Raw genomic sequence first — 115,343 nt, 5'->3', positions numbered from 1 at the left:
TGAATCTGGCGCTGATGCTGTACCTGACCTTTTTCCTGCTGCGCGATGGCGAGAGCCTGGTCAACTGGATGCGCAATGCGGTGCCAATGGATGAAGAGCGCCGCCATGTGCTGTTTACCAAGTTTGCTGAAGTATCGCGCGCCACCGTTAAAGGCAACCTGGTGGTCGCCATCGTGCAGGGTGCGCTGGGGGGCCTGATCTTCTGGCTGCTGGACCTGCAGGCACCGCTGCTGTGGGCTGTGATCATGGCCTTCCTGTCACTGGTGCCGGCCGTGGGCGCCTCTCTGGTCTGGATTCCCGTAGCGATTTATATGTATGCCACCGGCGACTGGATAAAAGCCTCCATACTGGTGGCCTATGGCGCCGTCATCATCGGCCTGGCCGACAACGTATTACGCCCGATTCTGGTGGGTCGTGACACCAAACTGCCGGATTACATGGTGTTGTTTTCGACATTGGGCGGTATCAGTCTGCTGGGCATCAACGGCTTTGTGATCGGTCCGTTGATTGCCGCGCTGTTTCTGAGCTTCTGGACTATTTTCAGCAAGGAATTCAATAGCTGATCGGTATGTTAGAATAGCGGCCTGAAAAAACGCAGCGAGAGAGAATGCTTTGAAAAACAGCCAAATCAGTTTTATCGGTGCCGGCAATATGGCCAACAGCCTGATCCGCGGCCTGATCAACAAAAACGTGCCGCCTTCACATATCGCCGCCACCGATATAGACAGCGACAAGCTGGCTGAGCTGCAGTCCGATTGCGGCATTAACACAGGTGACAGTGCGTCGGTGGCAGCGCAGGCTGATGTCATTGTACTGGCCGTCAAACCTCAGGTAATGGCGGCTGTTTGCGAACAATTGCAGCCGCTGATCGGCAAATCAGACTGTCTTATCATCTCGATCGCCGCCGGCATCCCGGTTTGCTCTCTGCAAAAATGGCTGGGTGTTGAGCGCGCTATTGTGCGTTGCATGCCCAATACGCCCTCTCTGGTTGGCGAAGGCGCCACCGGCCTGTATGCCAATGCACAGTGCAGTGACATCCAGAAACAGCTGGCGGGCGATATCATGGGAGCCGTTGGCATTGCCTGCTGGTTGCAGGCGGAATCTGATATTGATACCGTGACCGCGCTGTCCGGCAGCGGCCCGGCCTACTTCTTCCTGATGATGGAAGCCATGGAGAAGGCAGCCGTGCAAATGGGTCTGGAGCCAAATGTTGCCCGACAGCTGGCCATACAGACCGCACTGGGCGCCGGCAAACTGGCCAGTACCAGTGATGTCGCGCCAGATGAGCTGCGGCGCCGGGTCACATCACCCGGTGGCACGACCGAACAAGCCTTGCTCTCCATGGCGCGGGACGGATTTGAAACCACAGTGGCAACGGCCATGCAGGCCGCGCAAAAGCGCGCCGCAGAACTGGCAAACTAAAGAGACTAAACACCATGAATACAGTTGGCAGTATTGGCACTCTGCTGGTCAGCACCCTGGGTACAATCTATCTCATGGCCATTCTGCTGCGATTTTTACTGCAGCTGTCCCGGGCCGATTTTTACAACCCCATCACGCAGATGATTGTCCGCTTTACAGATCCCGGCGTACTCCTGTTTCGCCGGTTTATCCCGGGCATTCGCGGCATTGACCTGTCGTCGCTGGTCTACGCCATCCTGTTCCAGTGCGCGGCCATGTACGCATTGATTTTTATGTCCGGCTACAGTTTCCCCAACTTTGGGCTGATCCTCACCTGGGGTCTGGCGGGCATACTGAACTTTATCCTGAACATCTATTTCTGGGGCATGCTGATTTCCATCATCGCCAGTTTTATCGCGCCGTTCAGCGGTCATCCGGCACTGGTGCTGGTGCGCCAGCTCACTGAGCCAGTCATGGCACCCTTCCGGCGCATACTGCCAGCCATGGGCGGACTGGATCTGTCGCCCATTTTTGTTTTCCTGGCCATTCAGATCATCAGAATCACACTGGTGTTGCCGGTCGGCGCCAACCCTGCTTTTGTGCTGGGCATGTAAGACATGCCCGACACTCTGCCGGAAAATTCCGTTGGTCTGGTGACCCCGCAGCTCCATCATTTTGACGAGCCGCTGACCTTGCGCAGCGGAAAAGTGCTCAATTCATACGACCTGATGGTGGAAACCTATGGCACGCTGAACGCGCAGCGCAGCAACGCCATACTGATCTGCCATGCGCTTAGCGGTGACCACCACGCCGCCGGCTATCACAGCATGGAAGACAGAAAGCCCGGTTGGTGGGACGTGGCTATTGGTCCGGGTAAACCCATCGATACCAATCACTTCTTTGTAGTCTGCCTGAACAATCTGGGCGGCTGCGCGGGCAGCACCGGACCAGCATCCATCAATCCTGACACCAACACCTGGTATGGCCCGGACTTTCCGGTAGTAACGGTGCGTGATTGGGTCAACAGCCAGGCACGACTGGCGGATCGCCTTGGTATAGAGCAGTGGGCGGCGGTGATTGGCGGCAGTCTGGGTGGCATGCAGGTGATGCGCTGGTCTATCAGCTACCCGGAACGAGTCCGTCACGCCATCATGATGGCGGTGGCTCCCAAACTCTCTGCGCAGAATATTGCTTTTAACGAAGTGGCCCGCCAATCCATTACAGCGGATCCTGAGTTCTATGCCGGTCGTTATCGAGAACATGGCACCTTACCTAAGAAAGGGGTCATGCTGGCACGCATGGTCGGGCATATCACCTATCTATCCGACAGCGCCATGCGCGACAAATTCGGCAAGGCATCTGAACAGTTAAAGCAGGCCTCCATGAACCTGGGCCGCGACCTGCGCGCCGGCAAGCTGAGTTTTGGCTTCGACGTCGACTTTCAGGTAGAAAGCTATCTGCACTATCAGGGTGAGCGTTTTTCTGAGACATTTGACGCCAACACCTATCTGCTGATGACCAAGGCACTGGATTATTTTGATCCCAGCGTTGATTACGACGGTGATCTGAGCAAGGCGTTTGCCAACAGCAACTGCAAGTTCCTGCTGGTGTCTTTTACCACCGACTGGCGTTTTCCACCGGAGCGGACTCAGGAGATTGTCACCGCTCTGCTTAAAGCCGGCAAACAGGTCAGTTATCTGGATATCGAGGCCGACCAGGGCCATGACGCTTTTTTGTTGCCAGTGCCACGTTATATGCAGGCACTGACGACCTATCTGGACAGAGTCAAGCGTGAGGTATCCGGACATGCGGCCTGATCTTGATATTATTCAGAAATGGATTGAACCCGGCAGCCGTGTGCTCGACCTGGGCTGCGGTGATGGCAGCCTGCTGGCCTATCTGCGCGAGCATAAATCTATCCAGGGTACAGGCTTGGAAATTGATGAAACCAAAATCAACGCCTGTCTGGATAAAGGCGTAAACGTCATACAGCAAGATCTGAATAAGGGATTAACCAACTTTGAATCTCAAAGTTTTGAAACCGTATTGCTGACCCAGACGCTGCAGGCAGTTCACTACCCGGACAAACTGGTTGAGGAAATGCTGCGTATTGGCAAGAACTGTATTGTCACTTTTCCAAATTTCGGCAACTGGAAAAGTCGCGCCTATCTGGCATTCAAGGGCCGCATGCCGGTATCCGATTTCATGCCGTACGAGTGGTATGACACACCCAATATCCACTTTTGTACGGTCAAGGATTTTGATGAATTCTGCCGCTCACGCGATATTAACGTGATCACGCGAACCGTTGTCGACATCAAACATCGTGACAGCATGATCATCAGGACTTTCCCGAATCTGCTAAGTGAAATTGCCATATATCATTTCAGCAGACCGGCTAGTGACGCCAGTTCAGACTCTTTGTCCAACTCTGCCAGCAGGGAGCAGTCAGCATGAGCCTGCACCTGAAAGGCCAGCGCATCGTTTTGGCCAGCGGCAATCAGGGGAAGCTACAGGAACTTCAACAGCTGCTGGAACCACTGGGCGCCGAGCTGATCCCGCAGACTGAGCTGGGCATCAGTGACGCTGACGAAACAGGTCTCACATTTATTGAAAATGCCATACTGAAGGCCCGGCATGCCAGCGCCATCTCCGGACTGGCCGCGCTGGCTGACGACTCCGGTCTGGCTGTTGATGCGCTGGGCGGTGCACCAGGTATATATTCTGCGCGTTATGCCGCCGCCGATGTCGGGCCGGCATGGGCCAACATGACTCGCCAGACTCGCGATGCGGCCAATAATCACAAGCTGCTGCATGCCCTGCAGGACGTCACTGAAGCAGAGCGCAGCGCTGCATTTCATTGCGTGCTGGTTTATATCCGCCATGCAGACGATCCGGTGCCGATTGTCTGTCACGGTCAGTGGCAGGGTCGGATATTAACGGCCGCACATGGCGAGGGCGGCTTCGGCTACGACCCTCTGTTTTATGTGGAACAGACCCAGTGCAGTTCAGCACAGTTACTGCCGGCCCAGAAAAATGAACTCAGTCATCGTGGCCAGGCTCTTCGCATGCTCGTACAGCAGTTGACCGGCTAATGCTGACCCTGCCACCGCTGAGCCTGTACATCCATGTGCCCTGGTGCGTTCGCAAATGCCCCTACTGTGACTTCAACTCGCACGAATTCAGTTCAGGCGCCGTCGCAGACGCGAGCTTGCCAGAGCAAGAATATGTTGCGGCTTTACTTGATGATCTCAAGCATGATCTTAAGTATGTGCAGGGCAGGGAGATTATCAGTATTTTTATTGGCGGCGGAACGCCGAGCCTTTTATCTGCCAAAGCTTACGAACAATTATTTGAAGGGCTGCAGAAACACCTCAGCTTCAGTCACGATATAGAGATTACGCTGGAAGCCAATCCGGGTACAGCTGAGCGCAACAAATTCGCTGACTACCGGGCTCTGGGCATAAACAGACTGTCTCTGGGTGTGCAGTCATTCTCGGCCGATCAGTTAAAAAAGCTGGGCCGGATACATGATCCGGATGACGCCCGCCGCGCCATAGAATTTGCGCGCAAGGCCGGTTTCAGCAGACTGAATGTCGACCTGATGTATGCACTGGAACAGCAGAGCTCTGCACAGGCGCTTGACGATCTGCAGCAGGCCATTGCCTTTCAGCCCGAGCATATATCCTGGTACCAGCTGACGGTGGAGCCCAATACGGCGTTTTATAAAAATCCGCCTCAGCAGCCGGAGGAAGATGCTCTGATAGATATGCAGGATGCCGGCCTGGCGCTGCTGGCTGACCGCGGTTTTCAGCGCTACGAGGTTTCTGCCTTTGCAAGAGCCGGCGAGGCTTCCCGGCACAACGTGAACTACTGGCAGTTCGGGGACTATCTGGGCATCGGCGCCGGCGCTCACGCCAAGCTGACTCAACCGCACCGACAACGCATTCTGCGCCTGCGCAAACGTCGTCAGCCCGCGCATTATCTCCAGGCCGCACGACACAGCCTGACGCAGGCGCAAACCAACCTGGCTAACCGCTATCCGTACCTGGCAGACGCAGCTCCAGTAGAAAGCGAGCAATTGCCACTGGAATTCCTGCTTAATGCGCTGCGTCTGCGTGACGGATTCAGCCGGGAGCAGTTTGAGCAACGTACCGGGCTGCCTTTTGCTGTGTTGTCAAAGCAGGTAGAATCCCTGCAACAACAACAGCTTCTGGCCGTTGATGGCGCCAGCATCCGCACCACGGACAAAGGCTACCAGTTTCTCAACAGCGTTCTTGAAGCCTTCCTGTGAGGCCGCACAATGAACATTCCCTTGAGCGAACAGCAATGTCAGGTTTGCCTGCTCAGCAGCCGCCCCCTGTCATCTGACGACATCGCGAATATGCTGGCAGCCATTCCCCGCTGGAAGAAAGTGCAGCGAGAAGGCATAGATCACATCCAGCGCGAATTTCACTTTCGGGATTTCCGTAACGCCTTTGAGTTTGCCGAACACATTGCCGTGCTGGCGGAACAGCAGGATCATCATCCGTCCCTGCTGATTGAATGGGGGCATGTCACGGTTGCCTGGACAACACACAAAATTAACGGCCTGCACCTGAACGACTTTATCATGGCCGCAAAAACTGATTTACTGCTGACATCGTCCGGCTGAATGACGGACATGGCTTATCGCAGGAATACTCTATGACACTGTTACAGCACTTCGATGCACTGCTTAGGCTGCCCAGCATCAGCTCGACCAATAATACGCTGGATATGAGCAACATGCCGGTCATCAATTATCTGGCAGAGCAGTTTGAGGCATTGGGTTTTCAGTGTGAGATCATGCCCTGTGACAGCGCCAGCGGTCAGGCCAAAGCCAACCTGATTGCCACGCTGGGCAGCGGCCCCGGTGGTCTGGTGCTGGCCGGTCATACCGATACCGTACCCATGGACCCTGAACTTTGGTCGGTTGATCCGCTGCAAATGACAGAAAAAGACGGGCGCCTGTATGGCCTTGGCAGTACCGATATGAAAGGATTTTTTGCGCTGATCCTGGAGGCTGTGCAGAACTACGTAGACCAGCCGTTGCAGCAACCCCTGATTGTGCTGGCCACCTCAGATGAAGAAACCTCCATGTTTGGCGCACGCAAAATCGCTGAAGCCGGACGCCCCAAAGCACGTTATGCCATTATTGGCGAGCCCACCGGCATGAAACCAATCCATGCCCACAAAGGTGTAATGATGGAGTCCATTCGCCTGCAAGGTCGCAGCGGTCATTCCTCTGACCCAAGCCTGGGCATCAATGCCATGGAAGCCATGCACGATGTGATCAGTGAGCTGCTTAAATTCCGCAGTGAACTACAGGACAAATATCGCAACCCGCTGTTTGCCATCGACAAACCCACCATGAATCTGGGCTGTATTCACGGTGGCGACAACCCCAACCGTATTTGTGGTCGTTGTGAACTGGAATTTGATATCCGCCTGATGCCCGGCATGCAGATTGATGAGATGCGCAGCCTGATCCGCCAGCGCATATCACCGCTGGCGCAGCAATGGGGAGTGGGTTTTGATCTGACACCCCTGTTCCCGGGCGCCCCTGCCTTTTTGTGCCCGGCCGAAAGCGACCTGGTGAAAACTGCCGAGCGGCTCACTGGCCATAGCGCCGGTACGGTTGCCTTTGGCACCGAAGCGCCCTGGTTACAGCAGATCGGCATGGAAACGATTGTGCTTGGCCCAGGCGACATTGACCAGGCGCACCAGCCCGACGAGTACCTGTCACTGGACAGGGTGCAGCCCTGCGTTGACCTGCTGCGCCGCTTCATCGATCATTACTGCATTGGCCAACAAGCGGTCAGGGATTAAGCAACGGAAAACAACATGGACAATCTGTCGCAATATATTGAGTGGTTCAGGCATTCCTCCAGCTACATCAATGCCCACCGAAAAAAAGTGTTCGTTGTGCTGCTGACCGGCGAAACCATCGCGCATGAAAATTTCAGCAGCATCGTACATGACATCACCCTGCTGCACAGCCTGGGTGTCAAACTGGTGCTGGTGCATGGTGCCCGGCCGCAGATCAATACGGCACTGGACGGGGCAACGCTGGAGCTGCGCTATCACAAAGGTCTGCGCGTGACAGATCCTGACAGTCTGCAGGTCATCAAGCAGGTGGTCGGCAGCATGTCGATTGACATTGAGGCACAGTTTTCCATGGGACTGGCCAACTCTCCCATGCATGGGGCCGACATCAAAGTCAGCCGCGGCAATTTTATCACCGCGCGCCCGCTGGGCATTATCGACGGTGTGGATTTTTCGTTGACCGGTGTAGTGCGTAAGGTAAACGCTGCTGCTATCCAGCAGCAGCTGGACAATAACTCCATGGTATTGGTCTCCAATCTGGGTTACTCCCCGACAGGAGAAGTATTCAACCTGTCAGCTGAGGAAGTCGCCACGGAAGTCGCCATCGCCATGAAGGCCGACAAACTGGTGCTGTTCGGACCACAGCGCGGGGTGATGGATGCCGCCGGCAACCTGCTCAGCACACTCAGCCCAACCGCAGCCGAGCAGGTTCTGGGCAACATCAGCGATGACGATGAGCAAGCCAGAAATGGCGTGCGTGAAACACTGGCGGCGGCCATCAAGGCCAGCAGCAAAACAGTACACCGCTGCCACCTGATTAATTTTGCTGACAATGGCGCCCTGATTGAAGAGCTGTTCACCCGTAACGGTAACGGCACACTGATCTCCCGCGACCATTTTGAACTATTGCGTCAGGCCACCATCGAAGATGTCGGTGGTATTCTGGAACTGATCGCACCGCTGGAAGCAGCCGGCATCCTGGTGCATCGCTCTCGGGAACTTCTGGAATCTGAAATCGACTACTTCAAGGTCATTGAGCTGGAAGGCATGATCATCGCCTGTGCCGCCATTTACCCGCTGGACGAAGAGTCCGGTGAGATTGCCTGCATCGCCATTCATCGAGATTATCAGGAAAGTGGTCGGGGCGACCATCTGCTGCGCGCACTGGAAAGAGAAGCCCGACGCATGGGACTGAGCAAGGTGATTGTGCTCACCACACAAACAGCTCACTGGTTTCTGGAACGAGGATTTGAGCCATTGCCGATCAGCGAGTTGCCTATCAAGAAGCAGGAGATGTACAACTATCAGCGCAACTCCAGGGCATTCAGAAAAACGCTTTAACGCTCCAGCACCACGAAGCTGTAATCATAAGGATTGGGGCCCGATGCGGAAAAATCTTCGCGCCCCAGCTCGTGCCACTCGCTGAGCTCAAAGGTCGGGAACCAGGCATCACCCTCAACATCCGCGTGCACCTGTGTCATATAAAGTCGATCAGCGTAGGGCAATGCCATCTCATAAATCTGTGCGCCGCCCATCACGATAGCCTCATCCCCCCCATTGATCAGGCATATGTTTTCTGCCAACTCCAGCGCAGCTTCCAGAGACGGGACAACGCTGCCCCCATCCGCCTTGAATTCGGGATTTCGCGAAACCACGATATTGGTGCGGCCTGGCAGGGGGCGACCGATTGAATCCCAGGTTTTACGACCCATAATAATGGGCTTTCCCATGGTGACGTGCTTGAAATACTTCAGGTCCTCGGGCAGATGCCAGGGCAGGGCATTGTTACGGCCAATTACCCGGTTCTGCGATTGCGCCCAGATTAGCGCGACCCGCATCTCGGGTTCGTCGTAGTTGTCTTGCTCTGTATCGTTATCTGTCATCGCTACACCGCCACCGGGGCCGGGATATGCGGATGTGACTCATAGCCAATCAACTCGAAATCCTCAAACTGATATTCAAAAATGCTGCCTGGTCGTCGTTTGATCTGCAGGGTAGGAAGGGGCAGGGGTTCCCGCGTTAACTGTAGACGTGCCTGATCCAGATGATTCAGATACAGATGTGTGTCGCCACCCGTCCAGATGAATTCTCCCACCTCAAGATCACACTGTTGAGCCATCATATGCGTCAACAGCGCATAGGAGGCGATATTGAACGGTACACCCAGAAATGTATCAGCGGATCGCTGATAGAGCTGGCACGACAGGCGGCCGTTAGCCACATAGAACTGGAACAGCGAATGGCAGGGCGGCAGCGCCATCTCATCTACATAGGCAGGATTATAGGCTACAACCATATGACGTCGTGAATCGGGGTTATTGCGAATCTGCTCTACAACCTTGCTGATCTGATCCACAGACTGACCATCTTTGCCCGGCCAGCTGCGCCACTGAAACCCATAGACAGGCCCAAGATCTCCATTATCATCAGCCCATTCATCCCATATGGACACGCCATTTTCTTTCAGGTAACGGATGTTGGTGTCGCCGCTGAGAAACCACAGCAGTTCGTGAATAATTGATCGCAGATGCAGTTTCTTCGTTGTTAGCACTGGAAAACCCTGCTGCAGATCAAAACGCATCTGGTGGCCAAACACAGACAGCGTACCTGTGCCGGTACGGTCACTTTTCTCGGCACCTTCAGCAAGAATCCGGTTTAACAGCTCATGATATTGTTTCATGTCGCAGGTTTCCTGTAAGCAATGACCAGCAATACGATGCCGGCGATAATCATGGGCAATGAAAGCAACTGGCCCATGGTCATCCAGTCCAGTGCCACAAAACCTATCCATGAATCCGGCTCACGATAGAATTCAACAAAGAAGCGCTGCAGACCATAACCCAGACCGAACAATCCCGACACGGCGTAGCGAGGGCGCGCACGAGAAGAGAACCACCAAACAAGAGCAAACAGCAATATCCCTTCAAGGAAAGCCTGATATAACTGTGAGGCATGGCGCGGCAAATCATCAACATGCGGAAAAACCATGCCCCAGGCCACTTCAGTGGGCCGGCCCCACAGTTCACCGCCGATAAAATTACCAATGCGCCCGATTCCCAGCGCCAACGGCGCAAATGGCGCGATAAAATCCAGCACTTCAAACCAGGGCTTTTTCAGTTTTCTCGAATACAACCAGAAGGCCAGCATCACACCCAGAAAACCACCGTGGAAAGACATGCCGCCCTCCCACACTCTGAGCAGCCAGATTGGATCTGCCAGGAAGCGGTCGAAGTTATAGAATATGACCGAACCAAAACGTCCGCCGAGCACAGCGCCTAATGCACCATAAAATACCAGATCAGAAAGCTGCTCATCAGTGAAACTGCCTTTCCAGGGGCCACTTCGCACACGTTTGCGCGCCAGCAACCAGGCCGCCGTAAAGGCGACGATATACATGATGCCGTACCAGTGTACGGTCAGTGGGCCCAGTGAAAACGCGACCGGGTCAATATCTGGATAGGTTAACATCTACTTCCTGCAATGGTTGTTAGCATCAATTTGAGCGCGATGACCGCAACAAACGGTCCACACCTGCGTTATAAAGCGCCAGGTCTACGCTGCTGCGTACACTCTGGGCATCGGACATCTGCATCACATCTTCCAACAGCTCCCGAGCCGTGCTCATCGTCACCGAACGAATCACGGCCTTGACCTTCAGAAGGGTCGAGGCGTTCATGGAGAGCACATCAAATCCCATCGCCATCAGCAACAGCGCAGCACCCGGATCACCGGCCATTTCGCCACAGATACTGACTGGTTTACCTTCAGCATGAGCCTGCTCCACAATATACTTCAGGGCATGCAGTACCGCAGGATGGAAGGCCGAATAAAGATCCGCCACGCGCGAGTTGTTGCGATCCACTGCCAGCAGATACTGGGTCAGGTCATTGCTGCCCACCGACACGAAGTCTACCATCTGGCACAGGTGCCGGGTCAGGTAGACCGCGGCCGGCACTTCGATCATGACACCTATCGGCGGCATGCAGACATCAAGACCCTCTTCCTGAAGCTCACGCAGAGCCCTTTTGATTATCTGGGTCGCACCTGTCACTTCCTGCAGGTTTGACACCATCGGCAACATGATCTGCAGATTATTCAGACCCTCGCTGGCACGAATCATGGCACGGGCCTGGGCGATAAATATTTCCGGGTGATCCAGCGTTACACGGATACCTCGCCAGCCCAGAAACGGGTTGGCTTCCTCTATCGGGAAGTAAGGCAGCGCCTTATCGCCGCCCACATCCAGGGTGCGCATGGTCACCAGCTTGGGCGCAAACGCCTGTAACTGTTCACGATAAATGGCTGCCTGCTCCTGCTCACTGGGAAAGCGCTCGCTCAGCAGAAAGGGCACCTCGGTCCGGAACAGACCGATACCTTCGGCACCATGATCCAGCGATCTGACCACATCAGTCATCAGGCCGGTGTTGACCCACAGGCTGACCCGATGATTATCAGGCGTTATGCAAGGCAAATTAATCAGGCCTTCCAGTCCGCGAACCAGTTGCTCTTCTTCTTTTAGTACTTCCTGATAGCGCTGTAACAGTTGCTCTGAGGGATTACTGAACACGGTACCGTTGTAGCCATCAACAATAACCTGGCGTCCATCCAGCCTCCGGTAAGGCAGGTCCAGAGTTCCCATAACGGTAGGGATGCCCATGGTACGGGCCAGAATGGCGACGTGTGAGTTGCCGGACCCCTTGACCGATATCATACCCGCCAGCTTCTCACGCGGGACTTCCATCAGCATCGACGGCGCCAGTTCCTCGCCGACCAGGATGGTTTGATCCGGATACACCTTGGGTTTGGTCCGTTCGGTTTCCTGCAAGTAGAAAAGCACGCGACTGCACAGATCCTTGATATCGGCGGCCCGTTCACGAAGATAGGGATCTTTCATCTGTTCAAATGATTTCACATGATCCAGGGCCACCTCGGCGAGCGCGCCCTGCGCCCACTGCCCGGCATAGATCAGATCGTTGACTTCCCTGCCCAGAGCTTCGTCATCCAGCATGCGCAGATAGACCTCAAACAGGTCACGCTCTTCCGGACGAATTTGATCACCCACCGAATCGCTCAATGCCCGGATATCGTCGCGCACCCGGTTCAAGGCAATAGAAAATGCGGAGAGCTCGCTATCAATGTCATCGGTCATGCGATTGGGAATCAGCGACAGGTCAGCATGCGGGAATACCACAACCGCCTCGCCAATGGCGACGCCTGATGCGCCCGAGATGCCGCTGAAACTGGCATCAGCACGGCGCTGGCCCGATGGACTGATGCCCTGGATAGCACCACTGGCCTCGGCCGCTGCAATCACGCCGGCCAATTGCGCCGATAGCGTAATCAGAAACGCTTCTTCGCCATTGTCAAAAGAGCGCTTTTCTTTGTGCTGCACAACCAGCACGCCAAGCACCTTACGGTGGTGGATAATCGGCACGCCAAGAAAGGAGCTGAACTGCTCCTCGCCGGTTTCGGAAAGATAATGGTAGTTAGGATGCTGCTGGGCATTTTCCAGATTAACCGGTTCGGCGTTTCGCGCCACCAGGCCAACCAGCCCCTCGTCCATCTGCAGGCTCACGTGTCCGACGGATTCTTTACGCAGGCCTTCAGATGCCATCAATACATGGCTGTTGATATCGCTGTCCAGTAGATAGACAGAGCAGACCTGTGTATTCATAGCCTCACGAACACGCGACACAATTATGTCGAGCGCAGTTTGCAGGTCCTTGGCGGTGTTCACCTCCTGGACAATTTCTCGCAATCTGTCGAGCATCATAGGCTTATGATTTTACGTAACGGTTGAGAGGTTTTATCAGCTGACGCAGCGCCTGGCGGTAAACCTCGCGCTTGAAATCGATGACCTGACTCAAGGGATACCAGAAACTGACCCACTGCCAGTCGTCGAACTCCGGTGCCATATCAGGATTGGCCAGACAAATGCGCGATTCATCTCCCCGCAGCCCCAGCAGAAACCATTTCTGCTTCTGGCCGATACACACCGGATTGGTATTCTGCCGGATGTATTGCCGCGGCAGCTGATAATACAGCCAGTCCCGCGTGCTAGAGAGAATATCGACGTCCCTGGCCTCCAGCCCAACCTCTTCTTTTAATTCCCTGTACATGGCCTGTTGCAGGCGTTCACCCTGTCTGATGCCTCCCTGCGGGAACTGCCAGGCATCCTGGCCAATGCGCTTGGCCCACAACACCTGCCCACGCCGGTTGCAGATGATGATACCGACATTTGGTCTAAAGCCTTCAGCATCAATCATTTACGACATCGTCCCGGTAATCCTGTTCAACCATCTGGCTTTTTTGCCAGCAAAGCATTGTTTCATAAAATCGCTCATCGCAAAAGCGCCGCGCAACATTGACTGTTTGCCCATGTATAATGCGCAGGCCTGCTAACCCCGCAATCAAAAAAGTAGAGTAAGTTTTATGAGGAAACTGGCGATATTCGATCTGGACAACACGCTGCTGGCTGGCGACAGCGATCATGCCTGGGGTGAATTTCTGATCAATGAAGGATTGGCTGATGCAGAAGCACACCGGCGCCAGAATGACGCCTTTTATGCCCAATATCAGCAGGGTACGCTGGACATGCAGCAGTATCTCGAATTCGCCATCGCGCCGGTCGTTGGTTTCAGCCGCGAACGTCTGGACGAACTACACCAGCGATTCATGCAGCAGCATGTCGATCCGATCGTTTTACCGGCTGCACTGGCGCTGGTGGAAGAGCACAAGACGGCCGGCGACCTGTGCCTGATCGTTACGGCCACCAACCGCTTTGTCACCCAGCCAATCGCGACACGTTTTGGCGTGCATGATCTTATAGCCACCGACCTGGAAGTTGCTGACGAAGTATTCACTGGCAGGATAGCGGGCATTCCATGCTTTCAGGCCGGCAAAATCCGCAAACTGCAAAGCTGGCTGGATGCCAACCCAGAGCACGGGGCGAACATCTCACACAGCGTTTTTTACAGTGATTCGTTTAACGACATTCCGTTAATGGAGGCAGCAGGTGAAGCCGTTGCTGTTGATCCGGACGACAAATTGCGGGCCCATGCACAGCGCATGGGCTGGCCCGTGATCAGTCTTCGACAGCCGTAAGCTCCACGATAAGATCATCCGCCAGCTGCTCGATCTCCTCTCGCAGCCGGTCTATATCCAGATCGGCCGGTATGTGTAGCAGAGCCTCAGCTTTGAACAGCATACCCGCCGCCATGGGCGCCGGGGTACACTCTGTTTCCAGGTCATCCACATTCACATGGTGACGGGCCAATGCACCGGCTATATCGCGGATAATGCCCGAACGATCATTACCAATCAGTGACAAGTGCAGCGCCTGACGTGGCGCATTGCCGTTGGCATCTACCGTTGTGCGCTCCACCACCAGACGCAGCCGGGGCGACAGTGCATCCAGGGCGGCAACCAGTTGATCGGCCTTGTCCTCATCCACGCTGACTTTCAGAATACCGGCAAACTGCCCGGCCAGGTGTGACATATTACTTTCCAGCCAATTGCCGTGGTGTTGAGCGACAATCAATGCCAGCGATTCCACCAGACCCGGCTGATCCTTACCGATCAATGTCAGCACCAGATACGTCTTCATCAACTACTCTCCTTCATGCGCCTGGCGCTTCATACTTGATACATCACGCCCCGATTCGGATGCGGCGCGGGAATTGACCGAACTCTTCCCAGTAGCTGACTCTTTCCGGTAATTGCTCGGCAGGTGCCTGAGTATGACCATTTATATCAGTCACACGCGAAACGATGGTGTGTTCACCAGGGCTGGCTCCCTGCCAGTCAAAATAGAAGGGTTTCCAGCTATAACGGCTGGACTGTGGATCAATTGTCGCCTGCTGCCAGGGGCCGTCATCAATTTTCACCTCGATGCTACGCAAAGGGGTGCCATCATTCAGGGCAAAACCGGCAATTCGGTGGCTGCCACCACGATTGGTAACCCGGACAATTACAGATTTAAGATTCATACGGGCAACTGAGTTTTCAACCCAGCGCTCTTCGCCGCCCACCACTTCACGCTTCAGGGTGACATAATCACGCCCCATAAAACGCCCCATGTAGCGGGTATCCTGCACATGAATCTGGGTAAGCCACTTGACGTTAGCGACCCCGTAGAACCCCGGGATAAGGAGCCGCACAGGCTGGCCATGGTGGACCGGCAATGGTTGGCCATTCATTTCATAGACGACCAGATTATCCTCGCGCATGGCGTCTTCCAGCGACAGGCTGCGTGCGAAGGCTTTCTCTACTTCGCGTCCGCGGATGGTTTCCATGCCTTTGTCAGCGCCGAAAAACACAACTTCCCGCCCGGCCGGTTGCACACCTGCCTGCGCCAGCAGATCTTTCAGGCTGACCCCGCGCCAGCGGGCATTACCTACCAGGCCGTGGAACATACGACCACCGTTACCACCACACTCAAAGCCGCAATCAATCTCACGGCTGGGCAGGGCGCGCAACTGCTCGTAAGTAAACTGCAGTGGCTGATCGACCAGCCCGGTCAGCTTCAGTTCATATCCTGCCGCGGCCACTTCGGGCTGACCATAGTGCTGCACAACGTAGAAGTCATCGCTGTAAAAATTGTTGATCTGGCGGGTATCGATAATATGAGTCCGACCGGGCTGGCGTGGACCCGGGGCCCAGCCTTCAGGCACATCAATAAAGGGTACAACGGTTTCGCCCTGTGCCAGTGCAAACCAGGGAACGCCGGCTGTGGCCGCGACCAGCCCGGCACTGACTCCGGCTTTCAGCAGTTGTCTGCGGCTTTCGTTTTCTATACTCATGTGACGAGCCTCATTGTTATATTTATTGTCGGAGCAACCCAGTTTGCTCAGTGTTGATGGCCGCCCGGACCATGCACGTGCCGATGTGCTATTTCGGCAGGCGTGGCATCCCTGACTCCCAACACCTCTATCTGGTAGTGCAACGTACGGCCAGCATAGGGGTGGTTGGTATCCACATCCACATTGAATTTGCCCACTTTAACAACCAGAGCGTTCCTGACACCCTGGTTGGTTCGAACACCCACGATGACACCCGGCACCAGATTCTTGATCGGTGGAGGGTTATGCAAGTGTTTGATCGGGAGCCTTGCCAGTTCGTTTGACTTGCGGAATCCGTAAGCCTGCTCAGGCGGCAGTGTAATGCTGAGCGTATCACCAGCCTTTTTGCCCGCCATAGCCTGCTCCAGGCCAACAACAACATTGCCATATCCGTGCAGATAGAGCAGCGGCTGACGACCGAAAGAACTCTCTATCCAGGGAGAGTAGCTGCCATCCTGGCGTACTTCACACAGTCGATAATGGAATGCAACAACGCGATTTGAATCAACACGCAACGTCAGGTGCGGCGGCGGCTCTTGCACAGAAGAAAAACTGACAGACGCGCCTTTTACAGACTCCTTGAGCGGCTCGGAAACCGCAGCGGCGGTCGGCTCAGCAGCCCTTGTAGCCGCTTTTTTAGCCGGCGCTTTCTTTGCGGGCGCTTTCTTTTTGGCTGCTGTTTTGGACTTTGTTGCCAATTCTTTTTCAGATGCAGCGGCCTTTTCAGGTGCTGCCACTTTCCTGGATGGGGCTGGTTTGCTGGCCGCCGCCTTTTTTGGTGGCGCTTTTTTTACTGCCGTCGTTTTGGTTTCCGTCTTTTTCGGCGCAGCTGATTTTTCAGATACAGTCGCCTTTTTTGACGTCGCAGACTTCTTGGCTGGCGCTGCCTTTTTGCTAGTCACCGATTTGGATGCCGCCGATTTTGCAGTGCCTGCCTTTGTATTGGCTGAGTCACTTGCCTCAGGCTTTTTGCTGCCAGCCGGCTTCTTTCCAGCAGACGCGCTCTTGGCAGCAGCGGCTTTGGTAGCCGCTGGCGCTTTTTTAGCCGCAGCGGCTTTTTTAGCCACAGGCGCTTTTTTAGCCACAGGCGACTTTTTAGCTGCAGGCGCTTTTTTGACCTCGGTCGTTTTTTTGGCAACCGGCGCCTTTTTGGCTGCTGAGGCAGCCTTTTCCGCAGCCGGGGCTTTTTTGCTTGTTTTACTGGTTGTTTTCTTTGCTGCAGTTTTCTCGGTCATACTGAACTCTCTCCAACAGATTAGCCGATTCTAGCAGATTGCCCGGCGTATAAAAGAGGAGAGAGTCGCAAAGCCGTGTAAAACCCCAAACTGACAGTTCAGGTGTGTTTAGTGTATACTGATCGACTTTTTACGGTAGATATCAAGGTTTACATCCATGTCCAGCAAATCGAAGAAAGACATTCCTGTATGTGATCGTGACGCACTGGCCCGACAGGTTGCTGCATTTCTGCAGTCCGGTGGCAAGGTGCAGCAGATTCCGACAGGCACCAGCGGGCAAACCAATACCCGCGGCCCCCGTCAGATTATCCTCAGCCACAAAACTGCCAATTGAACGGGCTTGCAAGCCAGAAGGATTTTCTCAGTCTTCCGACATCACTTGCTCAACGCTGTACCCTCGTTGCTGCAGCATGGCCAGAAGTCCATCGTCGCCCACCATGTGGGCGACACCGGCCAGAACATACTCAGTACCATCCTGATCAAACATGGCCTCAATTCTGGGTAGCCAGGCATTGTTCCGTTTCACCAGCATGCTCTCATAAAGCTCATCAGAAAACTCCAGCATGGTCGACACAAACTGATCCTCGAGTGCCTGCAGATCCGCAGACCGCCACGCTCTGACCATCTCTTCGATACTTTGCTCGAGATTTTCAAAATCCTGCAGGGAATAAAGAATGTATTCGCTTTCGTGTCCCTCGCCCATACCGGCCAGCAGGCTTATCTGCTCGTCCAAAGATTCCAGCTCACCCCGCGGCTTGCCGTCACCCATCGCCCTGGTATGGTAAAACGCATCAACCCCCTGCGGTGTAAACCCTAATTTCTGGACTTCCAGCACGGTTATCGTGCTGATCAGCAAGCCAGGCTTAAAGGTCTGCATCATGGCCATAGGCACTGGCAGCCCGGCCCCATCAATAAATTCAGTCAGCGTCTGGTAGGCCTCTTCATTGAGCACGGACCGCAGTGTGCGCCCATCCTGATAGGTCATTTGTGTCATCATGCGCTGCTGTAGTGAAGGGTCCATCATGGCCCCCAGGTCGGTCTCGAAAAACAGCCGGTCAGAATCAGCATAGGCCTGCTCAAAGGCCGATGGCAGCGGATAGTCGGACGCGCGCAGCAAATGAATAGTGCCTCCCATATATATGTAGTCATCATCCTTACTGACCTTCCAGACCGACGTATCAGCCACAGCCCCCGTCGCCACAAAAAGCACCAGGCCTGCTATCAGCCAGACCCTGCCCCACATCCTTTTTACAATCAGCATACAGCCTCCTTTTTGATAAACCCGATTACAGGTAATATGAGCCGCTATGGCCCGACTTTTGTTCAGACTACGCAACGTACCGGATGATGAAGCAGCTGATGTAAAAGAGCTGCTGGAATCTAACGGCATAGAATTTTACGAAACCACTGCCGGTAACTGGGGTATCTCCATGCCAGGCCTGTGGCTGCGCCATGATCAGGATTACGATCTCGCTGCCAGCCTGTTGCAACACTACCAGAGCGAGCGCAGCCAGCGTCTGCGCGCACAATACGAGGCTGACAAGGCGGCTGGGCGCGCCGACACGCAGCTAACCCAGCTACAGCGGGAACCCTTAAAGGTCATAGGTTACTTTATCCTGGTCGCGTTGATTATTTATATTTCAGTCACGCTCTTCTTTTAGACTAGACACTACAGCACCGACCAGCCATATATATTATCTATCATTAACCAACAAACATTTCATTTTACCTAAGCCTCATTTGTCGTTATCCTTTGCACCGTTATTTAAACCGCCGGTTCTGGCAACACGGCAAAAAACAGGTGAAAAAGGAGTATCTACGTGTCATTGATCAATACCGAAATCAAACCATTTAAAGCGACAGCCTTCCACAATGGCGAGTTTGTTGAAGTTTCCGATGCTGACCTGAAAGGCAAATGGTCTGTGGTGTTCTTCTACCCGGCTGATTTTACATTTGTCTGCCCGACAGAACTGGGCGACCTGGCCGACAACTACGACGAGTTCAAGAGCCGTGGTGTAGAAATCTACAGCGTATCAACTGATACCCACTTCACTCACAAAGCATGGCACGACAGCTCTGACACCATCCGCAAGATCCAGTATCCAATGGTCGGCGACCCGACCGGCGCGATCACTCGTAACTTCGAAGTCATGATCGAAGAAGCCGGCCTGGCAGAGCGCGGCACCTTTGTTATCGACCCGGAAGGTAAAATCCAGGTTGTTGAAATCACTGCAGGCGGTATCGGCCGTGATGCCTCTGAGCTGCTGCGCAAAGTTAAAGCAGCCCAGTACATTGCAGCTCACCCGGGCGAAGTCTGCCCTGCCAAGTGGAAAGAAGGTGAAGAAACGCTGGCACCGTCGCTGGATCTGGTCGGCAAGATCTGATCAAAGCCGGTTACTGAAAACAGCCCGAGAGCCCGGGCGCATTGTCGTCCGGGCTTTTTTACGCCTGAAATTTGTGTATTCAGAGGAATGAAAGTGATGTTGGATGCAAATATGAAAACCCAGCTCAAGGCCTATCTGGAGAAAGTCAGCCGGCCTTTTGAATTGGTAGCGTCGCTGGACGACGGTGCCAAGTCTCAGGAGCTGCGTTCACTGCTGCAGGATATTGCTGCGCTGAGTGACAAAATTACTGTCCGCGAAGACGGGCAGGATGATCGTCGCCCGTCCTTTGAGCTGGTCAGACCCGATGCTGAGATGCACCTGCGTTTTGCCGGCATTCCAATGGGACACGAATTTACCTCCCTGATTCTGGCCTTGCTGCAGACCGGCGGACACCCGCCCAAGCTGAGCGAAGAAACGATTGCCCAGATCAAGGCTATTGAGGGCGAATTTCACTTTGAAACGTATTTTTCGCTGTCCTGCCAGAACTGCCCGGACGTGGTGCAGGCGTTAAACGTCATGGCTGTGCTGAATCCCAACATCCGCCATGTTGCCATTGACGGTGCGCTGTTTCAGAACGAGGTGGAAACCCGACAGATCATGTCGGTACCCAGCGTCTATCTAAATGGTGAGCCTTTCGCCCAGGGACGCATGAGTGTCGATGAAATTCTGGCGAAAATTGACACAGGCGCTGAAGAGCGTGAAGCAGCCCGACTGAATGATAAAGAAGCCTTCGATGTCCTGATGATCGGCGGTGGCCCTGCCGGCGCAGCGGCAGCCATTTACGCGGCCAGAAAAGGCATTCGCACTGGTGTGGCGGCTGAGCGCTTCGGCGGTCAGGTGCTGGATACCATGGCCATCGAGAATTTTATTTCAGTGAAGGAAACCGAAGGCCCGCAGCTCGCCCGCCAGCTCGAGGAGCATGTGCGCCAGTACGATGTAGACATCATGAACATGCAACGCGCCTCGGCACTGATTCCCGCCGTTGAACCCGGCGGGCTGCACGAAGTGCAGTTTGCCAGCGGCGCCTCTCTCAAGGCACGCACGGTGATTATCAGCACCGGCGCCCGTTGGCGCGAACTGAATGTACCCGGCGAGAATACCTATCGCAACAAGGGCGTTGCCTACTGCCCGCACTGTGACGGTCCGCTGTTCAAGGGTAAACGCGTTGCGGTGGTCGGCGGTGGCAACTCAGGCGTAGAGGCCGCCATCGATCTCGCCGGGCTGGTGGCACATGTCACTGTACTGGAGTTCGCAGATACACTAAAAGCCGACGAAGTTCTGCAACGCAAGCTGCGCAGCCTGCCGAATGTCGATGTTATCTGCTCAGCCCAGACAACTGAGGTATTGGGTGACGGCCAGAAAGTTAATGGCCTGCAGTACAAAGACCGACGGACTGACGAGATGCACACCGTTGAACTGGAAGGTGTCTTTGTGCAGATCGGCCTGCTGCCCAATAGCGAATGGGTAAAAGGCACTGTGAAAACCACACAGTTCGGCGAAATCGAAATCGACAACAAGGGCCAGACCAACATCCCTGGTGTTTTTGCGGCCGGCGATGTAACAAACATCCCTTACAAGCAGATTGTCATTGCCATGGGCGAGGGCTCCCGCTCCGCACTCAGCGCCTTTGACTATCTGATACGTCAGTAAGACATGGCATGGCGCAGATTCGACGATGGACTCGTCAATCTGCGCACTGTCATTGTATTGTCGCCAGATCTGAATAAAAATCCCGATCGTAGAACTACTTTCCATGCGCAACAAGGAAACACGGATGAGTAAACTAGACGACCTGGAAGTTCTGCAGCACGACATCGAATACATTCGCAAAACCAGAATCAGGCAATTCATTCTGGTAGCCATAGCACTGTTCGCGGTTCTATCGGTGGTCAATATTGCCGGTCGGCAGACTTCTATCCTGTTTGTTATGCTCGGCGCCATCCTGGTGCTCAGTTACGCCCTTCGGGAACTACGCCAGAATCATGTCGGACGTGCCAGTCACATCGTCCTGTGGGTCATACTGATCACTATTACTTACAGCATGTGGGAAGGCTCTGGAATTCGCTCAGCCGCCGTGATTGGATACCCTGGCGCCCTGCTGTTTGCCTTGATAATGACGGGTGTGCGTTCCTTCTGGATTGTCTACGCCGGTATGCTGATATTCATGACAGTGCTCACCTGGGCAAGCGTCAATGACTGGCGTGAAGCGACCGAACAGACACGAGGCTATTTGACCCTGATCGATTATGCAGCCGTGCTGTCAGCAGTTACTTTTGTGGTTCGCGTGCTGGCCAGTGATCTGCTTCGACTGTCAGGGCGACTGCACATGCAAATAGCTGACGTCAAACACCTGGCTGATCACGACACCCTGACGGGCCTTCCCAACCGGGGCATGGCCGAACATTTTTTTGAACAGATGCTCAGTCAGAGCCAACGCGATGGTCGTAAGGTAGCCCTGGTTTTTGTCGACATTGACAACTTTAAAATAGTGAATGACACACACGGACACCACCTGGGTGATGAATTGTTGCAACACTTGAGTGACGTGATCAGCGGACAATTGCGCAAATCCGATCGTCTGGTGCGAATCGCCGGAGATGAGTTTCTTATACTGCTGCCCGGTATCGACAAAAGTCCTGATATTGGCCGGATTCTGCAGAAAATCAGCCGACAGGCCAGTCAGCCAGTTATGCTTGCCGGTATAGAGTTGACACCCACGCTATCGATGGGTGTTGCTCTGGCACCCGATCATGGCACATCATTCCGTGAGCTGATGGCGCTGGCAGACAGCGCCATGTATCAGGCTAAAGCTGCAGGCCGCAATTGCTATCAGTTATATCAACCAACTGCAGCCCGCTCTTGATCAGTACATACCCTTCACGTTCATCTGCAAGGCAAATAAACTGCTGCGAGCCGTAACGTAAAGGACATCGCGCTGCGGACCACCAAAGGTCATATTGGCAGGCGCCAGCGGGAATTCCATACTGGCAAGCTGCTCACCAGTCGGGCTGTAGACTGTAATATTGTTGCCGCCGGTCAGGTACAGGTTGCCATACTCATCCAGCGTTACCCCATCTGAGCCCTGAGCAGCGATCAAGCGCTTGTTGTCAACCTGCCCCGGAGCAGAAATGTCATAAGCGAATGTCTGATTGCCCAGGTGGTCTGCCACATAAAGGGTACGACCATCGCGTGTACCGATGATGCCATTGGGTTTGACCAGGTCATCGATGATACGTTCAGCGCTGTCGGCACCTGGCGCCAGGTAGTACACATGATAGCCGTCCTGCGGAGTGTTGGATTCATTACCGTAGCGCGGGTCTGTGAAATAAATACCGCCATCTGCGTCAATCCACAGATCGTTGGGGCTGTTGAATGCCGCCCCCTGATACTGATCAACTACAACTTCGACATTGCCATCAGCATCCATTCTGGTAATTCGGCCGGCGCCACCTTCACAACCATAGAGTTGCCAATCGGCGTTAAAAAACAGCCCATTGGTGCCGTTGGTGTTTTCCCGGAATGTCTGCAACTCACCTTGATTGGTCCAGACATGTATTCGGTTTGCGGGTATGTCAGAGAAATAGACATTACCCTGAGCATCGGCAATCGGGCCTTCTGTAAAAATAAAACCATCTGTCAGTAATTGAACCTGCGCCCCGGGAGCGACCAGTGAAGCGGGTTGAGCCATGCTCATCGGTGCCACCGCAAGCAGGCCAAGCATCAAGGCGCCAAGTGCACTTGTTTTATTGTTCATAGGTTTGTACTCCAGCATAAAATGTATCAGCCGCGGCCCAGAAAAGGCTGCCGCGGATCCAGAACAGTAGCATCAATAATCGTCGTATTATCCGGCATACTCAACATCAGAACTGCCACGCGAGCAATATCTTTCACTTCCATCTTGGGTTCATCAACCACTGACTGCGGCGCTTTATCCCAGATATCGGTGTGCACATTTCCTGGATGCAGGCAGCTCACCATAATGCCCAGCTCGCGCCCGTCAATCTGTAGAGCACGTGTCATGCCCTGCAATCCGAACTTGCTGGTGGTATAGGGGACAGAACCAAAGCGTGGTGTCTGGCTGGAAATACTGCCGATATTAAGAATGCGTCCGCCGCCGTTGTCTTTCATAACACGAAAGGCTTCACGGGAATAGAGAAATGCACCGGTGAGATTAGTATCCATGACCATCTGGAAATCTTTTGCCCGCAGGTTCTGAACGGCACCAGCCCGGGCGATACCGGCATTATTGACCAGCATATCCACTTTGCCGAATTTTTGTATAGCCAGCTCAAACACTTTAATAGTGTCCTCTTCGCTGGCGACATTGGCGGCTACGCCGTGCATATCAGGGTGCCTGGTTTTCTCCAAGGCCTGATCAACACTTTCCTGCGACCGTCCGGTAATGAGCACCCGCGCGCCTTCAGCCAGGCAGGCCACGGCGATTGCCAGGCCGATACCACGGGTGCCACCGGTAATAATAATGGCTTTATCAGCCAATAGCTGTGACATCTGATTCATCCTCAGTTTGACTCTAAAACAGTGAGGATGACGATATCATGCTATAGCGCGATCGACTACTGCAGGGCGACAGTGGCCTCGGTCTGCTCGCTGCCTGCCAGTTCAGTGCCAGTAACCGGATTTACCAGCAGTCCGGTTACGGCAGTTGGCAACTGAGACATCATGATCTGATCTCCCCGGCTGAGCTCCGGCGAACGAACAAGAATACGATAATTTCCCTCCTGATCGGTATATTCACCCACCCGCTCAATGTCCACCGCCTGCAGGCGGGAATCAGCTATGCGATAGACTCGTGAATTGTCATACAGGGCATGCAGGGGCACAGCTACCACATTGTGCTCCGCTGGCAGGCTGAGCGTGAGATTGATGATGCTGCCCAGAGTCAGGGATGGATCTGCATTAACATGAAAATAGCTGTCAATGCCGCTCTGACCTGATTTGACACTTCCAGCCAGTCCACGCAACTCGAACCCAAGCTGGCGTCCATGCATGTCAGACTTCGCCACCACCGGCTGTCCTTCAAGCATGTCGGCACGCAGCTTCTGCGCAATCTGTGTGGGGACAGATGCCCTCACCTGCAGGCTATCGTAATCAGCAACCTGCACCAGCGCAGCGCCCGCAGACACTCGGTCGCCGACGGCCACCTCCAGGGTCTCAATTCTGCCATTAAAGGGCGAGCGAACCTGAGTCTGAGTCAGCTCCAGTTGCGCTTGCGCCAGTCGGGCCTGCGCCTCTTCCAGAGCCGCCTGCGACTGGATTAACTGATTCGGGAAGTCGCTCAAGGTCGCCTGGTGACGGGCGTGCACCATGGCTCGCTCATTTGCCTCGTGACGCACTTCGTCCAGTTGTGCATCGGCGATCATCCGCTGTTGGTGCAAGGACTGAAAGCGCTTCAGTTTTTCGCTCGCCATATCGGCCTGTGCCTGGTGATGCTCGCCAAGTGTCTTTGCCAACTGCCATTCGCTCTGTACGCTCGCCAGGGCCGCCTCTGTGCGACGTACAGCGGCTCGCGCCGCCTGCAATCTGAGATTAGCCTCCCTCTCATCCAGGCCTATAATGACATCGCCTTTATTGACCCAGTCACCTTCACGAACCCGAACTTCAGCAACATCAGCAGTGACACTGGCTCGCAGGCTGGCCAGTTGCGCCGTCTCCAGTTTGCCATAGACCTGCAAACTGGGTGACAGCGCTGCCGGTTCAATAACGCCATAGGAAACCGGCCACTCGCGTTCAACCCTTTCCATGGGTGCCGCCTCGGGTCCAGTCGCAACAACAAGAGCACTCAACAGAAAAAACATGCCCAGAATCATCACACCAGCGGCCTTACCACCAATGTACTTGAAACGGTCAATACCACGGCCCCAAAAAAATCGTCGTCTGACCATCATTTGTTTACTCATGACTGCATTCCCTCTTGTTCAGGCTCTGCGTTCAGAGCCGCTGTGACAGACACCAGCCTGCCTACTTTACTTTTTACGTTCTCAATCATCACTATCAGCGCGGGCACCACCAACAACACCAGCAGAGTGGCAAAGGCCAATCCGAAAACCAGGGTGATGGCAATGGGCACCATGTAGATTGCCAGGCTGAATTTCTCGAACATCAGCGGCGACAATCCGGCCACCGTTGTCAGCGATGTGAGCACCACTGCGCGGAACCGGGACAGGGCAGCACTGCGCACTGCATCGAGCAATGCTTTGCCGGCCGCCAGCTCGCGACGCAAAAAACTGACCAGTACAATGGAGTCGTTGACCACCACACCTGTCAGAGCAAAAAAGGCCAGCATCGACATCATGCCAATATCGACGCCCATTACCCAGTGCCCGGTAATGGCGCCGGTCAAACCAAGGGGAATGGCGACCAGCACGGCAAACGGCCAGAGGTATGATGAGAACGACCATGCCAATATCAGGTAGATAAAGACCAGCGTCATCATGCCTCCCAACTGCAGGGTAGCCAGCAGTTGTTGATTTCTTAAATTCATGCCTCCCAGATCGGAGCTGAGCCCGTAGCGTTGATTGATCTGTGGCAGGACATCTTCACGCACCGATGCCAGCACACGTTCGGCATTATTGACATGACTGTCGACTGACGCACTGACCATAACCGACATGGATCCATTGTTGTGATTGATCACATCAATGCCACGGCGGGTTGAAAGATCGGCGACCTGGCGAAGCGGCACGATGCTACCCAGTGGTGTGCGAACCGGGAACTGTGCCAGAGAAGCGATGTTGTCGCGCTCCTGATCAGGCAACATCAACATGACTTCCAGTTCACTGTTGTCCAGATTAAAAATCTGCACCCGGTTACCGTAGTAAGCAGACCTTAACTGTTGCCCCAATGAGGCCGTCGTCAGACCCAGTGATTTGCCGGTCGGCGTGATAGAGAAAATCATCTGGTCACGACCATAGGGAAGATTGTCAAAGATATTGCTGACGCCTTCGTAGTCAGCCAGTGCCGCCTGCAATTCTTCAGAGGCCTGCTTGAGCACATTGATATCATCGCCGCGCAGTACCAGATTGATATCCGGCGCACCGCCGTTGGCTCCACCACGGACTTCAAGTACCAGTTGTTCCACATAAGGGAATGGCTCAACACGCTGTCTCCATTCATCTACAAAGGTCTGCGGAGTCACTTCATACTCATCCTCCCAGGCATATTCGATGCGCATAGAGCTGTAGTGCAGGCCGGATTTATTTTCCTGATTGATACGCGCCACATTATCTCGCACGTAGTAACCATTGATATTGACATCGTTATAGCTGCCATTGGTGTCCTGCATGGTTTGCTCAAGGTGGCGCATAAACGTTTCCCGCTGATCCGCCGTGGCATCCATGGTGAACTGCACGTTGGCCTCCAGCATCTGCAGGCTCATACCCAATACAAAATTCACGCCGGCCCGACCACTGATTACCAGGCTGAATGAGAGAACTACGCAGCCGAATGCTGTCAACAAGGTCGCACCCGGGCGTGCCAGCGCCAACTCCAGCAAGGGGCGATAATACCGATCGCGGAAACCAAAGAAGGCAGCATTAAACTTCTGTCTGAAGGCTGATGGCTTCTTGTGGGCCATGTTGCTGAAACCATGCTTCAGGTGTGCCGGCAATATCAGGAAGCACTCAATCAAAGAGGCGACAATCACGCAGAACAACACCATGGGCATGGTCTGGATCACGGCACCCATTTCTCCTCCGCCAATCAGCAGCGGAACGAAGGCGGCAAGCGTGGTCAGTGATGATGTAACAACTGGCATGAACATACGTCGGGCAGCGCCGGACGCAGCGTCCTCGGGGCTAAAGCCCTGCTCATGCAGACTGACCGCATCTTCGCCCACCACTATGGCATCATCAACAACAATACCCAACGCCATGATGAAGGTGATCAGCGCCAGGATATTGATGCTGCCAGCAAATACGTAGTAATAAATAACCGTTGCGAACAGAAAGCTGACCGGAATACCAATCGCAACCCAGGCCGCAGTGCGAGTATTCAGGAACAGAAAAAGGGTCAGCAGCACCAGCACAAGACCTGACCAGGCGTTACTGGCAATCACCGCCAGTTGCTGTTTCAGCAATACCCAGACTTCCTGATAGACATCAATACTGATGCTGTCAGGCAATTGCGAGCGAGTCTGATCAAGCCAGCTTTGCATGATACGGGCGGCAGTCAAGGCATCGGAATCTGTCATTCGGTACAGATTCATTTCGATGGCCGGCAGACCTTCTTTACTGAGTACCGGCTGTCCTGCTTTGGCGCGCTTTTCAATCTGTGCCACGTCACCCAGCCTGAATAGTTCGCCAGTGGCCGGATTCTGGACATCCATCTGTTCAAATTCATGCATATCGCGACGTTGATCAAGACCCCGCAACTGCATTTCTCCCTGATTGCGCGCGACAACGCCGGCCGGCACATCCAGGCTGCGATATCTGACCTCAGCCGCCAGGCTGTCCAGCGTAGTATTCAACGCCAACAGATCTGCGCTGGAGACCTGTATCGCCAGTTCCTCTTCAGGCAGGCCGGTGATTTCAATGCGGTCGATTCCTGCCGCGTACAGCTCTCTTTCAAACCGCTGCACCATTGGCACCAGCTCGGCGACACGACTGCCACCAGTGACAATCAGAGACGCGATATTCTCATAGCTGGTACCACGTCGGGCAACCAGAGGCTCCATGTCCGGCGGCAGATTTCGGATCTGCGCAATGCGATCATTCACATCGTCCAGTGCCCTGCTCAGATCGGCGCTGAACATGAACTCCACTTCGATACCTGCAGAGCCCTGTCGGCTGGTGGACGCGATCTGCTGCAAATTTGGCATGGTGCGAAGCTGCTGCTCAATGGGAATAACGATCAGTTGTTCCACATCTTCTGCAGAGGCACCCGGCCAGCTGGCATTGATGAGCACATAAGGCCATTCAACCGAAGGGTCTAATTGCGTATTGACGCGGGTGGCTGCCCAGATACCGGACAGAATCATCATGATCATCGCCAGATTGGCGGCAACCTTATGGCGGGCAAACAAGTCGATAATGCTGTTGTGGTTCATTGACTTTTCCTGCGAATATTCCTTTTTATGTAAAGGTTAATTCACAGATCGTGCCAATGTTTTATCACATTGTTTTATATCGAATTTTTAACTGAAGATGTAAATCACACACTCATCTGGAGCTGTGATTTCAACCAATTTTTAGTGAGTTTTACCACTTTCGTCAGGAGCCAGGATCCAGTCGGCAGCCTTTGCCGAGGCATCCAGAAAGGGTTTCAGCACCAGGTCAGCACCAGCCTTTTCCAATCGAGATGCATCCAGGCTGTTACTGGCCGTCAATGCCACCCTTCCCTGGTAACCTTCCCGCCTCAGGCTATTGAGCAGGGCAAGGTTCACATCAGCCTCACGAGCCGTACTGACAACCCATCTTATATACACAAGCGGCAATGATTCGAGAAGCTCCGGATCACCAGCGTCACCAAAGCGCACCTGCAGATTTTCTTTAGCCTGACTTCTGACAACTTCCGGATCAATATCAATACCAAGTACTTTTTTACCCTGCTCGCGAAGCATATCTGCAATGCCGCAGCCATAGCGCCCCAGACCAAAAATAAGTATCTCAGGCCGCCCCTTTTCATCGGTGTCATACTCGGTTTCCCGATAGGCTTTTTTCCTCTCGAAAATTGACAGAAGAGGCGCCAGCCGCTCATACAACGGGTGCGAGTAGAGGATCATATAGGTTGAGCCGCTGATCGTGATAAGCCCGACCAGTGTTATAAGGCCGACAGTATCGCGATCCACATGCCCCAGGCTTAAACCGAGGGCCGCCAGTATCAACGAGAACTCACTGATTTGCGCCACAGTCAGACCCGCCAGAAACCCCGTACGCTTCTGGTACCCCATATAACCCATGATCGCCATCACAATGATCGGGTTACCAATCAAAACAAACAGCGACAGAATAATCGCCGGACCCACCTGACTGCCCAGAGTCGCCAGCTCCAGACCAGAGCCCAGTTCAATAAAGAAAAACAGCAACAGGAAATCTCGCAGACTGACCAGCCGCGCCCCGATGACTTCCCGAAACGGCGTAGAGGCCAATGACACACCCGCCAAAAATGCACCGACTTCTTTGCTGAAGCCCAGATAATCACCGATGGCCGCCATAGCAACGGCCCATGTGATGGCAAACAGGATGAGCAGCTCTGCGGAATGGGCGATATGGCGTGTCAGCGATGGCAAAACATATTTCATCAACAAAGCAACAGCCACCAGCATGCCCGCGCCTTTCAACAGCACCAGCGCCATTTCCATGGCCAGGGCATCCGGTTCAGCCGCCGTGCCGGCTCCCAGCGCTGTCAATCCGATCATCGCCAGAACAACCACAATATCCTGCACAATCAGAAAACCGACGGCGACCCGGCCATGCAGTGCGTCGATTTCTTTTTTATCGGAGAGAAGTTTGACGATGATGATGGTACTGGAGAAGGTCAGGGCGACCCCGACATACAAGGCACCGACTGTCGACATGCCCAGCATCAGTGCAATCAGAAATCCGAATACGGATGTGAAAAGCACCTGACCGAGCCCGGTTGCCAGCGCCACCGGACCCATGGTCCGGATAATATGCAGATCCAGCTTCAGACCCACAACAAACAGCAGCAGGGCGATGCCCATTTGAGCCAATAGCTCTATCTGCTCGCCACCGTCAGCCCAGCCCAGCACGGACGGTCCCAGGATAATGCCGGCTGCCAGAAATGACACAATCAGTGGCTGACGCAGCATCAACCCCGCCGCACCGACCACTGTGGCTACCGCCAACAGGGCAGCAAACTCCAAAAACATACTCTCAAAGCCCATACGCTCTACTGGTAACCCTTTGCCTGCAACTCAAATAGCGTAGCATATTGGCCACCCAGTGCCAGCAGACTTTCGTGGTCGCCACGCTCCAGAATCTGCCCGTGTTCCATCACCACAATCTGATCAGCAATACGGACCGTTGAGAAGCGGTGGGAGATAATGATCGAAATGCGATTGCTGGTCAGTTCCCGGAAGTGCGCAAAAATATCGGCCTCGGCGCGCGCATCAATGGCAGCCGTCGGCTCATCCAGAATCAACACCTCGGCACGGCTGCGCATAAAGGCCCGACCCAGGGCAATTTTCTGCCACTGCCCACCCGACAGATCCATACCGTCGCGAAACCAGGTGCCCAGCTGGGTGTCATAGGCCGCCGGCATATTTTTTATGAAATCGGCCGCCAGACCTTTTTCGGCTGCCTCTTCGACCAGCGCGCGATCATCCATAAAATCCTTGTCGCCCACACCGATGTTTTCACCCACTTTGAGCTGGTAGCGGGCAAAGTCCTGAAAGATCACGCCCAGCTTCTGGCGCAGGGTATCCATCTCCCACAGCTGCAGATCCAGCCCCTGGTACAAAATACGTCCATGGGTTGGCGTATAAAGTCGAGTCAGAAGCTTGATGAGCGTTGTCTTGCCAGAACCATTTTCGCCCACTATTGCCAGACTTTCACCCGGCCGGATGTGAAGATTGATATTGTCCAGGGCAGGGCGCTGCGCACCCGGGTAGTAGAAACTCACGTTCTCAAAACGAATACCATCGTCGGGCAGGGGACCTGCGGTTTGCTCGCCGGTTGGTTCCGGTACATTGTGGCCAAGGTACTCAGTCAAATTGGACAGATACAGATTGTCCTCATACATGCGGTTAACTGAAGCCAGGCAACTGGTCACTGCTCCCTGTCCCTGTCGGAACACAGCGATATACATGGTCATCTGACCCAGAGTAATTGCACCTGCCACTGCAGCAAAAGCCACCCAGCCATAAGCAAAATAAAACGCCACACTGGCAATCAGGCCCAGCACATAACCCCAGAAACCGCGGCGCAGCACCAGATTACGGTCTTCCTTGTAGATGTTTTTGAAAATGTCGATGTAGCGTTGCAGAAACAGGCGGCCAAGCTGCATTAGCTTCACTTCCTTAACGCCATCTTCTCGGGTCAGCACCATTTCCAGATAAATCTGCATGCGCCGCTCGGCCGATCGGCGGCGCTGATTTCTGAAGGCTTCTCCGGAATATTTAGCTTCAGCCAAAAATGCCGGCACCCCGGCAAAGCTGAGCAGCAGGACCGCCCAGATAGAGAATTGCAGCAGCAGCGCCGCATAACTGACCAGCGAGATGCCATCACGAATCAGGTCAAAGGTGGCAATCACCAGACTCAGTGGTCGGCTGGAGGCTTCGCGGCGCGCTCTGACAAGCTTGTCGTAATACTCCGAATCTTCAAAATTCGCCAGCTCCAGGGTCAGCGCCTTCTCCAGGATCATGACGTTGACTTCATTGCTGAGCAGTGCGCGCAGAATGGATTGGCAGACCGTGTTGGCTTTTTGAGCACCTGTCATTAATACAACCAGCCCAGCCTCAATCAAAACGTAGCGCAGCAGGTCTGATTTCAGGGTATCGCGCGCATCGCCTTCGGCAGCAATGGCAGCGACCACCGCATCAACAATCAACTGGCCAACCCAGGCGATGGCGGCCGGCAGAAGACCCGCTGCCAGCGTTACCAGCGCCATAACAATAGTCAGCGTCGGACTGGCACGCCAGACAATATCAATGGCTACGCCGCTGTAGCGAAAAACGGATGCAAAACGGGTTAACCATTGCAGTGGCGTAAAAACAGGTAGTGAGGCTTTCAAAATACGGTTTTCTGTCTCTGGAATTTAACAGGATCCATGCTGCAACTTTCTATACAAAAACCATCAGGGCCGCCATCCGGTTGAATGACTCAACCCGATGGCGGCCCTGATTTTACGATTTTAATGGATCAGGGCTTCATGGCTCTGACCACAATACGATCGGTATTGCGACCCAGACTTGCGTCAAACGGCCCACTGGTTCGGGGATCATCTGCCGCATGCAGCAGATCACTGACACCCGTCACCACATAACCCGCCTCGGTGACAGCCTGCACAACTTCATCCAGAGTAATGCGATGCAAAGCGGCGTTATCCGCTCCGATGTTGCCACGATGATCAATAATGCCGAGCGTGCCACCGGACTTCAGTACGTTCTTGACCGCTGCCAGCATGGCTTGCGCCGCTGCCGGATTGCCGTTGTAAAGATCATGGAAGTTCAGTGCGGTCAGGGCAAAATCGACCGATCCGGCCGGGACTGTCAGATCACCGAAACCCTGATCAACACGCTGCACGTTGGGCAGACGGTTATTGGCCAGACGCTCCTGTACACCCGCTTCAGTGTTACGCATACCCAGCGACTGCGGGCTATTCTGCATAAGCACTGTGCCATTGGGGCCCACCGCGTGCGACAGGACTTCAGTGTACCAACCGGTGGAGGCCATGATGTCCAGTGCGGTCATACCTTCTTCCAGGCCCAGAAAGTCCAACACCTGAACGGGCTGACGGGATGCGTCACGTTCTTTGTCCGCCGCAGGACGATCGGAATTGTTGAGCGCCTGAGCCAGTCGTGCCTCGTCAATGGCATGCGCCTGACCGAAGACCAGAAGCACCACTGCCAGAATACCGCCTAATTTTTTCATGTTGAAACCCTCCCGGATTATTATTTTCCAGATTTATCTGTTCACGTGAGAACCATCTGTTCACACAACAGCATAGGGCAAAAATGCGGCAGAATACAGGGAAATCGGGCGATGCAGGGCCTGCTTAATGCAGGCGGCGGGATTCCATCAGCTCCTCTTCGAACAATTGTTTGACACGCAGCAGCTCCTGCATATCGTTTTCTGACTTGAGCAGCGGCAAGTGGTTCTCAATATCCTGAATGATATTGGTGATACTGCTGGTGTCCAGCGTGCTCAGATCCACGTCAAAAGGCCAGGGCACTTCATGGCTCATGGAATTCTCCCGGAAACAATCTTCAGTTACCTATTTAGATCGTCCCGCATGAGTGAATCTTTAGAGCTATTTTGTCTTATCCGAGAGCTTCACGCACAAGTTGTTGTTTCAGCAAAGGCAGACGATTAACGGCTTTCATGGCGGTATTACGCAGCCAGCGCACCGGCAGAGGCTGCTCTGCATAAAGACGCTTGAACCCCTCCATGACGGCCATCATGCCCAAATTATGAGGCTGGCGGCGGCGCTGATAGCGGGCAAGCACCAGCGGATCGCTGAGTTTACGCCCCGTTCGCAGCGCTCTTAGTAATTCTTGGCTAAGCGCCTGCGCATCCTGTAAGCCCAGATTGGCGCCCTGTCCGGCCAGCGGGTGAATACTGTGGGCGGCATCACCTATCAGCACAAGGTTGTTGGCATGATAATCAGCGGCATGGCGCTGGCGCAGAGGAAAACTATACCTCCCGGCAGATTGTTCTACCTTGCCAAGCCACTGCTCACTGGCACGGGTCAGCGCCCGGCAGAATGCTTCATCATCCATCGCCAGCAGTTGCCCGGCACGCTCAGTCTGTACTGACCAGACAATAGAGCAGAACTGCTGGGCATCGGGCTCATCGCCCTGCAACGGTAAAAAGGCCAGAACACCGGTGTCCATAAAGATCTGACGCGCCGTGTGTTGGTGAGGCAGTGTCGTTTTTACCGTGGTGACAATCGCCTGATGCGCATAATCCCACTCCCTGGTTTTAATGCCAGCCAGGGCTCGCAAAGGCGAAGTCGCCCCATCGGCGGCAACAATCAGCTCAGCTTTCAGGTCACCCGCCTCAACTGTCCGAAGCAAGTACTTACCCTCAGCGTCTTTCTCAAGTGCACTCACACGGGCGGGCGCCAGGACCTCAATATTGCTGCATGCTTCGATCTTGGCATACAGGGCTTGAGCGATAACTCTGTTTTCAATGATGTGACCCAGTGAGTCACTATGCACCTCGCTGGCGTCGAAGTCGATACTGCCCGTGCCATCAGCCTCTCGCACATGCATATGGGTATATGCACAGGCGCGTTGCTGTTGAATCTGAGGCCACACTTGCAGCTCTTCGAAAAGCCGCTGAGAGCCATGTGTGATGGCGCTGACACGGGCATCAAATTCATTGTCAGCCAGTTGATTGACTGTCGGCAGAGGTCGGGCATCCAGCAAGGCCAGGCGCACACCGCTACCCGCCAGCGCCAGCGCTGCCGTCGCACCGACCATACCCGCGCCGACAATAATGATGTCGAAAGACTGTTGTTCCGCTTGCCCCATCGGGATTGCTCACTCATGAATCAGTTGATGCTGACTGCATTCTGTTGAATACTGCCGTGCAACAGACTTTACCATTAATTTGCCGTCAAGCAGGAGTGAATCTATGCCCGGACAGATCAGCCCGGAACAGGCCAAAGCACTAATTGGCACCGAGACCGGAATCAGCGACTGGCACACCATCACCCAGGATCAGGTCAATCAGTTTGCCGATACGACCGGCGACCACCAGTTTATCCACCTGGATGAAGAGCGCGCCGCCAAAGAAACACCTTTCGGGGGCACTATTGCACACGGCTACCTGACACTGTCCATGCTAAGTATGCTGGGGGCCGAAGCAGGTAATGTGCGACTGGCCGGCGCAAAAATCACGATTAATTATGGCCTGGATAAAGTCCGCTTTTTGAATCCGGTTCGCATTGGCGCTCGTATTCGTGCACGATTTTCGTTGTTAAGCATTGAAGAAAAAAATCCCGGCCAGTGGCTGTTGAAGAACCAGGTCACTGTAGATATTGACGGTCAGGATAAACCCGCCATGATCGCCGAGTCATTGAGCCTGGTGGTGACCGGATAAATCTGAATTTACAACGCTGCAGGAGCATCACCATGAGCGGCATCAGCCTGACAAGATTGAGCATACGAGGAGTGGCTATTGTGGGACTCTTGACACTGATTGGCTGTGCAGGGGATCGGCCAGCAAACCTGGGTCCGCAAAACGGACAATTGGCCATGTGCCCAGACTCCCCTAACTGCGTTTGCAGTTTTGAAACTCGCGACAGTCACAGCGTTGCGCCACTGCAGGCTGATCTGGCCAGTGCCAAAGCCGCCTTGCAGCAAATGCCACGGGTAGCGATTGTCACCGAGCAGGACAACTATATTCATGCCGAATTTACCAGTCGCCTGATGGGTTATGTGGATGATGTGGAATTGCTGGCCGACCCGCAGGCGGGACTCGTACACGTGCGCTCAGCATCACGCCTGGGCTACAGCGATATGGGCGTTAATCGCGAACGTGTGGAAGAGCTACGCGCCCTCATCGCAGCCCCATAGCCTGACGGGCAAACCAGCGCCGGGCCGGCGGCATCAGATCCATCATCAACAAGCCCAGATTGCGGCCGGTGACCAGTGCCGGCTGACTGTTTGAAAACAGCCGCGTAGTCAGATCGCTGAACATCACGGTGCTGCGCTGATCCCAGTCCTGCGCCTGTTGAAATGCTTCCAGACGGGCATAAGCGCCGACCTCTGCAGACTCGCCGGCATTGATCGTATCCGTCAGCAGTTTAGCCAATGCACTGGCATCTCGCAGCGCCAGGTTCAGCCCCTGACCAGCAACCGGATGCAGGGTATGGGCCACATTGCCAAGCAACACCAGCCCCGGTCGAATCTGCTCCTGCGCCAGCGTTAGTGCCAGTGGATACAGAGCGCGTCGCCCAACGCGCCGCATGCTGCCCAGCCGCCAGCCAAAGCGTTGCTGCAAAGCCGCCAGAAACTCATCATCCGGCATTTGTAATACATCTGCAGCGCTGTCTTCTGCCAACGTCCAGACCAGGGCACCACGATATCCCGAGTCAACATGACTATCGCTGTTCAACGGCAGAATGGCCATCGGTCCCGTATCTGTAAAACGCTCAAATGCCTGGCCTTGGTGATCTTTTTCGAACGCCACATTGCAGACCAGTGCCTGCTGCTGATACGGGCGGCGATCCAGCTGAATGCCCAGTTGTTCGCACAGTCCTGAGCGCCCTCCATCAGCCAGCACCAGCAAGCGGGTATTCAGTTGTTTTTGACCACCCGGCACCTGCAGTTGTATCGCCATGCCATCCGGCGTCGGCCTGGCCTGACTGACGGTCGCCGGCGCACAAATCTCGATTGTTGACTGCTCGCCCAAGGCCTGGTTGATTACTGATGACAGATGCTGATTCTCCAGCACATAACCCAGCGCCTCGACCCCCATCTCCTCATTGTGCAGACGCACCGCGCCCGGATGACCGCGATCCGAGACATGAATATCATTAATCGCACAGGCATAAGGTGCCAGCTGTCCCCACAGTCCGATCTTGTCGTATATCTGTCGGCTGCCCCATGATAGCGCCGTGCTTCGCGCATCAAAGTCAGCCTGTATCGACCCACGATCATCCGCCGCCAGGGGCTGTGTATCTACCAGCAGAATTCTGGCCGACTCAGTCAGCCCTGCAGCAAGCATCAAGGCAAAGCTGCCTCCGACCAATCCACCACCGGCTATTACAATATCGTAGCTCATTACTCTTTACGGGTCGCCATCAAGGCTTCAATGTCTTTAATGGTTTTTGGCACGCCATCGGTTAATACGCGATGTCCGTTGCGGGTCACCAATACATCATCTTCTATGCGGATACCAATGCCTCGCCATTTTTTAGCGACTTTGCGATTATCGGGCGCCACATAGATGCCCGGCTCTATGGTTGTCACCATACCAGGCTCAAATGGGCGCCGGGTCTCTCCTTTTTGATAACTGCCGGCATCATGCACATCAATGCCCAGCCAGTGGCCGGCGCCATGCATGTAAAAGTCACGGTAAGCGCCGTCCTTGATCAAGGTACTGACCTTGCCTTTTAACAGCCCCAGCTTCACCAGCCCCGCCGTGATCACTTTCACAGTGATGTTATGCGGCTCGTCGCTGACAACACCGGGTTTGACCGCTTCAATTGCTTTAAGCTGAGCCTCCAGTACAATCTCGTACAATGCTTTCTGCTCTTTGCTGAATTTGCCGCTGACCGGGAAGGTGCGAGTGATATCCGCCGCATAGTATTCGTACTCACAGCCGGCATCTATCAGTACCAGATCGCCATTTTTCAGAGGCATGCGGTTTTCAATGTAATGCAGAATGCAGGCGTTGGCACCGGCGGCAACGATACTGTTATAGGCCGGGAAGCGGGCACCAGACATCATGAACTCGTGCTGCAATTCTGCTTCCAGATGATATTCATTCCGGCCTTCGCGGGCCGCCAGCATGGCGCGGCAGTGGGCACGTGCAGAAATATCGGCTGCTTTTTGCATCAGTTTTATTTCAGCAGCATCTTTGAACAGACGCATTTCATGAACCAGCGGGTCCAGCATTTCAAAAGCCACCGGCGGCACAGCACCCTGACGTGAACGTGCGCGCAGATCTTTCACCCAGGCAGTTACCCGCGCGTCAAAACCGTCATGATTACCAATACTGTAATATACCCGCTCGCAGCCGTTCATTAACTCTGGCATCTGCTTGTCAATGTCTGTCATTGACCAGGCTTCATCAATATCCAGCAGCTCAACCGCTTTCTCCGGGCCAGTGAGAATACCGGTCCACAACTCTTTGGTTTTGTCTTTTGGCTGGCAGAACAGCACAACCTTGTTGCCGGCTGGACGTCTGATCAGCGCCAACAGCGCATTGTCTTCAGTAAAACCGCTCAGATAATAGAAATCGCTGTTCTGCCGGAAATTGAACTCCGTATCATGACTGCGGGTCTGCAGACTGGCTGCCGGCAATAATGCAATGCTGTTGGGTTTAAGTTTTTTGAGCAGCGCACGGCGATGCTTGCGGCCCTGCTCAAAACGCAGTTCATTGTTTGAACTCATAATGTTACGTAAACCTTTTCAAAAGTTTGGCAACTGTTATTGACCGTCATCAGCCAGCTCTCTATAGTACAGGCTGTTAATAACTTACTCTTATGGCACCGGTCTGCGCATATCACCATGAACGACGATCAATTACAGGCTCTGGATGAGAAAATAGATGCGCTGATTGCCCTGTGTGCTGCCATGAAACAGGAAAATCAGCTGCTTCGCGCCAGCCAGCATAACTGGCAAACAGAGCGTCAGCAACTACTGGAGAACAACCGGCAGGCCAAAGCCCGGCTGGAGTCAGTATTAAGTCGGCTGCGATCCATGGAACAATCCCAGAGTGCCTGATATGTCGACTCATTCATCCGCCGCCAGTACCGTTGTTGTCAAAATCCTGGATCGCGAGTACCAGATCAGTTGTCCGCCATCCGAACAGGATGCGCTACTTAAGTCTGCCCGCTATCTTGATGAGAATATGCGCAAGATTAAAGCGCGCGGTACCATCCATGGCCTTGAAAAAATCTCGGTGATGGCCGCGCTGAACATTACGCACGAATTGATTCAGAAAAATCGCCAGATCAACGAGTCGCGTCATAGCAATGCGCAGAAAATCAAATACCTGGAAGATAAAATAGAACACGCCTTACACAAGGCCCGGCAAATGGATTTGTAAGACGCTTTGCGCTGTAACAATTTTTTTGCCGATTCCCCTCGATAGCCCAATTTATCTGCTATATACTGAATCCATAGTCACCTGGGGTATTGGCCAGCTGAAAATGTTCTTGAGCCGATATTCAATACCCCGGAGGCGCTGGCAAGATGTGGTTGTGCATGTCCGCTCGACGGAAAGCCTGAAAGCATCGCTGGCGCCACCACCTGGACCTGTGGGTTCAGGACTATTTCGGCAGCGGTACCTTGGGTGGCTTCCATTCCCTCTGGCAACGGACTCGTAACAACTGTGCCCGTCAGTCTTCGTCAGCAGTTACGGCAACAGCGCCGACAGCTTGATTATCTCCAACAGCAACATGCCGCACGTCTATTGGTTCGACGCCTGTCGCGCTCATTGCGCTGGCAGCGCTCAAGGCGTATTGCCTTTTATCTGCCAGTAGACGGTGAGCTGGATCCGCGTGAGCTTTTAAGGCTGGCGCTGCAACAGGGTAAGTACTGTTATTTACCGGTACTGCACCCATTTCACCCGGATCGTATGCTGTTTGTGCGCTACCAACTGACTGACCGCCTGCATTATAACCGCTGGGGCATCGCCGAGCCTGTTCCATCTAAAGCGCGCAGAATTTTGCCCCGGCGTCTGCAACTGGCATTCGTACCGTTGACCGGCTTCGACCGAAGCGGGAATCGTTTGGGGATGGGCAAGGGATTTTACGACCGGGCTTTTGCCTTTCGCATTGGCAACAGCCGCAGCCCCGTGCTTGTTGGACTGGCGCACAATTGCCAGGAGGTTGCGGGCGGATTACAGGCTGCCGCCTGGGATGTGAAAATGGATGCGATCTGCACCCCGTCAGAGATTATTGGCAGAATTTAAAACTGTCCTTTTCAACAGACTGCTTTTACAGCAGACCGCTTTGTGCCACTCCACTGACCAGCACACTCAGTGCGAACAGAACAACAACCACTACCAGCATGTCAGGTTTACGTTTCATTGGAAATCTGTCTCTTTAATTATTCTGTTTTCCAGTTAATTAAGTCGCTTATTTGACAAGACCGCACAATATTATCGGCTAACTTGCTGAAGGCTAATACAATATTTTAATCATGACAATCATTCATACTGGCTTTTTTTGATATTTTTCCTTTTATTTTCAAAACACTGCTTGTCTGAAGAGATATTACTGTATATATTCACAGCATCTACTGTTCATACATACAGCAAATGTACCGGATAGCATCATGACAAACCCAGATCAGCAAAACAATTTGCGCAGCCAACTGTTTCAACAACGCGATGATGTGATCAATCAATTACTGGAGAAAACGCCCGGTTTATGGCGCGCCTCCGGACAAAAGGCAGAGCAGGTGGCAGCGCGTCCACAATCAAGTGCTGCCTGTTCCGCTTATACCAGACACGGTGACCTGTTTGCCGATCTGCCTGACAGCACAATAGCCGGGCAGAACAGCACTGCCGCACAATCCAGCGGTTACCCGGCCCTGGATGCACTGCTGCCTCATGGCGGCTGGCCCGAACGCGGGCTGGTTGAACTGATATGCCCGCATAAAGGCATTGGCGAGCTTCAGCTGCTACTACCACTGCTGCGCGAACGCAGTCACAGTCAGCAATCCATTCTCTGGATTGCACCGCCATATCCCCTGCATGGCAAAGCCCTGCATGAGGCCGGTATCAATACCCGCAACAGCTTTGTCATACCCTCGCAAACCAGCTGCAACCAGGCCTTGTGGAGCATCGAAAAAGCGCTGCAATCACTGGAATGCGGCCTGGTACTGGCCTGGCAGAACTGGCTCAGCGCACGGGTTATTCGCCGACTGCAACTGGCCGCCAATGAAGGTGGCACGCTTGGCATTTTGTTTCATCAACGCCCTGCCGCCAATTCGCCGGCCACCTTGCAATTACAGCTCAGCAGTCCGGTCAGCAGAATAAATGACGTGCAGACGAACCGGGAGCGCTGTATTGATGTGATGCTTAAAAAAGCCCGAGGTAGTTACCGGCAGGGAAAAATCACACTCAAATTGCCATGCTGAAAGCGCGCTGGTCCCAAAAACCCTGGCATCAGCGCACTCAAGGCACCCGACACAAGCAGCAGCCATCATATAACTCACAATCCAGCAGTGCATTATGGCTGGCCATCCACCGCCGGAGTGACAAGCAGAGTCTTGAGGCGATTGCGCACGCGGGACTGCACATCAGCGACTATGTCAGCCTGGTTGAGCCGGACGATGTACTGGTCGAGGTACGCAGCAGCCTGCGTTATTTCGGCAGTATCCGGGCGCTAAGTCGACAGCTCAATCAGCAACTGGATACCCATTCTTATTGCGCCGCACTGAGCCCCAGCCCGGCAGCCAGCCTGTTGATGGCAAGACTGGAGCTCAGCTCTTGTGTGCGTGAAACGCCGCAACTGCGCGCAGCACTGGGTGACATACCGGTTGCCTGCCTGCCGCTGCCTGAACGCCAAAGCCTGGCATTACAACGTTGCGGTCTGATCGTACTGCGTGATGTGTGGCGCATCCCCATTCGTGAAATTCGCCTGCGATTTGGCCGTCAACTGACTGACTACCTGCAGTCCCTGCTGGCAATACGTCCATGGACACCCGCACGCTGGCAGCCAGCACCCTGTTTTGAGCAATCGATGGAGAGTGAATACGGCCTGCATAGCCACCAACAGATCTTGTCTGCTATCCAGCCGCTGATGGAGGCCTTTGTCGGTTTTCTCAAACAATATCACCTGCTATGCGACCATCTGGAACTGCACCTGAGCGGTGAAAAGCCCGAGCCTGCCATACTGACTATACAGACCCGGCATGCCAGCCGGGATGGTGCCTTGTTCATGCTGCTTGTACAGCAGGCACTGGAGCGCCAGCGCTTGCCTGCGGTGGCCAGCACCATCATGCTGCGTTCGCGCACCCTCAGCCCATTTCATGCAAGCAGTGCACAGCAATCACTGGCTGATCTTTTAAGTGCCCGCCTTGGTGCTGACCAGGTATTACAACTGGGAATCAGCGAGGAACATGCCCCAGAGTACGTCACCGAATTAAAACCACACCCTTATAAATCTGATGAACCTACGAGCACTGGATATCCCGGACAGAACTCTTCAGTCAGCCGGCAACCTTTACTGCTGGTACAGCCACCGCAAATCCTGCAGCAACATGACAATAAAGTGTTTTATCTGACGCCTCTGAAAATAATCTGCGGTCCCGAGCGTATTGAAACACGCTGGTGGGCTGGCCACAGCATTCGACGTGATTATTATGTCGCGCGTAACAGCCATGGATCAGATCTGTGGATATTCCGGGACCTTAACCAGCAAGGAAGCTGGTACCTGCACGGCATTTTTGCCTGAGAAATCCAGCTAACCGAACTCCTGCCACAGATCGTCCAGGTAAGGAAAATTCCAATTCTCAGATGGCTCACGCGCCTCAATTGAATCGACAACACCTTGCGCCGACAAATCGAGTACCGCCTGTGTCAACGGGAGTTTAGAGCGCAGCGAAAAGAAAACTTTCACCTTAGGCTTGATCAGGCTTGTGGAATTCTGCTCAATCACCACAGCCAGCCGCTGACTCTTCAACCGGACCAGTGAGCCCACCGGATAAATACCGATGGTTCTGACAAAGGCCTGAAAATAGTCGGGGTCAAAATGCCCTTTCCAGGTAGCCATTTTTTGCAAGGACTCGGCAGGCCCCCAGCCTTTTTTGTAGGGGCGATCTGAAGTAATAGCATCATAAACATCGCAGATAGCCCCCATACGCGCCATACGACTAATCAATTCGCCTGCCAGTTGATGCGGGTAACCCGTGCCATTGTATTTTTCATGGTGGTGCAGGCAGACCTCAGCCACCTCTGGTGGGATGTCCGTCAGCTGATTCAAGATCTCCACACCACGCTCCGGGTGCTTTCGCATCTCGGCAAACTCAGGGTCGGTGAGAGCACCAGGTTTGTTCAAAATACTGTCCGGAATCGCCATCTTTCCAATATCATGCATCAATCCGGCCGCACCTGCCGCCTTGACCTCTGCATCACTCAATTTCAATTCCCGAGCCAGGGCAATCATCATGGCGCATACAGCCACGGAATGCATATACGTATAATTATCCGAGGTTTTCAGGCGAGCCAGGGCAATTAAGGCGTGAGGTTGCCGAGCCACTGATTCATTTATCTGCGTGACAATCTCGGTTGCTGTTTCTCCCGAAATGGCCTTGCCCATGCGGGCTTCTTTGAACATCGCAGTCACAGCCTCACGCGAATACTCACAGAGTTGTCGGGCGCGATTCAGCTCTTGCTGCATATCTGACCTGGCCGCTTTCTGAGGTTTTTCCTCCTCAGTAACACCTGGCGGTCGCGGCGATGTCTCAGGGGGTTCCTTTTTGCCTTCAAGGCTGCTCACTGCCCCCGGCAAACTTTTTGCCAGATCAACGGAGACCATCTTTATTCCTGAGGATTTAAGCTTAGCAAGGTCGTCAGCGTCTTCCAGCAGGAAACGACTTTTCCAGAAAGGATGGTGCAGCCAGGAGCCGTGCAGCTCAGTAATAAACATACCGAGCCTGACATCACTGACGTCTATCTTCTTTATCATTTAATATTCAACTTGCTGATGTTCAATCAGGATTAAGCCGCTATTAGTGCTAGAATTGGCTTTTAAAATCAAATTAATTTTCATCTATGCCCGCCACACGTACCGCCTGGCTCCAGATCCACCTATGCGTGATTTTATGGGGCTTTACCGCCATACTGGGCAAACTGATTACCATGCAGGCACTGCCGCTGGTCATCTGGCGCATGGGCCTGGTAGCCATTTGCCTGCTGATGCTACCCTCCATCTGGCGCAAACTCAGCCAGCTGACGCCCAGACTCATTGTTGCATTTTCCGGTATCGGCGCGCTGGTGGCAATGCACTGGCTGACCTTTTACGGCGCGATCAAACTGGCTAACGCATCGGTGGCTGTTACCTGCATTGCAACGGTACCGGTGTTTCTTTCTGTCATCGAACCCCTGTTGGCCGGTCGCCGCTTTCAGCTCCGCGAGCTGCTGCTGGGTCTGATGGTTTTACCGGGCATCATACTGGTTGTCGGCGGCACACCCGAAAACATGAACAACGGTATTGTAATGGGCATCGTGTCGGCTCTTTTTGTGGCCTTGTTTGCATCACTGAATAAACGTTATGTGCTTAAAGCAGATGCCTTGACGGTAACCGCGCTGGAAATGGCGATTGGCTGTCTGTTTTTGCTGCTGTTGAGTCTCCTGTTCAGTATCAGTGATATTTCAGCTATTAATGGTATTGTCGATGAACCTCTGGCGGTACTGCGTCCTCCACAGGGTGGCGACCTGTTCTGGGTATTGACGCTGGCACTGGCCTGCACCCTGCTGCCATTTGCCCTGTCGCTGGTGGCTTTGCGCCAGCTATCAGCCTACGCAAGTGCACTGGCGGTCAATCTGGAGCCAATTTACGCCATTGTACTGGCGGCCCTATTGCTGGGCGAACAACAGGAGCTGTCACCCGGCTTCTACCTGGGCGCGGGGATCATTATTGCGGTGGTTCTCATCTATCCCTGGCTGATGCGCCCAGCCCGCCATGACAGAGGCAAACCGGCCACATAATCAGCATGCCTGCGGAGGATTGCTACTTGCTTGTGGCTGCTTCCTGCTGCTCATAATGTTCCTGCCAGCGTCTGCCGGCCAGCGCACCCACCAGCGAGTAGTTACCCTCGTGGCAGGCATATTCATAGACATCGCCGCCTTCACCCAGCGGACGCATGGGCACCTCTGCAGTCCATGGCTGACCAAATACCGCCGGGTCATTCATGGTCACCCGATAAATAATCTGGCCTTCATCATCATAACGAAAGGTTTCAACGGTCGTCAGTTCGCTGCTCGAACCCCGGAAGGATTGCTGCGGGTGAATATTACGGGTACTGACCACCAGCGTATCACCTTCCCAATGCGCCACTGAGTCACCCATCCACCGCGTCAGGGCCGCCGGCTGATGCTCATCGTTAATACGAATAATTCGCGCATCATTGACCATTTCAGCCATCACCATCAGGTAGTCGTGAGTCTGCACAATACGGTAGTTGCTGTTGTAGGACATCGGCAGCATGGGCGGACCGGCCGTTGATAACACGGACAACAGACAGCGTTCACCGGTCGGTCTCACCTCGGGCCCGTCATACACATCACCGCCTGTACGCGCCAGTTGCTGAGAGACCCAGTCGCGACCACGGCCATCCTCCGCATAAGGGATCCGGCCATCCGGCGGATCAATAACCAGCGAGGTACGAAACTCTCCGTCAACACGCGCTACATAGCCAGTTGAGAAATACCAGTCGGCTTCCAGCCGAATCGGTTCGCCCTTGGGGGGTGGCCCACGATCCGGATCCAGCCAATCATTCTGTGTCAGATCTGTCAGGCCTGCTGCTGAACCCGGCCGGAACGCGGCGGCCTCTTCTTCACTCATGCTCTGACGGCCCTCAAACTGCGGTAGCCGCTCTACAGGCGTTTCTGTCTCGTTTGTCCAGACACCCTGGAAGTCCGGGCGCCCCTCTGACGTTCGTGGAATCCCGGCCTGGATGGCACCTGCATACAGGCTGCTGGCCAACGTGATGCTCAGGGCACTCCATAACAGTGGATGTCTTGTCATTGCCTGATCCATATCTCAGAATAAAGTTATTCCGGAGTGTAATTGATTAGCATAAATTTATGTTTGTCATGATGTTACACAAAGTCGCCTCCAGAAGTTTTATTGATCTGAATCAATACCTGCGGTTCAGGCAAAATCTCTGGACTGCACTCTCATCTGCCCCAGCCAATGGGACAGATCAACAAGCACCCGGGCAATCACATGCGTGACTCCGTCGCTTTGCTGTACATAACCACTCACACCCAGCAAGCCAGCCTCATGCACAATCCGGTAATAATCCTTCATCAGCGAAGGCCAGACCACCACATTCATAAATCCACTTTCGTCTTCAAGGGTTAAAAACGTGACTCCCGAGGCGGTCTGAGGCCGTTGCCGACAAGTCACCAGCCCGGCCACCTTGATGACAGAACGATCTTTCAATTCAGCCAGCTCACTAGCCGTCACCACCTGATAGTTTTCCAGATGATCACGCCACAGGCACAGAGGATGCCGACGCAATGTCAGACCCAGTTGATTGTAATCCGCCATAATATTCTGCGCCTCCGTGGAGCGGGGCAGCATCAGGCTTGTGCCATCCTGACAGACAGCGTCAAAACTGTCCGGTGCGCAAACAAACAGCGGAGGCAACGTTTGCACCGCACTGGCCGCCCAGAACGCCTGATGACGCTCGCTGATCAGTGTCTGCAACGCATCGGCAGCGGCCAGACTGTCGCGGTCCCGTTGATTGAGGTCGGCGCGCCTGACCAGATCAGCGACATCCCTGAAAACTGACTGTGCTCTGGCTTGCAAAATGCGCTCTGCCGCGGCTTGTGTCAGCCCGCTGACCATGCGCAAGCCCAGTCTGACATGCTGTTCCAGTGTCACGGTAGAATCATGATCGCTGAACATGATATCCACTGGCAGTACAGTGACTCCATGGCGGCGGGCATCCTGCACCAGCTGGGCCGGTGCATAAAAACCCATGGGCTGGCTGTTTAGCAGCGCACACAGAAATTCGGCCGGATAGTGGTACTTAAGCCAGGCTGAAACATAGGCCAATAATGCGAAACTGGCGGAGTGTGACTCAGGGAATCCATAGTCACCAAACCCCTTGATCTGTTCAAATATCTGTCCGGCAAAGACCTCATCGTAGCCACGCGCCAGCATACCGGCGATCAGTTTATCCCGGAATGGTTCCAATCCGCCTTTGCGTTTCCAGGCCGCCATGGCCCGGCGCAACTGATCGGCCTCACCACCGCTGAAACCGGCCGCCACCATAGCAATCTGCATGACCTGTTCCTGGAAAATGGGCACTCCTAGTGTACGCCCCAGCACAGATTTAACAGCCTCTCCAGGATAAGTGACTGCTTGCTTACCTTGTCGCCTCATCAAATATGGATGCACCATATCGCCCTGAATCGGCCCCGGGCGCACGATGGCAATCTGCACTACCAGGTCATAATAATTCTGCGGTCTGAGGCGCGGCAGCATGCTCATCTGGGCACGCGATTCAATCTGGAAAACCCCCACAGTATCTGCCCGTCCGATCATCTCATAGACCGCCGCATCCTCCGCCGGCACATCGGCCAGGCCCATGGCCTCCCCGCGCCGTCCTGAAACCAGCGCCAGACATTTACGGATAGCAGTCAACATGCCCAGCGCCAACACATCAACCTTCAACAGACCCAGCGCTTCCAGATCATCCTTCTCCCACTGGATGACGGTTCTGTCAGCCATGCTCGCATTTTCTACCGGCACCAGTTCAGACAATGGTCCTTCGCTGATCACAAAACCACCTACATGTTGAGACAGGTGCCGTGGGAAGCCAATGATCTGTTGCACCAGAAAACTCAGTCGCAACAACAACGGCTCAGGCAACTGAATATCATCAATGCTCACCAACTGTCCGTCGTTGTTCATGCGAAGACAATTCAGTGCCTGATCAATCTGCGCGGCATCCATGCCCAGGGCTTTCCCGACATCGCGAATGGCACTGCGCCGACGGTAGGCGATGACTGTGGCAGCCAGAGCTGCGCGGTCGCGGCCATATTTTCGATAGATATACTGTATGACTTCCTCGCGACGCTCATGCTCAAAATCAACATCGATATCCGGCGGTTCATCACGTTCTTTGGAAAGAAAGCGTTCAAACAGCAACTGCATACGGGAGGGATCCACAGCGGTTATGCCCAGGCAATAGCAAACAGCTGAGTTCGCTGCCGAGCCTCGCCCCTGGCACAGTATGTTCTGACTGCGTGCAAACATGACGATGTCATGCACGGTCAGAAAAAAATGCTCATAGGCCATCTCTGCAATCAATAACAACTCTTTTTCCAGCAGCTCACGAATCGATTGCGAGGCACCTTCCGGCCAGCGTTCCGCCATGCCCTGTAAGGTTAAACGGCGCAACCAACTGGCAGGCGTATGCCCTGCTGGCACCAGCTCACGTGGATATTCATAGCGCAGTTCAGACAGGGAAAAGCTGCACTGTTCTGCTATATTGAGCGTTTCTGCCAGCCAGGAAACCGGGAACAGCCGCCCCAGGGTGGCACGGCTACGCAAAAACTGTTGTGCGTTGGCGGGTAGCTGGTACCCCAGCTCTGCCAGGGGTTTTACCAGCCGTATGGCTGTCAGCGTGTCGCGCAGTGCTCGCCTGCAGGGGTGATGCATCTGGATACCGCCAGTAGCACAAATCGGCACACCTGTTTGCTGAGCAAGCTGCTCCAGCTCCCATTGTTTGTCACGGTCATCAGCATCCAGAAAACGCTGAGCACCGATCCACAATCGTCCAGGAAATAATTCTGACAACCACGCCAGACTCTGCCTGGCAGCAATTTCACAGTAGTTGCGACTGATAGGCGATGGTGGCGCGATCCATAAAGCCAGGCAGCACTGCAGGTCCAGTTCTTCCAGCATCTGGCGGCTCAGCAGATAGTCACCTTTGGCACAGTCGCGCCGGGCCCGGGTAATCAGTGCCGATAATTGTGCATAGGCTTTGCGGTCTGGAGCCAGCAGCACAATATGCAGACCATCTTGCGTGCGAAACTCACTACCGATAATCAGTCTGATGGGCTGACCGCGGGCCTTCGCGGCTTTGACTGCGCTGTAAGCCCTGACGACACCGGACAGGCTGCACTCATCAGTCAATGCCAGAGCGCGATAACCCAGCTCGATGGCACGTTCAACCAGCTCCTCGGGATGAGAAGCACCGCGCAGAAAGGAAAAATTACTCAGACAATGCAGCTCCGCATAATCCGGCGCCGCATCAACAGGCAAGTCACACATAAAAAAACACCCGCAGAATACTGTTTATTTATACAGCATTCTGCGGGTGTTTGGTATGGCTGCGATCAGTAAATAGGTGTTACACCATCACCAATCGGGTCGCCAGGCGCACGCAGATGGCCGTAAATCAGCTCCTCTACGAATTCAACACACTTGAATTCCAGCATCTGCATGTTTTCGTCCTGATGACGATACAGCTTCATGCTGATGGTCCATGGCTCTTCAAATACATTCGGGTCAGTAATCGTGGCCGAATAATCGATGGTGTTACGATCAACCATCGTATAGCGCTCCTGGACGTGCATATCCCAGCCGCTATGGTAGTGACCGGAGCGGTCAAACCAGGTGTCTGGCATCTGGCCGGTGACATCAATCACCAGCGTGTCACCGTCCCAGGAGCCATTATTGATGCCCATCCAGGTATCAACCTGCGCTTCCACAACCTTGTCCATGTGGACAATACGGTCAGCACCAGCAAACTGGTAACTGATCAGGGTGGCATCGGGCCCCTGGAAGATCTGGAAAGGATAAGGCATGTAGGTTGCGCGAGGTACCCCAGGCAGTTTGCACTGCGTGGCCGGATCACCCTGCAACCAGTTACGCTTGTTTTCTTCCTGCTGAGCACGCATACCCGCTTTATAAGGAATGGTGCCGCCTTCCACATAACCCACGCTGGGCGGGAAGGCCAGGTGCGCACCCGCCTGCAGTGCAGCCAGCGGACCATGACGGGCTTCAGCGGGCTCAAGGCTCCACTCAGCGGCACTCATGCTCTGCCATATACCACTGAAATTTGGCTTTCCATCCGGTGTACGGGGAATTTCGTTGCTGGCCACAGACTGCTGAGCCTGAACAACTGAAGCATCCTGGCTCACCCAGAATGCGCTGACCGCAGCAGCGGTCGCCGCCACCGCAAACATCGTTTTAAATTGAGTCTTCATGTGTAACCTTTATCACTGTCGAATTGCGCGATTGTTTTCATAATCCCAGGTGCCGTCTTCAACACGCTGGCCCTGCAGAATGTTGATCATGCCGTAGTTACCTTCGTGACAGGCATATTCAAACAGCGGCTCTTCGGTCTGCACCATGGGCACCACACCAACAATCTTGTCTTCAAACGCCAGCGGATCAATGACAGTGAATTCATACTCCACGATGTCGTCTGATGTACGGGTGAACTTCTCGATCAGGGTTTTGTTTGAAGAGATACCGGTACCGCGGAAAGTCTGCGACTTGTAGTTGAAGTTTTTGGTTTCAACAACCAGCGAGTTGCCTTCGTACCAGCCAATTGAGTCGCCGGTCCACTGAGTGATGCTTTCCGGCAGGTGATCCTTGTCGTGCAGACGAACAATACGCGCTTCATGAATCATTTCGTTCATGATCACGGCGTGATCTTCGGTCTGGAACAACTGTACATTGTTGTTGTACATGCTGGGTGTAAAAGGCGGCACGGAGTTGAAACCCAACAGGCAGCGCTCAGAAATACCACGATCTTCGGGGCCATCTTTACCAATACCGCCCACCGCTACGCGCACGGGTCGTTCACCGTCATAGTCCGGACCCAGGCCGCCAAATGCGATCGGGGCACCCGGGACGCGTGCCGGCGTCCGGCCATCTTCGGGGTAGATAATAATGGAAGTGCGCAGGTTCAGTTCCTGGGGCATATCTTCTACCCAGGCACGGTTATAACCACCGACACCACCCTGTGAGGATTGACCATCGCTTGCAGCAGCCTCTTCGGCGATACGACGGTCACGCTCAATCACCTCTTCAGCCGTGTAAAACTGGCGATCACCGTATTGGCGATTTCGCTCCATCGGCGTATTGGAGCTGAAATTGAATACGCCACGCAGATCTGGCTGTCCCCACTCATTCAGCGGAGCGCTGTAGTTATCGTCCGCAATCGCGCTGCCGGCAACGGCTACTGCAACGGCAGCTGATAATAGAAACTGTTTTTTCACGTTAATCTCCTCAGAGAACAAAAATGACAACGAATGCTCGGTACAAACTAATCCGGATCTATGAGCAATAATCAAGGATCACGCAGAGTAATCCAGCGCCTGCCATTATTCAAGTGCAGCAGGTCAGCAAGCCGATAAACTGACCAGATTCAGCGTCAGTTTGGTTTCGCTGTTTGGATCAGACCGCCGCTATGCTAAATTGTTTTCGCAATTTTAACCCCCGGTCTTAACCCAGGAGTCATGCATGATCCCCTACTCGCTGCTGGACCTGGCACCGATTACCCAGGGTAGCGGCGCCCGGCAGGCTTTGCTCAATTCCCGCTCATTGGCACAGGAAGCCGAACGCTGTGGCTATCAGCGATTCTGGCTGGCCGAACATCACAACATGACTGGCATCGCCAGCGCAGCGACGGCGGTTGTAATCGGTTATGTGGCCGAAGGGACTGCGCGGATAAGAGTCGGTTCAGGGGGCATTATGTTACCCAATCATGCTCCGTTGATGGTTGCCGAACAATTTGGCACGCTGGCCAGCCTGTATCCGGAGCGCATTGACCTGGGATTGGGACGGGCACCCGGCACGGATTCCGCCACCATGCAGGCACTGCGTCGCTACCACGACAGCGTGGATCAGTTCCCTCGCGACGTGCAGGAGCTGCAGCATTATTTCAAAGCTGCACAGCCAGGTCAGGCTGTGCGGGCGGTACCGGGCGAAGGGCTGGAAGTGCCTCTTTGGCTGCTCGGCTCCAGTCTGTTCAGTGCACAGCTGGCGGCAGCGCTGGGCCTGCCCTTTGCTTTCGCCTCGCACTTTGCACCGGACTACCTTATGCAGGCACTGGACATGTATCGCAGCCGCTTCCGGCCATCGGAGCAACTGGCCGAGCCCTATTGTATGGCTGCCATACCCTTGTATGCAGCCGCCACAGAGAGCGAGGCGCGCCTGCTGATGAGTTCGGTGCAGCAACAATTTATCGCGCTGCGCCGTGGCACACCCGGCCCGCTCAGGCCGCCACTGGAGAACATCGAATCACACTTTTCGGCAGCAGAACTATCGGCAGCCTCACATGCACTACGCGAGGCCGTCATAGGCGATCCGGAGCAGGTGCAGAAGGGTATCCGGGCATTTGTGCAGCGCACCGGCATCAACGAAGTGATGTTCAGTGCGCACATTTTTGACCATCGAAAGCGCCTGGAATGCATTCGCATCGCCGCTAGAGCGTGCGACGCCATATCGACACCTGGCTGACGATGTATTCGTACTTGCGTCGATGCTCTCGAATCATGAACGGCAGATCCTGCTGGTGCAGCAACTCGTAACCCGGCAGCAGCTGCGCCAGTTTCTGCAATGCACCATCACTGTCGGGGGCGTCGACAAAACTGTCAGCAGGCGTGTACTGTTCCATCCACGTATTCGGCGACGACAGCACCAATATACCACCCTTGACCAAGGGTGATTTCTCGCCAACAAACTGTTTAAGACAAGCCGCCGGATCAGGCATGCGACACAGCAGGTTGCTCATCAATACTGCGTCGTAGCTACCCGCCTGCGCCAGACCCGCCGCCTGCAACCCGGCCGCATCGCCCTGCACAAACCTCACACGGTCGCGGTCAATCCCGGCATCAATGGTTGCCACCAGCTCAGTGCTGTGACGTCCGCTCTCCAGGCGCTGATAAGACATCTCGCCCTTGACTCGCAGCTTGTCCGCCGCCCGGATAAAGGCAGCACTGTAATCCAGACCAGTCACCTGCTCAAAATACCGTGCCAGTTCAAAGCTCGCCCGACCCACCGCACAGCCCAGATCCAGCACCCGCCCATAACGGGCAGCGTAACGTTGCACCAGGTCGGCCATCACCTGCATGAAGGGCTGCGTCTCAGGATGCCCGACATTAGCGTTTATAGCTTCATCACGCTGCTCTGCCTGACTGCCAAAGTGGAACAACATATATTGATTCAGCAGCGCATCGGTCTCATAACGCTCGCCTCCCACAGGGGCCGGCTCGCTGCCTTGCACCAGACGGAAACCAGCATGCTGAAAGAAGTGTGGTCGAAAATGAAAACGCGCCCAGGCGCTGGCTTCATCACCTGTACTGATAAATGAGCCACCCAGAATCATCTGGTGCTCATTGTCGTAACAGGGTGTGCTGAAGTCGACATAGTAGGGGTGAATCTCAAAACCGGGCAGCGGATGGAACACATCCTCTGACCACTGCCAGACATTACCCATGACATCGTTGAAGCCGCGCTGATTGGTCGCGTAAGCCTCGACAGGCCCTTCACTGCCGCAACGCAGATTCAGGTTCAGATCGCTGAATCCGTCCACGCTCATCACAGGATCCCGCTCCAGTCGCTCATCCTGCCCCGGGCGCCAGTCCGTCAATGACTGTAGCGCATCATCCTGCATGGCCAGATGCTCTTTTTCCAGCAACAGGCGATAGGGGGTTTTGCTGCCATCGCGTTCAGCGCGCCATGCGCAGTAGGCCCTGGCTTCATAATAGTTAACTATCGCCGGCCAGTCCCATTGCATGGGAATTTCAGCGAAAATGGTGCGCAAGCGGTATTGGTGCGAACCGACCGGGCCATCCTGCACCCAGAAAGTGGGCCAACGAGTGTTGCGAAAACGGCGCCACTGCCAACCTTGTTCACTCCAGTACTTCTCTTCCAGATAAGCACCGGAGCTGACAAACTCGTAAAATTCGCCATTGCTGATCAGCCGCTGGCTGGCACGGAAAGCTTCGACATCACGTGTTTCCTGACCATATTCATTATCCCAGCCAAATGTCGGCCACTCAGCAGGCTTACCCAGACTAACGGAAGTCTTCGCCACCTCGATCAAAGGATTGTCAGCCGGGTAATGCAGGCCGGCCACCGGCCGAACAAAGCGCTCCGGGGCATTTTTGGCCACTGGCAGCTCAGGCCACTGGGCGGGCGCCTGAAGAAACTTCAGTGGCAGCTCGCGCATCAGCACAGAAGATGTTTCCAGATGAATGCGCTCATGCTCAAAACACATGACCAGTGCCCAGCCAGGCGAGTCCATGGTGATCGGGTGATCGAATATTGGGTGAGTCTCGATCAGCTCGGTGACAATGCCATACACCTTTCGCCGGTATTCCCGGGCCTCGGCCACTGTCGGCCAGATATCCTGCTCACCATCGTGCAGATCATCCCAGCTCATCTCATCAACGCCGGTTTCAAACAGAGCTTCAAAATGCTTGTTGACCGGCTCCTTGATCAGACCGGCAACCAGTAACTTGTTGATATAAAAACTGACCGGGTGCACATAATAGAAAATCAGGGGATGGCGAGTCTTGTGGTAAGGCCGCTCGAAATAGGCTTCCTCACAGGTCAACGCTGAAAACAGTGTTTCTGTCAGGCGCCAGGTATTGTGAAAATAGTCCAGCAGAGCCTGCCTTCCACCTCGAATATCCAGCATCGGCAGACTGAACGCACAGACGCCGGCCCAGTCCGGTTCAGATTGGGGTGCCAGTTGCATCTCGGATATCGCGGGAGTTTTGCGGGCCATTTTGGTGTCGGCATAAGCCTGAGTCATCAGAGTCTTCCTTTTGTAATCCTGTACCATATCAGCGCAAAGCCGTTTTTAGCTTAGTACACAGATCGTGTAGACTGCATGACGCTGATTAACTATTTCTGTTTCCTATTCCAAGAGGTGAAACCCTTGCGCAGTAAACTTCCCCAGGTCGGCACCACCATTTTCACCGTCATGACGAGAATGGCACAGCAACACAATGCCATCAACCTGTCACAGGGCTTCCCGGATTTTGATTGTCCGGCGGCCTTGCGGGAGCGGGTCAGTTTCTATCTTAACGATCGGCGCAACCAGTATGCTCCCATGACCGGCGTCGCCGAACTGCGTGAGCAGATCGCTCTCAAAGTTGCCCAACTATACGGCTGTCAGGCCGATGCAGATCAGGAGATCACTGTTACCTCTGGCGCCACCGAAGCACTTTTTGATGCTATTCAGGCAGTTATCGGCAGCGGCGATGAAGTCATCATGTTTGATCCGGCCTATGACTCTTACGATCCGGCGGTACAACTGGCAGGTGGCACGCCGGTGCATATTCCGCTCACGGTGCCCGACTACGGCATTGACTGGCAGGCATTGAGCGATGCAATCAACGATCGCACCCGCATGATCATCATCAACTCCCCGCACAATCCCAGCGGTTCAGTACTTCATCGCAGCGACCTGGATCAGCTGGCTGAGTTGATCAGGGATCGAGACATACTGGTGCTCTCTGATGAAGTTTATGAGCATATGGTGTTCGACGGAGCCCGCCATGAAAGCGTGCTCAGTCATCCTGAGCTGCGTGAGCGCAGCTTTGCTGTATTTTCATTTGGCAAAACCTATCATGCCACGGGCTGGAAGGCAGCCTACTGCGTAGCGCCAGCCGCGCTGACGGCAGAATTTCGCAAGGTACACCAGTTTGTGACGTTTACCTCCACCAGCTTTATTCAATATGCAATTGCTGATTTTATGCGCGACTGCCCAGAGCATCATCTGGAGCTACCGGCGTTTTATCAGCAGAAGCGCGATACCTTCTGCAGCTTGATCGAACCGTCGCGATTCACCTTTACCCCTTCGGCCGGCACCTATTTTCAGTGCGTGGACTTCAGCGCCATCAGCGACCTGACGGATATGGAGTTTGTCACCTGGCTGTGTCAGGAACATGGCGTTGCTACCATTCCCCTGTCACCGTTTTACGCTCATGCCCCAGGCTCCAGCATCATCCGCTTCTGCTTCTGCAAGGATGACAGCACGCTGGAGCAGGCGGCGGCTATTCTCAATAAACTGTAATCCTCATGACGCCGGAGCAGGCAAGTACTTTACTGGAACAGATTCGCAGCTGGGCCCGTGAGCTGGGCTTTCAGCAACTGGCAGTTGCCGATGTCGACCTGAGTGCTTACCAGCCCCATCTGGATGCCTGGCTGGCGCGCAATTTCCATGGCGAGATGGACTACATGCTGCGCCACCGGGACTTGCGCCTGGACCCGCAATCACTGCACCCCGGAACAATTCGCGTGTTGAGTGTGCGCATGGACTATAGCCTGGACAAGGATCAGAGTCTGGCACCGCTCAAAAACCGCGAGCAGGCCTACATTTCGCGCTATGCCCGGGGGCGGGACTACCACAAACTGATTCGTAAACGCCTTCAGCAATTGGCTGAAAAGATAAGCGAGGCAGCAGGCCCGGTCGGCTACCGGGCCTTTGTGGACAGCGCACCGGTTCTGGAGCGTGCCCTCGCGGAGAAGGCTGGTCTTGGCTGGATCGGCAAAAACACCATGCTGATTAACCGTCAGGCCGGTTCGTGGTTTTTTCTGGGCGAGCTTTTTACCGATCTGCCTTTGCCACTGGATGAACCAGTCAGCGCTCACTGCGGAAGCTGCACCGCTTGCCTGGACTTGTGCCCCACCGGTGCCTTCACCGGTCCCAATCAGCTCGACGGGCGGCGCTGCATCTCCTACCTGACCATTGAGCTGAAAAGCTCTATACCCGAGGAGCTGAGACCACTTATCGGCAACCGGGTGTTTGGCTGTGACGACTGCCAACTGGTCTGTCCCTGGAACAAGTTCAGCAAGCTCAGCGGAGAAGGAGACTTTGCACCCAGGCACGGACTGGACAACAGTCTGTTGAGCGAATTATTCATGTGGACGGAGCAGGAGTTTATGGAGCGTACGGCCGGTTCAGCCATTCGCCGCACCGGTTACGAAGGCTGGCTGCGGAATCTTGCGGTCGGCCTGGGCAATGCGCCGTCCACAATCCCGGTGCTGCAGGCGCTGCGCGCCCGCGTCGACCATCCCTCAGAGCTGGTGCGCGAGCATGTGTCCTGGGCGTTGCAGCAACATGGCGAAGGAGGCGAGCAAGGCAAGGCAAACGCCGCGATACCTGCAAACAAAGACAACTGATCGGACGTATTACAGCCTGAAGAAGTGTTCGCGGTAGTAACGCAGCTCATTGACTGAGTCCCGGATATCATCCATGGCCTGATGGCTGCCGACTTTGGTGAATCCGCCGGGCAGCTCCGGCCGCCAGCGGCGCGCCAGCTCTTTCACTGTGCTGACATCCAGGTTGCGATAGTGAAAGAAGGCTTCCAGCTTTGGCATGTAGCGCACCATAAACCGTCGATCCTGATGCACGCTGTTGCCGCACATGGGGGAGCTGCCGGCATCGGCCCACTGACCCAGAAAATCCAGGGTCTGTTGTTCCGCCTGAGCATCACTGATGGTACTTTTCTTCACGCGCTCAATCAGTCCCGACTCACCATGCGTTTTCTGATTCCAGTCATCCATGGCAGCAAGCGTCGCATCGGATTGATGAACAGCAATCACCGGACCTTCCGCGAGAATATTCAGGTCAGCATCCGTCACCAGCGTCGCGACCTCTATAATACGATCGGTATCAGGCTCCAGGCCGGTCATTTCCATATCAATCCAGATTAAAGTTTTGCTTTTATCCACTTGTGCTGCCGACATCATCACGTCCTGAAATATTAAGAAAAAAGAACTGCTTCCACCGAGCCGCCATTGTAATAGAATGCCTGCTCATGACCAAACGAAGACTAAATCAGCAACAGCTCCGCCGCATCGGCAATCAACAGCGCCGGCATAACAAACGTGCCGACGACCCGATCACCCCCGGCGAGCAGGCGCTGGGGCTGATCGTCTGTCACTATGGCCAGCAACTGGATGTCGAGCCTCTGGAGGGTTCGAAGCAGGGTGAGCTGCTGCGCTGCCACCAACGCAGCAATCTGCCACCCCTTGTGACTGGCGACAAAGTCATCTGGCAACCTGATGGAGAACATACCGGCGTCATAGTTGCTCAGCAGCCTCGCCATACCGTGATGAGTCGCCCCAATAATCGAGGCCAATTGCGCCCGATTGCGGCCAATGTCGACGTTGTAGTAGTGGTCATTGCCCCGGTTCCAGAACCCTTCGGCAATCTGATTGACCGCTATCTGGTCGCCATTGAGGAGCAGCAGTTGCGCGCTCTGATCTTGCTGAATAAAGCCGATCTGGTGCCCGCAGATGGCGACGACAAACTGAGCCAATTGTTAGAGAGATACCGGAAAATTGGCTATGAAACATTAACGCTGTCCAGCCACTCCGGCCAGGGTATTGGCCAGCTCAAAGAACGGCTTTTGTCACGCACTGCCGTATTTGTCGGGCAATCGGGAGTTGGCAAGTCTTCACTTATCAATTCGCTTAGAGGCTCTGACACGGATGAATTCATGGCAGCCGTCGGCGATCTGTCAGTCGGACACGAAAAGGGCACTCACACCACAACCGCTACCCGGCTTTATCATCTGCCCGGCAGCGGCGATCTGATCGATTCGCCTGGTATTCGTGAATTTGGCTTGTGGCATATAGAGCCTGAAGAGCTGGCTCATGGTTTTATCGAGTTCCGCCCCTTCCTTGGACAATGCCGTTTTCGCGACTGCCGTCATACAGAAGAGCCCGGCTGTGCTTTGCGGGCAGCCGCCGCGAACGGGGAAATTGACGAATCAAGGCTGGCAAGTTACCGGCAGATTCTCCTGAGTCTGGACAGTGAGCGCTGATCTGACCGGCTTGCCAACCAATCAGAATATCTCGGGAAGTTCCTCATCAGTCAGCTCATCTTCAGGTGGTGCGGCACCTTCCAACTCAGATTGCCGGACATTATCGATCAGGCGCTGCTCGGCCAGCTCATTGAGCACCATGATGACGATGCGTCGATTACCCGGGTCCTCTGGATTGTCCTCCAGCAGAGGGATCGATGACCCCATACCAACAATCTGAGCGAATCGCTCATACTCCAGCCCACCTTCAACCAGAGCGCGCCTGGCGGTATTAGCTCGATCTGAAGACAGCTCCCAGTTTGTATACTGGCCACCATTATCTCCGAAAGGCAAACTGTCAGTATGGCCATACACACTGATTTTGTTAGGCAAATCGTCCAGGATAGCCGCCAGTGACCACAAGATTTGTCGGGCGTAAGGACGCATCTGGCTGGAACCAACATCAAAAATGGGCCGATTTTCACGATCCACAATTTGGATACTCAGACCTTCATCGGTAATTTCCATGGTCGCGGAGTCACCGAACCACTCGAAGCTCTGATTGCCTGCCACAACTTCTTCAATTTGTCCGCGGGCGCTTTCCAGCAACTCGATCTGACGCAATCGCGCCAACTCTGCCAACTCGGGGTTTTCCAGCTCATCCGACGGCTCAACAAACTGCTCCTGATCTTCCTGTACCAACGCCAGGTTCAGACCCTGATTCGCAACATTCAATGGCCTGCCGCCCAGGTCCAGCACATAGGGGGTTCCGCCGTCACCCGCATTAGCCAGTGCACGGGGATCAGAAAAGTAGCCGGCGATAACCATCTTCTCCAGATCCGTAGTGCTTTCGATAAGCCACAAAACCAGGAAAAAGGCCATCAATGCCAGAGCAAAATCAGCAAACGCGATTTTCCAGGAACCACCGTGATGACCAGCGGCGGTCTTCTTGACACGTTTTATGACAATCGTCTGTTCTGACTTTTCCAAAACCTGGCCTCAATCAGCGACTGCGGATGTGTTCATCCAGCTCACTGAAGCTGGGACGATCACCGGAGAACAGCGTTTTACGGGCGAATTCTACTGCCAATTGCGGCGGCAGACCATTAGCAGTCGCTACGATAGCCGCCTTGATACACTCAAACATTTTGATCTCTGCATCAGCCACTTCCTGCAGGCGATTGCTGACGGGCCCAACAAAGCCATAAGCAATGAAAATACCAACGAAGGTGCCTACCAGAGCTGCCGCGACACTCTTACCCAACTCATCGGGCGGGCCACCCAACTTTTGCATGGTAATAACGATGCCCAGAATCGCAGCCACGATACCAAAACCAGGCAGACCGTCGGCGACACGGTGCATGGCATGAGCGGGCTCGCTGAGTTCATGCATCTGGGTTTCGATCTCTTCATCGATCATGGCCTCTATTTCATGAGGGGCCAGGTTACTGGTTGTCATGATGCGCAGGTTATCAGTGAGAAACTCAACAATACGGTCGTCTTTAAGGATGGCCGGATATTGCGTAAACAGGCCGCTTTCCGCCGGCACTTCAATATCGGCCTCGATAGACATCATGCCTTCACGGCGCGCTTTGTTAAAAATATCAAACAGCAGGCTCAACAGATCCAGGTACAGCTTCTGGCTGGTCGCCTGACCAAATATGGCGCGCGGCAAGCGCTTGCCAGTCTCCTTGACCAGATGCATACTGTTCGCAATCAGGAACGCACCAAGCGCAGCGCCCAGAATGATAATAAATTCCGATGGCTGCCATAACACACCCAGCACACCGCCGTGCATGATATAGCCGCCGGCCACACTGAAAACAACAACCAGCGCCCCAATGATAAACAACATGACCCGATAATCCTCCAGGGTGTAGAATACTGCCGCCCGTCCTTAGTACATCGGTCGAATTCACCAAATCATTAGCCCGAATATGAAAGATAAGCTGTTTATCTGGATGCAGTTTCTGCTTCCGCATCATTTATTGTCCAGAACCGTCGCTGTGCTGGCGCAATGCCGCATCGGCTGGGTCAAGAATGCATTTATAGGCTGGTTTGCCAGACGCTATCAGGTGGATATGAGTCAGGCCGCAGAGCCTGAGCTTCGGGCGTATTCCTGCTTTAACGATTTTTTTACCCGTGAACTCAGGCCCGATGCCCGACCGCTGGCACCAGGCAGAGATACTATTTTGTGCCCGGCTGATGGCATGGTCAGTCAGGCGGGACCGATCGAGGATGACCAGTTGCTGCAGGCCAAGGGCCGGTATTACAGCGTACAGACACTGCTGGGCGGCGATGCCTGTCTGGCCGAAGAATTTCAGGGCGGTAATTTCGCCACCATTTATCTGTCACCTAAAGACTATCACCGGGTTCATATGCCATTGGGAGCACGTTTGCGGGAAACCATTTATGTGCCGGGTCAGCTATTTTCTGTAAACCAGCTGACCAGCGAGCGGGTGGATAATCTGTTTGCCCGCAATGAACGGCTGGTCTGCCTGTTTGATACGGATCATGGCCCCATGGCCCTGGTTTTGGTCGGCGCGATGATTGTCGCCGGCATCGACACTGTTTGGGCCGGGCAGGCCGCACCGGCGGCTCACGGCCTGTTGTCTACACCCTATGGCGATCACACACCTGCCATTGAGCTGGCTCCCGGCTCTGAAATGGGCCGCTTTCGGCTCGGCTCCACAGTCATTGCATTGTTCGGGCCCGGCATGAGTCGCTTGTCGGGCACTCTCCAGGCCGGCAAGACCGTTTATATGGGCGAATCTATAGGTAATATTGTTTCTAACCTCAACTGTATGGAATCTAAAAATGAGCAAATTTGAAAACGTCACCGTGGTTAAAAAAGCCAATATGTACTTTGATGGCAAGGTCACTAGCCGCACCATCGAATTTGCCAACGGCGATGTAAAAACGCTGGGCATCATGATGCCTGGCGAATATCGCTTTGGCACCGACAAAAAAGAGATCATGGAAATCCTGGCTGGACAGGTGGAAGTGTTACTGCCAGGCGAAGACCTGTGGCACAAGATAGGTGGCGGTGACAGCTTTGAGGTACCTGCCAATTCCGCCTTTGATATAAAAGTATTGGATGTGACTGACTACTGCTGCTCCTATCTTGGCTAAGTGTTCTCTTGGCCAAGGGCTCTGCCTCAGGGCCCAAGGAAAGTCTGGTAGGCAATGTTGTCAGTTTCTTCCCGGTACGGGTAATTAATCTCCCGTAAAAAGGCATCGAAAGCTTTGCGGTCCGAAGCCGGCACCTGAATACCGACCATAACACGCCCATAAGCGGCACCGTGGTTGCGATAGTGGAACATGGAGATATTCCACCGACCGCCTAGCAGATCCAGGAAAGTCATCAGTGCACCGGGGCGTTCCGGAAACTCGAACCGGAACACCCGCTCATTGGCCACGGACTGATTCCGCCCGCCGACCATGTGCCTGATATGCACCTTAGCCGCTTCATTTTCTGTCATATCGTGAGCAACCAGGCCTTTTTCGGACAGTTCGGCCAGCAGCTCTGCGCGTCCGGCTGAACCACGAGCAACTTCGACACCCACAAAAATCTGCGCCTTGTCAGGCGAGCCGTAACGATAGTTGAACTCGGTGATATTGCGGCGGCCCAGAATCTGCGAGAACTCTCGAAAGCTGCCCGGCTGTTCATTAATCGTGACCGCAAGCACAGCCTCGCGTGACTCGCCAAGCTCGGCACGTTCCGCAATATGACGCAGACGGTCGAAATTGACATTGGCACCCGTCACCACCGACAGCAGCGTCTGCTCCCTGGCCTGATGCATCTGTATGTAGCGTTTCATGCCGGCTACTGCCAGGGCACCGGCCGGCTCGGCGACCGTGCGGGTATCATCAAATACATCCTTGATCGCTGCACATATCTCATCTGTGTTGACGGTGATCACCTCATCGACACATTGACGCAAAATAGCGAAGGTATTTTTTCCAACCTGATTGACAGCCACGCCGTCAGCAAACAGACCCACCTGCGATAATTTGACCCGACGCCCGGCTTCCAGGGCCGCCTTAAGACAGGCCGAATCCTCAGCCTCGACAGCAATCATGCGAATATCCGGGCGGATATATTTGATGTAGGCAGCCATACCGGCCATCAGCCCGCCTCCGCCTACGGGGACAAAAATGGCGTCCAACTCACCGCTGTACTGCCGCAGAATTTCCACGCCAACTGTACCCTGTCCGGCAATTACAGCCTTGTCATCAAAGGCATGCACAAACGTCAGGCCCTTCTCTTCGACAAGGCCCATGGCATACTCAGCCGCATCATTGTAGGTATCACCATGCAGAACCACCTGCGCCCCTCGATTGCGCACTGCATCAACCTTGATACCCGGTGTAGTCACTGGCATGACAATAGTCGTGTCGATACCCAGTGCATTGCCCGCCAGGGCTATACCCTGTGCATGGTTGCCGGCACTGGCTGCAATAACACCGCGAGCCGCTGCCTCCCTGCTGAGCCCAGACATCCGGTTAAAAGCGCCTCGCAGCTTGAAACTGAACACCGGCTGCATATCCTCCCGCTTCAGCAATATCCGATTGTCCAGACGCCGCGACAAGCCGGGCGCTTCGTGCACCGGCGTTTCAATCGCTACGTCGTAGACACGCGCCGAGAGGATATCTTTTATATATCTTTCCATGTCATTAACCGTTTCAAGTTTGGAAATCAGCTTGCCGGAGGCTATTATTGCCCGCAAGAAAGCTCATGTCCCAATTAAGTTTACTGATCTGCACAGGATAGCATCATGGACCAGAACGAATTAAAAAAAGCAGTCGCGCGGGCGGCGGCGCAATACGTTAAAGAAAGGCTCGATGACCGCATGATTATTGGCGTCGGCACTGGCTCCACGGCCAACCTGTTTATCGAATATCTTGGTGAATTTCGCGATGACATCTATGCCACAGTAGCGAGCTCGGAGGAAACTGCCCGGCGCCTTAAGGCACTCGGCATAGAAGTCATGGATCTGAACGCCGCACCCGAGGTCAGCATCTACGTGGATGGTGCTGATGAGGCCAATAAGTATCTGCAACTGATCAAAGGCGGCGGCGGGGCATTAACGCGGGAAAAAATTATCGCTGCAGTTGCACGCGAATTCGTGTGCATCGCCGATGGCAGCAAGATGGTGGATGTTCTGGGGACGTTTCCGCTTCCGGTCGAAGTCATCCCCATGGCACGCAGCTACGTCGGCCGCGAGATAGTGAAACTCGGCGGTGACCCGGTTTATCGCGACGGCTGCATAACCGATAACGGCAACATAATTATCGATATTCACAATATGAATATCGTAGACCCACGCACTCTGGAGCAACAACTCAATCAGATCACAGGTGTGGTAACCAATGGTCTGTTTGCGCTCCGCCCTGCAGACAAACTGATTCTTGGCACAAAAGACGGCCTCAGAACACTAACAGCAGATTAGTCTTCTGATAATCAGTGATAAAAAAACGCAGGGGTTTCACGCCCTGCGTTCTTTGTATTACAGGGGATTAACGTTTTCCGCCTGGGGGCCTTTTTGGCCTTGAGTCACTTCCATAGTAACTTTCTGGCCTTCATGCAGCGTTCTTCTTCCAGTACCGTTAATGGCACTAAAATGGACGAATACGTCCTTCCCACCTTCCTGTTCAATGAAGCCGAAGCCTTTTTCGTCATTGAACCACTTAACGGTACCTTCTACTTGCTGTGACATATTGCTCTCTTGCTCTTTCCAAGGGATTCGACTGACGCGAGTTCAGACAGTTCCCATTATTTATTAACACAGTTGACAAATGTGCCAACTGCTGGAGTCAACACCGACTCCTCAAAGCAGTGTACCGCCTAATTTTGCCGCTGGGAATACAGTTTGGACCGAAATCGTCCAAAACTGTGAATTCAGTCGAATATCTTGCCCGGATTCATGATGTTATTGGGATCAAACAGGCTTTTTATGCCCCGCATCAGTGCAATTTCAGCCTCACTGCGGCTGTAATGCAGATAGGGCTTTTTAAGCAGCCCCACGCCGTGCTCGGCCGAAACGCTGCCGCCATAGGATTTCACCGCATCAAAGATGTCATAACTGACCTCGCCACACTGGCGAAAAAACTCCTCTTTGGCCAAAGAGTCCGGCTTCAGTATGTTCAGGTGGACATTGCCATCACCAATATGACCAAACCAGATGATCTCGAAGTCGGGATATTGCGAGGTAACAATGGCATCAACCTCTTTAAGGAAGGCAGGCACCTTGGAGACCTGGACCGATATATCGTTTTTATAGGGCGTAAAGCGCGAAATCGTCTCTGAGATATCTTCACGTAAACGCCACAATGCCTTGGCCTGCGTCACATTCTGGCTCATGGTGCCGTCCAGCACCCAGCCCTGCTCCATGCAGTGCTCGAAGACCGACATGGCTGCATCCATGGTCGCTTCGCTGGTATTTTCAAATTCAATCAAGGTGTAGAAATTTCCCTCAGTTTCAAAGGGACGAGCCAGACCTTTCTCGGCAATGACATGTCTGAGAGCTTTCTCGGAAAAAAACTCAAAGGCGCTGACTTCAATCTTCGCCTGGAAGGCTTGCAGGACGTGCATGCTGGCTTCCATCTCCTCCAGAGCCAGCACTAGCACAGTGGGATCCTGAGGCTGGGTGGCCAGCCCCATGGTTAACTCAACAATGAATCCCAGGGTGCCCTCCGAGCCAATGAACAGATGGCGCAAGTCATAACCGGTGGCGTTTTTTACCAGGCCCTGGTTCAGATCCAGCAACTCACCAGTGCCGGTCACAACCTTCATTCCCATCACCCAGTCGCGGGTCAGGCCGTAACGGATCACCTTGATACCGCCCGCATTGGTGCCCACATTGCCACCCAGCTGGCTCGAACCGGAAGAGGCAAAATCCACCGGGTAGTAAAGACCTTTGTCTTCCGCATATTGCTGAAGCTGCTCGGTAATGACACCTGGCTGACAAACCACCTGGCGATCGACCGGATTAAAATCCAGGATTTTGTTCATCCGATCAAAAGCCACAACCACTTCGCCATTGGCCGCCACGGCAGCACCACTTAAACCGGTACGACCGCCGGAGGGTACCAGCGCAATTTTCTGTTCGTTGGCAAAACGCACCAGCGCCTGAACTTCTTCAGTCGAGCCGGGCAAAACAACGGCCACCGGACGCGGCTCATGCGCTTTTGTCCAGTCCTTGCCAAAAACCTGAAGGGATTCACTATCTGTTTTAACTCGATCCGGTCCGACAATTTCGGCCAGTGATGCGACCAGCGATTGCTGCATGAGGCTCATTACAGGAACTACCTTTTATGTTACTGACTTGGTTTATGGTAACATAGCGCGCCTGAAACTGGCGCCTCCCACAGAAGAGAATCTGCACTGTCATGAAACCGACCTCACTGGACAAAAGTAAAATCCGTTTTCTGCTACTTGAAGGTGTTCACCAGAGTGCCGTCAATGCACTTCACCAGGCGGGTTATACCAACATCGAGTACCTTAAGACCTCGCTGCCGGAAGACGAACTGGTAGAAAAAATCCGCGATGTACACTTCATCGGGATTCGTTCGCGCACCCAGTTGACCGCCCGCGTCTTCGATGCCGCCTCCAGGCTGCAAGCTGTCGGCTGCTTCTGTATAGGCACCAACCAGGTTGACTTGACGGCAGCGCTGATCAAGGGCGTGCCAGTGTTTAACGCACCCTATTCCAATACCCGCAGCGTGGCTGAACTGGTCATCGGCCAGATCATCTTGTTGCTGCGCGGTATTCCGGAGAAAAACGCGCAGGCTCACCGGGGCGTCTGGCAAAAAGTGGCAACCGGCTCTTTTGAAACGCGTGGCAAAAAACTGGGGGTCGTCGGTTACGGCAATATCGGCTCGCAGCTCAGTGTACTGGCCGAGTCTATGGGCATGAAAGTATACCTGTACGACATCATTACCAAGCTTCCGCTCGGCAATGCTGTTCAGGTGGGAAGCCTGAAAGAACTGATGCAAACCTGCGACATCATCAGCCTGCATGTACCAGAAACTGCACAGACGGCCAATATGATTGGTGCAGAGCAGATCAGCTGGATGAAAAACGGCAGCATTCTGATCAATGCTTCACGCGGCACCGTGATTGATATCGATGCATTGGCGGCGGCACTTGAATCAGGTCAATTGGCAGGCGCCGCGATTGACGTCTTCCCGGTTGAACCGCGCTCGAATGACGAAGAATTTATCTCACCGTTGCGCCAGTATGACAACTGCATCCTGACACCGCATATTGGCGGTAGCACCATGGAAGCACAGGAGAACATCGGTCTGGAGGTGGCGGAAAAATTGACTCGCTACAGCGACAATGGATCTACCCAGACATCTGTCAACTTCCCGGAAGTGGCATTGCCTTCGCACCCTGATATGCATCGACTGCTGCACATTCATGAGAACGTGCCAGGTGTACTTTCACAGATCAACCAGGTGTTCTCTGCTGCCGGCATCAATATCCGTTCGCAGTATCTGCAGACCAATGACAAGATCGGTTATGTGGTGATGGATATTGACAAAGAGCACAGTGAAATTGCGATGGACAAGCTGACCGGGGTGCCGGGGACAATCCGGTGTCGGGTGCTCTGGTAGGCTCAGTGGCTTCGTTCTGGAGCGTCAGGAAGGCGGGTGGCAGGTGTGGACCGGCCACCCGCCCTCCTGACTACGTGGTAAACTTCACGACTTTGATTCATTGATCGACGATTTTGAGCTGCGTTGTGTTGTTTATTCGGGCGGTGCCGCCTACTGTCAAGGTAGTGATTTGGTTATTGAGTAGATTGAGATTCACCTGGATGAGGCTTGGTGATGGAGGCTTCATCAGGTGGCCCTGCTGGATGCGGAGTTGCAGGTCGCTGACTTTCAGATAGTCATGCAGATAGCAGCCGAGCGGGCCGGCGGCGGTGCCGGTGGCGGATTCTTCGGCGATTCCGAAACGCGGTGCGAACATTCTGGCGCTGGCGTGTCTGTCGGATTTTTTGTCTTCCAGCGCAAACGCGTAGAAGCCGATCACATCCAGCTTATCGCTGATTCCCTCGACCAGAGGCAGGGATGGACACAGTGTTGCCAGGGTTTGCTTGTTATTTACTTGCACCAGCAAAAATGCGTTTGCTGTATCGACCACATAAGGATCAGCCAGGATTGGTGATTCAGTCGGATCCAGGCCAAGTGACGCTGTTATGTGCTGTCCTGTCCTCGAGCCAATTGCAATCGCTTTGTATCGCGGGGCTTGCTGCACCATAGACACGATTTCACCATCGACCAATACATCTCTGATGCCATCGATAGTTTCTTTTGTGTGTCTTCCGTCAAGCAGAATGCCCAGCTGCCGCAAGAGGTAAAAAGTTGCAACTGTCGCGTGCCCGCAATGAGCAATCTGTCGCGTTGGCGTGAAAAACTCAAGCTTGATACTTGCCACATCAGACGGCGATAGAAACGCGGTTTCGGACAAACCAAGCTGCTGCGCAATGTTCAACTTATCGCTGTAAGTCAACCCGCCAGCATTGAGCACAACACCCGCCGGATTGCCTCCGACACCCCCGTCAATAAACGCATTAACAATATGAACCTCAACATCCATAAACGCGGCCCAACATGCTGTTGTTCTAAAGAAAGCCTGGGGGCATCAAGACTCAGCCCAAGGATGGCACAAAGGGAAGGGTGGAGGTTTCACGGTGCTGACCATTCAGGCCACGCTTTTCCTGGCGTCTCACAGCCGAGAAGCGGTAGGACTGTTTGAGTCCCGAGCGGCGCAGCCGCGAGGTCGAGTTCCGCCCCGCCGGCTGTGAGACGCCAGGTAGTGGCCGGTCAGCACCGTGAAACCTCCACCCTGACCGGCCTCCAAACGGAGTACTTATAGCCCGTACTTGCCAGCCATCTCTTCAAGGCTGTAGATCTTGCCGATCCGGTCAATCTGACCCGCCGTTCCGAATGCTTCAAGTCGATCGCGTACAATTCCCTTCATCGCCTTGACGGTCGGTGTCAGGAATTTGCGTGGATCAAACTCCGACTTGTTCTCAGCCAGGAACTTGCGCACCGCACCCGTTGAGGCCAAGCGCAGGTCGGTATCGATATTCACTTTGCGCACGCCGTGCTTGATACCTTCCTGGATTTCTTCCACCGGCACACCATAGGTCTCCGGAATTTCACCACCAAACTCATTAATCACTGCCAACCACTCCTGCGGTACAGAAGAGGAGCCATGCATAACCAGGTGCGTGTTGGGGATACGCTTGTGTATCTGCTTGATGCGCTCAATGGCCAGAATGTCGCCGGTTGGCGGACGGGAAAACTTGTAGGCGCCGTGGCTGGTACCAACGGCGATTGCCAGAGCATCCACACCTGTGTCGTCGACAAACTGGGCCGCTTCTTCCGGATCCGTCAGCATCTGATCGTGGCTGAGTTTACCCTCTGCCCCGATACCATCCTCTTCACCAGCCATACCGGTTTCCAGTGAACCCAGACAGCCGATTTCGCCTTCTACTGACACGCCACAGGCGTGCGCCATTTCAACCACGGTGCGGGTTACTTTAACGTTGTAATCATAGTCAGTGGGGGTTTTACCGTCCGGTCCCAGAGATCCGTCCATCATCACTGACGAGAAGCCCAGCTGGATGGAGCGCTGACACACAGCAGGCGTCACACCATGATCCTGGTGCATCACAATCGGAATATGCGGAAACTCTTCAATGGCGGCCAGGATCAGATGGCGCAGGAAGGTCGAGCCGGCATATTTACGGGCTCCTGCTGATGCTTGCAGTATGACCGGGCTGTTCACCTCGTTGGCCGCTTCCATGATGGCGCGGACCTGTTCCAGATTGTTGACGTTGAATGCCGGAACGCCATAACCATGTTCTGCAGCGTGATCCAGAAGCTGCCTCAAACTGATAAGTGCCATAGAATATCCCCTTCTTATGTTTAATTACAATTAATGTTCCAGAATGGCGACGGCCGGTAAAACGTCGCCCTGCACGAACTCAAGGAACGCACCACCACCTGTTGATATATAAGACACCTGATCCGTAATGCCGAATTTATCGATGGCTTGAATGGTTTCACCACCACCGGCTATTGAGAATCCGCTATTTTTTGCCACCGCATCGGCAATGGCCTGCGTACCTTTTGAAAAGGCTTCGAACTCGAATACACCTATTGGGCCATTCCAGATAATCGTTCGCATTGTCGCGATAATATCTGCCAGCATAGCTGCAGTTCTTGGGCCAATATCCAGGATCATATCGTCATCCGCAACGTTCTCGACGTCTTTAACCGTGGCCGTTGCGTCAGCAGAAAACTCTTTGGCTACCACCACGTCAACAGGCAGAGGAATGTTGGTTTTTTGCATAAGCGCTTTTGCTGTATCAACCAGTTCAGCCTCCACCAGTGATTTGCCAACCGGGTAGCCGGCGGCCAGCAGAAAAGTATTGGCGATACCACCACCGACAATCAGTTGATCAGTTTTTTCCGCCAGGCTTTCCAGCACCTGCAGTTTACTGGAGACCTTGGCACCACCCACTATCGCCAGCATGGGCCTCTCTGGTTTGTCCAGAGCTTTCTCCAATGCGTCCAGCTCCGCTGCCAACAATGGGCCGGCACAGGCAACGCCGGCAAATTTGGCCACACCATGGGTACTCGCCTGCGCCCGGTGTGCAGTTCCAAAGGCATCCATCACAAATACATCACACAGTGCTGCATAAGCGCGTGCAAGTTCGTCGGCATCTTTGCCTTCACCCACATTGACACGCACATTTTCCAGCAGGACCAGCTCACCTTCAGCGGGCTCAGCCGAGCCCGGATTCCGCAGGTAATCATCAACGAGTCGCACAGGCACACCCAGCAATTTCTGCAGGTGCGCTGCCACCGGCGCCAGCGATGCATCTGCCTGCTCAGCAATGGGTTTACCCTCTTCCGGGCGCCCCAGATGCGACATCACCATGACTTTGGCCCCGGCATCCAGGGCCAGTTTTATCGTCGGCAAAGCCGCCACAATCCGGGTGTCATTTACGACAGCGGAATTCTTGATGGCGACATTCAGATCTTCTCTGATCAGTACTTTTTTACCCTTCAGTGCCAGATCCTGCATGCGGGTAATTGTTTTACCTGTGCTACTCATTGATTAATGACTCCTGTCTATCTTGCGGATAACTTCGGCCACATCAAGCATCCGGTTTGCGTAGGCCCATTCGTTATCGAACCAGGCCAGAACTTTTACTAAATGTTGGCCACTCACACGCGTCTGGCTCAGATCTACAATGGCCGAGCGCGAATCATGGTTGAAATCGCAGGACGCCAATGGTTCATCTGTGCAGGCCAATATCCCGGGGGTCGATTGCGCAGATGCCTGACGGATGGCCTCATTGACCTGTTCCATGGTCACACCGCGGCGAAGGGTCACGGTCAGATCAATAGCCGACACATTAACTGTGGGAACTCGCATGGCCTGGGCTGAAAATCGCCCGTCCAAATGCGGCAGTATACGTCCAATGCCTTTTGCTATTTCGGTATCCACCGGGATAATCGATTGCACGGCACTGCGGGTTTTTCGCAGGTCCTGATTGTGATAGGCATCAATCACCGGCTGATCGTTCATTGCAGAATGAATGGTCGTAATTACGCCATAATCAAGACCAAACGCATCATCCAGACATTTGATGACCGGCACGACACAGTTGGTCGTGCAGGAAGCTGCTGAAATTATACGGTGCTGCGGATTAATGTCCGCGTGGTTAATACCAAACACAACAGTTGCGTCCACATCACTTTTTGCCGGCTGCGAGAACAGCAACTTTCCCGCGCCTTGCTGCAGATGCTGCTCCGCCATGTGTCGATCACTGAAGCAGCCCGTACATTCCAGAACCAGATCGATATCGAGTTGCTGCCAGGGGAGCTGCTTGATATCCGCCTGAGACAACAAGTTGATTTTGTCGTTATTGATACGCAGCATGTCCGGGGACAACAACTCGACATCACCGGCGAAGCGACCATGTGTGCTGTCGTATCGGGTCAGGTGAGACAAGGTCCGGGCATCTGTCAGGTCGTTTATCGCCGCAATCTGCAGATTTGGCAGATCATTTCGCTCATACAGGGCTCGTAGCACACATCGCCCGATGCGCCCATATCCGTTAATTGCCAGCCGATAAGGCGTGCTCATGTTGTATCCGCTGTCTGTGTTACTTCAAAAGTGCTTTAGCGCGTTGCACTACGTTATCCGCTGTAAATCCAAACTCCTTCATCAACACACCACCAGGCGCCGACTCACCAAAACGGGTCATGCCAACTACATCACCATCCAGGCCAACATATTTGAACCAGTAGTCCACTGCGGCAGCCTCAACTGCAAGCCGTGCACGGACGGCCGAGGGCAGCACCTGCTCGCGATAAGCTACATCCTGGGCATCAAAGACATCAGCCGACGGCATGGAAACCAGGCGGGCAGGAATGCCATCTGACTGCAGTACTTTAACCGCATCGCGGGCGATAGCGACTTCAGAACCGGTGGCGATTACGATCAACTCCGGAGCGCCATCACAATCTTCCAGCACGTAAGCGCCGCGTGCGATATCAGCAAGCTGAGACTGTTCACGATCCTGATGCGGCAGATTCTGGCGCGAGAATACCAGTGAAGTTGGCCCTTCACGTCGTTTTAAGGCGTGAGTCCAGGCCACTGCCGTTTCAACACCATCACAGGGGCGCCAGACAGACATATTCGGTGTGGTACGCAGATTTGTCAGTTGTTCGATGGGCTGGTGCGTTGGACCGTCTTCGCCCTGACCAATCGAGTCATGCGTATACACATTGATGACCTGCTGCTTCATCAGGGCACCCATACGCACAGCGTTGCGGGCGTACTCCATGAAAATCAGGAAGGTGCCGCCAAAGGGAATGAAACCGCCGTGCAGGGCAATGCCGTTCATGATGGCGCTCATGCCGAATTCACGCACACCATAATAGATATAATTACCGTCAGCCTTTTCAGTGATCGGCTCACTTCCCTTCCACATGGTCAGGTTGGAACCGGCCAGATCAGCAGAGCCACCCAGCAGCTCCGGCAGCACTTCACTGAAGGCCGCGATCATGTTCTGGGAAGCCTTGCGCGACGCGATGCTTTCCGCTTTGGCCTGACACTCGGCCACCAGCTCGGTGGCGCGATCATCGAAGAAGCCAGGCAGCTCGCCTTTCAGGCGTCGCACGAGCTCCATGGCCAGATCCGGGTAAGCCTCTTCATAACGCACCATCTTTTCTTTCCAGCGCGATTCAGCCTGGAAACCACGCTCACGGCAGTCCCAGTCTTTTTTGATTGTTTCGGGGATATCAAAAGGTGGATATTCCCAGCCCAGCGCCTTGCGGGTAGCTGCTACTTCATCGGGGCCTAATGGTGAGCCGTGCACACCAGCGGTGCCGGACTTGGCCGGTGAACCGAATCCAATGACTGTCTTGCAGCGAATCAGGGTAGGGCGCGCCGTATCGGCTTTAGCAGACTCAATCGCCGCTGCTATCTGCTCGGGATTATGACCATCCGCGGCCAGTACCTGCCATCCGTAAGCTTCAAATCGCTTGCTGGTATCGTCGGTAAACCAGCCCTCAATTTCTCCATCGATTGAGATGCCATTGTCATCGTAGAAGACTATCAGTTTTCCCAGCCCCAGCGTGCCCGCCAGTGAACATACTTCGTGGGAAATACCTTCCATCAGACAGCCGTCACCCGCAAACACCCAGGTGTAATGGTCGATAATGTCGTGTTCAGGGCGGTTAAACTGACCTGCCAGTGTTTTTTCCGCAATCGCCATGCCCACGGCATTGGCAAGACCCTGGCCCAGCGGGCCGGTGGTGGTTTCAACACCCGGCGTGTAGCCAAATTCGGGGTGGCCCGGCGTTTTGGAATGCAGCTGGCGGAAATTCTGCAGCTCCGACATGGGCAGATCATAACCAGTCAGGTGCAGCAGAGAATAGATCAGCATGGAACCGTGGCCGTTGGACAGTACAAATCGGTCACGATTGATCCACTTGGGATTGACCGGATTGTGCGACATATAGTCAATCCACAGCACTTCCGCAATATCAGCCATGCCCATGGGTGCTCCGGGATGGCCGGAATTGGCTTTCTGCACGGCATCCATGCTCAAAGCTCGAATGGCATTAGCGCGGTCTTTGCGGTCTGTGAGAAAGGTCTGTCGGTCGGACATACGGATGGAGCTCCTGTTAGCGGGGGGGGCTGGCATAAAAAAGCGTATTTTCCCGCAGTTGAGGCTTATTTTCCAGACAATTAAGGATACGTAGGTGCTCACGCGCAAAAATCCTGCATCAAAATATTTTGATATAGACTGGAAAGCTGTTATAGTTCGCGCCCTATGAGTGCCAATCCTGAATCCCTGTTCAGCACATCAGCCACTGAGGAGCTGTCGCGTCTGTTTAAAGCGCTGGCCGATCCGCTGCGCCTGGACATCCTGCGCCTGCTGCGCAATGAGTCGTTCGGGGTGTTGGAGCTGTGCCGCATTGTTGATGTGCGCCAGTCTGCGCTTAGTCATCATCTTAAAATTCTGGCGCAGGCAGAGCTGGTTTCTACCCGTCGGGAAGGCAACAGTATTTTTTATCGACGCGCTCTGCTGCTGGCCGACCAGCCGTTTTTCAGCATCAGGCAGGCAGCGTTCGACAAGCTTGATGACATTGAGCTGCGCCCGGAACTGGCCGCGGGGGTTCAGCAAATCCACGACGAACGTTCAGAGCAATCACTGCTGTTTTTTGAACGTCACGCCGAACGCTTTCTGGAAAAGCAGGAACTGGTGGCCGAGTACGCTCACTACCGGGACACGCTGCATGACCTGCTGGACGGACTCAAACTGCCTGCAGAGTCGGCAGTGCTTGAAGTCGGACCAGGCGAAAGCCCGCTGTTGAGCGAACTGGCGGTACGCTTCAACTCGCTGACTGCGCTGGATAATTCACAGGAAATGCTTAATCGTGCCCGCCATGCACTGGCACAGCGTTCAGTACGCGACGATGTGCAGTTCATGCACGGCGATACCCGCGTGGCGCGCGAACAAGGTCTGCACTTTGATCTGATGATCTACAACATGGTGCTGCACCACATCCCCTCGCCGCAGGAGACCTTTGCTGACTGCGCCGAGCTTTTAAATTCGGGCGGCACTTTGCTGCTCATCGACCTGAGTCACCATGATCAGGACTGGGTCAGAGAATCGTGCGGCGATCTCTGGCTGGGCTTTACCGAGCAGGACCTAGACGCCTGGGCGATGCGCGCCGGGCTTGACGATGGACAGCGTGTCTACCTGGGGCTGCGTAATGGCTTTCAGGTACAGATGCGAATTTTTACCAAACCCTGAACGTTAGGAAACGACTATGACAACACACCTGTTTACCTCTGAATCTGTCTCTGAAGGGCATCCGGACAAGATAGCCGATCAGATCTCCGACGCTGTGCTGGATGCGCTGCTGAAGCAGGATCCCAAGGCGCGTGTCGCCTGCGAAACCCTGGTCAAAACCGGTATGGTTATCGTAGCCGGCGAAGTGACCACGGAAGCTTATGTAGATCTGGAAGACATCGCCCGCAAAGTGGTGGTGGATATCGGCTACGATCATTCTGACAAGGGATTTGACGGACACTCCTGCGCCGTGCTGAATGCCATTGGCAAACAATCGCCCGATATTGCCATGGGCGTAGACGAAACCGCCGAGCATGAGCAAGGCGCCGGCGACCAGGGCCTGATGTTTGGTTATGCCAGCAACGAAACCGACGTGCTGATGCCTGCTCCCATCACTTACTCACACCGCCTGGTGAAGAGACAGGCAGAAGTGCGCAAAAACGGCACGCTGCCCTGGTTGCGTCCCGATGCCAAAAGCCAGATCACTTTCCGTTATCAGGACGGTAAGCCAGTAGGTATCGATGCCGTTGTGCTGTCTACCCAGCACGCGCCGGAAATCGAGCAGAAAGCCCTGCAGGAAGCCGTGATGGAAGAGATTATCAAACCGGTACTGCCCGCCGAGTGGCTGGACAAGGATACCAAATACTTTATCAACCCAACCGGCCGCTTTGTCATTGGCGGACCCTTTGGCGACTGTGGCCTGACCGGCCGTAAAATCATCGTCGACACCTACGGCGGCATGGCCCGTCATGGTGGCGGCGCATTCTCCGGCAAGGATCCGTCCAAGGTGGACCGTTCCGCGGCTTATGCGGCCCGTTATGTAGCGAAGAACATTGTGGCCGCCGGTATCGCCGAGCGCTGCGAAGTTCAGGTTTCCTATGCCATCGGTGTAGCGGAGCCCACCTCGATTTCTGTTGAAACCTTCGGCACTGGCCAGATCAGTAATCAGCGCATCGTTGAACTGATTCGCGAACACTTCGAGCTGCGTCCAAAGGGCTTGATCAAGATGCTGGACCTGATCCGACCAATCTATTTCCCGACGGCTGCATACGGACACTTTGGCCGTGAAGACGCTGCAATCACCTGGGAGAAGACCGACAAGGCTGATGCTCTGCGCGCAGCAGCCGGCCTGTAAACACATATTTTCACTTAACAGATTTTACATAGGTTTTTTATGAGCACGACAGATTACAAAGTTGCCGATATTTCACTGGCCGAGTATGGTCGCAAAGAAGTTATTCTGGCCCAGGCAGAAATGCCGGCTCTGATGGCCCTGCGTGAAAAATACCGCGCCGAACAACCGCTGGCCAATGCCAAAATTATCGGCTGCATTCACATGACCATCCAGACCGCCGTACTGATTGAAACGCTGGTCGAGTTGGGTGCTGAAGTGCGCTGGTCATCATGCAATATTTTCTCCACCCAGGATCACGCGGCCGCCTATATCGCTTCTAAAGGCATCGCCGTTTATGCGTGGAAAGGCCAGACTGTGGAAGAAGGCGACTGGTGTATTGAGCAGACTATCCTCAAAGACGGTCAGCCCTGGGACGCCAACATGCTGCTGGACGATGGCGGCGACCTGACGGCCATGGTGCATGACAAATATCCGCAGATGCTGGACAAGATTCACGGTATCACCGAAGAAACCACCACCGGCGTTCATCGACTGGTAGAAATGCTGGCGGAAGGTTCACTGAAGGTGCCGGCCATCAACGTTAACGACTCCGTGACCAAGTCCAAGAACGACAACAAATACGGCTGTCGTCACAGCCTGAACGATGCCGTCAAGCGCGGCACCGACATGCTGCTGTCAGGTCGTCATGCGCTGGTGGTTGGATATGGTGACGTGGGCAAAGGTTCAGCACAGAGCCTGCGTCAGGAAGGCATGATTGTTAAAGTCACTGAGATCGACCCGATCTGCGCCATGCAGGCCTGCATGGATGGCTTTGAAGTTGTGTCGCCCTATAAGGATGGCAACAACACCGGCAAACTGGAAGATGTTGACGCAGCTCTGTTGGGCAAAATTGATCTGATTGTCACCACAACCGGTAACATCGATGTCTGCGACAAGAACATGTTGCAAGCACTGAAGGCTGGATCCGTCGTTTGTAACATCGGTCACTTCGACAACGAAATCGACACAAAATATATGCGTGACAACTGGCACTGGGAAGAAGTTAAACCACAAGTGCACAAGATCTACCGCGCAGATCCTGAGAAGAATGCTGACAACTATCTGCTGCTGTTGTCTGAAGGGCGACTGGTTAATCTCGGCAATGCCACAGGCCATCCGTCACGTATTATGGATGGATCGTTTGCCAATCAGGTGATTGCGCAGATCCACCTCTACAAGCAGGCCTTCGCCAGCAAGTCAGCCGCCGAAAAAGCTGAACTGCTGCGTGTAGAAGTTCTGCCCAAGAAACTGGACGAAGAAGTTGCCGCGCTGATGGTGCAGGGCTTTGGTGGCGTGATCACCAAAATGACCCCAACTCAGGCTAAATACATTGGCGTAAAAGTGGAAGGGCCATTCAAGCCGGACGCTTATAAATATTAATTACGACGGCTCCCTGAAAGCGTCATCGTCACTACTTTCAGGTAGCCAGTCCGATCGCAACGGATAACAATCATGGACATCAAAAACCCCGACGCACGTTTCAGCTTTGAATTTTTCCCGCCCCGCACTGAAGCAGGCATGGAAAAGCTGATGATCGTGCATCAGGAACTCGCCGCTCTTCAGCCTGACTTCTTTTCAGTCACCTATGGCGCTGGCGGCTCCACCAAGGACGGGACCCGGCAGGCGGTCACCAACATCAGCCAGGCAGGTTCGGCGGTTGCACCGCATCTGTCCTTCGGCGGCTCCAGCAAGGAAGAAATACTGACTTTGCTGGAATCCTATCGCGCCATGGGCGTTAACCGACTGGTTGCTCTGCGTGGTGATATTCCGTCAGGCACCGGCGTTGCCTCGCAGTACTATTACGCTAATGAATTAATAGAGTTTATACGGGCAGAAACCGGCGATCACTTCCACATAGAAGTCGCGTGCTATCCAGAGATTCACCCGCAGTCCGATAGCTATGACAAAGACATCTATTACTTTAAAAAGAAAGTAGATGCCGGCGCCAATAGCGCGATTACTCAATATTTTTATAATCCGGATGCCTATTTTTATTTTGTCGATAACTGTGAAAAAGCCGGCATCGAGATTCCGATTGTGCCGGGCATCATGCCCATCACCAACTTTAATAATCTGCAGCGCTTCAGCAACAATTGCGGCGCAGAGATTCCCCGCTGGATTCGCCAGCGCCTGCAATCCTACGGCGATGATACTGCCAGCATCCGTGCCTTTGGCGCAGATGTGGTGTTAAACCTGTGTGAGGATCTGCTGGCAGGCGGCGCACCTGGGCTGCATTTTTACAGCATGAATCAGACCGAGCCTGTGCGCCAGATCTGGCAGCAGCTGGATCTGCGCTGAGATTCTGAGGCAGGTAGGCTATGCGACTGTCACGTCTATACACACCCGAAGCCCTGCGGGCTGGCGCTGAAGTTCGCCTGCAGGACGATGCAGCGCATTATCTGGGCAAGGTGCTGCGTGTGAAAGTGGGATATCAGGTACTTTTGTTCAATGAATCAGATGGGGAATACCTGGCAGACATTCACAGCATAGACAAGCGTGGCATCGATCTTAAGTTAGCCCAAAGTTCAAGCCGCACGCCAGAGACCTTGTTGCCGGTACATATTGGCCTGGGACTGTCTCGCGGTGAACGCATGGATTATGCCGTGCAAAAAGCCACCGAGCTGGGCGTAACAGAAATCACACCGCTATTTACCGAACACAGCGAAGTCAAACTCAAGGAAGATCGTGCCGACAAGCGCACTACACATTGGCAGAAGGTGGCGATCAGCGCCAGCGAGCAAAGCGGACGCTGCACCGTGCCGTCGATTCACTCACCGATGAACCTTTCTGACTGGGTTAAATCCGTGCCACAAGGGCAGGGGTTTATGCTGGATCACACCGGCATGGCCGGATTCAGCGGTGAGCGGCCTGACCATATTTTCCTGCTGATAGGGCCGGAAGGCGGCATCAGTGATGCCGAGAAAGGCCTGACATCCGAGACAGGATTCAAAACAGTCCGGCTGGGCCCACGCGTTCTGCGCACAGAAACAGCGCCGGTTGTTGCGCTGACCGCGCTGCAATTACAGTGGGGAGATTTTTAAGAGCGGACTATTTCTACTTTGTTCTATCGCTCATAAAATCATCATCAAAAGCCGGCGTCTGGTTAAAGAATTCATCCCAACTGTTATCTGATTGTGCGTCATCCGTCCCAGTTGAAATTTCCCGATACAGGACATCTGAGTCCAGATCAGCTCCGTTTGGCCAGCACACAATACCAAAACTATCCACCTTTGCCTGAGCAAATAGCTCGGGATTCTTCAGCGGCTCAAATATGGGACCATACAAACGGTCCGCAATACAAAGCTCTCCACACACTCCATCACTGAAGGTGACTTTCAGTATCGAGCCTGGCTTGGTCTGTACATGAGTTATTTTATGCAAACTCTTACTCTAGCGGTTCAGGATAATCTCATTCTCAATACATGCTAAAACATTCCAGGCATGAATCCAAAAAAAAGCCCCTCAGAGAGGGGCCGGAAAAAGCGGCAATAATCATTGGGGTCTTGATCACTGCCATCCTTGGGGAGAAGGTCGCTGCCACATCGGGCAGCGACCGGGTCAAAGCATTACTTGGTAAATTCGGGGTAGGCTTCCAGTCCGCACTCGGACAGGTCTACACCTGAATCTTCTTCCTCTTCGCTGACGCGGATGCCGATGACAGCTTTCAAGGCGATCCACACAATCAGACTGGTCACAAATACCCAGACGAAGATGGTCAGGGCGCCAATGATCTGGCCGGAGAATGAGGAGCCATCGTTAGTGAGCGGCACCAGCAACAGACCCAGCAGACCACAGGTACCGTGCACAGAGATCGCACCGACCGGATCGTCGATCTTCAGCTTGTCCAGACCGATGATGCTGAACACAACGATCACGCCGCCAATTGCTCCGAACAGTGTTGCCTGCAGCGCACTCGGAGTAGAAGGCTCAGCAGTAATCGCCACCAGGCCAGCCAGGGCACCGTTAAGGGCCATGGTCAGATCCGCTTTGCCGAACATCAGGCGAGCTGTGATCAGGGCGGCAATCAAACCACCCGCTGCTGCTGCGTTAGTGTTCAGGAACACCATGGCCACTGCATTGGAGTTAGCCACGTCAGCCAGCTTCAGAACTGAACCACCGTTGAAACCGAACCAGCCCATCCACAGGATGAACATACCGAGTGTAGCCAGCGGCAGGTTAGCACCGGGAATTGCTCGAACTGAGCCGTCCGGTCCATATTTGCCTTTACGGGCACCCAGGATCAGTACACCCGCCAGCGCAGCTGCGGCACCCGCCATGTGAACAATGCCAGAGCCTGCGAAATCAGAGAAGCCCAGATCACCCAGTGTGAACATGCCAAATACAGCGTTACCGCCCCATGTCCAGCTACCTTCCATCGGATAGATGAAACCAGTCATGACAACAGCAAAAGCCAGGAAGGCCCACAGCTTCATACGCTCAGCCACGGCGCCGGAGACGATAGACATGGCTGTTGCCACAAACACCACCTGGAAGAAGAAGTCAGAAGCGCCTGAGTAAACAGAGCCACCGTCAAAGCCTTCTTCGGCCTTGGAAGCCAGTGCATCCGCGACCAGCGAATCGCCACCTTCAATACCGCTCAGGAAGAAGGTGCCGCCGTACATGATGGCATAGCCGCACACCAGATACATGGTGCAGGACACCGCAAACAGCGCGACGTTTTTAGTCAGAATTTCGGTTGTATTCTTGGAACGGACCAGACCGGCCTCCAGCATGGAGAAGCCTGCTGCCATCCACATAACCAGTGCGCCACACACCAGAAAGTAGAAGGTGTCCATTGCGTACTGCAATTCAAAAATTTGGTTTTCCACCTTGATTTCCTCCGAATGTCAGATGACGTGCCTTAAACGGCCGCCTCTCCAGTTTCACCAGTTCTGATGCGGATCACCTGCGTCAGGTCCGATACAAAGATCTTGCCGTCGCCAATCTTGCCGGTGTTCGCCGCCTTGGTAATGGCCTCAAGGGTCTGATCCAGCAGATCGTCACCAATAGCCACTTCAATTTTTACCTTGGGGAGGAAGTCCACTACGTATTCCGCACCACGATACAGTTCGGTATGGCCTTTCTGTCGACCGAAACCTTTGACCTCTGTCACTGTGATACCCTGCACGCCAATCTCAGACAGTGCCTCACGGGCATCATCCAGTTTGAAAGGCTTGATAATCGCCGTTACTAACTTCATGAGTTGCTCCTTTCTTGTTAATACCTGCGCCGCCTATTCAGTGCAGATACACCTGTCCGACACTATGCACGGGGCGTGCCATATTAGGAAAAACCTTTTTATACAGCTACTTAGTATGGCTGTGCGTCATTTTGGTGAGGCAGCACTGCACACAATCACGCCTTTTGCACCAAGTTGGCGCACTCATCCGGAGCAACGCACTCAATCGGGGAGGGCAGCACAGTTTGGGTCAGAGGAGACTTATCGTTTAGGATTAGCAGGTATCGGGACACAATGAGGAATGATCTTGAACCGGAATCTGTTAGATGAATTAAGCGAGCAGTTAAGCCGATTGCTGCCTCAGGCCCAGGCCATGAGCGAGGAAGCACGCGAAGCCGCCCGAGCGGCCCTGCGCCAGACCTTGTCAAAAATGGACCTGGTCACCCGTGAAGAATTTGCTGCACAGCAACGCGCCCTGCAGCGCGCTGAGCAAAAAATTACAGAACTGGAAGAGTTGATTACAGCGCTGGAGAACCGCCAGGCAGACTAAGGCCCCTGTAGGAGGCAGCTTCAGCCAGATGTTCTGCAGCTATATCAGCAGCCTCTTCCATATCAGCAATAGTGCGCGCCAGTTTGATTACCCGGTGGCAGGCGCGCGCTGACAACTTCATTGACTCCACCACCGATTTAAGCAAGGCGTCACACTCGGTAGACAGCGGACAGACATCATGCAGCATACGCGCTGTCAGCCGTGCGTTCAGACAGTCACTACGTTGTAACTGCCGGGCACGACATCGCTCGATACGATGCGGCGACCACACCGGCTCATCAGCCGTCCCACTGGGCTCATGCATCAATTGCTGGTAATCCAGTCTGGCGACCTCCACCTGCAGGTCGATACGATCAAGCAGCGGACCAGAGATTTTTTCCAGATAGCGGGCAATACGCTCCGGCGTGCAGGTACACTGGCGCTGCGAATCGCCGAAATAACCACAGGGGCAAGGATTCATTGCACAGACCAGCTGGAAGGCCGAAGGGAAAGTGACCCGATAGTCGGCGCGGCTGATAGTGACCTGCCCGGCCTCCAGTGGTTCGCGCAGACTTTCCAGCACATGCCTCTTGAACTCGGTCAGCTCATCCAGAAACAACACGCCGGAATGAGCCAGGGTCACTTCGCCCGGCTGCAGACTGCGTCCACCGCCGACAATCGCCACGCTGCTGGCACCATGATGCGGCGCGCGGAAAGGAGGAATGCCCCATTGCGAGCTGTCGACCGGGGTACCCGCTACTGAGCGAATGGCTGCCACCTGCAGAGACTGGTTTTCAGCCAGCCGCGGCAGCAGCCCCGGCAGCGCATTAGCCAGCAGCGTCTTACCAGTTCCCGGCGGTCCCACCATCAACATGTTGTGTCCACCCGCGGCGGCAATCGTCAACGCTCGTTTAGCATGTTGCTGGCCTCGAATTGATGCCAGCGGATCTGGTGAATGCTGCTCGAGAGCAGCATCGAGCTCTGCCATCGGCAACACCGGCAGTCCGGGCTGGCCCTTCACAAAATGTTGACAGGCACTGCGCAGGTCAGCCACCACATGGCATTGCGCATCACGCACCACTGCCGCCTCACCCGCGTTGATCTGCGGAATCAGGGCCGAGCGCAACTGATTTCGCGCAGCAATCACAGCCGGCACCACACCCTGTATACCTCTAACCTGGCCTGACAGCGCCAGCTCTCCCAATATTTCTGTAAATGGCAAACGCTTCTGACAGATCTGTCCGGATGCCGCCAGAATGCTCAGCGCGATGGCCAGGTCATACCGCCCACCCGCTTTGGGCACATCCGCCGGCGCCAGATTGATTGTGATGCGCATGGCGGGAAATTCCAGCCCGGCATTCAGTATGGCGCTTCGTACCCGCTCCCGGCTCTCTTTAACGGCAGTTTCCGGAAGGCCCACCATGGACAAAGAAGGCAGCCCATTGGACAAATGCGTTTCCACGGTGACCAAGGGGGCGTCCACACCCTGATTGGCCCGTGTGTACACCACAGACAAAGACACGCGCGTCCTCCTTGACGGATACGGTCAGTTAATCGGATCTACAGGGTTTATAGTTGAGATGTCGGCTATTTGCCAAATTCCAGTACGGCTTTAAAGCCATGTTTGCGCTCCCGCTCCAGCATCTGCAGCAGGTCGTCATAGGGAATGGGCCGACTGAAGAAGTAACCCTGCACCTGGTCACATTCGTGATCACGCAGAAAATCCACCTGATCCTCGGTTTCCGCACCTTCGGCAATCACGCGCATTTTCAGACTGTGCGCCAGGTTAATGATGGCTTTAACGATAGTGGCGTCGTCATCGCTTTGGCAAACACCACTGACAAAAGACCGGTCCACCTTCAAGGCCGAAATGGGCAGGCGCTGAATATGCGCAAATGATGAGTAGCCGGTACCAAAATCATCCAGAGAGATCGCGATACCCAGTTTGCTAAGCTCCCTGAGGCTCTGATCAACCGCGCTGCCTTCGATCATCATGGTCGTTTCAGTCAGTTCAAACTCCAGCCGGCCGGGCGCAATATCGTGTTTACGAATGATATTGGCCACCGTCTGCACAAAGTTTTTATCCTGGAACTGCTTGAACGCCACGTTCACGGCAATCTGCACGTGATCCAGACCTTTGGATGAAAGCTCATTGAGAAACTTGCAGGCCGAATGAATAATCCAGTAACCCAGCGGCACAATCAGCCCGCTTTCTTCGGCTACCCGGATAAAGGCACCCGGCGCCAGCAGGCCGCGCACCGGATGCTGCCAGCGCACCAGAGCCTCGACCCCGATAATGCGATGATTACAGATATCCACCCGCGGCTGAAAGTGCAGCGCAAAATCTTCCTTGCGAAGGCTGCGGCGAATTTCCGACTCCAGCTTCAGCTCCTGTTGCGCAGCATCAGTCATATCACGGGTATAACGTCGCAAGGTATTGCCTTTTTCCTGCTTGGCTACGCGCATGGCCATATCCGCCTGAGCGAAAAGGGCATCAACAGTCACCGGGCCGACTTCTTTTATCGCCAATCCCAGGCTGACATGCATTTTGACCGCGTGTCGGGCCAGCGGAAACGGCTTGTTCATGGCCTGTACAATGGCTTCGCTGCGGCGCAATGCCTCATTCTGCACGCTGCCGCTGTTGTTCTGGAACAACACCGCAAACTCATTGCCGCCGATACGTGCCAGGCGCTGATTAGAGGCCAGGCATGACTGGATGCGCTCAGCCACCTGTTGAATCAGGGTATCGCCCGCGCCCTGACCGTAGGACACATTCACTTTCTTGAATTGATCCACATCCACCAGCAGCAAGGCAACAGAGCCTTCTTCATGCTGGCCATCCAGTACGGTCGCCAGATGGTCACGCAATTGATGTCGGTTACCCAGTCCGGTCAGCGGATCGGTCGTGCGCACCGGTTTACTTACCGCGCTGCGTCGTTTTGCGCCATAGTGCAGCAGCACACTGCGCAGGAAGGGCACATTCAGGGTGGTTCGCGGCAGGACCTCAAAATCACGATGGTGGGCGGTCGACTCAGGTACTTCTTTGTCACTTAATACGGCCAGTGGCAGCGTGATCTGTTGGCGGCTCAGCGTCATCAGCAGGCCCGCAGCAATCTGTACATCGGAAATGCGTCCCCACACCATCAGCTCGCAGCGAGACAGATCACGTGCCGCCAGGGCGGCGGGGTCGGCCGGGCAACTGAGTAATTGGCAGGGAATGTCAGTGATCTTCTGAATCAACTGATCAATCAGGCCAAAGTCCGACTCCTGCTCGGAAATTAAAAGTATGCGCACTGCGCTGCTCCCTATCGGGTGTTCCATGTCTACAAAGACACGACGTCAAAATCTGTTATCGGCACCCGTTTTCAAAACTTCAGGTGATGCAGTTCACAAAAATGGAATTTCCTGCTGCATCGCCATATCACACAAACTATACAGGCTCATAAGGTATAATCCCTCGCCCCACTCACTCGACATCAGGCCTGCTCCCGCTCTGTGAATCAGCTCAACCCACGCCAGAAACAAGCCGTTCGTTACATCAGCTCACCACTTCTGGTGCTGGCTGGTGCCGGCAGTGGCAAAACCAGCGTCATCACGCAAAAGATAAGCTACCTGATAAGCGACTGCAGCATTCCGGCTCACAAAGTGGTGGCCGTGACCTTTACCAACAAGGCGGCCCGTGAGATGAATGAGCGTGTCGCCCGTCTGCTCAAGAGTTCTCAACATAACACCCGTGGCTTAACAATTGCCACCTTCCACCGCCTGGGATTGACCATTATCCGGCATGAATTAAAGCATCTGGGCTTAAAAAGCGGCTTTTCCATCTTTGATGCGCAGGATGCGATGTCGCTGCTAAAAAGCCTGATGATGAAAGAAACCGATATTAACGACGAGCAACTACGGGTGATACAGTGGCAGATTTCCGAATGGAAAAATGATCTGCTGCTGCCGGCGCAGGCCATGGATCGTGTCGAAGATGCCGAGGGCGTTTTGGCGGCACGCGTCTACGAACAATATCAGCGCCACTTGCGCGCCTTTAATGCAGTGGACTTTGATGATCTGATCCTGCTGCCGGTCACCCTGTTGCAGGACAACGCCAGGGTGCGAGAGCGCTGGCAGAACCGCGTGCACTACATGTTGGTGGACGAGTACCAGGACACCAATACCAGTCAGTATCTGCTGGTCAAACTGCTGGTGGGCGGACGCAATGGCCTGACCGTCGTAGGCGATGACGACCAGTCCATCTATGCCTGGCGCGGTGCCCGACCAGAAAACATGCTGCTTTTACAGGAGGATTACCCCTCCCTGCAGGTCATCAAACTGGAACAGAACTACCGCTCGAGCAATACCATTTTGCAGGCCGCCAACACCTTGATCGGCAATAATCCGCACATCTATGACAAAACCCTGTGGAGCGAGCTGGGACTGGGCGAACCCATGCGTGTGATCGCGGTCTCCGACCAGGACGCGGAGGCCGAACGCATCTGCACCGAAATACTGAGTTTATGCGTGCAAAAACAGCTCAAGTTCGGTGATTTTGCCGTGCTGTACCGGGGCAATCATCAAGCCCGCCTGCTGGAAATAAAACTGCAGGCACACCAGATTCCCTATCAGCTCAGCGGCGGCACCTCCTTTTTCAGTCGCACCGAGATCAAGGACATCATGGCCTATCTGCGGCTACTGATTAACCCAGACGACGACAACGCCTTCCTGCGCATCATCAACACACCGCGTCGCAAGATCGGCCCCTCCATACTGGAAGGGCTGGGCACCTATGCCAATGACCGCCACATCAGCATGATGGCTGCCATTGATGAGCTGGGCCTGCAGGAATATCTGGGTGCTGCTAAAGTGGAAAAGCTGCGGCAATTCCGCGAATGGCTGCAGCAGGTTTCACGTAATTGTCATCGCGGTGATCCCATTAAAGCCATCCGGCAGATGGTCACCGACATGGACTACGAAGGCTGGCTGCAGGGCAATGCCGCCACGCCCAACGCCGCCGAACGCGCCAATACCAACGTACAGTTATTGATTGACTCCCTGGCCCGCAGCCTGGAAAACAACGATGACCCATTGCTTGATGAAGAAGCCAGCATCGAAGCGGCCATCAACAAGCTGATTCTGCGCGACCTGCTGGAACGTCAGGAAGAGGAATCTGTCGATAACCAGGTGCAACTGATGACCCTGCACGCCGCCAAAGGCCTGGAGTTCCCATGGGTCTTTATCATGGGCATGGAAGAAGAGCTGCTGCCGCACCGCAACAGCATAGAAAACGATGACATCGAAGAGGAAAGGCGCCTGGCCTATGTAGGCATCACGCGCGCACGGCGTGGCCTGATCTTCACCCTGACCAAAAAGCGCAAACAGTTTGGCGAGATCGTGCCCAGCACACCGAGTCGCTTTCTGGAGGAGCTGCCGCAGGAGAATCTGCTATGGGAAGGGCGCGGAGACAGCACCCCGGAGCAGAGGAAGCAGAAGGGCGAAGATGCGCTGGCGGGATTGCGGGCTCTGCTGGGCGGCTGACGCGGGGGACGGAGGCGGTCTACGTCCCCGGGGCAGTCGGAGCCTGATCGATAAACCCTTTTTTGCTTAATGTGACGCAGCTCTCAAAATTGGCAATGATCAAAGGCGCTGGTCTAAAGCCAGCGTTTTAGCTGCCGTTAATCACATATCTGGCCATCCGATGACAGGCACAATAATAAAAAAGGTGAACGCTATGTACCAGACTGACACAAAGATGAGCAGAAACCTGGCAGAAGCAGCTCAGATAGCCAGCGCACGACGTTGGTTCGCCTGGTTTATTGCGGTGGTAATGTTGAGTTGTACGGTTTTTGAGGCGGGGGTTTTATAACAACCGGGGACGGAGGCTGCCTCCGTCCCCAGGGCAAATCACTCGGCACTGTTTTCCAGGATGTAATCCAGAACAGCAGCCAGCTCATCGTCAGAGCAGGTGAAGCACATGCCCTTGGGCGGCATGATGTTGTTATAGCCATTGATGGTGTTTTCCAACAGCACATCGCGGCCTTTTTCCAGACGCGAAGTCCAGTCGTCAGCATTACCCAGGCGCGGCGCACCGGCGGCACCGCTATTGTGGCAGGCGCCACAGCTCTGGGTGTAGGTGCGCTGGGGGTCAAAACCCTCAGAAATCTGCGCCAGCGTCAGGGTCTGCTCTGCAGTTGCTGAGCCAGCAGTGAATACAGTCGCCAGAGCCAGGCCTGACAGTGCTACAGCGGTTTTTGCTACTTTCATCAACTTCACGTTTATACCCCTCTTGCTAACGCATTGGACATAACATCTTGGTACTACAGATTATCTACGCCTCAAGCTGAACCGCAGATGAACAACTTACTCGGGCGAATGACCACTCAGGTACTCGACCAGCTCAGACATTTCATCATCTGAACAGGTGGCGCACATACCACGGGCCGGCATGGCATTGATGCCATTGATGGCATTAGCCAGCACCGTATCGAAACCATCCTCGCTCATGCGGGTCGTCCAGTGATCAGCCGCTTCACGCGTCGGCGCACCGGCCATACCGGTGTTGTGACACATTGCACAATACTGGTTATACGAGGCTTCTACGTCAAACGCACCGCCACCGGCCGCCTGAGCGACAGCAGGTGCCGCACCGCTGGCGCAATCTTCGCCAGCCAGACAGACCTGGCCCACCGGCGCCAGACGATCAGCAATCATCTGATCTCGAGCCGATTGAGCCACCACGCTACCCGCAATGCCGATACCCATAACCAGCAGGGCGAGTTTCACCACACGGGATTTCAGACCCAGATTCAACATGTTTAACTCCTAGACAGAAAATCTCAGACGCCTCAGCCGGGAAAGGTCCATCAAATCGGGGCTGCAGGCTTAACACAGCGACGCATTATAGCCCAGATACGCGTGGCGACACCATGGGCACATTCTAATTAGATCGTATTTCCGCCGGTGGTTCTGTATCAGGCTTCATCCATGGCAACTCTACCGGCAAATGCCATTCAGCCTCAACGGCCCGATTGATTAACAGCTCAATGAGCTGATGCACGTTATCAACCTGCAGGGGCATCGCCATTACCGGGGTATGTTGTCGCCCCTGCAGCATCGCGTCAGGCATTGGCAGCCCTTTAAATGCAATGACCAGTTGTTTGTCTTTAACCTGCACTGTGAGTTCGGTTGCCAGATAAAGTTCAGCTTCACCTGCCTCACCGGTGTCGGCGGCACTCGATGCAGTATTCTTGAGCCGCTCTTTGTCGCTGCGTTGCTTGTTCAGCATGGCCTGCTGATGAGTCATCTGCAGCACATCCTGCCAGTACTCACCCGGCGTCTTGCCAAGATCTGACAACCCAGCCAGTCGGTCCAACAACTGTTTAAGTACAAGCATTGTCATGCGTCGGGTCAATAACAAGGTCAGAGCCGATGTATTCAGCCGGGGAGCCCGGATGATCAAACGATCCTCCAGCGGACTGAAGTTCACAGTCATGGTTTGACTCACAGGGTATGTGTCTGACACTTTTTTTGCTTCGCTTGTCATATCTGATGGGGCAGTTCCACTCACAGTATTTTTAACGCCTTGAGGACGGCGAGATGTTTTTCCGAGAAATCGCGCGCCTGTTGTTTCAGTTCAATAAGATTGTCTTCAGGCGACTCGATAACCTTGCCTTCCTTCAGTATCTTCTGACCCTGTAACGACAGAACTTCCCATGCAAAGTTGGCCCACTCATCCGGCTCTTTGCGACCACGGATCATATCGATCATGAACAATTGCTGAAAACGGCTCACAACATGGCCGCCACCCGTTACCGGGCTTGCCAGATAGGAGACATCACTGCTGGACCTGGCCTTTTGAATCAGGTGCCGGTTTAGCGCCTCTGTCTGTTTTTTCACTTTGCCAATGACCTCATCATCATTGACCGGAAACACATGCTGAGCACCAATCAGAATCATGATCGCTTGCACGAGCTGAGGGAAGTTAACCTTCTGCCCTGCTACGGCCTGCTCAATCTCGCCCACGGAGCGTATTTTATAATTAGCCAGTGCATCCAGAATCGGCTTGTAGATGCTCTCGGTCATATCTGCAGCGCCTAATGAGCCGGTCACTTTAAGCGGCACGTCGCTGCGGGGCGTTGCCAGAATGACGCGCTGCGCCCTCAGTAACTCCAGTCGCTCAAGTTCTGAAAGACGCCTCGGGCCCTTGACCCAGTAATCCTTGCGGAACTGCTGATTAGTCATGAAATCACGCACTGATTCCCGGAACATGATGTCCGGAATGTCGCTAAGGAATTTCTGCTGTTCTGATGTCAGATTGATCGGATCAATATGGTCCAGATAGTTCGCAGAGCAGGCGAAATTCAGTTTGGTCTCAGATAGCCAGTCAGCGAGCGTCGCGAAGTGCATCGGATGCCAATCACGATTAAAGTATTCATGGGCAAGATAGTGCCGGTTCTGATCCTTCAGTTTTTTAACGCGTTCCGGGACCTGCTGGTTGACCCTGACATACGATGGATTCACTTCCAATAATTTTTCAGCGAATTCCAACGCGCCCTCGATTCGTCCGACGATGCCGCTGCCTTCGGAGCCAACCACCTCGGCATGTTCAGTCATCAGATGTCTCATCGGTGCAAAAGCGGCCCAGCCAGGCAGAGTGTTGTAACTTATATAGAGGACACCACCTGCTTTAAGCTTGCGGCGGATAAAGTCGACGATACACTGGCGATTGTCGTCGGATACCCAGCTCCAGATGCCATGCAGGCCGATATAGTCAAACTCAGGTAGATCCGCCCGATCAGCAAATTCACTAAACGACTCGTCATAGAGTCGCGCACGCACACCAGCGACACTGGTCAGCTCTTGCGCATTGGCAGCCTGGGCCGGATTGAAATCTGTTCCATGCCAGCTTACCAGTGATGCCGATGCATGCTCGGCCACGCTAAGACCCTGGCCAAAACCCAGCTCACATGCCGTCACACAGGGCGGTGCAATCAGCCCCTGATTGGCAAATGCCAATTTGACTCGTAGTGGGTTCAACTCGTGATAATAACCAAACGTATAGCCAATGTCGGCTACATAACCAGCGGTCCAGTCGCTCATAGTTCCCAATCCTACTCTTGCTTCAAGTCATTCAGAATAAATGTTAATTCAGGTCATCAAAGGACAGCGAGCCGCCGTCGTCACCTGACAGTGAAATGTCCGCCATGCGTGCCTGCTCTGCCCGCAAGGTATTGGCATGTTTTACCACCAGCGGTCCCAGTTTATGAATATGCTGGACAGAAAACAACTGCGCATAGGCCAGCATCAGCGCGGCACTGTCGCGCAGCTCACACAGGCACTCTGGTGAGAGTTGATACAGACTGGCCTCATTGATGCGATGCAGGCCGCCCACCTGCAGCTCTTCATCACCGTCCTGGACAGTTAACGGCCATGGTTCGATCAATCCGTGTTTTTCCAACGCCGCGCAGGCAGTGGCTGTCGTCTTTCGATCGCGCTCGATACGTGTCAACAGCTCCAGGATTTCACTAACACGTGCAGAAGGCTCACCGGAGTCCTGAAAAAAACGCTCCCCCTCAATGCCTCGGTGCAGGAGACCACTTGCCCCGTCAACACAAAGCACATACTCGTCCGGATTTTTTTCCATCAGCCTGAAGGGATAACTGCGATACACTGCTGGAATGTAGTCGGCCAGCCACTCCCCATCCGGCGCTACAAACAGATTCTGCCCTGAGGTGACCCCCATGAGTGCCACCGGGATATATCTGTCGTCGCTAATAAGAAAAGCCACCGGAAAAGACATGATGGCGCTTGGTACTTCCTGCACCACTAACGCAGCCACTGCATCCTGGGCTGCAAACTGAAAACTGGCGACTGGCCGCCAGCGCATATCCCCGTGTTTGTCCCGGGTTACAATTTGAAAATCTGCTGTATTCATTTGTGTGATCTGACTCCTTACAGGCGCTTTAATGTGCCTGTTTGACGCTGAATGCTGACAATATTATGTGAAGAGTGCAATAAAAAACCCGCGCCCTGATAACAGAACGCGGGTTTTTATTCACTTACAATTAGCTCCGGCAAATTGCCGCAGCGAAACTGTAATTATCCCAGCAACAGTGTCGGCGTACCTGTGTTCAGCGATGCTGAACTCAGATCAACCAGACCGGACAGTTTGACGATAACGTCAGTGCCGTTCTGGAAGTCCGGCGTAGTTGTCTTGTCGGTGTTGCTCTGGACGATGTAGGTATCGCCGCCGAACTGGAACCAGGCAATGTAGCCATTAGTGCTGGCGTCACCACCCGCATTAACCGCTGCGTTTGCGTAGTCCTGGAATACCGCTGTCGCCGCCAGAGTCACAGCAGACTTCTGGAAGGTCTCAGTACCCTGGTTCGGCAACTGAATCTTGTCACCAGCGGACGCATCCGTGATGGTGGAGTAAGAGTTCAGGTTGGCCGGAGCGACGATAACAAAGGTATCAGCACCTGCACCACCAGTCAGAGTCGTCAGACCCTGGTTAGAAGTCAGAGTGTCATTACCAGCACCACCAATCAGTGTGTCAGCTACTGTACCTGTTGACGCCGTCAGGTTGTCATTGCCTGAACCACCCGTAATGGTCGTTGCAGTAGTACCTGCTGCAGTCACTGTCAGGGCACCTGTCATGTCAGACGCATCAATCGCTGTCTGAGCTGTGTTGCCCGTATTGGTCAGTGTCAGTGCTGCGTTACCGGCCAGATCCACTGTTGTCGCCTTTGTGGCAACCAGGGTCAGTGTGTGTGCCGCGTTGAAAGGCGTGGTTGTATCAGTGGACGTAATGTTGATGGTCTCAACATTGGCCGCTGTTACTGTGCCACCAGCCAGGCTGGCTGCGGAACTCACTACTACGTTCAGTACGTCAGCTGTACCGGTTGCGGCATCCTTGATGGCGACAGTGTGGCCACCAGTGGTTGCACCAGTAATCGTCAGCGTGCCGCCTGAAGCCATTTTGTTCAGCGTCAGGGTGCCTGCTGTACCGGCAGAAGAAACACTGTTGTAGTTACCCAGGGCTTCCAGATCAATGGCCTGTGCACCAGCCGCGCCAGTCACTTCCAGCACTTCAAAGCCGATGACTTTGGTTGAGAACGCTGTAGAACCACTCTGAGTCACTGCATCAGAAGCTGTCATTGACAGTGTATCAGTACCTTCACCACCGTTCAGCGTAGCAGTCGGGATGGCCGTACCTGTTGCCAGGGTCAGCTTGTCGTTACCACCGCCCAGGCTAACAGCCTTGCTTGCTGCTGTAGTGTTGGAGAAGGTGACGTTATCCACACCAGCACCACCAGTATAAGTGGCTTTTGTGCTGTCGATAGTGGCTGTCACGGTACCGGTAGTGGCAGAGCTGTTAACGCTGGTCAGCGTGCCTGCTTCGCCAGCATTCAATGTCAGACTGGCAGACTCGCTAACCGCTACAGTCTTCAGGGCACCCAGAGCAGCACCGCTCAGGTTCATCAATTTGTCACCCGCCACATTCAGGGTAGTAACACCACCGGCAGTCAGGCTGAACACAGAGTTGGTACCGGTCGCCGTTGCGTTAACCGTGGTGTAAGTACCACCAATGTTTACACCGGCATCAACGTCATTCACTGTCAGATCCAGTGTGGTCTGTTTGGTGTTGGTTACCGAGAAAGTACCCGCGCCAGAGTTGGCCAGTGACAGTGTCTTCAGTGCATCTGAAGTGACAGACGCGTTGGCGCCGTACTCATTGACAGACACAGACTCAAGTACGTCTGTTGCAGCGCCATCAGTAATGGTGACAGCGCCGTTAACCACACCGGCACGGCCGGCAGCAGCAGATGCAGCCACACCTTGCGTGATTGTGAGGGTCGGTGCAGTACCGGTACCAGCAAACGTCAAGTCGCCCACGTTGCCGGCAGCCGTGCTGGTGAACACAACGGTATCAGTAGACGCTGCGCCTGTAGTCCAGTTGCCGCCGAAAGTACCCTGATAGGTACCAAGTGTGGAGTTACCCTGGGTTGCAGTAGCAGACAGATTGGCAAAGGCTGCAGCAGTCTGTGCTGCAGTGGTACCAGAAGCACCGGCCGTGAAGGTCAGGCCGTCAACAACCAGTGTATCACCGGCAGCCAGTGCCACAAACTTGGCGCTGGCTGTTTCAGTCACTGCAGCAACAGCAGCGGCAGTGGCAGCAGCAGTTGCAACAGTACTCTGAGTCACAGACACTGACTTGGCTGTACCATTGGCATCAATAGAGATTGCGCCGGCAGTGGTGGTGTTACCGTTAGAGTTGCTTGAGTTGATCGTCAGATCAACCTCACTACCGCCTTTAATAGAAATATCACCAGCCGTACCGGTAGCAGTCATTTTGGCATTCTGCACAACCGTTACTTCACCTGTCGGAACAGCGGTGTTGCCGATAGTGATGTGTGCAGTGTTAGTGGTGTCGTTAGACGTTGTCGTCAAGGTAACATCGGTACCACCGTTAATGGTGGATGCCTGAGCGCCCTGAGCCGTGTCAGTTACTGTAATGGCACCTTTGGAGCCGGACAGCGTCACACCACCAGAAGAAGCAACTGTCTGTGACGCGCCGCCAGAGAGAGTAACCAGACCACCGGAGCCAACAACATCTACTGCCTGGCCAGATGCCGCGGTCACGCTGACAGTACCGGTTGAGTTGGTGATGTTGACCTTTTCCAGACCAGTAATGGTAGAACCTGAGGTGTTGATCGCTACAGTGCCGGCAGATGCCCAGTTCAGAGTTTCAACATTAGACAGCTTGATGCCGCCAGGAATCGCAGTAGCACCAGCCACGTCATTGACGTTCAGCACGTCCGCACCCGCGCCACCATCGATTGAATCCAGCGCTGTGAATGTTGTGTTGGCCGCATTGAACGTATCGTTGGCAGACGTACCCACCAGCGTATCAACACCGGTTGTCAGGCTGTAAGTCTGACCTTTGGACGAAGTACCATCAGCTTCAGCCTTGGCATCAGTCACGCTCTGCTCAGTGTTGTCAACGTCAGCGATAACTTCCTGCAGCTCAGCCAGTGTGCCAGCATCCAGCTGCTTGGTCACGGTGTAGTAAGTTGCTACTTCCATTTTGTTGGCGAATGCCGCTGAGGCATCACCCCAGTTCGGCTCAGTTGAAGCCACTTCGCGCAGGGCCAGAATAGCTGAGTAAGCCACTTCGCCGCGGCTGGCGCCGGCATTCAGGTCAGCTGTCAGGACACCAACAGCCCAGTCTTTCTCTTCCTGGGAAACCAGAGAGCCAACAACGTTGTTGACGAAGTTTGTGGCGAACTGCTGGTTAGTCAGAAACGTAGGATAGATTCCGGTGAACAGATCACCTTCACCAAGCGTCGCAGCAATCGCAGCCAGGCTGTTATCTGCGTTGTACAGCGCAGCCAGATCTGACAGGATTTTCTTGCCAGGTGCAGCGCCGTGCATACCAACGACCATACTGATCAGTTGATCCTGCACTTCATTCGTGATGTTGTTAGCCATTTGTTACTCCTAAAGTACTTTATTTCCAATTGTTTTACCCGAATGCGACATACTCAGACGGCAGATGACCTCATATCGGCTGTGCCAAGGATACTCAGGTTCAGCGTCTTTGCCTGTGATTGGGATCACACAACACAAAATTCGCCTGCAGCCTGGCCAATCATCCTGGCCAATCACACTCAATTGCTGCCCACAGGCAACCCTTTTGCGGATTTGCCGTGCGATATTACCGATTGTCCTGCGCAGTGACAAGCCTTTTATTAAGATTGTTTCGTAAGCAATTATTTTTTATTAAATAAGCACACTCAGAACGTGTATCTGACACCGAGTTCTGCTGTTGCGTCGGTGCTGCGGAAAAGCTCCAGATTACTGCCCTGGTATTGCCGATAGAGATTTAGCTGTAGCGTCAGGCGCTCGTTAAGCGGCCGACTGTACTGAAACAAGCCGTATGTTCGACGTAACCAGCGTTGCGCTCCATCAGCAAGCAGGGGATTATAGCCACGACTGTCCTGCAATCGCGTATGGCTGAGCTGCACCAGCAGCTGGCCCTGACCAACCGGCTGCTGCCAGTCTACCGTCATCTGCCAGCCCCGCCGATCACCACCGGGCCGATTACCATGCATGGGGTGGTTGCCAAGCAGACTGAGCTCGGCAGAAACCTGTTGTGACGATGCGCCATTCAAAGCGCAATGCCCACCAATACCAAGCTTGCCCTCTACAGCGTTGAGGCGACTTTGCTCATGAAACAACTGATGCTGAGCTGCCGCGACCAAAAAGGGCGTACAACCAGACAAACCGCCCATACGAATCTGTCCGCCGGCTTCGGTAGCGGTATACAGTGGGCTGCCGCCATAAAAAAGATTATTGACAGCCGTACTGGCCTGCCAACTCAGGGGCGAGCCAGGATGAATGAATGCGTAGCGCAGGTCAATCTGAGCCATATCCGAGCTACGGTCTTCACTGACTCTGCCACGGACTTCCAATATGGCATTATGCTGGTTTTGTGGCGTGAGCTGGCGATAGCGAGCAGCCAGGCGCATGTTCAGGTAAGGACCGCTGACTGGCTGGTATTCAGGATTCAGAGGCAATACCACGGAGTCACCAGATAGCGTCAAGGTTATCTGGCTCGGTGATGGGGCGCTGTTCAGATTATTGTCATGGCCGGCCAGAATCTCCGCCAGAAAACCTGTCTGGCGAGTCATTGACTGCCAGCTTTGTTGTCGTTGCTGCAGGAGATTCCGCACATCCTGAGGTACATCATTGCGTGCCAGTAGTTTTTCGTTCATGGCCAGCGCTGAAAACAACTGCCCCTGCAGAAAAAGAGCCTGAGCATAGTCGATCTGGGCGCCGCCGTTATCCGGATTCAGCAGCAATGCTCTTTCCAGTGACTCAAGCGCTGAGCCGAGCCTGCCATTATTCAGTTGCGCAGCTCCGAGCAACGCAAAGTAATTGCTGTCCTGAAGGCAGCGAGACATGAGGGGAGTCAGCTGAGACTCTATCGTCACCCATGAGTCGTCATCCGCGGCCAGGCTCAGCCATGGCGTCATGTCCGGACACGACTGCGCGGCAAGTTTACCGGGTGCGGCAATGATCAGTGCCAGCAGGAGCAGGGTGCGCCGGGAAAGATTATAAGAGAAGCATGGAAAGGCTGGCATGCGCGCAATTATCGTGAATCGAATACAGGCATGCAATACAAAACAGACCTAAGCAGATCGTCCACCCGCTACGATCTTCAGGTTAAGCTGTTCTGCGCGGTTCCGCGAAGACGTTGTCGGCAGATTTGCAGGCGCAAAAAGGGTATGTGGTGTACGCAGACCATCAAGCAGATAACTACCCTGTGACTCGGGCTGCAAATCAATCAATTGTCTGGCCACACACTCCCCCAGCAATATGGGATGGGCAAGCTCGGCCGTCATCTCCTGGATGCGGAGAGTAATGGTCACCGTGTCCCCCAGCAGCGTGTGGGTGCGTCGCTGCGCCGGGCCAATGGATCCCAGAAGAGCCGGCCCCTGTTCTATGCCAATGCCCAACGCCAGCGGCTCGAGGCCAGCAGGCGGGTTTTGCGGCAGATCAGGCAGAATCTGCTGCTGCATGCTTTGTGCAGCATGCAAAGCCTGACGGGCACTCGATTCAGTCTGACCGTCCCAGACTGCCAACAAGCCATCGCCCTTGAACTCATGGATACGGCCACCGTGCTTTTCAATGATCTGTGTGCTTTTAACGAAAAACATGTGCAACAGGGCGGCAGACTCCTCAGGCGGCCGTGACTCCCCAAATGCCGAAAAGTTACGCAGATCCGCGCTCAGCAGCGTGACATCACAACGTTTCGCGTTGATGCTGGAGGTGGGCAGGCTGAACGCAATCTCTCTGGCAACTTCACTGGGGAGATAGCTGCTGAGATTGCCATAGACCCTGGCGCGCTCGGCACGCAGCCGGCCCTGCTCAAGGACCAGCAACAACCCGGCCGCCAGCATTGCAAACATCGCAGGTGCTAACCAGCCCAGCCAGATTTCATAAGTGGCCAGCAGATACCAGTGCAGACTCAGGGCCACTAACGGCATGGCCAAAGCCGCGACCGGCAGACCGAAGGTTGAAATACGTTCCCGGCCGCGCGCCAGCAGCAATAGAATGGCTGCGAAAAAGCCGGCCAGCACGGTCAATAACACAGGCGCAATCTGCGGTGTGTATGGCATACGGGCATCAAGCAGGCTGGTCAGCAGCCTGGCCTGGATCTCGACGCCGGCCGTTGTGCCATTGTAAGGAGTAGGCACAATATCGCCCATGCCAAAGGCCGTGGCACCAAGCAGGACCCAGGTGTTATCGAGAATGCCTTCCGGGAGTCGGCCGTTGATAACATCAGCAGCAGATACCGCACGAAAGTTTTCCGGCGCCTGCCGGTATGACACTCTCAGGTTGCCCTGGCCATCAAGCGGAATGCTCAGGCCCGGATATGCGGGCAACCGCAGCAGCAGTTCCGGTCCGAACCAACCATTGTCAGCACTCAGGGCAGCAGACCAGTCGCGTGCATTGGTGGCCTGGAACAGCGCACTCAACGCCAGGGCGGGAAATGCCTGTCCATCAACACAGACAAATGCCGGCACCTCACGGACCGTGCCATCGCTGGCCACCAGAGGCGCAATGTGTCCTTTCGCGATGCCGGCGAAACCGGAATGCGGTGCCACAAAACTCTGACTGCTGCTGAATGCGGTGTCGCCCTGGCAGCTGATACCCGTCACAGGATGAGTCATCAGTCCAGTGCGCACGGTCTGGACAGACTGCAACACCGGCACCTGAGCCAAAACGGCGCCACGGGCAGATTGTAAAGCCGCCAAGAACGCATCGTCACCGTCGCGGGCTTCCGGATAGACAATGTCGTGAAGCTGAAGTTGAACACCCGCCAGCTCAAGCTGTCGGGTCAAATCCGCCATCACTTCTCTGGACCAGGGCCAGGGCCCGATCTCAGCCAGACTTGCCTCATCTATGGCAACAACGGTAATACGCTCCTCCGGCTGCTGATCTGACAGCATCAACCAGCCCTGCGCCCCAAGGCGCTCCTCCAGAGTATTGAGGCCAGGGGAAAACAGCATCAGAAGAACCGCAACCAGCAGCGCCGATAACGCCAGCATCATCAGCCTGCCGCCAGCGGGCACCATGCGCAGCGCAAGTGTCAGCGGATTCAATAGAGAATTCATGCGTCGCAACAGGGACATTGTCAATTATTCCTGTCCCACAGGGTCAGCCCCTGAATACCACCGCTTTCCAGCTGTTTTTCGAAAAAGTAGCCGGCTTCTTTGCCATCAAGGCTAACGGCTCCGGCGATTCGCTCGGTGGCTGAACGGGAATGAAAATATCCCCCCTCAAACAGATTGCCTGCAGCACTGAATACCATGTCCCCGGTCGCGCTGTGATTCAGGTTCAGTTGCGTTGAAAACTGGTTATTCACGAAGTTGATATCCAGTGTGCCGCCATTAACGGCCATGGCAGTAATGCTGCCACTTTCAGAACTGTGGAATGCCTGGGCACTGGTCAGTGAAAAACTGATAGGGCCAAGACCTTCCTGAACTTTGGTAACACCATTGCCATCCCTGAAGAGCACGTACTGACTGTTACCCACCGTGATATCACGGTCGGGGCGCGAATCGGCGTAAGCCAGTGTAATGCGCTCCAGATCTCCCAGCCCGCCAGCCCAGCGCCCCCAGATCAGTTGTCGCTCAGTGACAGTCGCAACGGTGACCGGCTGCGCCGGCGTAAAATCTACCGGGGTCACAACCGGCGGAGCCGGTGGTGTGTCCCGGGGTGCTGTCATGCCTGCCACATCAGCCTGAACCCGACGCGAAGTCACGTTCTCCAGAACAACATCAGTCCCGGCTGTTTTTTCCTCGACATCACCCTGAGAGTCGGCAATGGCGGCCTGCACTTCGGATTGCATCATATCCGGCTCGCGGTCCAACGTCCCGGCCAGCAGCTGCGGCATCCCTGCATTACCATCCATTTCCGCGATCTGCATGGAGTTGCCCGCCAGCTCCACAGCATTGACGACACACGGCCCAAAGGAATCGGCCGTACAGTCAGAAGAAAACGGAGCCAGCACAATAGCGCCCTCATTAACCAGAGCGCGGACGGAATCGCGCGTGGCGCTGACCACAAAATCCGTACCACGAACGCCAATTGCCGCAATCGGTGTATTCAGGCGAAAGCGATCCCGGGCTGCGCTGGCACCCTGTCCGGAAATTGATCTCGTGACACCTTCCTGCAGGTTGAGCTTGATACTGGACTGCCCGGGGTCAGCCGGGTCAAAGCGGTATTCGACAATATACAGACGGCTGTCTGGCCGCACACTGACCAGGGCCTGGTCCACAAAACGGATATGCACATGCCCATTGGACTCTGTAACTATGCGATCACTGGCATGCACCGGGGTTCCCGGCGTCAGCAACTGGCGACGCCCGCTTTCCGGCTCCAGATAGGCTCTGCCCAGCACCAGACTGACCTCACCAACGGCGCTCTGACCGTCTGATGCCATTTCAGCATGACCAACAGATGCCATGCATACTGTCAGTGTGGCAGCTAAAATTCTGACTAAGTGTGGATTCATGATTTGCAGCCCTTTCTCTCTTGTTTGCACTATAGCCCAGTGCTCTGGAGGAATAAGTGACCCGAGTCACACGTCTGTTAAATTGCACTGATTGCTATTCATGAACAGGGTACTATAATGGCCAGAGATTCGATCATACCTTCAATAGACCGCTCACCGGCAGAAGTTCTTGCCGGAATGTGAAAACGCGCTGGAATCTTGATGCTGGTCACCCCTGAGCTACTCAGCACCTTTCCCGGCCTGAGGCCACTACCGCAAACGACGCTGGATCAGATTGCCCGGCAGTCCAGTGTGCGCAAGTTCGCCCGCCGTGGTGTCGTGCTCAAGGCCGGAGAATCAGAAGGGTGCGTCTGCTTCCTGTTCGAGGGACGTTTACAGGGCGTTGATTTTACAATAGATGGCCGCGAGGTGGGACTTTACTTTGTTGAACCCGGTGATTTCTGTGGCGAGCTGGCCATGTTCGACAACGGCGTTCAGCCCGAGTTCGTCATTGCCCTGACCGCAGCAGTGACTGTGTTTGTCCCGATCGACAGCCTGAAACAGGCCGCGCTGGAGAACCCGCACCTGCTGCAGCGGCTGGGTGAACGCCTGGCGGCACGGGTGCGGCAGCTGACACGTCAACGCTCGCTGCTGGGTTTGCCCAACGTGAGCCAACGGGTTTGTTGCCAACTCTGGATGCTGGTACCTGAGACTGAAAGGCTTTCGCTCCAGGAGGCTGTCATCATGAATCCGCCAACGCATATGGAGATTGCCATCATGCTCAGCCTGAGTCGGGAAAGTGTAAGCCGGGTCTTTCAGACACTGCAGACCCGCCAGATCGTGCGGCGCGACGGCCCGGGTGCACTTGTCGTCATTGACACACCCACGCTGAAAAGTCTGGCTGAAGGAAGCGGAGAATTGTGAGACACGCCCAGATTAGTCATGCCACTTGTTGGGGGTATATAATCGCGCCAGTTTCTGCCAGGACTTGAAACTGGCGCGCTGATGCCCAACATAATGGAGTTCGCTCATCAAACTAACAATGAAATCATGAATAATTCAAATCAATCACCACGCTACACTGAGTTGTTTGATGCGCTGAAATCCATCAGGCACTACTTTATCTATGCCGGTGTATTCAGTGCTGCTGTGAACGTGCTGATGCTGACGCCCATCATTTACATGTTGCAGGTTTATGATCGGGTCATATCCAGCGGGAGCCTCTCGACTCTGAGTATGCTGACACTGCTGTTGACTTTCCTGATGCTGGCGATGGGCGGGTTTGAATGGGTGCGGTCCATGATTCTGATCGCCGCCAGTAACCGGATTGAACATCAGCTGCGAAGACGTGTATTTGATGCAACTTTCAAAAATGCCCTCGTTACCGGCGGCAGTGGCAATACCAGTCAGCCCCTGAACGACCTCTCCAGTCTGCGCCAGTTTCTGACCGGCAATGGCCTGTTCGCCTTTTTTGATGCGCCATGGTTTCCGATCTATGTGGCCATCATGTTTATATTCCATCCGCTATTCGGCTGGGTTGCGATTCTGGCTGGTATTGTGATGGTCATCCTGGCCTGGGCCAATGAGGCCGTCACCACCAAACGCCTTAAAGACGCTAACTCTAAAGCCAATATGGTCAGCAGCCAGGTGAACGGCAGCCTGCGCAACGCAGAAGTTATCGCTGCGATGGGTATGACCGAAGATATCAGGCAGCGCCAGCAGACGCAGGCCAATGAGGTTCTGATGCTGCAGACAGATGCCAGCCGCTCAGCGGGCGCCCTGACCAGTATTTCGAAAACGTTTCGGATGCTGGTGCAGTCATTAATCCTGGGGCTTGGCGCATTGCTGGCACTGCGCCAGGAAATTTCGCCCGGCATGATGATTGCCGGATCACTGTTGCTGGGACGGGCGCTGGCGCCCATCGACATGCTGGTCGGCACATGGAAAGGTTTTTCTGTCGCCCGGGCTCAGTATGAGCGGCTTGGCCAGTTGTTGCAGAACATCCCGCCGGAACAGGAGCACATGAGCCTGCCCGCACCTGTCGGAGAACTGACACTGGAACAGGTAGCCGTTGTGCCTCCCGGCTCGCGAACTCCAGTGGTGCGAGGCGTCACGCTTGCAATGTCACCCGGTGAGGCTCTCGGCATTGTGGGGCCCAGTGCTTCTGGAAAATCATCACTGGCGCGCGCCATCCTGGGTATCTGGCCGACTGCCGGCGGCCATGTGAGGCTTGATGGCGCTGATATCGGCAACTGGGACCGCGGCCAACTCGGACCTTATCTTGGTTATCTACCTCAGGACATCGAACTGTTCGACGGTACCATCTCCGAGAACATTTGTCGCTTTGGTGAAGAAGACCCCGAAAAAATCGTGGTGGCAGCAAAACTGGCTGGCGTGCATGACCTCATCCTCAGACTTCCTGATGGATATGACACAAAGATAGGTGCCACGGGTGGCGCATTATCTGGCGGTCAACGTCAGCGAATTGGTCTGGCACGCGCCGTGTACGGAAATCCGCGGCTGCTGGTTCTTGATGAACCCAATTCCAACCTGGATGATCAGGGCGAAAAGGAGCTGGTGGCAGCCATTCAGCGCATCAAATCGCAAGGCTGCACAATCGTGGTTATTTCTCACCGGACCATGGTGCTACACAGCATGGATAAAATTCTGGTCATGAAGGAAGGAGCCCCGGTCAGTTTCGGTCCCAAGGATCAGGTGCTGGCCAGTCTGCTGGGTCAGTCTGAAAACCGTCGCGCCGGCAATGCTTGAACTTCCTGAGAGGCTAAGATGAATAGCGAAGTAACAAACGTTGATGTCAGCACCAGCATGGAGGCTCCCCGCCGTATTGGCATGCTGATCTTTTTGCTGGTGTTCGGGGGTTTCGGTCTCTGGGCAGCACTGGCCCCGCTGGATGGTGCTGCACATGCGCCCGGCCAGGTTACAGTGCGCTCCAATAAACAGTTGGTGCAACATCTGGAGGGTGGCATCGTGCGGGATATTCTGGCCCGCAATGGTGATGCGGTAGATGCCGGCCAGGCTCTGCTTGTGCTGGATGACACGCAACCGCTGGCGCAGCTGGAAATAGTCAATGGCCAATTTACCGCTCTTAAAGCCGTAGAGGCACGCTTGATAGCTGAACGCGACGGACTGGATCGAATTCAGTTCCCGATGGAGATCACTGCACTCGACAGCAATGCACAGAGCGAAATGCTGTCTCAGACACAGATTTTCCACACTCGAAAAGAGTCTCTGGAAGGCAGCATCGAAGTTCTGGAGCAACGCATCGAACAGCTACAATCACGGCTCCAGGGATTACGCGCTCTGCAGGAAAGCAAACAGGAACTCGCTACGTCATTTCAGGAAGAACTTGATGACGTTCGCTCGTTGTTGACAGAAGGCTTTGCAGACAAGAATCGCTTGCGTGAACTGGAGCGCCAGGCTGCCCAGTTACGCGGTGAAGCCGCCGAACTGACATCCAGCATCTCGTCTACAGAAATTGAAATCGGCGAGACCCGACTGCAGATTCTTCAGCTACGTCGCGAGTTCCAGAATGAAGTTGCCAATCAATTAGCCGAGATACAGACTAACCTGAAAGACCATTCCGAACGGATGCGCGCACTTCGTGATGTAGTCAGTCGTACCACCATCCGGTCACCCGCCAGCGGCATAGTCAATGGCCTGCAGGTTCATACCATTGGTGGCGTCATTGCACCCGGCAACCCGATCGCTGAAGTCGTGCCTCAGTCAGATGAGTTAATCGTGGAGGCGCGTGTATCTCCAATTGATATTGACCGGGTCTCGGCCGGGCAGCAGGCAACTATCCGTTTCTCCAGCTTCAGCAGTGCCGTTCCCAACATCTTCGGTCAGGTCATCAACGTATCTGCCGACAGCTTTACTGACCAGGCAACTGGCGCACAGTATTACACAGCACGGGTCGAGGTTACTCCGGAAGGCCTGGAAAATCTGGGCGACCTGACTCTGTTGCCCGGAATGCCGGCTGAAGTCTTTATTGCTACCGGCTCGCGCACTTTCCTGCAGTACCTGATGAAACCGATTACCAATGCACTGGCTCGCAGCTTTATTGAAGACTGATGATCATGATTGTAGATTCCAGATTCTGTCGTCGGCAAAACATGGTACTACCCTTGATGGTAGCCCTGTTAACTGCAACTGTCAGCCTTCAGACGACCGCCCAGGCACCTGAAGATTCCAATACTGCGGCACCACTGACCGAGCGCCATGAGGGTATGGGTACGACTCTGGAAGACTTTTTCACAGCCTCGCTGGAATACAGTCCACGACTACAGATTGCGGAAGAGCGTGTGAATATCGGTAGCTCACGGCGTCAGGCTGCCAACGGGCAGCTGCTGCCTCAAGTCAGCGCAACTGCCAGCATTTCCGAGAACCGCCAGGAAACAAGTTTGATTGATCGCAGCTACCGCGGTGAACGTTACGCACTGCAGTTGCGCCAGGTACTGTTCGACTGGCGGGTATTCTCCCAGCGCAGTCAGGCCTACCTGGAAGAAAATCAGTTTGAGGCGGAGTACTACGCCGAACTGTCGGCTTTGCTCGCTGATGTCTCGGAGCGCTACTTTGACGTACTACAGGCTCAGGATGCACTGGAATCCAGCAATGCTGAACTTGAAGCGGTTCGCAACCAGCTGCAGCAGGTTCGCCGTATGCATGAGCTGCAGATGGTACAGGTGACTGATCTTTATGAGGCAGAAGCCCGGGTCTCAGCTATTGAAGCCGAACAGGTCTATCTGAGCAGTGAGCTGATGTTGGCCAAAGAGGCGCTGCGGGCCGCTACCGGCCTGGCAGTAGGTGATCTCTACACTCTGGGCGATACCGCAGATTTACCCAGAATCGACGGGACCGTGGAAGACTGGGTGCTGCGCGCGCGTGCCAACAGCCATATAATTCAGGCACGTCAGTATGCGGTGGAAGCCGCCGACAGTCGCGTATCTGAGCGGCGTGGCAATTACATGCCGCGCGTCAATCTGATTGCACAGCAGCAACGCTCCGATCTTGGTTTTGACAATGTACCCATTGATCGCACGGATACCGGATATCTGGGTCTGGACGTGTCAATCCCATTGTTTGCCGGCGGCAGCAACCGGGCCTCCGTGCGCGAAGCCGTCAGTCAGCAGAGTATTGCCCGTAATGAATTACGCCAGACTCAGCTGGATATCAGCGAACAGACCCGATTTGCTTTTCTGCGCCTGCAGGCCGCCGAGCGTCAGATTCGCGCCGCTGAATCACTGCTGGAGTCACGCCAGGTGTCAGCACGCGCCCGCCAGCGTGGGTTTGAATTAGGAACTGTGACGACAGTGGAAGTTCTGGATGCGGTGCGTGATCAGTTCATGGCGGAACGGGATCTGCAGCAGATCCGCTACGATTACATCAGACTTTCTCTGTTTCTGCGTCGAGACGCAGGTACGCTGACGGCCGATGATTTGCTGGATATCAGCAGTCGCTTGCAGGCGCCGGACCTCTGACTATTGAGCACCACACCTGCCGGATCTTGTCTCAATCATCACGTTTATTCGACGAGCAAATTAATCGGCTGGCTGTGGAAATACAGCTCGTCCGGTTGACTGTCGACACCATAGCCAATCAGAAAATTCACCTCTATAGTGTTGATACCAATATTCTGCGCCACCATCTGCTTCAGAATCTCGATATCCTCTGTCGCTGATAATGTGCGACGTTGGTAGATCGGCACCATTTGCACATCTGGCTGATATGCAACAAAATCGCCGCCGGGATGTTTGACCAGTATTTCACCCGTATCGGTGATTGCCGCGACGACGATATATCCGGTCTGCCCCTGGTGTTTCGGGTCTATGCTGATCTGACCTGACACATCAAAGGCTTCGGTTGCGGATACGCGGTTAATATATGTTAGACCGCCATCCCGCGTCACACCACCCCGGAAGGCTGCGTCAGCATGGCCACCCTGGAAACTTTCCAGGCCACGCAACTCGATCATCTGATCACTCTGAAATGCCATCGACAGCCGATAATTCCCGCTGTTGCTTTCACCACATGGCAAACTGGTCAGATTGCTGTAGGTATTAACCAGCACCACATAGTTTCCGGCGGCCAGGGTTCGGTTAATGCGGGGTCGACAATCGCCGGCCGTATTTTCATCAATACTCAAAAGTCCCAGGGCTGAATCAGCCAGAAGCAGCACACTATCCAGCCCGCCATCAGTGATCGTATCCAGCGTTACTGTCATTGGTTGATCCAGCTGTAGAGTGTAAACATCAACGAAGCTGTCATCACTGCCTCCCGACACCAATTGCTGGATTCTGCAATCGCCTTCGGTCAATGCGCCAAAGGTCCAGCCAAATTGAACAGGCTGGTTGTCACAGTTTTTCAGTCCGCCATACAATACATCAACGCCTTCGATATCGTCATCCTGGAGACGAAAAAGGTTTCCGATTCTTGAATTCATAATTGCGGGAACATCATCTTCGTGACCCAGTCCGAGGACATGACCAATTTCGTGCAAGGCAACTCGCCGAAAATCGAAAACCCCCGACCGTTGCGGGCCGTCGTAAACGTCAAACACCAGATTGGCGTTAAATATGATGTCAGCTTCAACCAGATCAGCCGATCCCAGGATATTGTTCTCAGTGAAGTAAACTGTTACGGCGATAGTCTGGTCATTAAACTCGCTGCCACAGATATTGCTTCTGAAATCGGCACCATTAACAAAGTCGGGGCTGCCACCAACACTGCCGTGACCGACACAGGGATCCCGATATTGCGGCACCAGATCGAATGTGAAAGCAGTATGGTCGGACCATTCATTGGCGGCGCCTGCAAATGCTTCAGCCCAGGGAACGCCAGCCGGCGAGGTGCCGGGAATGGCTGTGTGCAATGTTGTGCGAGCGCCGGGCCACTTTATTCCTCTTGCGTCAAAATCGTAGGCTATTGCTGCTGGCAAAACCAATAGCGCCAGCGTTGCCGCCAATAGACGTTTTAAATCGCACGTCACGGCAGCGGCTCCTCAATCTGCTGTTGATGGATCTGGCGGACGCGTGATTTGAACGCTGCTGGTGTCATAACGGCTTCCGGAACTCTCAACGCCTGGGCCTGAACCCCCCTGGCTGCTGCGCCCTCAGGCAATACAGTCATCGGTTGCATTGAGGTTGCGCCGATACCAGTCACTGCCCGACCTTGAGCCGTTGTGACACCAGCTACTCCTGACGAGTTCCGCTCAATGCGGTAGTGCCCCTGCGACCAGCCGACCAATGGATGAATCATGGACTCGCCAGGATTCCCAACAAAATATATACCGTTCTCACCCACTGCAGGCATCTGCATTTCTGCCACCCACATTTCCCGGTTACCGACCTTACCACCCAGATAGCTCAGCTCGATTGTGCTTTGCTCATAATCGCCTTTCACGACGTCGAGAATCTGGAAGGTTATAATGGTATGAATAGCACGTGGCCCGGTTTGACGCGACTCAACCGACATGACACGACCCTCAAAGACAAGTTGCGCTTTCTGGACCACGTCATCGAAATTCATCTGCATCACAGTGGTCGCAGACACTGGAAGTGCCGTCATTGTAATAATCAGACACATTATCAGTCGCAACCGGAGTTTCTCCACTGTCAGATTCATGCTTCGTTTCTCCGATTAACCGTCACGATAGATTATCTGCTCACCGCAGCCAGACGGTTTATCACCTCACGCAACTCATGCCGCCAATAAGCCGGCTGCACATTCAGCGTCTTGACGGTGTCTGTAGTATCCATAACGCTATAGGGTGGTCGCTTCGCCGGTGTCGGATAACCGCTGGTTGGTATCGGTACAATCGGTATAGCTTTGTCAAGCAGTCCGACTGCCAACGCCTCATCCTGAATGGCCATGGCAAAATCATACCAGCTGGCTACACCACTGTCCTGCCAATGCATAATGCCCAGTGGGCGCTTTTCCAGAGCCGCACCGATACAACGTGCCAGACCATGGGTAGAGCTGGGCGCACCGAGCTGGTCTGCCACTACTGTCAGACCGTCTTTCTCGATCATCAATTTCAGCATGGTCCTGACAAAATTCTTGCCAAACTCCGAGTATACCCATGAGGTGCGCAAGACCAGGCTGTGTTGCGGCGCGAGATAACGCACATGCAACTCCCCCTCAAGTTTGGTTCGCCCGTAAATGCTTAAGGGATCAGTCTGGTCGTCAGGCGTGTACGGTCGCCAGTTGCGGCCACTGAATACAAAATCGGTAGACACGTGCAGCAGCCAGGCATCATTTTCTGCAACCCAGCGTGCCAGATTTTTAGGACCTGTGGCATTCGCTGCCCGCGCCGCCAGGTCATCAGTCTCAGCTGCATCAACGGACGTATAAGCTGCCGCATTTACGATTGCCTGCGGCCGCATTTCGCTCAATCTGGCGCGAAGCACAGATTCATCACTGATATCCAGCTCTGCACGCGTCAATGCAATCAGCTCATATTGTTCAGTGGGCAGGACCTGCAGCAGTGTCTGACCCAACTGTCCACTGGCACCGGTGATAACAACACGCGTTCGGTGCCCGGTCATGATGTCTTATACCGGGGCGCGTTTGCGAAACTCAGTGCCGCTTTATCCTTTGCAGATAGTATCGGGCTTGCACCTTTTACCAGAGGCCAGTCAATACGCAGCACAGGGTCGTTCCACAACAGACTGTGCTCATCGTCAGGCGCATAATAGTCGGAACACTTATAAACCATTTCCGCGTTCTCGCTGGTCACGTAAAAGCCATGTGCAAATCCCGGGGGCACCCATAACTGATGTTTGTTCTCTGCTGAAAGCAGGGCACCAACAGCGTGTCCGAAAGTCGGCGAGTTCTCTCGCATATCCACTGCAACATCATAAATCTCACCGGTTGTCACCCGCACCAGTTTGCCCTGTGGCTGATTCAACTGATAATGCAGTCCGCGCAATATACCCTGTCCTGACTTACTGTGATTGTCTTGCACAAACTTTACACCCGGCAGTAATTCATCAAAAAATGACTGGCGAAATGTCTCCATAAAAAAACCGCGATGGTCGCCATGCACCTCTGGTTCCAACAATAAAACGTCAGGAATTGCTGTGGGAGTTACTTTCATTTTTAACGCTCAGTCACGAATAAGGTTTAACAGATATTGTCCATAACCACTTTTCTCAAGCGGTGCCGCAAGCGCGCGCAATTGATCAGCGCTGATGTAGCCATTGCTGTAGGCAATCTCTTCCGGGCAGGCAATTTTCAAGCCCTGCCGCTCTTCCAGCACCCGGATAAAATTGGCCGCATCCAGCAGGGACTGCACTGTGCCGGTATCCAACCAGGCAGTACCGCGATTGAATAGCTCCACCTGCAACTGTCCACGCTGCAGATAGGTTTTGTTGACGTCGGTAATTTCCAGCTCGCCTCGCGCAGAAGGCTTGATGGTTTTGGCGATATTCACCACATCATTGTCATACAGGTACAGACCGGTGACTGCATAATTAGACTTGGGTTTGGCCGGCTTCTCCTCAAGATCAATCGCCGTGTTGTTGTCATCAAGCGCTACGACACCGTAACGTTCCGGGTCCTGCACATAATAGGCAAACACGGTGGCGCCGGTTTTCTGCTGCACAGCGCGCTGCAGTTTTTCTTCCAGTGAATTGCCATAAAAAATATTGTCGCCCAGAATCAGACAGACACTGTCATCGCCAATAAATTGCTCACCAATCAGAAAAGCCTGTGCCAGACCATCCGGGCTGGGCTGTTCGGCATACTGCAGATTAATACCCCAGCGGCTGCCATCGCCCAGCAGGTGTTGATACAGGTGCAGATCGGCGGGGGTGGTGATAATCAATATGTCGCTAATCCCCGCCTGCATCAAGGTACAGAGCGGATAGTAAATCATGGGTTTGTCATACACTGGCATCAGCTGCTTACTGACAGAGATCGTCATGGGATGCAGGCGAGTGCCGGTGCCACCGGCCAGAATAATCCCTTTGGTCGTATGCAGAGCATCCTTGGCAGGCTGTGTCATATCGTCAGTCCTTTCTATGGTCAGGATTGTCCAGTGATCAATTCAGGCAAGACCTGATAAAGAGTAATTCGGGGATTATATCCCAGTTGACGCTGACTTTCTGTGTCATCCACGCAGTACGGCCGCGCCAGCGCCCGATAGGTTCGAAGACCGGGAGCATTATTCAAACGCATCAGTTTGCCGGCCAGTTCCATCAGTAGTGCTCCCGAGTAAAAGCAGGCTCGAGGCAGCGCCATGCGATAGGGTGCTTTTCCAGCTGCAATGCGGGTAGCCGACTCAATAGCCTTGAGGCTGTACTGCTCACCATCACTGAGCGCAAGTACGTGTGGCGAGGCAGCCTCTGATAACTGCAGTTTTTGGTTGGCAATTCGCAGACACGCACACAGGTCCTGAACACTGATCAGGGAGAACGACTGATTGAAATCGGGTAGTGGCGGCATAAAGCCCCTGGCTATAAGGCGCAGCAAGGTGGCCAGATTGCCTCTCATGCCGACACCGTAAACGCTGCACGGGCGGACAATGGTCACTGCAATCTGGCCTTGTCCGTGCGCCTTTTTCAATACCTGTTCTGCCTGAAACTTGGATGCGCCGTAAGCCGTGCGCGGCTTGTCATAATCCGGGTCGGCCAGAATACTACTGACATAGACCAGCCGCTTCACCCCTGCTGCAACGGCAGCGTCTAGCAGATTACAGGTGCCAGTGACATTCACAGCCTGCAAACAACGACGGTCTGCCTGATTGACATGGGCATAGGCAGCGAGGTGATAAATAACATCAATATCACGACAGGCCTCTTGCAGGGATTCCGGCTTAAGCAGATCGAAAGCCGGACGAGCCGGTGCGCGGATGGCAACACCACAGTCTTGAAGCTGCCGCACCAGTTCTGCACCGACAAACCCGCTACCGCCGGTAATCAGGGCTCGCTCGTAGCTTGCATCCATCATAGCCATCGCCACCCATGGGTATTGAAGAATCTCAGCGCCGAGCGGCTGAACATGGTTATATGACGCAAACCCTTTTTAGCACTATGGCCTCCCAGGTGAGTTATCCTCATCATCGGCAGATAGGTCAGGCTACCAAGCCGATGTGCGCGAAGAGACAAATCAAAATCTTCAAAGTACAGAAAATAGTTCGGATCAAAGCCCCGCAAGTCGCGCAGTGCGGAGAACCTGAACAGCATGAAGCAGCCGCTGATGACCGGAATATCATCACTGGGACGATCTGCGGGCAGATCGTTCATGTCGTAGTGCGCCAGCCGCCGGGCGAACAGTTTTTTTACGAAGCCCGGAGCAAAACCTCGCAACAGAAAATCCAGCACGCTCGGATAGCGTTTACAGGAAGACGCCCTGTTACCGCTGCCGTCAGTTATGGCCGGTGCAACTGCGACTGTGCGTTGTTGTGATGCCAACCACTGCAAGCCCGATGTCAAGGCATCCGGTGCCATGATGACGTCAGGATTCAGGATCAGGTAACAGCCCTGCACGCCATGCTCACTTTCTGCCCGTCCAATGGCCAGATTATGCCCCCGGCCATAACCAACATTTCCGTGACCGCTTATTATCTGGAGAGTCGTGCGATCGGATTGGAAGCAATCCCCCAGACTTTTCAGGGCGCTCCGGTTTGCGGCCTCCTCAGAATTGTCGATCAGATATAAATTCAATGTGCTCAACAGGCCCTGATTTGCTGCATGATCAGCCGTCGCCGCCAGGGATGCTAAAGCCTGCTGCAGAACCGGTTGATCCAGGTGATACACAACAATGGATACCGTAAGGGGAGGTGCTAACTTATTGATCACGAACGATTCGATCACCAAAGGGCGTGCGAACAAGGCGGGCGCCCGGTGGCACATCAGCCGGGTCTATCCGTCGTGGCCGGAAACGCTGGGCCTCAGCGCGAGCTGCAGCATCATCCTGCTCGCCACGTTCGCGCGCTGCGCGGAGGGCTGCCGCAAACGGGTTATCTGGCAACCGCTCTTCACTGGAGCCTGCCTGCTCATCCTGACCCTGAACCGCAGCCCCCGAGCTTGTTGATGGAGTCTGGCGTTGCGTGGGTGCCGCAGTTGTCAGCCGCAGCCGGGAAACGTCGCTGGCAGGGCAAGTGACACCAAGCTCTACGGATTCGGAGCAGAGGTTGTCGACTGGATGTTTGATGACTACCTGCCTGCCAGAAACCTCCTCGACAAAAAAGCCGGAATGACCCGGAATCTGTGAGCGGCCGTCCCCCTGCAGGGCTATCACCACTGATTCGCCGTTCTGCGATCTCAACCAGACCTTCTGCTGCCCGGCAATCCGGCTGGTTCCAATCAACGTGAACCTGGGGGCACCACCTGCCGTTGCAACTGTCGTCGGCCGGGAAATGGTCTCCTGAGCTCCTGACGGCTGATCCAGCGGCTCAAATAATTGCAAACTGACGCCTTGATCCTGCGCCAACGTTACTCCCGAAATCAGGGTGGCAACAATCAGCTGGCTCATTTTATTTATCATCTCGCGGCTCCTGGCAGTTCTTACCTCTATGACGCACGCTGACCGGGTTTAGTTTCCATCCCTTCAAAATAGCGTTCGAGGGCCGTCCTTGCTGCTGCGGGCAAATCCCGGGCCAGCGCTTCAACCGGATAATAATAAAATCCCTCGGCGTGGCTGACATGAGCTGGCAATGAAAAGGTGCGCGCCTTATTCAGGGCCAGAATCAACTCCGGGTAATTATTTTGACTGTTCTGACTGGCATATACATCCATTGCCTGACATTTTTGCTGGAGAACATTCGTGATGTCCAACAATCGGTTGACTGGGCTTTGAACACTGATTTCGTAAGACCAGGGCTGGGGCAGATCACCGTGCCAGGCTTGCTGATATATTCTTTGCAGCGCGGCCCACACCAGCACAGCCGTCGCGCGATGATCCGGGTGCAGTTCCAGCACGCTGGGGAAAAACACTGTACGCGCCTTGTATCGACTGATGACTGTTTCGATTTGCCCGATCAGCTGATCATCCAAAGCAAGTCCCCGATCTGCATTAGGCCATGTTTCTACAGAGCTTACCCCAAGCACTGCGCAAGCCGCGCGAACTTCCCGCTGTCGTTCAGCCACCAGGCTTTCTGCATCAGCTCCGGCGGAGCCTCCTAACGCGCCATCGGTCAGGACCACAACATGAATCTGTATTCCATTGTCGCTCGCAAGCCTCAATGCGCCGCCCATACCAAAAGTTTCATCATCTGCATGAGGAGCAAACACCACCCACGGTCCGGATGGAAGTTGACAAGATTCGTAGGGTACTAATGAGCCTTCGGGATTCATGGCCAAATTATAAGTTGTTACGAGGATCTTTTCAGCGATTTCTGGAGATTGGCTCATTTTCGTGGTTAAATCGGCGGCCTTTCTGATAACAAATTGATCATCGCCACATAATTTATGAAGTTTTCTCTAGTCAGCCAGTGGACCCTGTCTCCTGTTCGCCATTTCAGGCTGTTCAATCAATTTGTTCGCCAGGAATTCAGGGGGCAATTTGCCGGCTCGCTGGGCGGCTTCCTTTGGCTGTTTGTGACTCCCGTTGTCAACATCGCCATCTATTCGTTTGTATTCAGTGTGGTGTTCCGGGCACCGATACCAGACAACTTTGGCGACGTACCTTTTGTGATATTTCTGATGATAGGCTACCTGCCCTGGTTTGCCTTTGCCGATGCCATGGGTCGGGCAAGCGGTCTGCTGATTGAAAAGGCGCCTCTGATCACAAAGGTCATGTTCCCGGTCCAGTTGATTCCCATGGTCGGCACGATAGTGCCCTACATGGTGCACGGCATCGCTTTTTTCGTTTTTCTGATCTATTTGTCCATGCAGGGTTATCTGCAACTGGTCTGGTTGTGGCTACCCGTCGCGTTAGGCCTGCAATTTATGTTTACCATCGGCCTGGTGGCCGTGCTGTCAGCCTTTTGTGTATTCCTGCGAGATATTCAGCAAATCGTAACGCTGATGCTGACAGCGTGGTTTTTCCTGACCCCCATCATTTATCCTCTGTCGCTGCTGCCGGAGCATGTGCAGCCACTGATGATTCTTAACCCCATGCACAGCTTTGTGCAGTTCTACCGCGAAGTCATACTGCTCGGTGAATTTTCCATGCAGCACTTCCAGATTATGGTGATTGCCGCTGTGTTGAGCTATTTGCTGGGTGGCTGGTTATTTATGCGAATCAAACATGCTTTTGGTGATGTCCTGTAATGCACAGTATTTCCGTTGATAATCTGAACAAGGATTTTCGAATCTACGAACGACCCCAGGATCGATTGCTGGAACTGATTCTGCGCAAACCGCGCCATCGGGTTTTCCATGTGCTGCAGGACATTTCATTTAATGTGCTGGAAGGGCGAAGTCTGGGCATCATCGGTGACAACGGTGCCGGTAAATCAACCCTGATGAAGTGTCTGGTAGGTACGCTGCAGCCCAGCAGCGGCGCTATCGACATCCGCGGCCAGGTTGCTGCGCTGCTGGAACTGGGCGCCGGCTTCCACCCGGAATTCAGCGGGCGCCGCAATATCTATCTGAATGCCTCTCTGTTGGGTGTGCCTGACGACGATATCGAAAAGCTGGAGAACGACATTATCGAGTTCTCTGAGCTGCAGGACTTCATCGATCAACCTGTCAAAACCTATTCTTCTGGCATGTATGTGAGGCTGGCATTTTCGATTGCCACGATGGTACGCCCTGATGTGCTGGTGATTGATGAAGCATTGTCTGTGGGAGACATCGCCTTTCAAAAAAAGTGCGTACAGCGCATGAATGAGTTTCGCCAGCAACAAAAGACCATGGTGTTCTGCAGTCACTCCATGTATCACGTACAGGAGCTATGCGATACCGCGATCTGGCTGGAAAAAGGCCGTATCCGCGAAATAGGCAAGAGCGAAGATGTTGTCGCCAACTATGAAGACTATTGCAACAGCCGTCG

General features: G+C 54.2%; 106 protein-coding genes and 1 other RNA gene (2 of these 107 cut by a window edge). 47 read left to right on the top strand and 60 right to left on the bottom strand.

Features of this window, described 5'->3' with window-relative positions; genetic code table 11:
• The 10 genes in view from PS2015_RS00790 to argA are tightly spaced (at most 49 nt apart) and all read left to right on the top strand, a layout consistent with a single transcriptional unit that may run on beyond the window.
• On the top strand, positions 1–563 hold the 3' portion of the coding sequence (locus PS2015_RS00790) for an AI-2E family transporter (protein ID WP_058020378.1). Its footprint begins 478 nt before the window's first position; the window shows 563 of its 1,041 coding nt (coding positions 479–1,041); its start codon lies beyond the left edge, outside the window; it ends in the stop codon at positions 561–563.
• A 49-nt stretch (positions 564–612) separates the two neighbouring features.
• Entirely contained in the window at positions 613–1,422 is an 810-nt protein-coding gene (gene proC / locus PS2015_RS00785; protein ID WP_082627882.1) for a pyrroline-5-carboxylate reductase, read from the top strand.
• A gap of 14 nt (positions 1,423–1,436) precedes the next feature.
• The gene (locus PS2015_RS00780; RefSeq protein ID WP_058020377.1) at positions 1,437–2,015 is read left to right on the top strand and encodes a YggT family protein; all 579 of its coding nucleotides are present in this window, start codon (positions 1,437–1,439) and stop codon (positions 2,013–2,015) included.
• A gap of 3 nt (positions 2,016–2,018) precedes the next feature.
• Entirely contained in the window at positions 2,019–3,218 is a 1,200-nt protein-coding gene (gene metX / locus PS2015_RS00775; RefSeq protein WP_058020376.1) for a homoserine O-succinyltransferase MetX, read from the top strand.
• Positions 3,208–3,858: a methionine biosynthesis protein MetW gene (metW, locus tag PS2015_RS00770; RefSeq protein ID WP_058020375.1), complete on the top strand. Its 651-nt coding sequence runs from the start codon at positions 3,208–3,210 to the stop codon at positions 3,856–3,858. Before metX ends, metW begins: the two co-directional genes overlap by 11 nt.
• The gene (rdgB, locus tag PS2015_RS00765; RefSeq protein WP_058020374.1) at positions 3,855–4,496 is read left to right on the top strand and encodes an RdgB/HAM1 family non-canonical purine NTP pyrophosphatase; all 642 of its coding nucleotides are present in this window, start codon (positions 3,855–3,857) and stop codon (positions 4,494–4,496) included. Before metW ends, rdgB begins: the two co-directional genes overlap by 4 nt.
• Entirely contained in the window at positions 4,496–5,695 is a 1,200-nt protein-coding gene (hemW, locus tag PS2015_RS00760) for a radical SAM family heme chaperone HemW (RefSeq protein WP_058020373.1), read from the top strand. The genes rdgB and hemW overlap by 1 nt, the downstream gene beginning before the upstream one ends.
• Before the next feature lie 9 nt (positions 5,696–5,704).
• Positions 5,705–6,055: a 4a-hydroxytetrahydrobiopterin dehydratase gene (locus PS2015_RS00755; protein ID WP_058020372.1), complete on the top strand. Its 351-nt coding sequence runs from the start codon at positions 5,705–5,707 to the stop codon at positions 6,053–6,055.
• 32 nt (positions 6,056–6,087) lie between these two features.
• Positions 6,088–7,251, top strand: a complete 1,164-nt coding sequence (gene argE / locus PS2015_RS00750; protein WP_058020371.1) for an acetylornithine deacetylase — start codon at positions 6,088–6,090, stop codon at positions 7,249–7,251.
• A gap of 24 nt (positions 7,252–7,275) precedes the next feature.
• Entirely contained in the window at positions 7,276–8,589 is a 1,314-nt protein-coding gene (gene argA / locus PS2015_RS00745) for an amino-acid N-acetyltransferase (protein WP_156412769.1), read from the top strand.
• On the opposite strand, the gene PS2015_RS00740 is transcribed toward argA, so the two are convergent.
• Genes PS2015_RS00740 through rppH form a run of 5 tightly spaced genes read right to left on the bottom strand, consistent with a single transcriptional unit; the run spans position 8,586 to position 13,514 of the window.
• Positions 8,586–9,086, bottom strand: coding sequence for a dihydrofolate reductase (locus PS2015_RS00740; protein ID WP_058023071.1), 501 nt, complete (start codon positions 9,084–9,086; stop codon positions 8,586–8,588). The genes argA and PS2015_RS00740 overlap by 4 nt on opposite strands.
• Before the next feature lie 47 nt (positions 9,087–9,133).
• On the bottom strand, positions 9,134–9,928 hold the full coding sequence (locus PS2015_RS00735; RefSeq protein ID WP_058020369.1) for a thymidylate synthase: 795 nt from the start codon (positions 9,926–9,928) through the stop codon (positions 9,134–9,136).
• Positions 9,925–10,716 (bottom strand): prolipoprotein diacylglyceryl transferase, encoded by a 792-nt coding sequence (gene lgt, locus PS2015_RS00730; protein WP_058020368.1) that lies wholly within the window; start codon positions 10,714–10,716, stop codon positions 9,925–9,927. The genes PS2015_RS00735 and lgt overlap by 4 nt, the downstream gene beginning before the upstream one ends.
• A gap of 25 nt (positions 10,717–10,741) precedes the next feature.
• Positions 10,742–13,018 (bottom strand): phosphoenolpyruvate--protein phosphotransferase, encoded by a 2,277-nt coding sequence (gene ptsP, locus PS2015_RS00725; protein WP_058023070.1) that lies wholly within the window; start codon positions 13,016–13,018, stop codon positions 10,742–10,744.
• 7 nt (positions 13,019–13,025) lie between these two features.
• Positions 13,026–13,514 (bottom strand): RNA pyrophosphohydrolase, encoded by a 489-nt coding sequence (rppH, locus tag PS2015_RS00720; protein WP_058020367.1) that lies wholly within the window; start codon positions 13,512–13,514, stop codon positions 13,026–13,028.
• 166 nt (positions 13,515–13,680) lie between these two features.
• On the opposite strand from rppH, the gene PS2015_RS00715 reads away from it, so the two are divergent.
• Positions 13,681–14,352, top strand: a complete 672-nt coding sequence (locus tag PS2015_RS00715) for a histidinol-phosphatase (RefSeq protein ID WP_058020366.1) — start codon at positions 13,681–13,683, stop codon at positions 14,350–14,352.
• On the opposite strand, the gene PS2015_RS00710 is transcribed toward PS2015_RS00715, so the two are convergent.
• The 3 genes from PS2015_RS00710 to PS2015_RS00700 are packed head-to-tail and all read right to left on the bottom strand — an operon-like array spanning position 14,333 to position 16,630.
• A complete protein-coding gene (locus tag PS2015_RS00710) occupies positions 14,333–14,854 on the bottom strand; it encodes a glycine cleavage system transcriptional repressor (RefSeq protein WP_058020365.1) in 522 nt (173 codons plus the stop codon). The genes PS2015_RS00715 and PS2015_RS00710 overlap by 20 nt on opposite strands.
• 43 nt (positions 14,855–14,897) lie before the next feature.
• Complete coding sequence (locus PS2015_RS00705) at positions 14,898–16,049, bottom strand: sulfite oxidase (RefSeq protein WP_058020364.1); 1,152 nt, start codon at positions 16,047–16,049, stop codon at positions 14,898–14,900.
• Between the two features lie 47 nt (positions 16,050–16,096).
• Positions 16,097–16,630, bottom strand: coding sequence for an FKBP-type peptidyl-prolyl cis-trans isomerase (locus PS2015_RS00700; RefSeq protein ID WP_335338246.1), 534 nt, complete (start codon positions 16,628–16,630; stop codon positions 16,097–16,099).
• Positions 16,631–16,667: 37 nt separating this feature from the next.
• Between PS2015_RS00700 and PS2015_RS00695 the strand changes: the two genes are divergently transcribed.
• Both PS2015_RS00695 and PS2015_RS15685 read left to right on the top strand, forming a co-directional pair.
• On the top strand, positions 16,668–17,357 hold the full coding sequence (locus PS2015_RS00695) for a hypothetical protein (protein ID WP_058020363.1): 690 nt from the start codon (positions 16,668–16,670) through the stop codon (positions 17,355–17,357).
• Positions 17,358–17,480: 123 nt separating this feature from the next.
• The gene (locus PS2015_RS15685) at positions 17,481–17,657 is read left to right on the top strand and encodes a PFL_1563 family small protein (RefSeq protein ID WP_169792249.1); all 177 of its coding nucleotides are present in this window, start codon (positions 17,481–17,483) and stop codon (positions 17,655–17,657) included.
• A gap of 27 nt (positions 17,658–17,684) precedes the next feature.
• Here the strand turns inward: PS2015_RS15685 and PS2015_RS00690 are convergent, their stop codons facing one another.
• Positions 17,685–18,584, bottom strand: a complete 900-nt coding sequence (locus PS2015_RS00690; RefSeq protein ID WP_058020362.1) for a TraB/GumN family protein — start codon at positions 18,582–18,584, stop codon at positions 17,685–17,687.
• Between the two features lie 46 nt (positions 18,585–18,630).
• On the opposite strand from PS2015_RS00690, the gene PS2015_RS00685 reads away from it, so the two are divergent.
• The 4 genes from PS2015_RS00685 (at position 18,631) to PS2015_RS00670 (ending at position 22,570) form a co-directional block, all read left to right on the top strand.
• A complete protein-coding gene (locus tag PS2015_RS00685; protein WP_058020361.1) occupies positions 18,631–18,984 on the top strand; it encodes a DUF6164 family protein in 354 nt (117 codons plus the stop codon).
• 159 nt (positions 18,985–19,143) lie between these two features.
• Positions 19,144–19,707, top strand: coding sequence for an alkyl hydroperoxide reductase subunit C (ahpC, locus tag PS2015_RS00680; protein ID WP_058020360.1), 564 nt, complete (start codon positions 19,144–19,146; stop codon positions 19,705–19,707).
• A 96-nt stretch (positions 19,708–19,803) separates the two neighbouring features.
• A complete protein-coding gene (gene ahpF, locus PS2015_RS00675; RefSeq protein WP_058020359.1) occupies positions 19,804–21,357 on the top strand; it encodes an alkyl hydroperoxide reductase subunit F in 1,554 nt (517 codons plus the stop codon).
• A gap of 124 nt (positions 21,358–21,481) precedes the next feature.
• Positions 21,482–22,570 (top strand): GGDEF domain-containing protein, encoded by a 1,089-nt coding sequence (locus PS2015_RS00670; protein ID WP_058020358.1) that lies wholly within the window; start codon positions 21,482–21,484, stop codon positions 22,568–22,570.
• Here PS2015_RS00670 and PS2015_RS00665 read toward each other — a convergent pair whose 3' ends face one another.
• The 9 genes from PS2015_RS00665 to PS2015_RS00625 all read right to left on the bottom strand — a co-directional run bounded on the left by PS2015_RS00665 (position 22,571) and on the right by PS2015_RS00625 (position 34,882).
• The gene (locus PS2015_RS00665) at positions 22,571–23,461 is read right to left on the bottom strand and encodes an SMP-30/gluconolactonase/LRE family protein (RefSeq protein WP_058020357.1); all 891 of its coding nucleotides are present in this window, start codon (positions 23,459–23,461) and stop codon (positions 22,571–22,573) included.
• 26 nt (positions 23,462–23,487) lie between these two features.
• A complete protein-coding gene (locus tag PS2015_RS00660) occupies positions 23,488–24,216 on the bottom strand; it encodes an SDR family oxidoreductase (RefSeq protein WP_058020356.1) in 729 nt (242 codons plus the stop codon).
• A gap of 65 nt (positions 24,217–24,281) precedes the next feature.
• Entirely contained in the window at positions 24,282–25,625 is a 1,344-nt protein-coding gene (locus PS2015_RS00655; protein ID WP_058020355.1) for an efflux RND transporter periplasmic adaptor subunit, read from the bottom strand.
• Positions 25,622–28,771: an efflux RND transporter permease subunit gene (locus tag PS2015_RS00650; RefSeq protein ID WP_082627876.1), complete on the bottom strand. Its 3,150-nt coding sequence runs from the start codon at positions 28,769–28,771 to the stop codon at positions 25,622–25,624. The genes PS2015_RS00655 and PS2015_RS00650 overlap by 4 nt, the downstream gene beginning before the upstream one ends.
• A 141-nt stretch (positions 28,772–28,912) precedes the next feature.
• Positions 28,913–30,571 carry a cation:proton antiporter gene (locus tag PS2015_RS00645; RefSeq protein WP_058020354.1) on the bottom strand — a complete coding sequence of 553 codons (1,659 nt, stop codon included), beginning with the start codon at positions 30,569–30,571 and terminating at the stop codon, positions 28,913–28,915.
• 5 nt (positions 30,572–30,576) lie between these two features.
• A complete protein-coding gene (locus PS2015_RS00640) occupies positions 30,577–32,388 on the bottom strand; it encodes an ABC transporter ATP-binding protein (RefSeq protein WP_058023067.1) in 1,812 nt (603 codons plus the stop codon).
• Positions 32,389–32,546: 158 nt separating this feature from the next.
• Positions 32,547–33,278: a class I SAM-dependent methyltransferase gene (locus PS2015_RS00635; protein ID WP_058020353.1), complete on the bottom strand. Its 732-nt coding sequence runs from the start codon at positions 33,276–33,278 to the stop codon at positions 32,547–32,549.
• A gap of 124 nt (positions 33,279–33,402) precedes the next feature.
• Positions 33,403–33,591, bottom strand: a complete 189-nt coding sequence (locus PS2015_RS00630; protein WP_058020352.1) for a hypothetical protein — start codon at positions 33,589–33,591, stop codon at positions 33,403–33,405.
• 76 nt (positions 33,592–33,667) lie between these two features.
• Positions 33,668–34,882 (bottom strand): FAD-dependent monooxygenase, encoded by a 1,215-nt coding sequence (locus tag PS2015_RS00625; protein ID WP_058020351.1) that lies wholly within the window; start codon positions 34,880–34,882, stop codon positions 33,668–33,670.
• A 103-nt stretch (positions 34,883–34,985) separates the two neighbouring features.
• Between PS2015_RS00625 and PS2015_RS00620 the strand changes: the two genes are divergently transcribed.
• Together PS2015_RS00620 and PS2015_RS00615 are read left to right on the top strand one after the other, a co-directional pair.
• On the top strand, positions 34,986–35,453 hold the full coding sequence (locus tag PS2015_RS00620) for a MaoC family dehydratase (protein WP_058020350.1): 468 nt from the start codon (positions 34,986–34,988) through the stop codon (positions 35,451–35,453).
• Positions 35,454–35,485: 32 nt separating this feature from the next.
• Positions 35,486–35,929 carry a DUF1499 domain-containing protein gene (locus PS2015_RS00615; RefSeq protein WP_156412612.1) on the top strand — a complete coding sequence of 148 codons (444 nt, stop codon included), beginning with the start codon at positions 35,486–35,488 and terminating at the stop codon, positions 35,927–35,929.
• On the opposite strand, the gene ubiH is transcribed toward PS2015_RS00615, so the two are convergent.
• Together ubiH and pepP are read right to left on the bottom strand one after the other, a co-directional pair.
• Positions 35,913–37,139, bottom strand: coding sequence for a 2-octaprenyl-6-methoxyphenyl hydroxylase (gene ubiH / locus PS2015_RS00610; protein WP_058020349.1), 1,227 nt, complete (start codon positions 37,137–37,139; stop codon positions 35,913–35,915). The two genes, PS2015_RS00615 and ubiH, sit on opposite strands and share 17 nt — an antisense overlap.
• A complete protein-coding gene (gene pepP / locus PS2015_RS00605; RefSeq protein ID WP_058020348.1) occupies positions 37,139–38,473 on the bottom strand; it encodes a Xaa-Pro aminopeptidase in 1,335 nt (444 codons plus the stop codon). The genes ubiH and pepP overlap by 1 nt, the downstream gene beginning before the upstream one ends.
• A gap of 117 nt (positions 38,474–38,590) precedes the next feature.
• On the opposite strand from pepP, the gene PS2015_RS00600 reads away from it, so the two are divergent.
• The 6 genes from PS2015_RS00600 to PS2015_RS00580 all read left to right on the top strand — a co-directional run bounded on the left by PS2015_RS00600 (position 38,591) and on the right by PS2015_RS00580 (position 42,489).
• On the top strand, positions 38,591–38,806 hold the full coding sequence (locus PS2015_RS00600; protein ID WP_058020347.1) for a TIGR02449 family protein: 216 nt from the start codon (positions 38,591–38,593) through the stop codon (positions 38,804–38,806).
• A 1-nt stretch (position 38,807) separates the two neighbouring features.
• Positions 38,808–39,131: a cell division protein ZapA gene (locus PS2015_RS00595; RefSeq protein ID WP_058020346.1), complete on the top strand. Its 324-nt coding sequence runs from the start codon at positions 38,808–38,810 to the stop codon at positions 39,129–39,131.
• 75 nt (positions 39,132–39,206) lie between these two features.
• Positions 39,207–39,384: non-coding RNA, 6S RNA (gene ssrS, locus PS2015_RS15375), on the top strand.
• Between the two features lie 32 nt (positions 39,385–39,416).
• On the top strand, positions 39,417–39,998 hold the full coding sequence (locus PS2015_RS00590; protein ID WP_058023065.1) for a 5-formyltetrahydrofolate cyclo-ligase: 582 nt from the start codon (positions 39,417–39,419) through the stop codon (positions 39,996–39,998).
• A gap of 365 nt (positions 39,999–40,363) precedes the next feature.
• On the top strand, positions 40,364–41,170 hold the full coding sequence (imuA, locus tag PS2015_RS00585) for a translesion DNA synthesis-associated protein ImuA (protein ID WP_058020345.1): 807 nt from the start codon (positions 40,364–40,366) through the stop codon (positions 41,168–41,170).
• Positions 41,164–42,489 (top strand): Y-family DNA polymerase, encoded by a 1,326-nt coding sequence (locus PS2015_RS00580; protein ID WP_058020344.1) that lies wholly within the window; start codon positions 41,164–41,166, stop codon positions 42,487–42,489. Before imuA ends, PS2015_RS00580 begins: the two co-directional genes overlap by 7 nt.
• Positions 42,490–42,498: 9 nt before the next feature.
• Here PS2015_RS00580 and PS2015_RS00575 read toward each other — a convergent pair whose 3' ends face one another.
• The gene (locus PS2015_RS00575) at positions 42,499–43,722 is read right to left on the bottom strand and encodes a cyclic di-GMP phosphodiesterase (protein ID WP_058020343.1); all 1,224 of its coding nucleotides are present in this window, start codon (positions 43,720–43,722) and stop codon (positions 42,499–42,501) included.
• 86 nt (positions 43,723–43,808) lie between these two features.
• Here PS2015_RS00575 and PS2015_RS00570 point away from each other — a divergent pair, with 86 nt between their 5' ends.
• Positions 43,809–44,744 carry a DMT family transporter gene (locus PS2015_RS00570; RefSeq protein WP_058020342.1) on the top strand — a complete coding sequence of 312 codons (936 nt, stop codon included), beginning with the start codon at positions 43,809–43,811 and terminating at the stop codon, positions 44,742–44,744.
• Between the two features lie 22 nt (positions 44,745–44,766).
• Here PS2015_RS00570 and PS2015_RS00565 read toward each other — a convergent pair whose 3' ends face one another.
• The 4 genes from PS2015_RS00565 to PS2015_RS00550 form a co-directional block, all read right to left on the bottom strand.
• Positions 44,767–45,783 (bottom strand): hypothetical protein, encoded by a 1,017-nt coding sequence (locus tag PS2015_RS00565; protein WP_156412611.1) that lies wholly within the window; start codon positions 45,781–45,783, stop codon positions 44,767–44,769.
• A gap of 126 nt (positions 45,784–45,909) precedes the next feature.
• Positions 45,910–49,047 (bottom strand): error-prone DNA polymerase, encoded by a 3,138-nt coding sequence (locus PS2015_RS00560; RefSeq protein WP_058020340.1) that lies wholly within the window; start codon positions 49,045–49,047, stop codon positions 45,910–45,912.
• Positions 49,048–49,112: 65 nt separating this feature from the next.
• Positions 49,113–49,985, bottom strand: coding sequence for a hypothetical protein (locus PS2015_RS00555; protein WP_058020339.1), 873 nt, complete (start codon positions 49,983–49,985; stop codon positions 49,113–49,115).
• Between the two features lie 12 nt (positions 49,986–49,997).
• Positions 49,998–51,005, bottom strand: coding sequence for a hypothetical protein (locus PS2015_RS00550; RefSeq protein WP_058020338.1), 1,008 nt, complete (start codon positions 51,003–51,005; stop codon positions 49,998–50,000).
• Positions 51,006–51,249: 244 nt separating this feature from the next.
• Here PS2015_RS00550 and PS2015_RS00545 point away from each other — a divergent pair, with 244 nt between their 5' ends.
• Positions 51,250–52,248, top strand: a complete 999-nt coding sequence (locus PS2015_RS00545; protein WP_058020337.1) for an LLM class flavin-dependent oxidoreductase — start codon at positions 51,250–51,252, stop codon at positions 52,246–52,248.
• Here the strand turns inward: PS2015_RS00545 and ovoA are convergent.
• Entirely contained in the window at positions 52,214–54,550 is a 2,337-nt protein-coding gene (gene ovoA / locus PS2015_RS00540; protein ID WP_058020336.1) for a 5-histidylcysteine sulfoxide synthase, read from the bottom strand. The genes PS2015_RS00545 and ovoA overlap by 35 nt on opposite strands.
• A 126-nt stretch (positions 54,551–54,676) precedes the next feature.
• On the opposite strand from ovoA, the gene PS2015_RS00535 reads away from it, so the two are divergent.
• Together PS2015_RS00535 and queG are read left to right on the top strand one after the other, a co-directional pair.
• On the top strand, positions 54,677–55,816 hold the full coding sequence (locus PS2015_RS00535) for a pyridoxal phosphate-dependent aminotransferase (RefSeq protein ID WP_335338245.1): 1,140 nt from the start codon (positions 54,677–54,679) through the stop codon (positions 55,814–55,816).
• 5 nt (positions 55,817–55,821) lie between these two features.
• Positions 55,822–56,925 (top strand): tRNA epoxyqueuosine(34) reductase QueG, encoded by a 1,104-nt coding sequence (gene queG, locus PS2015_RS00530; RefSeq protein ID WP_058020334.1) that lies wholly within the window; start codon positions 55,822–55,824, stop codon positions 56,923–56,925.
• A 9-nt stretch (positions 56,926–56,934) separates the two neighbouring features.
• On the opposite strand, the gene orn is transcribed toward queG, so the two are convergent.
• Positions 56,935–57,492, bottom strand: a complete 558-nt coding sequence (gene orn / locus PS2015_RS00525; RefSeq protein ID WP_058020333.1) for an oligoribonuclease — start codon at positions 57,490–57,492, stop codon at positions 56,935–56,937.
• A gap of 71 nt (positions 57,493–57,563) precedes the next feature.
• Here orn and rsgA point away from each other — a divergent pair, with 71 nt between their 5' ends.
• Complete coding sequence (rsgA, locus tag PS2015_RS00520) at positions 57,564–58,574, top strand: small ribosomal subunit biogenesis GTPase RsgA (protein WP_058020332.1); 1,011 nt, start codon at positions 57,564–57,566, stop codon at positions 58,572–58,574.
• Between the two features lie 21 nt (positions 58,575–58,595).
• Here the strand turns inward: rsgA and motB are convergent, their stop codons facing one another.
• Together motB and motA are read right to left on the bottom strand one after the other, a co-directional pair.
• On the bottom strand, positions 58,596–59,543 hold the full coding sequence (gene motB / locus PS2015_RS00515) for a flagellar motor protein MotB (protein WP_058020331.1): 948 nt from the start codon (positions 59,541–59,543) through the stop codon (positions 58,596–58,598).
• Between the two features lie 13 nt (positions 59,544–59,556).
• The gene (motA, locus tag PS2015_RS00510; RefSeq protein WP_058020330.1) at positions 59,557–60,408 is read right to left on the bottom strand and encodes a flagellar motor stator protein MotA; all 852 of its coding nucleotides are present in this window, start codon (positions 60,406–60,408) and stop codon (positions 59,557–59,559) included.
• An 82-nt stretch (positions 60,409–60,490) separates the two neighbouring features.
• On the opposite strand from motA, the gene asd reads away from it, so the two are divergent.
• Both asd and ppnP read left to right on the top strand, forming a co-directional pair.
• Positions 60,491–61,384: an archaetidylserine decarboxylase gene (gene asd / locus PS2015_RS00505; protein WP_058020329.1), complete on the top strand. Its 894-nt coding sequence runs from the start codon at positions 60,491–60,493 to the stop codon at positions 61,382–61,384.
• Positions 61,371–61,685, top strand: coding sequence for a pyrimidine/purine nucleoside phosphorylase (gene ppnP / locus PS2015_RS00500; protein WP_058020328.1), 315 nt, complete (start codon positions 61,371–61,373; stop codon positions 61,683–61,685). Before asd ends, ppnP begins: the two co-directional genes overlap by 14 nt.
• 26 nt (positions 61,686–61,711) lie before the next feature.
• Here ppnP and ilvA read toward each other — a convergent pair whose 3' ends face one another.
• Complete coding sequence (gene ilvA / locus PS2015_RS00495; protein ID WP_257721220.1) at positions 61,712–63,253, bottom strand: threonine ammonia-lyase, biosynthetic; 1,542 nt, start codon at positions 63,251–63,253, stop codon at positions 61,712–61,714.
• A 78-nt stretch (positions 63,254–63,331) separates the two neighbouring features.
• On the opposite strand from ilvA, the gene rpiA reads away from it, so the two are divergent.
• The gene (gene rpiA / locus PS2015_RS00490) at positions 63,332–64,006 is read left to right on the top strand and encodes a ribose-5-phosphate isomerase RpiA (RefSeq protein ID WP_058020326.1); all 675 of its coding nucleotides are present in this window, start codon (positions 63,332–63,334) and stop codon (positions 64,004–64,006) included.
• Positions 64,007–64,063: 57 nt separating this feature from the next.
• On the opposite strand, the gene PS2015_RS00485 is transcribed toward rpiA, so the two are convergent.
• Positions 64,064–64,273 carry a cold-shock protein gene (locus PS2015_RS00485; protein WP_058020325.1) on the bottom strand — a complete coding sequence of 70 codons (210 nt, stop codon included), beginning with the start codon at positions 64,271–64,273 and terminating at the stop codon, positions 64,064–64,066.
• A gap of 182 nt (positions 64,274–64,455) precedes the next feature.
• Positions 64,456–65,853, bottom strand: coding sequence for an FAD-binding oxidoreductase (locus PS2015_RS00480; protein ID WP_082627874.1), 1,398 nt, complete (start codon positions 65,851–65,853; stop codon positions 64,456–64,458).
• A gap of 92 nt (positions 65,854–65,945) precedes the next feature.
• On the opposite strand from PS2015_RS00480, the gene serA reads away from it, so the two are divergent.
• Positions 65,946–67,175 (top strand): phosphoglycerate dehydrogenase, encoded by a 1,230-nt coding sequence (gene serA, locus PS2015_RS00475; protein ID WP_058020324.1) that lies wholly within the window; start codon positions 65,946–65,948, stop codon positions 67,173–67,175.
• Between the two features lie 97 nt (positions 67,176–67,272).
• Here serA and PS2015_RS00470 read toward each other — a convergent pair whose 3' ends face one another.
• From PS2015_RS00470 to tkt, 5 genes are all read right to left on the bottom strand, one after another.
• The gene (locus PS2015_RS00470; protein ID WP_058020323.1) at positions 67,273–68,160 is read right to left on the bottom strand and encodes a PhzF family phenazine biosynthesis protein; all 888 of its coding nucleotides are present in this window, start codon (positions 68,158–68,160) and stop codon (positions 67,273–67,275) included.
• Between the two features lie 273 nt (positions 68,161–68,433).
• Positions 68,434–69,477, bottom strand: a complete 1,044-nt coding sequence (gene fba / locus PS2015_RS00465) for a class II fructose-bisphosphate aldolase (protein ID WP_058020322.1) — start codon at positions 69,475–69,477, stop codon at positions 68,434–68,436.
• 30 nt (positions 69,478–69,507) lie between these two features.
• Positions 69,508–70,692, bottom strand: coding sequence for a phosphoglycerate kinase (locus tag PS2015_RS00460; protein ID WP_058020321.1), 1,185 nt, complete (start codon positions 70,690–70,692; stop codon positions 69,508–69,510).
• Positions 70,693–70,695: 3 nt separating this feature from the next.
• Positions 70,696–71,730: a type I glyceraldehyde-3-phosphate dehydrogenase gene (gene gap / locus PS2015_RS00455; protein ID WP_058020320.1), complete on the bottom strand. Its 1,035-nt coding sequence runs from the start codon at positions 71,728–71,730 to the stop codon at positions 70,696–70,698.
• 19 nt (positions 71,731–71,749) lie between these two features.
• A complete protein-coding gene (gene tkt / locus PS2015_RS00450) occupies positions 71,750–73,762 on the bottom strand; it encodes a transketolase (RefSeq protein WP_058020319.1) in 2,013 nt (670 codons plus the stop codon).
• Between the two features lie 165 nt (positions 73,763–73,927).
• Between tkt and PS2015_RS00445 the strand changes: the two genes are divergently transcribed.
• The 5 genes from PS2015_RS00445 to PS2015_RS00425 all read left to right on the top strand — a co-directional run bounded on the left by PS2015_RS00445 (position 73,928) and on the right by PS2015_RS00425 (position 79,168).
• Positions 73,928–74,914, top strand: coding sequence for an ArsR/SmtB family transcription factor (locus PS2015_RS00445; RefSeq protein WP_058020318.1), 987 nt, complete (start codon positions 73,928–73,930; stop codon positions 74,912–74,914).
• Between the two features lie 16 nt (positions 74,915–74,930).
• A complete protein-coding gene (metK, locus tag PS2015_RS00440) occupies positions 74,931–76,088 on the top strand; it encodes a methionine adenosyltransferase (RefSeq protein WP_058020317.1) in 1,158 nt (385 codons plus the stop codon).
• Between the two features lie 39 nt (positions 76,089–76,127).
• Positions 76,128–77,507 carry an adenosylhomocysteinase gene (ahcY, locus tag PS2015_RS00435; RefSeq protein ID WP_058020316.1) on the top strand — a complete coding sequence of 460 codons (1,380 nt, stop codon included), beginning with the start codon at positions 76,128–76,130 and terminating at the stop codon, positions 77,505–77,507.
• Between the two features lie 72 nt (positions 77,508–77,579).
• Positions 77,580–78,425 carry a methylenetetrahydrofolate reductase [NAD(P)H] gene (metF, locus tag PS2015_RS00430; RefSeq protein WP_058020315.1) on the top strand — a complete coding sequence of 282 codons (846 nt, stop codon included), beginning with the start codon at positions 77,580–77,582 and terminating at the stop codon, positions 78,423–78,425.
• A 20-nt stretch (positions 78,426–78,445) separates the two neighbouring features.
• Positions 78,446–79,168, top strand: coding sequence for a 16S rRNA (uracil(1498)-N(3))-methyltransferase (locus PS2015_RS00425; RefSeq protein WP_058020314.1), 723 nt, complete (start codon positions 78,446–78,448; stop codon positions 79,166–79,168).
• 13 nt (positions 79,169–79,181) lie between these two features.
• On the opposite strand, the gene PS2015_RS00420 is transcribed toward PS2015_RS00425, so the two are convergent.
• The 3 genes from PS2015_RS00420 to glnK form a co-directional block, all read right to left on the bottom strand.
• Positions 79,182–79,508 (bottom strand): DUF2442 domain-containing protein, encoded by a 327-nt coding sequence (locus PS2015_RS00420; RefSeq protein WP_082627873.1) that lies wholly within the window; start codon positions 79,506–79,508, stop codon positions 79,182–79,184.
• A 185-nt stretch (positions 79,509–79,693) separates the two neighbouring features.
• On the bottom strand, positions 79,694–80,923 hold the full coding sequence (locus tag PS2015_RS00415; protein WP_058023063.1) for an ammonium transporter: 1,230 nt from the start codon (positions 80,921–80,923) through the stop codon (positions 79,694–79,696).
• A 65-nt stretch (positions 80,924–80,988) separates the two neighbouring features.
• A complete protein-coding gene (gene glnK / locus PS2015_RS00410; RefSeq protein WP_058020313.1) occupies positions 80,989–81,327 on the bottom strand; it encodes a P-II family nitrogen regulator in 339 nt (112 codons plus the stop codon).
• Positions 81,328–81,607: 280 nt separating this feature from the next.
• On the opposite strand from glnK, the gene PS2015_RS00405 reads away from it, so the two are divergent.
• On the top strand, positions 81,608–81,856 hold the full coding sequence (locus PS2015_RS00405) for an accessory factor UbiK family protein (RefSeq protein WP_082627872.1): 249 nt from the start codon (positions 81,608–81,610) through the stop codon (positions 81,854–81,856).
• Here the strand turns inward: PS2015_RS00405 and PS2015_RS00400 are convergent.
• Both PS2015_RS00400 and PS2015_RS00395 read right to left on the bottom strand, forming a co-directional pair.
• Positions 81,825–83,357 (bottom strand): YifB family Mg chelatase-like AAA ATPase, encoded by a 1,533-nt coding sequence (locus PS2015_RS00400; protein WP_058020312.1) that lies wholly within the window; start codon positions 83,355–83,357, stop codon positions 81,825–81,827. The genes PS2015_RS00405 and PS2015_RS00400 overlap by 32 nt on opposite strands.
• A 65-nt stretch (positions 83,358–83,422) precedes the next feature.
• The gene (locus tag PS2015_RS00395) at positions 83,423–85,129 is read right to left on the bottom strand and encodes a putative bifunctional diguanylate cyclase/phosphodiesterase (RefSeq protein ID WP_058020311.1); all 1,707 of its coding nucleotides are present in this window, start codon (positions 85,127–85,129) and stop codon (positions 83,423–83,425) included.
• 201 nt (positions 85,130–85,330) lie between these two features.
• Here PS2015_RS00395 and rep point away from each other — a divergent pair, with 201 nt between their 5' ends.
• Entirely contained in the window at positions 85,331–87,358 is a 2,028-nt protein-coding gene (gene rep / locus PS2015_RS00390; protein ID WP_058020310.1) for a DNA helicase Rep, read from the top strand.
• Positions 87,359–87,724: 366 nt separating this feature from the next.
• Here rep and PS2015_RS00385 read toward each other — a convergent pair whose 3' ends face one another.
• From PS2015_RS00385 to PS2015_RS00345, 9 genes are all read right to left on the bottom strand, one after another.
• Positions 87,725–88,084, bottom strand: coding sequence for a c-type cytochrome (locus PS2015_RS00385; RefSeq protein ID WP_058020309.1), 360 nt, complete (start codon positions 88,082–88,084; stop codon positions 87,725–87,727).
• Positions 88,085–88,180: 96 nt separating this feature from the next.
• A complete protein-coding gene (locus PS2015_RS00380) occupies positions 88,181–88,633 on the bottom strand; it encodes a c-type cytochrome (RefSeq protein ID WP_058020308.1) in 453 nt (150 codons plus the stop codon).
• 124 nt (positions 88,634–88,757) lie between these two features.
• Positions 88,758–89,312, bottom strand: coding sequence for a hypothetical protein (locus PS2015_RS00375; RefSeq protein WP_156412610.1), 555 nt, complete (start codon positions 89,310–89,312; stop codon positions 88,758–88,760).
• A 71-nt stretch (positions 89,313–89,383) separates the two neighbouring features.
• On the bottom strand, positions 89,384–90,919 hold the full coding sequence (locus tag PS2015_RS00370; RefSeq protein WP_058020306.1) for a methyltransferase regulatory domain-containing protein: 1,536 nt from the start codon (positions 90,917–90,919) through the stop codon (positions 89,384–89,386).
• A 43-nt stretch (positions 90,920–90,962) separates the two neighbouring features.
• On the bottom strand, positions 90,963–91,754 hold the full coding sequence (locus PS2015_RS00365; protein ID WP_058020305.1) for a SapC family protein: 792 nt from the start codon (positions 91,752–91,754) through the stop codon (positions 90,963–90,965).
• 164 nt (positions 91,755–91,918) lie between these two features.
• Entirely contained in the window at positions 91,919–95,311 is a 3,393-nt protein-coding gene (locus PS2015_RS00360; protein WP_058020304.1) for a beta strand repeat-containing protein, read from the bottom strand.
• A 305-nt stretch (positions 95,312–95,616) separates the two neighbouring features.
• Entirely contained in the window at positions 95,617–96,966 is a 1,350-nt protein-coding gene (locus PS2015_RS00355) for a tetratricopeptide repeat protein (RefSeq protein WP_058020303.1), read from the bottom strand.
• Positions 96,967–97,014: 48 nt separating this feature from the next.
• Positions 97,015–99,021 carry a CHASE2 domain-containing protein gene (locus PS2015_RS00350; protein WP_058020302.1) on the bottom strand — a complete coding sequence of 669 codons (2,007 nt, stop codon included), beginning with the start codon at positions 99,019–99,021 and terminating at the stop codon, positions 97,015–97,017.
• A gap of 2 nt (positions 99,022–99,023) precedes the next feature.
• Complete coding sequence (locus PS2015_RS00345; RefSeq protein WP_082627870.1) at positions 99,024–100,406, bottom strand: FecR family protein; 1,383 nt, start codon at positions 100,404–100,406, stop codon at positions 99,024–99,026.
• 201 nt (positions 100,407–100,607) lie between these two features.
• Between PS2015_RS00345 and PS2015_RS00340 the strand changes: the two genes are divergently transcribed.
• The 4 genes from PS2015_RS00340 (at position 100,608) to PS2015_RS00325 (ending at position 105,883) form a co-directional block, all read left to right on the top strand.
• Complete coding sequence (locus PS2015_RS00340; RefSeq protein WP_058020300.1) at positions 100,608–101,309, top strand: Crp/Fnr family transcriptional regulator; 702 nt, start codon at positions 100,608–100,610, stop codon at positions 101,307–101,309.
• A gap of 126 nt (positions 101,310–101,435) precedes the next feature.
• Entirely contained in the window at positions 101,436–103,154 is a 1,719-nt protein-coding gene (locus PS2015_RS00335) for a type I secretion system permease/ATPase (RefSeq protein ID WP_058023061.1), read from the top strand.
• Between the two features lie 18 nt (positions 103,155–103,172).
• On the top strand, positions 103,173–104,477 hold the full coding sequence (locus tag PS2015_RS00330) for an HlyD family type I secretion periplasmic adaptor subunit (protein ID WP_058020299.1): 1,305 nt from the start codon (positions 103,173–103,175) through the stop codon (positions 104,475–104,477).
• A complete protein-coding gene (locus tag PS2015_RS00325; RefSeq protein ID WP_058020298.1) occupies positions 104,477–105,883 on the top strand; it encodes a TolC family protein in 1,407 nt (468 codons plus the stop codon). Before PS2015_RS00330 ends, PS2015_RS00325 begins: the two co-directional genes overlap by 1 nt.
• A gap of 44 nt (positions 105,884–105,927) precedes the next feature.
• Here PS2015_RS00325 and PS2015_RS00320 read toward each other — a convergent pair whose 3' ends face one another.
• From PS2015_RS00320 to PS2015_RS00280, 9 genes are read right to left on the bottom strand one after another with little or no spacing between them, the layout of a single operon-like run.
• Complete coding sequence (locus PS2015_RS00320; protein ID WP_082627869.1) at positions 105,928–107,391, bottom strand: matrixin family metalloprotease; 1,464 nt, start codon at positions 107,389–107,391, stop codon at positions 105,928–105,930.
• Positions 107,388–108,026 (bottom strand): hypothetical protein, encoded by a 639-nt coding sequence (locus PS2015_RS00315; protein ID WP_058020296.1) that lies wholly within the window; start codon positions 108,024–108,026, stop codon positions 107,388–107,390. Before PS2015_RS00315 ends, PS2015_RS00320 begins: the two co-directional genes overlap by 4 nt.
• A gap of 32 nt (positions 108,027–108,058) precedes the next feature.
• On the bottom strand, positions 108,059–108,949 hold the full coding sequence (gene rfbD, locus PS2015_RS00310; protein ID WP_058020295.1) for a dTDP-4-dehydrorhamnose reductase: 891 nt from the start codon (positions 108,947–108,949) through the stop codon (positions 108,059–108,061).
• Entirely contained in the window at positions 108,946–109,500 is a 555-nt protein-coding gene (rfbC, locus tag PS2015_RS00305) for a dTDP-4-dehydrorhamnose 3,5-epimerase (RefSeq protein ID WP_058020294.1), read from the bottom strand. The genes rfbD and rfbC overlap by 4 nt, the downstream gene beginning before the upstream one ends.
• A 9-nt stretch (positions 109,501–109,509) precedes the next feature.
• A complete protein-coding gene (gene rfbA / locus PS2015_RS00300; RefSeq protein WP_058020293.1) occupies positions 109,510–110,409 on the bottom strand; it encodes a glucose-1-phosphate thymidylyltransferase RfbA in 900 nt (299 codons plus the stop codon).
• Positions 110,410–110,429: 20 nt separating this feature from the next.
• Complete coding sequence (locus PS2015_RS00295) at positions 110,430–111,353, bottom strand: NAD-dependent epimerase/dehydratase family protein (RefSeq protein WP_058020292.1); 924 nt, start codon at positions 111,351–111,353, stop codon at positions 110,430–110,432.
• Positions 111,350–112,204, bottom strand: a complete 855-nt coding sequence (locus PS2015_RS00290; protein WP_169792248.1) for a glycosyltransferase — start codon at positions 112,202–112,204, stop codon at positions 111,350–111,352. The genes PS2015_RS00295 and PS2015_RS00290 overlap by 4 nt, the downstream gene beginning before the upstream one ends.
• Positions 112,194–112,892, bottom strand: a complete 699-nt coding sequence (locus PS2015_RS00285) for a hypothetical protein (protein ID WP_058020290.1) — start codon at positions 112,890–112,892, stop codon at positions 112,194–112,196. The genes PS2015_RS00290 and PS2015_RS00285 overlap by 11 nt, the downstream gene beginning before the upstream one ends.
• Positions 112,893–112,918: 26 nt before the next feature.
• Positions 112,919–113,758 (bottom strand): PIG-L deacetylase family protein, encoded by an 840-nt coding sequence (locus tag PS2015_RS00280; protein ID WP_082627866.1) that lies wholly within the window; start codon positions 113,756–113,758, stop codon positions 112,919–112,921.
• 57 nt (positions 113,759–113,815) lie between these two features.
• Here PS2015_RS00280 and PS2015_RS00275 point away from each other — a divergent pair, with 57 nt between their 5' ends.
• Together PS2015_RS00275 and PS2015_RS00270 are read left to right on the top strand one after the other, a co-directional pair.
• Positions 113,816–114,619 (top strand): ABC transporter permease, encoded by an 804-nt coding sequence (locus PS2015_RS00275; RefSeq protein ID WP_058020288.1) that lies wholly within the window; start codon positions 113,816–113,818, stop codon positions 114,617–114,619.
• Positions 114,619–115,343: the 5' portion of an ABC transporter ATP-binding protein gene (locus tag PS2015_RS00270; RefSeq protein WP_058020287.1), read on the top strand. 481 nt of this gene lie beyond the right edge of the window; the window shows 725 of its 1,206 coding nt (coding positions 1–725); the start codon lies at positions 114,619–114,621; its stop codon lies beyond the right edge, outside the window. The genes PS2015_RS00275 and PS2015_RS00270 overlap by 1 nt, the downstream gene beginning before the upstream one ends.

Source organism: Pseudohongiella spirulinae (genome assembly GCF_001444425.1).
GTDB classification, from domain to species: Bacteria; Pseudomonadota; Gammaproteobacteria; order Pseudomonadales; family Pseudohongiellaceae; genus Pseudohongiella; species Pseudohongiella spirulinae.
Note: the sequence above shows the minus strand (reverse complement) of the source record. Positions and strands in the feature narration are given on the sequence as shown.

What these genes read in the sequence shown, in the direction of transcription:
- PS2015_RS00595 (WP_058020346.1), top strand. Translation starts at nt 38,808, where the DNA reads ATGTCGACTCATTCATCCGCCGCCAGTACCGTTGTTGTCAAAATCCTG.
- ahcY (WP_058020316.1), top strand. Translation starts at nt 76,128, where the DNA reads ATGAGCACGACAGATTACAAAGTTGCCGATATTTCACTGGCCGAGTAT.
- PS2015_RS00650 (WP_082627876.1), bottom strand. Translation starts at nt 28,771, where the DNA reads ATGAACCACAACAGCATTATCGACTTGTTTGCCCGCCATAAGGTTGCC.
- rppH (WP_058020367.1), bottom strand. Translation starts at nt 13,514, where the DNA reads ATGATTGATGCTGAAGGCTTTAGACCAAATGTCGGTATCATCATCTGC.
- PS2015_RS00355 (WP_058020303.1), bottom strand. Translation starts at nt 96,966, where the DNA reads ATGCCAGCCTTTCCATGCTTCTCTTATAATCTTTCCCGGCGCACCCTG.
- PS2015_RS00690 (WP_058020362.1), bottom strand. Translation starts at nt 18,584, where the DNA reads ATGCTGATTGTAAAAAGGATGTGGGGCAGGGTCTGGCTGATAGCAGGC.
- PS2015_RS00405 (WP_082627872.1), top strand. Translation starts at nt 81,608, where the DNA reads ATGATCTTGAACCGGAATCTGTTAGATGAATTAAGCGAGCAGTTAAGC.
- PS2015_RS00335 (WP_058023061.1), top strand. Translation starts at nt 101,436, where the DNA reads ATGAATAATTCAAATCAATCACCACGCTACACTGAGTTGTTTGATGCG.
- PS2015_RS00480 (WP_082627874.1), bottom strand. Translation starts at nt 65,853, where the DNA reads ATGAGCCTCATGCAGCAATCGCTGGTCGCATCACTGGCCGAAATTGTC.
- rdgB (WP_058020374.1), top strand. Translation starts at nt 3,855, where the DNA reads ATGAGCCTGCACCTGAAAGGCCAGCGCATCGTTTTGGCCAGCGGCAAT.
- pepP (WP_058020348.1), bottom strand. Translation starts at nt 38,473, where the DNA reads ATGAGTTCAAACAATGAACTGCGTTTTGAGCAGGGCCGCAAGCATCGC.
- PS2015_RS00375 (WP_156412610.1), bottom strand. Translation starts at nt 89,312, where the DNA reads ATGACTGTGAACTTCAGTCCGCTGGAGGATCGTTTGATCATCCGGGCT.
- PS2015_RS00285 (WP_058020290.1), bottom strand. Translation starts at nt 112,892, where the DNA reads ATGATAAATAAAATGAGCCAGCTGATTGTTGCCACCCTGATTTCGGGA.
- imuA (WP_058020345.1), top strand. Translation starts at nt 40,364, where the DNA reads ATGACAAACCCAGATCAGCAAAACAATTTGCGCAGCCAACTGTTTCAA.
- motA (WP_058020330.1), bottom strand. Translation starts at nt 60,408, where the DNA reads ATGTTGTTTATCATTGGGGCGCTGGTTGTTGTTTTCAGTGTGGCCGGC.
- PS2015_RS00670 (WP_058020358.1), top strand. Translation starts at nt 21,482, where the DNA reads ATGAGTAAACTAGACGACCTGGAAGTTCTGCAGCACGACATCGAATAC.
- PS2015_RS00485 (WP_058020325.1), bottom strand. Translation starts at nt 64,273, where the DNA reads ATGTCACAGCAAGTAGAAGGTACCGTTAAGTGGTTCAATGACGAAAAA.
- PS2015_RS00735 (WP_058020369.1), bottom strand. Translation starts at nt 9,928, where the DNA reads ATGAAACAATATCATGAGCTGTTAAACCGGATTCTTGCTGAAGGTGCC.
- PS2015_RS00685 (WP_058020361.1), top strand. Translation starts at nt 18,631, where the DNA reads ATGGCCCGACTTTTGTTCAGACTACGCAACGTACCGGATGATGAAGCA.
- lgt (WP_058020368.1), bottom strand. Translation starts at nt 10,716, where the DNA reads ATGTTAACCTATCCAGATATTGACCCGGTCGCGTTTTCACTGGGCCCA.
- glnK (WP_058020313.1), bottom strand. Translation starts at nt 81,327, where the DNA reads ATGAAGTTAGTAACGGCGATTATCAAGCCTTTCAAACTGGATGATGCC.
- hemW (WP_058020373.1), top strand. Translation starts at nt 4,496, where the DNA reads ATGCTGACCCTGCCACCGCTGAGCCTGTACATCCATGTGCCCTGGTGC.
- PS2015_RS00330 (WP_058020299.1), top strand. Translation starts at nt 103,173, where the DNA reads ATGAATAGCGAAGTAACAAACGTTGATGTCAGCACCAGCATGGAGGCT.
- PS2015_RS00370 (WP_058020306.1), bottom strand. Translation starts at nt 90,919, where the DNA reads ATGAGCGACTGGACCGCTGGTTATGTAGCCGACATTGGCTATACGTTT.
- PS2015_RS00570 (WP_058020342.1), top strand. Translation starts at nt 43,809, where the DNA reads ATGCCCGCCACACGTACCGCCTGGCTCCAGATCCACCTATGCGTGATT.
- PS2015_RS00755 (WP_058020372.1), top strand. Translation starts at nt 5,705, where the DNA reads ATGAACATTCCCTTGAGCGAACAGCAATGTCAGGTTTGCCTGCTCAGC.
- PS2015_RS00620 (WP_058020350.1), top strand. Translation starts at nt 34,986, where the DNA reads ATGCCCGGACAGATCAGCCCGGAACAGGCCAAAGCACTAATTGGCACC.
- PS2015_RS00295 (WP_058020292.1), bottom strand. Translation starts at nt 111,353, where the DNA reads ATGATGGATGCAAGCTACGAGCGAGCCCTGATTACCGGCGGTAGCGGG.
- PS2015_RS00365 (WP_058020305.1), bottom strand. Translation starts at nt 91,754, where the DNA reads ATGAATACAGCAGATTTTCAAATTGTAACCCGGGACAAACACGGGGAT.
- PS2015_RS00615 (WP_156412612.1), top strand. Translation starts at nt 35,486, where the DNA reads ATGAGCGGCATCAGCCTGACAAGATTGAGCATACGAGGAGTGGCTATT.
- PS2015_RS15685 (WP_169792249.1), top strand. Translation starts at nt 17,481, where the DNA reads ATGTCCAGCAAATCGAAGAAAGACATTCCTGTATGTGATCGTGACGCA.
- PS2015_RS00780 (WP_058020377.1), top strand. Translation starts at nt 1,437, where the DNA reads ATGAATACAGTTGGCAGTATTGGCACTCTGCTGGTCAGCACCCTGGGT.
- rpiA (WP_058020326.1), top strand. Translation starts at nt 63,332, where the DNA reads ATGGACCAGAACGAATTAAAAAAAGCAGTCGCGCGGGCGGCGGCGCAA.
- PS2015_RS00565 (WP_156412611.1), bottom strand. Translation starts at nt 45,783, where the DNA reads ATGACAAGACATCCACTGTTATGGAGTGCCCTGAGCATCACGTTGGCC.
- gap (WP_058020320.1), bottom strand. Translation starts at nt 71,730, where the DNA reads ATGAGCACGCCTTATCGGCTGGCAATTAACGGATATGGGCGCATCGGG.
- PS2015_RS00740 (WP_058023071.1), bottom strand. Translation starts at nt 9,086, where the DNA reads ATGCGGGTCGCGCTAATCTGGGCGCAATCGCAGAACCGGGTAATTGGC.
- PS2015_RS00275 (WP_058020288.1), top strand. Translation starts at nt 113,816, where the DNA reads ATGAAGTTTTCTCTAGTCAGCCAGTGGACCCTGTCTCCTGTTCGCCAT.
- PS2015_RS00545 (WP_058020337.1), top strand. Translation starts at nt 51,250, where the DNA reads ATGATCCCCTACTCGCTGCTGGACCTGGCACCGATTACCCAGGGTAGC.
- PS2015_RS00555 (WP_058020339.1), bottom strand. Translation starts at nt 49,985, where the DNA reads ATGAAGACTCAATTTAAAACGATGTTTGCGGTGGCGGCGACCGCTGCT.
- rfbA (WP_058020293.1), bottom strand. Translation starts at nt 110,409, where the DNA reads ATGACACAGCCTGCCAAGGATGCTCTGCATACGACCAAAGGGATTATT.
- metK (WP_058020317.1), top strand. Translation starts at nt 74,931, where the DNA reads ATGACAACACACCTGTTTACCTCTGAATCTGTCTCTGAAGGGCATCCG.
- PS2015_RS00280 (WP_082627866.1), bottom strand. Translation starts at nt 113,758, where the DNA reads ATGAGCCAATCTCCAGAAATCGCTGAAAAGATCCTCGTAACAACTTAT.
- PS2015_RS00425 (WP_058020314.1), top strand. Translation starts at nt 78,446, where the DNA reads ATGCGACTGTCACGTCTATACACACCCGAAGCCCTGCGGGCTGGCGCT.
- ovoA (WP_058020336.1), bottom strand. Translation starts at nt 54,550, where the DNA reads ATGACTCAGGCTTATGCCGACACCAAAATGGCCCGCAAAACTCCCGCG.
- asd (WP_058020329.1), top strand. Translation starts at nt 60,491, where the DNA reads ATGAAAGATAAGCTGTTTATCTGGATGCAGTTTCTGCTTCCGCATCAT.
- metF (WP_058020315.1), top strand. Translation starts at nt 77,580, where the DNA reads ATGGACATCAAAAACCCCGACGCACGTTTCAGCTTTGAATTTTTCCCG.
- rfbD (WP_058020295.1), bottom strand. Translation starts at nt 108,949, where the DNA reads ATGACCGGGCACCGAACGCGTGTTGTTATCACCGGTGCCAGTGGACAG.
- PS2015_RS00575 (WP_058020343.1), bottom strand. Translation starts at nt 43,722, where the DNA reads ATGATAAAGAAGATAGACGTCAGTGATGTCAGGCTCGGTATGTTTATT.
- orn (WP_058020333.1), bottom strand. Translation starts at nt 57,492, where the DNA reads ATGTCGGCAGCACAAGTGGATAAAAGCAAAACTTTAATCTGGATTGAT.
- PS2015_RS00710 (WP_058020365.1), bottom strand. Translation starts at nt 14,854, where the DNA reads ATGAAGACGTATCTGGTGCTGACATTGATCGGTAAGGATCAGCCGGGT.
- rsgA (WP_058020332.1), top strand. Translation starts at nt 57,564, where the DNA reads ATGACCAAACGAAGACTAAATCAGCAACAGCTCCGCCGCATCGGCAAT.
- PS2015_RS00660 (WP_058020356.1), bottom strand. Translation starts at nt 24,216, where the DNA reads ATGTCACAGCTATTGGCTGATAAAGCCATTATTATTACCGGTGGCACC.
- PS2015_RS00655 (WP_058020355.1), bottom strand. Translation starts at nt 25,625, where the DNA reads ATGAGTAAACAAATGATGGTCAGACGACGATTTTTTTGGGGCCGTGGT.
- PS2015_RS00340 (WP_058020300.1), top strand. Translation starts at nt 100,608, where the DNA reads ATGCTGGTCACCCCTGAGCTACTCAGCACCTTTCCCGGCCTGAGGCCA.
- ubiH (WP_058020349.1), bottom strand. Translation starts at nt 37,139, where the DNA reads ATGAGCTACGATATTGTAATAGCCGGTGGTGGATTGGTCGGAGGCAGC.
- PS2015_RS00380 (WP_058020308.1), bottom strand. Translation starts at nt 88,633, where the DNA reads ATGTTGAATCTGGGTCTGAAATCCCGTGTGGTGAAACTCGCCCTGCTG.
- PS2015_RS00625 (WP_058020351.1), bottom strand. Translation starts at nt 34,882, where the DNA reads ATGGGGCAAGCGGAACAACAGTCTTTCGACATCATTATTGTCGGCGCG.
- PS2015_RS00360 (WP_058020304.1), bottom strand. Translation starts at nt 95,311, where the DNA reads ATGGCTAACAACATCACGAATGAAGTGCAGGATCAACTGATCAGTATG.
- PS2015_RS00445 (WP_058020318.1), top strand. Translation starts at nt 73,928, where the DNA reads ATGAGTGCCAATCCTGAATCCCTGTTCAGCACATCAGCCACTGAGGAG.
- PS2015_RS00385 (WP_058020309.1), bottom strand. Translation starts at nt 88,084, where the DNA reads ATGAAAGTAGCAAAAACCGCTGTAGCACTGTCAGGCCTGGCTCTGGCG.
- metX (WP_058020376.1), top strand. Translation starts at nt 2,019, where the DNA reads ATGCCCGACACTCTGCCGGAAAATTCCGTTGGTCTGGTGACCCCGCAG.
- PS2015_RS00630 (WP_058020352.1), bottom strand. Translation starts at nt 33,591, where the DNA reads ATGAGCCATGAAGTGCCCTGGCCTTTTGACGTGGATCTGAGCACGCTG.
- PS2015_RS00315 (WP_058020296.1), bottom strand. Translation starts at nt 108,026, where the DNA reads ATGAATCTGACAGTGGAGAAACTCCGGTTGCGACTGATAATGTGTCTG.
- queG (WP_058020334.1), top strand. Translation starts at nt 55,822, where the DNA reads ATGACGCCGGAGCAGGCAAGTACTTTACTGGAACAGATTCGCAGCTGG.
- PS2015_RS00715 (WP_058020366.1), top strand. Translation starts at nt 13,681, where the DNA reads ATGAGGAAACTGGCGATATTCGATCTGGACAACACGCTGCTGGCTGGC.
- PS2015_RS00635 (WP_058020353.1), bottom strand. Translation starts at nt 33,278, where the DNA reads ATGAAAAAATTAGGCGGTATTCTGGCAGTGGTGCTTCTGGTCTTCGGT.
- rfbC (WP_058020294.1), bottom strand. Translation starts at nt 109,500, where the DNA reads ATGAAAGTAACTCCCACAGCAATTCCTGACGTTTTATTGTTGGAACCA.
- fba (WP_058020322.1), bottom strand. Translation starts at nt 69,477, where the DNA reads ATGGCACTTATCAGTTTGAGGCAGCTTCTGGATCACGCTGCAGAACAT.
- argE (WP_058020371.1), top strand. Translation starts at nt 6,088, where the DNA reads ATGACACTGTTACAGCACTTCGATGCACTGCTTAGGCTGCCCAGCATC.
- PS2015_RS00580 (WP_058020344.1), top strand. Translation starts at nt 41,164, where the DNA reads ATGCTGAAAGCGCGCTGGTCCCAAAAACCCTGGCATCAGCGCACTCAA.
- ptsP (WP_058023070.1), bottom strand. Translation starts at nt 13,018, where the DNA reads ATGCTCGACAGATTGCGAGAAATTGTCCAGGAGGTGAACACCGCCAAG.
- PS2015_RS00645 (WP_058020354.1), bottom strand. Translation starts at nt 30,571, where the DNA reads ATGGGCTTTGAGAGTATGTTTTTGGAGTTTGCTGCCCTGTTGGCGGTA.
- ppnP (WP_058020328.1), top strand. Translation starts at nt 61,371, where the DNA reads ATGAGCAAATTTGAAAACGTCACCGTGGTTAAAAAAGCCAATATGTAC.
- PS2015_RS00460 (WP_058020321.1), bottom strand. Translation starts at nt 70,692, where the DNA reads ATGAGTAGCACAGGTAAAACAATTACCCGCATGCAGGATCTGGCACTG.
- metW (WP_058020375.1), top strand. Translation starts at nt 3,208, where the DNA reads ATGCGGCCTGATCTTGATATTATTCAGAAATGGATTGAACCCGGCAGC.
- PS2015_RS00470 (WP_058020323.1), bottom strand. Translation starts at nt 68,160, where the DNA reads ATGGATGTTGAGGTTCATATTGTTAATGCGTTTATTGACGGGGGTGTC.
- PS2015_RS00350 (WP_058020302.1), bottom strand. Translation starts at nt 99,021, where the DNA reads ATGTCCCTGTTGCGACGCATGAATTCTCTATTGAATCCGCTGACACTT.
- tkt (WP_058020319.1), bottom strand. Translation starts at nt 73,762, where the DNA reads ATGTCCGACCGACAGACCTTTCTCACAGACCGCAAAGACCGCGCTAAT.
- PS2015_RS00665 (WP_058020357.1), bottom strand. Translation starts at nt 23,461, where the DNA reads ATGAACAATAAAACAAGTGCACTTGGCGCCTTGATGCTTGGCCTGCTT.
- PS2015_RS00345 (WP_082627870.1), bottom strand. Translation starts at nt 100,406, where the DNA reads ATGAATCCACACTTAGTCAGAATTTTAGCTGCCACACTGACAGTATGC.
- PS2015_RS00560 (WP_058020340.1), bottom strand. Translation starts at nt 49,047, where the DNA reads ATGTGTGACTTGCCTGTTGATGCGGCGCCGGATTATGCGGAGCTGCAT.
- serA (WP_058020324.1), top strand. Translation starts at nt 65,946, where the DNA reads ATGAAACCGACCTCACTGGACAAAAGTAAAATCCGTTTTCTGCTACTT.
- PS2015_RS00325 (WP_058020298.1), top strand. Translation starts at nt 104,477, where the DNA reads ATGATCATGATTGTAGATTCCAGATTCTGTCGTCGGCAAAACATGGTA.
- PS2015_RS00600 (WP_058020347.1), top strand. Translation starts at nt 38,591, where the DNA reads ATGAACGACGATCAATTACAGGCTCTGGATGAGAAAATAGATGCGCTG.
- PS2015_RS00705 (WP_058020364.1), bottom strand. Translation starts at nt 16,049, where the DNA reads ATGAGTATAGAAAACGAAAGCCGCAGACAACTGCTGAAAGCCGGAGTC.
- ahpF (WP_058020359.1), top strand. Translation starts at nt 19,804, where the DNA reads ATGTTGGATGCAAATATGAAAACCCAGCTCAAGGCCTATCTGGAGAAA.
- PS2015_RS00415 (WP_058023063.1), bottom strand. Translation starts at nt 80,923, where the DNA reads ATGGACACCTTCTACTTTCTGGTGTGTGGCGCACTGGTTATGTGGATG.